A 115,343-nucleotide genomic window follows, 5' to 3' on the forward strand; every position below is an offset into this window, starting at 1 on the left:
TATTTATCTTCAACCAAAAATAAACCCATGCCGCGTTTCTCATTCGCCCTACTATTATTGTTGCTTACAGAATATTCTTCTTTCGCAAAAACTTTGCATGTGGGTACAGGGCAGGCTTATAACATTATTAACAAGGCGGCAAAAGCGGCGGTTGCAGGGGATACTATTCTTGTCCATAGCGGTATTTATCCCGGCAATCAGGCTATCGATAATTTACAAGGGACAAGCAAAAAGTGGATCTATATCCTGAGTGAGAAAAAAGGCGCGGTAACTATAAATGGTGGCTCGGCGGGTTTAATGGGTACCGATGTGGCTTACCTGCAAATTGAAGGTTTTATATTTAGCCAACAAACCGATAACGGCGTTAATTTTAGCGACGGTGCAAGTTACATAACCCCGTCACACCACATTGTTTTTAAGGATTGTGTCTTCAGGGATATTGCGGCAAAGGGCAACAATGACCTGATGAAGCTATCGGGCGTTGATGAATTCAAAATAATTCAATGCGCTTTTGTTAGTGGCTCAGCAGGTGGTAGCGGCATAGATATGGTGGGCTGCCATAAAGGCCTGATCAGTAAATGCCTATTTGAAAAATCAGGCTCAAATGGTGCGCAAATGAAAGGCGGCAGTAGCGACATCAGGATAGAAGGCTGCCTGTTTAAAAACACCGGCGAGCGCGCTATTAACCTGGGCGGCAGTACCGGGCTACCTTTTTTTAGGCCGATGGATGTCAAATGGGAAGCTAGTAACCTAAAGGTTTACAGCAATATATTTATTGGCTCGGACGCACCGGTGGCATTTGTAGGCTGCACCCGGTCTGAAGTGGTGAACAATACCATTTATAAACCAACCCACTGGGTGTTGCGTATCCTCCAGGAAAACCGCGATACTGTGCGTTTCGGCAAGTGCGGCAATAATACGTTCCGTAACAATGCAGTTTTTATGGACGATAAAGTACGTGTAGTTTGTAACGTTGGGCCAGGTACTGCCGCCGAAAGCTTTACGTTTTCTAACAACGCCTGGCATCGGGTGGGTGTTTCCTTAAACAGCGTACAGTTACCCTCCTCAGAAAAAAATGCAGTTATTGGTAAAGACCTATTATTTAACGCCCCCGATGCCGGAGATTTCACCATAAGCACTATCAGCCCCCTGGCCGGTGCTGGAATATCGGTAACAAACCCTGACCGTGATTACAATGAAAAGCCTTTTAAAAGGACTCGTGCTATCGGGGCATTTGAAGTGAAATAAAGCTCACTGCCCTAACAATCGTACAAAATCGGACACTTAAAAACGTCGATAAAAACTATTACCCCAGGATAGTATTTAGTTTTTGATAAGAAAAAATTGGTTAAGGACTATCTAAAGTTGTTTACTTGCCTTGTTTGGTGGAGTGCTATTTAACGGCATCAAAAACTCCTCTATATCCTGCCTAAGCTGTTTGGGCATTCTTTTATTTTTGATATTTATGCTAATAGGATGGCGCCAGTTAATTTCAATGAAATTCATGATATCTGTTTGCACGCTTTTAAAGTAGCCTTCATTTTTTTCCTGCAGCAATAATAAAGCATTAAAGATGTTTAATTGTGCCATAACCCATTATTAATTCCTATCTCTTCTATTAATTTAGCTCCTCTCGCACCCGGTTCAATATATTAGTGAAGCCCGGGTGCATGGATTAAGGTTTAGGTTAAAAGCCTCTATTGTTAAAAATATGACTCTGGCACAAAAAATATTGTAAAGGCTACGGAGAATCTATCACGAATTTTTGCCTTTTTAAACCGAAAATCCTCCTTTTTGTATTGAGCTATTTAAAACCTGCCTGCCAGTGCCTTTTTTTAAAGAAAAAAGCATGCCAGCAATGGACAAAAAGGATACTAAACTAACCCCTCTTTCTACAGCAGTTTGCCGCACGCCGGCCTTTAGTTTAACAGATAACCTTGCCAGCAATTGGCCCGCCCTGAAAGAACTGATCAAAGAAGCATCGCCGGATTTTTTTGTGTTGATTAAAGATCTTGCCATCGCGCAACTTGACGAAAAAGCCGCTCATACAGTATGGAAATATTTCAATCGGGCGCGTTTCAGGGCTACTCCATTCGGAAGCTTTGCGGCAATCAGTTTTTTACCCGTGCAGGCAGATGCCTCGCAACCGGTACTAAATAACCGAATGGTTAAGTACCAATTTATAAGCTGGAGTGAAAAAGACGATGTTGCCGCTACTGCCATACCGAATCGGGTTATGGCTAATGCCAGCTGCTACACGCTTGCAGGCAAAGTGCGATACCTACGCTATCTGAAGGGCGCGTTTGAACTTACGTCAATTACTAACTTCCCCGAGCTACAGGCTATTCTATTAGCCAGCAAGCAGCCTAAAACAATAACCGAAATATGCGAGTTGCTGTCTGCCAAATTTAAACTGGCAAACACATCGGCGCGCGCGTTGATCAACCAGTTAATTGATGCGCAGTTATTACTAACCGAGCACTCGCCCAATATCACCGGCGAAGATTATTTTAAGCGATTACATTGCAAAATAAGGCCTGCCACCGCGGGTTATATCATTTCTGAAAGGATAGTTAAAGCAGGTGCGTTAAACAAGTATCAGTTACGCGATCTACCGGCTTACTTACAGTTTATGAATGACTTTTTGCCATTACCACGGCATCATAACTTAAACACATTCAAAAGTGAATTTCAAAAAAAATTCGACCGCAAAGCAATTCCGCTGACTTTGGCAATGGACCCGCAAATAGGGATTGGCTACGGTAATATGGCGCAGAATCCCGAAGACGAAATGCCCGCGCTGTTATTGGAAAGCCTGCAACAACGAGGCACTGATGTCAGCCAGATTGCCTACACTGCGCAGCATCGTTTTTTACTGAATGAATTACTTAAAGGCGAGCCTATCCAACTGGAAAACTACACGGGGCAGGTAGCTGATAGTATGCCTGCTTTGCCTAACACCTTAAGCGTAATGTTTCACAATCATCGCGGGCAAATGGTGATTGAACACGCGGGCGGTTGCACGGCAAATGCTTTGCTGGGCCGTTTTACTTTGGGCGATACCCAGGCTGTGGATAAGGGTAAAGCAATAGCTGGCATGGAAGAAAAAGCCAACCCGGATGTGCTTTTTTTTGACGTTGCGTACCAGGCCGAAAAACAGGTTGATAATGTCAATCGCCGGGCCTCACTTTATCAAACAGAACTTCCGCTTTTAAGTTGGTCGTGCCACCCATCGCCGCTTAATGTTGATGATATTTTGGTGGCGGTAAGGGATAACCAAATCGTGCTCTGGTCAAAAAAACACCGACAACGTATTGTGCCGCGCATAGCTTCGGCCTATAACTATACCCGGTCTGACCTGGCGCTGTTTCGGTTTCTTTGCGACCTGCAGCATCAAGGCTTGCGGTCTGATCTATCATTTAGCTTAAAGCATTTCTTTCCTGACTTGGTACATTACCCTCGTGTTTACTACAAAAAATTTATCGTTTCGCCGGCTAGTTGGCTGGTAGACAAGGCGTGTGTTAAAGACCTTGCTTCCATACAGGAGTGGTTGCAGGTCAAAAAGATCAACCTCCCTTTTCATTGCGGAAAATCGGACCAGATGCTGCTGATAAACCCTGAAAATGACGAAGACCTGCAAGCTTTTATACGCTACGCTGTGCAAAACAAAGAGGTATACATTACAGAGGCGCTACCTGATACCGAAGGTGTAAAAGATGAGAACGACAAGAGCTACGCGGCCCAATATATTGTTGATTTTGGCCACGGCGAGCAGATCTACCCGGCGCTGGCTCCTTTAGTTGATAGTAGGCCCGATGATAGTTTTTTACCTGGCGGCGAGTGGTTGTATGCTGAAATTTATGGGCATGCAACACAGTCCAATAGTTTATTAACTACCGTGATCAGGCCTTTCTTGGCCGGTAACAAAACACTATTTAAGCATTGGTTTTTTATCAGATATACCGATGGCGGGCCACATATCAGGCTGCGGTTAAAGTTGCGGGACCCGCAATCTGGTGCTGCGTTGCTTAGCGAATTAAATAATTGCCTAAAGCCATTATACAACCAGGGTAGCGTATGGGATCTGCAGGTTAAAACTTACGTACGCGAAACAGAACGATACGGCGCCGCGCGCATGGCGTTGGCAGAGGGCTTTTTTGCTGTAGATAGTGCCTACATCTTACGCCTGTTAAAATCAGGCAACAAAACCAGCCAACTATACGATAAGGCCCTACAACTCATGGATCGGCTATGCTCACTGGCCTTTCCCGACCAAAATTTACGGCTTAGGTTTATACAAGCCGTAGCGGACAGTTTTGCCCGGGAGTTTAAATTTGATGGCGATGATTATAAAAAGATAAACCGATCGTTCCAACAGCTGGAAAACAACACCGGGCCGCTTACAATCAGTAAGAATTATATTAACACATTTGAACGCGTTGTGAATACCTGCCCGGATGATCAAACAAAGATGAGCTTGCTTAGCGATTTGTTACACATGCATGTTAACCGGTTATTTTATGACAATCAGCGTTTGCATGAAGCCATACTTTATCAGTACCTGCTTAAATGGGTAAAAATGGCACATTATGTTAAGCCAGCAAATGCATAGGCACTTTTACCCATACATTAAAATGACCGCTTTCGTCGTCGCCATAGGTAAACAGTGCCGCGTCGCCATAGGCGTGGTGTAATCTTTTCTGCAAGTTGGCCAGGCCTGTTTTGTGGCTATGTGTATGCTGCTGTTCGTGGCTTGTGTTACTGCTATGAATATGCAGCATCTCATCAGCTACAAAAATTTGCAATGTTGCCTCTTGCCCATTACTCAGGTCGCCGTGCTTAAAAATGTTTTCGGCCAGCGTGAGCAGCACCAGCGGTATAAATTTAATATCGCGTACATTCTCATCATAGTTTAGTTCAAAAGCTGTTTCCTGGTTTTTACGCAAATGGTTTAAATAACGAAGGTTTACTACCTGATCAAGTTCATCTCCCAGTAAAATAAACTCGCCCATCTTATCGGCATCAATTGCAAAGCGCATCATTTCGGCCAGAGTAACAATAGCCTCGGCTGCAACAGGCGACAAAGCCAGCACATTATGGTAAATAAAATCAAGCGTATTGAACAGGAAATGCGGGTTGATCTGCGCCTTTAAAAATGCATTGTGCGCACGGGCCAAATCCTGTTCGGCTTTTTGGCGGGATATGATCTCACTAAACTTTTCTCGCTCCAGTTCTTCGCTTTTTCGCCTTTCACGATTATAGGTTAGCAAAAAATAATAACCGGTTGAAAAGCCAGTAAAGTAAACAGCCCGAAAGCAGTTGCGCAAAAAATAACTCTTGGTCAAGATCGGCGACATAGGTATTCCAAGCAAATCCCATTTCGCCAGTAGTTGATCGCCGAAAAACGAGATCAATAAATAAACCGAGAGTTCGAACAATATAATCAGCGGCAATCTCCAGAAACGATTAAATCTACTCTGCATGGCCCAAGGCATGGCCACATGTGCATGAAAATAGAACAAAGACATAATAAGTGAATAATGAAACACCCAGTTCATGAGTTCACCAAAAGCACCTACACCGGCTAAAAAGCCGATCTCGTAAGCGATATAGATCATCCAAATAAGCGCGTGTAATCGGTAGCGAATCAGCCAGGCGTGCCACTTATTAATCATGCAAAAAAGGGGTTTTGAATAGAAAAAAGATGGTTCTGTATAAGCACTTTTTATCGGTTTAAATTTCGGGATAAGTTTCATGAAAAATTACAGCCATGAAACAAAAAAAATTCAAAATTGAAGGTACAACATTATTCGTTTACCGCCCGCAGATGAGTTTAAACAATAAAGCCGGAAGAAATGCCATGCCTACCGACCCGACGAGTTCGGCACTAACAACTACAATGGGCACAGGTTTATTTCAAAAATAAATATACAGGCGGGGACTTTAGGGCCTGCGCCCCATTTTAAGGAGTTTGCCTTCCAGGAAAGCCTGAAAATCTTTGCGGAAATTATCGCCAACGGTAATTTGCAGGCCGTTTGACATTTTGAGGGTGTTGCCGGTAATGGAGTTTATATGCTCGCGGTTGATGATAAAACTGCGGTGATATTTAACAAACTCAGGCAATTGGCCTAATACGCCTGCAACTTCGGTAAGCGACATGTATACCGTGATGTTTTGAGCCGCTGTATGTATCAACACGTAGTTTTGCTGGCTTTCAACAGCAATAACATCCTTAAAGCAAATTTTAACCAGCTTATGGTTTTCGGCTTTGCTTTTAACAAAAAAATAGTCGTCGGTTGCGGCAGGCTTGCTTTCGGTAGTTGTTGGGAATAGCTTGGCGATGGTTGCCGTAAATTTAGCCAGCGTGTAAGGCTTTAGCAGGTAGGCATCGGCACTAAGCTCAAAAGCTTCATAACCGTATTGGGTATGCGCGGTGGTAAATACCAGTTTATGCGTTTTTTCGCGTAACTGCCTTGATAGTTCTATGCCGCTTATTTGGGGCATATCAATATCAACCAGCATCAGGTCGGTTTTCTCGGCATGAGCCAGTTCCAATAAAGCCTTTACCGGGTCGGTATAGGCTTGTTGCAAACAAAGTGAAGGGACCAGTTCGATGTATTTTTGCAAACCCGCTATAGCGTAAGCATCATCATCAATAATAATACAATTGTAAGGGGTATTTTTTTCGGGGCTTAACATCCAGAGTAAAATTAACAAAATTTGGACAAACGGCTTATTTTATCCTTTCCGTGTAGAATATCGGGCCTTCTGCGTAATATTTTTTTGATGTGAGGTTTATCTTTTTACCTTAACACTACAGTACCCTAGATAATACATTAATTACCATTAACTGAACTTATTATGTTAAATTGTATCGTTATAGACGATGAGCAGTTTTCTATAGAGGCGATTTTAAAATATATAGATCTCATCCCTAATCTGAATGTTGCCGGGGTTTATACAGATCCCGTTAGGGCACTCTCTGCAGTGTCATCAACTCAGGATATTGACCTGCTGTTTATGGATGTGGACATGCCCAGCTTATCGGGCCTTGAACTGGCAAAGGCGCTTCGCAGCAAAACTCAAAAGCTCATCTTTACTACAGCTCATTCCAAATACGCGTTTGATGCTTATGAGGCAGATGGTGATGCTTTTTTACTAAAGCCCTACACTTTTGGCAGGTTTTCAATGACCATTAACCGCCTTTTCCCCGAAAAGAAAGAGCAGTATGGCAACAACGATTATTTTTTAGTTAAAAGTAAAGAGGATGACCTGGCTATTGTAAAAATAAAGTTTGATGATGTGATAGCCTTTGAAAGCGCGCAAAATTACATCAAGATATACCTGTCAAACAATACCGTAGTAACGGCATATCTTACCTTGAAAGATGTGGCGCAACTGGTTAAGTCAATACCCGAGTTTGTGCAGTTTCACAGGGCTTTCATCGTTGCTGTCAGGCAAATTGCCAACATCCGCGGCAATACCGTGCAAATGAGCAATGGCATGAGCTTTAGTGTAGGCGATTCATACAAAGAAAACTTTTCGGCCTTTTTGGAAAATAAGTTATTGATGACTTCTAGGGGTAAGCATTAATAGATGTTCTTTATTCCGTTGGCCAAAAGCTCAGCGCCTCATGTCGAAAGATTTGAGGCGCTTTTTTTGTACCGCCTACTATCCTTTCACCACAAATTTCTTACTTACCGGTTTAGCCACCTGGTTAAAAATATCCGTCATTATAAGGCGTGCCGTGTAGCTGCCTACAGGCAAAGACGCTTTTATGCTAACCAATCTTTTTTCAGGTAAAACTTCATCCACCGTTTGTACCACTTTACCCAAGGCATTCAGTATCTCTATTTTTGATGATAACTGCGGGCTTTTTGCCGCGTCTATCGTCCAGCTTACATTAATGGTTTGATCTGTGTAAGCTGCGTTTAGTGTCGATATGGTTCCTACAGTTAATTTAGGCGCATCGCCCTGCTTAGCCTGCTCGGGCAGGTTAAGTATGCGGCCCGTGCCAAATGCTTCATCAGGTTGGGTATCACCGCCGTGCTGCATAAAGTAAGCATCCTCGACAGCATCATAGCCCGAGTTAAAACTACGATCATATTTACCGTTTCTTTTCTTATCGTTGCTATTGGCGCTAAATCGGCGTGCCGTATGTTTTTGCCATACGTTGTCTACGCTCAAATTCCAGCAGTCCTTAAAAAACGCTTTTCTTACAAAACGGCCATCCTGCTGCGGGTCATACCCCGTCCAGTTTTCAAGGAAAGCATCATTTTTAGGGCCGAGGTAAACCGGCCTGTCCGGCACTTCCAACGTTGAAGTATGGAACCAAATCCCTGTTACTGTATTTTGAATAAAGGTGGCTATATACAAACGCTCATTGTTTTTCCAGGCCCGTATGGCAATGTTGTACCAGGTATTTAACTCCCATTTATAGGGGTTAATGCTTTTCCAGCCATCGCCTTCGCCGCCAAACCTGCTGGTAAAAGTATTGTCGGCCTTGTAGGCTACTTTTGAAAATATACCCGCAGCGGTATTGGCATCCCACAAAGATGCTATCAATATATTAGGTGTACCGAATTGCGGATCAGCTGTCTGCTGCAAACCGTTGTACCCACCCCGAAAGTTATGCACCGAAAAATAAGTAGCATAAGCCGATTGCGTGATCTTGATTCTGTGGATCTTAGCAACGGCATCAGTAGGAAAATCAAAAAATATATGTTCTGACGGGGCAGCGTTCTCGGTTTGCGCCGTGGCCTGCGTTATGTATAAAGGCGCAATAGCTAATGCCGCTATCAGCCATTTTAATAGTTCTTTTCTCATTATTTAAAAATCGTGTTCGGCGTATTAAAACCCGCTATCATCCAGCGCAAAGGTTGCTTTACGGTTCTGCCATTTGCCGCGGGTAAAGTCGGGGAAATCCAGCGTTTTGCTGCCTGCTTTGATGGATTGCTCTGATAATGGCGCGATAACACTCATCGTTACCGAATCATATACATCTATCGGGGTTTGCCTTTTCTGCTTTACGGCTTCAACAAAAGCGTTGAACACAAACCAGTCCATACCACCATGCCCTGCGCCGGCGGCTTCTTTTTCATATTTTTTCCAAAGAGGGTGGTCGTACTTTTTAAACCAATCCTGCGCCGAATCCCATACATCATTTTTGGCTGATTTGCCTTCAATATATACGCTGTTATTTACATCCATCCAGATGCCTTCGGTGCCCTGTACGCGGAAACCTAATGAATATGGCCTTGGCAGATGGGTATCATGCGAAAGCATCACTGTTTCGCCATTAGCGCAGCTGATCATGGTTTGGGTTACGTCGCCATTCTTGTAATTGATCTTCGCGTTGGCATGGCCGGGCGATTGTTTTTCTACATACGATGCCAGGCCGCGCGCTTTTGAGCTGAAGGAAACCAGCTTGGTGAACCTGTTACCGTGGTTGATGTTAGCATAATTCATAACCGGACCAGCGCCGTGCGTAGGGTACAGATCGCCGTCAACATCGATATTAAACTGGGTGCGCCACTGTGCTTCGCTAAGCGCGCCGGCACCAAATTCAACGCCGCCACCGTAGTATTGCTTGCCGTTGTTAAACAACACACCGCGCAGGTCATGCTGGTAACCGCCTTCCAGGTGAACCAGTTCGCCAAACAGGCCTTGTCTCACCATGTTTAAAGCCGCCATTACATCGCGGCGATAGCAAACGTTCTCCAACGTCATGTAAGGTATACCTGTTTTCTCGGAAGTGTTTACAATATCCCAATGGTCTTTAACCGTTAAACCGGCTATTACTTCGCAGCCTACGTATTTGCCCGCCTTCATGGCATCAATAGCCTGGTCGCGGTGAAATTGCCATGGTGTGGCTATAATGACGGCATCGATATCTTTATGTTCCAATAATGCTTTGTAAGCATCAATGCCGCCGGTATATTCTTTAGCTGCCGGCCTGCCGCTTTTGGCTATCCTGTCGCGGCATATTTTAAGCGATCGCTCCTGCGTATCGCAAACGGCTACAATGCTTATGTCATCGCGTAAAAGGGCTGCGGTTATATGCGTCATGCCACGTGCGCCTACGCCTATGTAGCCTAAACGTACTTTGCCGGTATCGGCAGCAAAAAGTGTGCGCGAGGGTAAAATAGTAAAGGCTGCGGTTGCCATAGCGCCCAATTGTACAAAGTCTCTTCTTTTCATGTATCGTATCGGTTAACAGGCCGGATGTTCCGGTGGTTTCGGAATGTGAAATTAGCACACTCAACCTCATTCGGCGAATTATTAGCAGCGCAAACGTTTGATTTAAATAATTTAGCCTGTAACTTAGCGTAGCTGATACGCTATAGGCAAATTGGGATACATAAAGCATCCGTAAATTAAACTTAACGAAATTGATTTATAGCGACATGTGTAGACATCACGTTGTGAAACAAAGTTTACGCAAACGTTTGACTTAGCGCTAACATGGTCTCAAACATCACTTATTCAATAATGAGTTCAAAACCCGCCACCATTAAAGAGATTGCCCGTCGCCTGAATGTATCAGTATCAACAGTATCGCGCGGGCTGCATGATCATCCCAGCATCGGGCTATCAACGCGGCAAAAAATTCAGAAGCTGGCCCGCGAGCTTAATTACGAGCCTAATCAAACCGCCATATTCCTACAAAAAGGCAGCACCGAAACTATCGGCGTTATTTTGCCCGAATTATCAGAAGCATTCTTTTCAACAGCCATTAGCGCTATAGAGGAGGTGGCCAACCAACGTAATTACACGGTGCTGCTTGCACAATCGCATGACGACGAGGATGTTGAAAAAAAGCTAATCGAAAAAATGCGTAAGCACCGGGTAGATGGTTTATTGATCTCGGTTGGTAAAAACACCTCATCCCACCAACACTTTGAAAACCTGAAACAACATAACATACCCGTGGTGTATTTTGACCGTATTCCTTCCATGTCAAACATCCACTATGTGGCCTGTAATATGGAAACAGGCACCATCGCGGCGGTTAATTACCTGCTGCGCAAAGGCCATCGCAGTATAGGCCTTATTAACGGCCCGGCTACCCTGTTTGCCAGCGGCGAACGTAAAAACGGCTACATAAACGCCTTAACCAAAAACCGGCTAAAGTTTGATCCCTCCCTTGTAATTTCATGTGATTTGACGGAAGCGGGCACTATCAAGGCTATGGACGAATTGCTGGCCGGCAAACGAAACCCTACGGCTATCGTCACTTTTAACGACTATGTTGCCCTGTGGGCCATCAAACACGCGCGCAAACTTAACCTAAAAGTAAACCAGGATATTGAGTTTGTAAGTTATGCCAACCTACCCCTAACCAATTATATTGAATATGCGCCAACAGCTTCGGTAGAACAGTTTCCATATATGCAGGGGCAAAAGGCAGCTGATATATTGCTTGATCTGTTGCAGCAAAAAAAGCAGCCACAAAATGAACAAACGGCATTTTATAAGATCATTATCGAATCGCAACTGGTAGAAAGATCAGACGATGCCTCTTCGCGTTAGCTAAAAATCACACAAACGTTTGCGCAAGAGTTTGCCGGGCTTAATATCTATGTTTGAGATATAACGCCAGCAAACCATGTTCGGACCGATACTACAAGCCTACGGACTTAAACCCGACCTATACCAGGTAGATGCCTTTGGTTCGGGCCTGATCAATCATACCTGGAAAATAAGCGGAGCCGGGCAATCGTACATCCTGCAACGCATCAACGACAAGGTCTTTACCCGTCCGCAAGATATTAGCGAGAACCTACAGATACTGGCTGAGTATTTAAAAGTTATAGCCCCCTCCTATTTATTCGCCGCGCCCTTACCTACTTTAAATGGCGGGTACTTTCTGCGATCAGACGATGGCTTTTTCAGGCTGACGCGTTTTGTCGCGGGTTCGCACACGGTTGATTTTTTGACTCAAAGCGGGCAGGCTTATGAGGCCGCCAAACATTTCGGGAAGTTTACTTTTCTGCTGAAAGATTTCGATAGCAGTAAACTCAAATATACGCTCGCCGATTTTCATAACCTTAGCCTGCGCATCCGACAGTTTAACGAGGCACTGGCTAAAGCACCCAACGAACGAAAAGTACAAGCCTTACCCGAAATTGAGCAGGTACAACAGCATTTTGACATAGCCGATGTGTATGAACAACTCAAACAAAACAAGGAAATACCTTTAAGAGTAATTCATCACGATACCAAGATCAACAACGTTTTATTTAATGATGAAAACAACGGACTTGGCATTATAGACCTTGATACCGTAATGCCGGGCTATTACATTAGCGATGTCGGCGATATGATGCGCACCTACCTGGCAGAGGCTAGCGAAGAGGAGCAGGATTTGAATAAAATCAATATCAGGGAAGCTTTCTTTGTGGCTATTTACGCGGGCTATACCGCTTACATGGGCGGCAGTTTAACGCGGCGAGAAAGGGAGTTATTCATTTATGCCGGCAAGTTTATGATATATATGCAAGCGGTACGTTTTTTAACTGACTTTTTAAACGGCGACGTTTACTACGGGGCTAAATACCCCGGTCATAATTTAGCGCGCGCTAAAAACCAGCTGCGATTGTTGGATCTGTACACACAAGCCGAACGAACATTTGAGCGTATTATTAAAATACTGGATACACAGCACGTAAGCGACGACGAATTAAACGCCTACCATAGCATTTGGTTATGCAAGAATTATCTATCCCTTTCCTGATAACAGAAGCGGGCACAACTGTTGAAAACATCGGTTTGCAATTGGATGGTATCGCGCGTCATCCGCTTGGGCACATGCTGTGGACGAAGCCGCAAACAACCCCGCAAACCAGCTTCGCGATAGCATATGACAATGACTGCTTTTACCTGAAATTTTATGTTGATGAGCCCCATGTTAAAGCCGATCACCGCAGCATTAATTCGCCGGTTTACCTGGATAGTTGCGTAGAATTTTTTGTTGGCTTTGGCGATGATATTGAATACTATAATCTGGAGTTTAATTGCCTGGGCACCTGTCTTGGTCAGTTTGGACGAAACAAAGGTTCGCGCACCTTCGTACCCACCGATGTGTTAGAAAAAATCGAAACCCATAACTATTTTAAAAACTCAGACATTGAGGGTTTATACCACTGGGAACTGAGCATCAAGATTGCAAGAGACGTGTTTATCCATCATAACTTAAACCACATCACCCCAGGCCAATTACGCTTAAATTTTTATAAGTGTGGCGATAACCTGCCCGAGCAGCATTACCTGGCCTGGAACGAACTGCTAAGTGCCGAGCCTAATTTCCACCTGCCGGAGTATTTTGGTATAGGTTATTTAGCTGGCACAGCGCCTGACAAAAACCAATCGATTGCTAAATAAACAAATTTGGAGTATCATTGCCCTGACTATGCCCAATCGATCCTCCAAATGGCCGTTACATATATGCCGCTTCGTTTTGGCAGTTTTACTAATTTCGGCATGCCATCGTTCCTCGCAGCAAATACCGACAGAACACACCCGGCTTACTGATTCCATACAGGACAAAATCAATCAACTCCCCGACTCGCTTAAACTAAAATTTATTGACAGCGCGTTTAGCACCTTCAGGCAAGGGCCGCAGGATAGGATGAAACGCCTGGGAGCGATATTTGGCTTTTACCTATCCCAACATAATTATTATAAAGCATCTCTGTATAGCGATAGTATGATCATGGTGATCAGCCCCATTGCAAATACCAACACCGACTATCGGGATGACCTGGCACAGGCCTATTTTTTTAAGGGCGACGCACAATTCCTGTTAAATAATATTGACACAGCAATAGCATTTTACGACCGCGCGGTAGAAATTCAAAGCAAAACACATAACGCGGGTACCAGTCATCTTTTTGATTACAACATGCGCATTGCCAATGGTTTTTACCAGCAAGGCAATTACCGGCTGGCCATTAAATATTATAAGCGCACGTTATTATATCCGCCTCAAAGCAGCGGGCCCTGGATAGTTTTTACTTACACACAGGGCCTGATTGACAATATTGCCCTTAGCTTCAGTACGCTTGGAAAAACCGACAGCGCTTTATACTACTTCGACCGGGCGCTTACCTATATCCAACAAAACGAAAACAACTTTAACACCACCCACCAAAAAACATTTATTAAAGTGGCCAAAAGTGTGGTGTATAACAACAAAGCGAAGACGCTACTCACGCTTGGCCAAAAAGCCGAAGCCGAAAGGCTTTTTAATTTATCCATTGATTTAACACGCGACAATTATGGCAATGAAAGCGCCGAAGAAAGCCGCGAACAACTGGCAGCCATTTACCTTGATCGGCATGAAACGCAGCGTGTTGTACGCATGCTTGATACCATCAGGCCATGGATTTATAAACCCGGCGGCCATCATAAACAACAATATTTAAAGCTGCTCGCGGGCGCCTCGGCACAGTTGGGCGATTTCCGTAAAGCGCATTTGGCAAGCCAGCAGTTGCTTGATCTGAAGGATTCATTAGCGAAAGAAAAAAGCGCCAACACCCAGGAAAACCTGGAGCAACTAATTGCTTACAACGAGAAAATAACACGGATAGACCGGCTGGAAAAAGAAAGAAACTATACGGCGCTTTTACTTGGCGCGGGTGGTCTTATTATGGCCCTGTCAGTTTCCATAGCCTTGCTGCTTTGGCGTAACGAAAAGAAATCTAAACAGAGCATCCTGCAACTAAATACCCTAAACCAGCAGGTGCATGTTAAAAATATTGAACTGGCCCGGGCTTTTGATGCGCTTGAACATAGCTACAGAATAAACTCCCGGTTAACGCAAACCGTGGCGCATGACCTGCGAAGCCCGCTAATTGCCATGCGAACTTTTATCAGAATAAAGGACAGCGACAAACTATCACCCGATGTAAAAGAAAACATCACCCAACTGATACACACCAATTGCAATGACGCCCTATCGCTTATCGAAGATATGTTGAACAACAACACATCAGGCGACATGCTATCGTTAGAACCCATCGACTTAGGTGAACTGATAAGCACTTGTATTTTGCAAACGAGCGAAAAAAGCGCCGCAAAAAAACAACGCATCGTGTTTGAGCCTGTTGAAGTAACCATTATGGGCGATGCGGAAAAACTGCGCCGGGTGTTTGATAACCTGCTTACTAATGCTGTTAAGTTTACCGAGCAAAACGGCATGATAAAGGTGTTAATGCGATATATGAATGATGACGTGATCGTATCGGTAGCTGATAACGGTATTGGTATACCCGAAAAGATACAGCAAAAACTATTTGATATTTCGGCCGATATCAAGCGCCGGGGTACATCAAACGAGCCATCGCATGGCCTGGGCCTGTTTATTTGCCGGCAGATAGTGGAGGCGCATAAAGGCCAGATTTGGTTTAACTCCATCACGGGCAACGGGGCGGTGTTTAATGTGCAATTAACAACCTACCGACCATAAGACAGGTACCAGGCAGCCAGTTCGGTTTTGGAGTTTACATTTACCTTTTTAAAAATATGCTTTATATGCTGGTTAACGGTAAAGTGCGAAATGCTCAATTTATCGGCTACCTGTTTATTAAGCAGGCCCTCGCTTACCAATTTCACTATTTCTAATTCCCGTTTGGTTAAACCGTTGCCGCGTTCGGTTGTGACAGGTTTTATAAGGTGCGAAATTGTTTCGGGCGAAAACGGTAACCCGCCTTTATCTATATTTAATAACGACTCGTGGATATACTCTACACTGTTTGATTTAAGCAAATAACCCGACGCGCCGTTACGCATAGCAAGCTTAGTTAAGTTTGCATCCTTCAGGCTGGATAGAATAACAATTTTTGATTCGGGAAAATGGCGCCGCAGATCAGGAATGGCATCAATGCCCGAGCCCGAAGGCAGATCAACATCGAGCAACAATATATCGGGCTTTTTTGATTTATGCGCAGCAGCTTCCACAAAATCGCCTACGGCAAATGCTACATCAAATGCCGTTGAAGTACTAAAATATGCCGCAAAAACAGCCCGCAGGCTGTCATCATCCTCTATTAAACCAACACTTGCCATAATTAGGTTATTAAATATACTCAAAAGCCATTAATAACGCTTAACTTTATTTTAACCTAAAACCCATCTACTTCATAGCCAATATAACCTGTTTAGGTTATTGCCCGCTTCATCAAAAAAAACTCTATTTGCCCTATAGATTATTTATGCACCCAAAAATAGAATGTCCAAACTTTGCACTGCCTATTATACGTAAATACCTACAACCAAATTTAGTGCCTAAGCTATGAAACCCCTTATTAACAGGACCCATTTTGAAAGCCTGAAGCAGCAAATATTGGAACATTCGCACTACGAACAACTGGCATCGGGCGATTGTAAGGCCATTGCAGTGGCAATAGAGGAAAAAACCAATTGCCGCATTAGCGAAACCACCTTAAAACGCTTGTTTGGTTTTGCAGAAGCTAAGTATATGCCATCAGGTTACACCATGGATGTTTTGGCCAAATACTGTGGTTACAAACACTGGGCTCATTTCTCGTCGCAAGCTTATAGTGCTACCAAAACACCTGTTAAAGGCAATACCTGTGTGCAGGTTCTGCGCGAGCGTATACATCGCATCACTACATGCACATTGCAAACACTGAAGGATAAATCGGGCATTCCTTTCTCTAACACCGTATCTCGTAAATTTTTGGATGAGCATTTCTCTTTTTTTAGTCATAGTGAACTACCGGGCACGGTATTGTTCGCCCCTACGGGCTATGGCAAAACCACTGCCCTTTGTCATTGGGTAAATAATTTTTTAGCCGGAAATCAACAGCATTATGCAGAGGGCGACATGGTGTTTTTCATCAGTTTTAATGCCTTATCAAACGCCTATTTTAGCGGGCGCGATGTTCATACCTGGCTGCTATCCTTGCTCGGGTACAATCACAACGATGAATTTTCGCTGCTGATGTCATCACTTAAAGAAAATAACCAAACTTTTTTTTTGATGATAGATGGCCTGGACAGCGTAGTTATTAAAGGCGATATTTTCAGGCTCATAATGGTACAAATAGCCGATGTATTTGCCCGCTATAACGCCAACCCTTCATTTAAAATGGTAATTACCATGCGCACAGGTAGCTTAAAAATGTTTCAAGACATTTTAATGGCTGACGAAAGCCTGTGGTTTAAAGGTTTTATGAGTAATGTTGCCCATAGCAATATCCCCTTGCTTAATACTGCCGAAATAAAAGAAATTGCCGAACGTACCAATCCCAAAATAAAACATGAGCTAACTATTGAACAGGTACGGCAACTGCAACATCCGCTATACCTGCAATACTATTACCGGTCGGTTAAAGAGGGCTTTACGTTTACGCGGGTAGATACAACCACATCGTTTGAGCAGGTAACCCGCTTTGTGCAAACAAAAATATATAACGATGCCGATCCTTCAGAAAAACAACTGCTAACCGATACCATCTGCGCGCATTTAAATTATGAAGAGTCCGGCTTTTACACGTTAAAACAACAAATAGACGATACCATTAGGCAGCACAAAACCAGCTACCAGGACTTGTTAACCAGCGGATATATTGTTGAAGCGGTCAGCCACTCTACCATTGATGGCGAAGTGCGTATTGAGTTTGCCAGCGAGGACATGCTATGTTATGCCGTGGCGCAACACCTGTTTCGCCGCAATGCCAACACCGTAGATCGACAGCTTTTTGAAAGCCTCAACAACTCCGTAGGCGCTTTCCCCTTGCGTTTAAAAGTTGTAAAATGGCTGGTTATCTACAGCCTTAAAACAGAACAGCTTATTACGCCCGATATGCTGAGCGCGGCAGGGCTTTCCGTTGTAGAAAAAGGAGAGTTGATAAAATTCTGGGTTGATCTGCTGCAAAAATACAGGGCGCAGCCCGATAAAACTCAGTATGTGCAACGCCTGTTTACCCTGCCTGGCCAAGACGCGCTTGTTGCGTATTTTATTGGCAACGAGTTTTTTGACGCCGAATATCAAAGCACGCTGCACGCTATGTTAGCGTTTGACCTGAGCGAACAGTCGCGCGCTTTGGTTCATGCGGCCCTGGCTTTAAATGCCGTACTATTGCTTGATATGACCGAGCTTGAAAAACAGATCTGTTTACTAAAGGAAATTACCTCGATGCAACAACTAGCGCTGCCGTTTGACGCGATAGTCTGCCTCAATACTTTTTACGAGTATTTAAAATACGGCACTGTAAAGCAAGACGCATTTATTATGCTAACCAAAATTTGTTTTAATGGCATAGACCAGGCGATGGGTAAAAACGTTCATCCGATATTTTATTTACTGGGCATGTACACCTTAAAGCTTTGTGGCAATAACAATAAAGTACTAAGGTTGATGGATGTTTTTGATGAGGCGCTTGCAGAACGAAAAGCAGATCATCCGGCCTATGCGTTCATTATAAAAAATGCGCGGGCCGAGCTAACATTGGCAGTTAACAAAGAAAAAGGCCTGGCCTTATACGAAGAGCTGGCAAAAAACCACCAACAGGTGTACCAGGAGTACTCAGCATTAATGAAAGTACACTTTGCAATGCTAAAACTTAAAGCCCTGATGCTGCAAAAAGATGAGTTGAATATACAGCCGCAGATACAGTCCATACTAAACTCTTCAGATCAACACGGTTTTAAACTATTTAAAGCGCGTTGCCTTACCGCAATGCTGCAGCAAAGTGCCGAACTTCATTTAACCGAAGAAGCACAGAAAAAAATACACTACGACCTGGTTAAAATTACCCGCGACCATGGCTTGTATAATGATTGGTTTGTGGAAGGGGCAGCGTAAGAGTGTTGTACTATTTATAAAATCCCGCGGCGATGGCCCTGTTAACCGGGTCATCGCCGCGCCTTATTTCGGGGAACGGCGGCTTATAATCTACCGGCAATTCATCGCCCATACGGGCATCTGCCCAACGGCCTTTAATAAAAAATGTTCGTGGATTGGTATAGTTGCCTTTTTCGTCGATGATCGCTTCCGGGGCGGATAGTTTTAATTGTGAAGCGTCAAGATCCAGCACAATGCTTCTGCGAGCTTTTCTTAGCGGCTTTTTTAGCGTCTCCAACTGGTAGCTTAATGCTTTTTTAGGGTTATAAATGATATACAGCTGGTCAAACTTAAGCGATATAAAATTATCGTCGATAACGCTGCGCAACGAGTCAAAACTCAGCGCCGTGTCTACAACCATCAGGCGATAGCGATCAAGCGTTAGGCTATCCTGTTTCATGGTTGCATAGCCAAATAAAGGGCGCACCAAAAAACCATTTTCCACGCTGTTATCAGCATACGCTGTACGTAAAAAGTGCTTGAACGAGCCCCTGTAAGTATCGGCACGATTCTTTGCCCATTCCTTCTTTTGTTTATCAGTGCCGGCTATTTCTTCAAACCCAAACTCGCCGCTGTAATTGGTTACATGATCTGTTAAGTTAAGCTCAAAGTTTTGCAGCAGGTAACGGATGCGGTAACCCAGTCGTTTATTTTCAATGATCAAAAAATCATCGGCATCCGCCAGCAAAACACCTTTACGGGTGCTGAAGTTGATGATCTTAGGATTTAAAATAACACACTGCCGGGCATTGGCCGATCTGCCAAGGAAATATTGCTTAAACAACTCAAAGTTTTTATACCAGTTCCTGTCGCTGCCTATGCGCACCTCTTTTAAGTCTATCACCTTTGGCTGTAGCTTCATTTCAAAATAAAGCGAGGTGCCTTTAAGCAATACATCATAGGTTAATGGCTCGTAACCCAGCATTTTAACGGTTAGCTTAAACGCGCCGGGGGCTATGCCGCTAAACTCAAATCGCCCCTCATCATCCGCTGCTTTTATCCACTGTGTGCCGCCAATAAAAACGGTGGCATTTTTTAGTACTTCGCCTTTTTGGTTGCTTACCCTGCCGGATATTTTGTACTGTTGCTGTGCCCAGGCAAAACAGGACACCGTCACCAGGCATATAAAAAGCAGGAATTTAAAAATGGCTTTCATAAAGATGAGGCATCAGGTATATCAAATATACTATTTTAACTGCATTGGCCCCCGAAAACAAAAAAGCCCCGGATCTCTCCGAAGCTTTTATTCAATTCACAATTTAACTGGTTACTAATTACTCACATCATCATTACTTATACCCCTTTTATTCTTCTTGATCGCTTCTTTCAGTTTCCCGAATTTATAGGTAAGCGACCCACCATACGAGCTAAAGTTTTGCTGATCGCGGCTTAACTGGTCAAAATTTGGCCCGAACGAATTGGTAACATTAGTACGGTAACGGCTGAAGGGATTATTGGTAAAGGCCGAGAACGTTAGCTTATCTTTAACAATATCCTTGCTCAGGTTAAGCGCGGTACTGGCATAAGCGTTTGATTGCTGTTGAACAGTAAGCTGGCCACCATTTACATACACGTTAACACCGGCACGCCAGCCATTAGCTATACGCACGTTCGAGGCCAGGTTGGCATTAAACATAAACCCATGGTTTTTTATAGGCTGCCCGTTGCTTATGCCGGTTGCCCAGCCATGCATAAGGCTGCCGTTTAGGCTAACACTCCATATTGGGGTTAAAGGGTAGTTAAAGTTGATGTTACCGCCCAGGGCCTTTGCAGTACCGCTATTTTCAAAACGGGTGCGGGTAATGTTGGTGGTTTCGTTATAGTCTGATATCGGGAAAATAAGGCCCTCTATCCAGTTATAATTTAAGCTTACAAATAAGCTTCCCTTGGCCGACCAATCAAACGCTAAGCGTAGCTGATTACCTTTGGTAGGGCGCAGATCAGGGTTACCCGAGGTTTCGAACAACGGGTTTGTCCTATCCACAAACGGGTTGAGTTGATTAATACCCGGACGCTGGATACGCTGGTTCCAGCCAAAGCTAAGGCCGGTACGCTTAAAGCGCTTGCTGATGGCCACCGAAGGCACTACGCTAAAATAATTTTGCGACACCTGCGAATTGGTGGTTAAAAAGTCGGCTGATATATCGGTATTCTCTACCCGCACACCCGCTTTTAACGACCAGGTTTTGATACCGTACTGGTATGAATTATAAGCAGCCGAAACAATTTGCCTGTTATTAAACGTGTTGGTTTTGGCAGGATCGGCCACATAATTGCCTGATCCGTCCTGGGCCAGGTATTGAAAATCGCTTTCGTTATAGCGCACAATAACTTTGGCCCCGGCTTCAATGTTAAGTTTCTTCACCGGTTGCACGTGGTCAATTTGGGCGGTGTGTTCGCTCATATCGCTTTCGTTAGCCTGGCGGAAGTTAGGCAGCGGGTAAGCTATGCGGTTATTAAAAACCTGGTCGGCATTTTGTTTATTGGTAAAGCCATAATAGCGATAAGAAAAAGTTGTGATCTGGTTTTTATTGCGTCGATAAGCTTTCTGGTAGTTAAGCGCCACATCGGCACCGCTGCCGTTGTTATCGTTATTGTTCATCAGGTCGTACTGCTGGGCAACTGTGCTACCGCTACGCAAAACCGAATTTTGTGAAGACCGGCCATCGCCCCGGCCACCATTCAGGTTAAACTGGCCCGATAGCAGGTTAAGCGAATCCAGCTCATAACTTATCTCCAAACCCAGGTAGGCATTTTTGTTATCACTTTCGCGGCTACCGTTTTGAGTTAAGGTTGATATGGGCGAGCCCTTGCTGTTGCGCAAAACATCATTGCTTGTTAACGGCGAATTTGATAAACTGCCCCCACCAAATGCCGATACCCCCAACTTACCCGCCTTAGTGGTAACCGATGCGCCAATAGAGGGGCCACCTGTAGGGAAGCGCTCGTTCAAGCTGATGTTGCCGTTATAGCCATCGTCAATAGTTTTGTTGGTGATGATATTGATGATACCGGCCAGACCCTCTGCATCATATTTGGAAGATGGCGTGGTTATCACCTCAATTTTTTGGATGGTGGATGCAGGCATGCTTTTCAATACATCCTTAGCATTACGCTCCAGTAAACTGGATGGTTTACCGTTGATAAAAATACGGTAGGCCGGGCTTCCGCTTAGCTGAATATTGTCTTCAGCGTCGACAGATAACAAAGGTACCTTGCGCATCATTTCCAGCACGTTGTTAAACTTGCTGGCGGGGTCGGCCTGTATGTCGTAGGCCAGGCGGTCGGCTTCCTGTTTAATTAAGGGGCGGGCGGCATTAATGGCAACCGTTTTCATTTGTGTGCTTGATGGGTTCATTATCACCTCACCAAGGTCAAGCGGCCTAAGGCCATCGGGCGATACATTTATAGTTTTACCGGCATAACCCAGCAGGATAAAGTTAATGGCAGATTGCCCGGCCTTTACATCATTTAAAACAAATGAGCCATCAGCTTTGCTTACTACCGTTTTAAGGTACTGCGCATTGGTGCTTTTTAGGGCTACCGTTACAAATTCAACCGGTTTTCGCGTTAGCGAATCAATTAGGCGGCCCTTAATCGAGCTACCCGGCACAGTGCCTTGGGCCATCGTGGTGTATATACCAAACAGGCAAAGCAATAGTATTAGTGTGATTTTACGTTTCATGGTGTGTTCGTTTTGCTCTTTGACTACATCACGACGTACTATGTTACACCCAGTACTAAAATATTACATGGAACATGGCATAATATTTTATCACACAACCCGATATAAAAACAGAAAAGCCCCAAATCAGTATGATTGAGGCTTTTCTGTCAGCAAAAAAAATTTACAACTTTTTTAACGGCCCCGTGCCCGAAGATACGGTACCATTGCCCAGCAACGTTTTACGTGTTACACTTTCCATTTTGCCTTTAGCATCGCGGTTAACATACACACGTGACACGTTAGGACCAATATTGGCGTTCAAGCCTACTATTACCAATACATCGTTTTTAAGTTCTTTCATCGGGTAGCTTTCAACCGGTTTATCGGGTTCAACGCGGTTCCAAAGCAAATTGCCTTTTTCAAAAGTAACGGTGATGTTATTGGTGTACTTACCGATCAGTTCGCCGTATTTGCTTTTAAGGTTTACTGCGGTGTTGGTAGCCAGGGCATCGTTATCAATTACCCATTGCGCGGCTGCTTTCTGCACGGTATCGGTTGTGTTTTGGATGATATCTTTTAATATCAGCTTGCGGGTAGCTTCCAGCGCATCTACTTTACCGGTAGCTACATCAGGGTAAACGCCTGTGCCTTCCCAGCCTTCGGTGCTGTTGGGGCCTACCACCATTTTAATCGGCATAAATACTTGCAGATTGTTGCCTAATGATACGTTACCACCTGCGATACCTGCACCGGCAGTAGTGTCGCCCACAATGGTGGCACGTTTCAGTTTCTGCATAGCATAAGCCAAGCCTTCAGATGCCGAGGCTGTTCCCCTGTTAACCAAAATATAAACCTTGGCATTAGGCATGCGCTTGCCCGGAACGTATGAATAGGTCCACTCCTGCTCATCGCGCTTGCGGTCTTTATAAAAACCGTTCAAGTAATATTGTTCGCGCCCCGCGCCATAAAAATACGAAGCCAGGAAACGGCCCATATGCCCGCTGCCACCGCCATTGCTACGGATATCCAGGATAACATATTTGCTATAAGCCGCCATACCCATGCTCGAAGCAGCCATCTCAAACGCTTCCTGCGATGCCAGGAACGGGCCCGGTATCTGGATGTAGGCTGTTGACGTAGCGCCGTCTATCTCCACTTTTTTATAACCATAATTGGCTCTTTGGTCGGAGTTGTTAGGGCCTTGCGGTCCCCTGCCGCCACCATTACTAGGCGCGCTGCGCGATACACGTAAATGCACATCCTTATGCGTTTTGCGCAGGTCTTCGGTAAGGCGCGAAGCCAGTTCGCTTTCAGATAAATTATTATAGCGACCCTCTGCCTCAAATTTAGTTAAGGCCGCTTTGTATTTAGCGCTTATTTCGGGGAATGGATATACCTCAACCAGCCGGTCGCTCAATTTGGTGACAATGGCATGCCTGTCGGCATCGTTTACCGTTTGAGCAAAAGTTGGGAGGTTGCTTAACAACAAGGCCACTGCGCCACATAGTATGCCGCACGACCGTTTGATCGGGTTAAATTTCATTGGGATAAAGAATAAATCGGTTATTATTTGCAGTAAATATAATCGTACTGCACTGTTCATACAAATGCGGCCTATTGATGTTACAAAACATCAGCCTACGGCATAAAAAAATATATCAAAAAATATTTCGCCAATTCATTTCATCTACTTAACTTTGAAATACAAAGTACTTTTTATTGTTGATTTTAATTTTTACAGATATGAAACTTTCCCGCATCAAATTCATCGCCTTGTTCCTGTTTTTCGCATTTGCTTTTTTAATGGGTACCGGCGCTTTACTGGATCAACGCCCCGAAGCTTTATTAGGCACTGCTTCACAAGCCGGCTGGCAATCTTTGGTATCAAATATCCTGTCGCCCATCAAAATAATATTAATGGGTCCATTGCTGCCGTTTATCGATTTCCTGCGTCAAGACCCAGATACCCCGCCACCATTCTTCCTGATCGGCTTCGCTTTTTATTGGACGCTGTTGGCACTAGGCATTCATTACGTGGTTGGCAAACTGAGCAAACCCAAACAAATAGCCTAAACCTCAACATAAAAAAGCCCCCATTTTAAACCGGGGGCTTTTTTTACTGTAATACTTTTACTCTCCTGTCGGGATAAAAACAAAAAAGCTCGATCCCCGGCCAAATACGCTTTCAAAGCCAATGCGGCCGCCCTGCCGTTCAATAAACTCCTTGCATAAGAGCAGCCCCAGGCCCACGCCTTTTTCGTTATTGGTACCCAGGCCCGGCTGTGTATTTATCGAAAATATTTTTCCCTGCTGCTCATTCTGGATGCCTTTACCATTATCGGCCACTATAATTTTGCATTCGTTTTGCACCTGCTGTGCGCTTACATTAATACTGCCCCCTTGTGGGGTAAACTTTATGGCATTGCTCAACAGGTTGCGCACCACCAGTTGCAGCATATCCGTATCGGCGGTTACCTCCAAGTGCGGATCGATACGATAACTTAAGGTTATTTCTTTTTTGATGGCCTGCGTTACACCCATATCCAACGTGCTTTGTATGGTGGCCAATAAATAAATTTGCCTTAAATTAATGGATGGTCCTTCCATTTGCGATTTGGACCATTGCAGCAAATTGGTGAGCATATCCATCGTACTATTAGTGGCCATCAGCAACTCCCGTTCTATCATTACCCGCTGCCCGCTTTCCAATTCGTGCTCCTGTAGTAATTGCAAATAGCCCTGTATGTTGATCAGCGGCGCACGCATATCATGCGAGACGATGGACATGAGCTTGTCCTTTTCCAAATTACTTTTCTCCAACTGCCCGGCTTTATCCTCGGCAATAACCCGTTCTTTATCGTGGCTTTGGCGGATGTATTTTATCACAATAAACACCGCGATAACCGGCAGGGGGAAAGCGGTTATCCTATCAATAAGCTGACCTTTACCTATGTTGAACGGATACTTTACCAGTTCGGGATGTTGATAGGCTATGATGTGAAGTACAAAAAAGCAAATTACATAAGTAGCCAGCCAGTAACCGTGCTGTTTGTATGGCGATATGGCAAATACCAGTAGCAAATACCCCGGCCAGATAATATCTGTTGAGCCATGAATACCTGAGTTGGCAAAAAAGTTTACCGAAAATATAAGCAGCCCCGTAATACCGAAGGCTAATGTACTGTAGGGCCTGTGATGTAAACGTGAGTGGTAGTACTGGTAGGAAAAGAAAGCACTAAACAATATGCATGATACGGCCGCTACATACATCCCCGCAAAAAAATTATACGGGATATAAAAAACGCATACCAACAACGTGCAGATAATGATGGAGTGGAATATGCGGTTCTCCAGCTTAAAGTCGGCAGAGTTGCCTATTAGTTTGATCCAAAACTCTTTCAACTTTGTTATCATAGGGGTAGTATGGTGGTAGCAAAAATTAGCGGGTAGCCGTACTTTTATACATTACGCAATAATTTGCTTAAAGGTTGTAAAATTTGGAAATAATTAAAATAAAAAGGCCCCTGATATATCAACCAGGGGCCTTTTTATTTTAAAACCATATCCACTACTTCAAATTTTCTTTAAAAAAGTCCACCGTCCGCTTCCACGCCAATTCAGCTGCAGCTTTATCATAACGCGGCGTGGTATCGTTATGGAAACCATGATTAGCTCCTTCGTAAATAAAGGCCTGGTATTTTTTGTTGTTGGCTTTTAGCGCAGCTTCATAAGCGGGCCAGCCGTCGGTTATACGGGTATCTAACGATGCGTAGTGCAGCATTAGCGGCGCGTTTATTTTAGGCACATCGGTAACAGCGGGCTGTCCGCCGTAAAAAGGAACTGCGGCCGCCAGGTCGGGCACGCGTACAGCCATCATGTTGGCTATACCGCCGCCAAAACAGAAGCCCACTACGCCCACTTTACCATTACAATCGGGGTGGGCTTTCAGGTATTCGTAAGCAGCAATAAAATCTTCCTGCATTTCTTTCATATCGCGTTTAGCCTGCATGGTGCGGCCCTCGTCGTCGTTGCCCGGATAGCCACCCAGCGGGGTAAGCGCATCGGGTGCCAATGATATAAAGCCGGCCAGTGCTGTACGACGGCCAACATCTTCAATATAAGGGTTCAAGCCGCGGTTTTCGTGCACCACAATTACGCCGCCCAACTTGCCTTTGGCATCCGCAGGTTTTGACAGCAGGCCCTTAATGGTTTTTCCACCTTTCGGCGCTGGGTAATTTATATAGCCCGATTTAACACGCGGATCATCCGTTTTTACCTGCACCTGCTGGTAATCGGGCATTAAAAAACTCATTAAGGCAGGCACCGTGATACCGCCAACGGCATACGCCGAAAGTTTTTCAATAAATACGCGGCGCTCCAGGCGGTTATGCGCGTAAGCATCGTATAGGTCAAACACTTCCTGTTTAATGTCTTCTTTTTTGATCTGGCTCATGTGGTTTATCTGTTTTACTCAAATATAATGATAGGCATATGGGTTTGCCAAGCCTTAACGTAACAGTATAGCTACACAGATAGTTTGTTAAGCAAGCCGAACAGCTATCAATTTCTTAATCCTGATTAACTTTTTACTTGCGCCCGGCGCTTAACTTTGCTAGCATCAATAAAACTATCCTGATGAAAAACTACAACCATTACGCTCAATTGTACCTACGCGTTGCCATCGCCCTCGGCTTTTTATTTGCCGTTGCCGACAGATTAGGCCTAACCGGCCCCGCCAGAACCGCGAACACCGCCTGGGGCAACTGGCAATCGTTTTTAGATTATTGTTATGTATTAATGCCGGTACTTCCCCGCTCCCTAAGCGATGCCCTGGGCCTGTTGGCCACCATAGCCGAAGCCTTGTTTGGCCTTATGCTCATCATCGGTTATAAAACCCGTTTGGCAGCACTTGGCAGCGGCTTGCTAACGTTGGTTTTTGCTGTCGCGATGATGTTGACGATGGGTTATAAGGCACCGTTCAATTACTCGGTATTTGCAGTTAGTGCCGGCTCATTTTTACTGGCAACGTTATCAGAATACCGTTGGAGCCTGGATAACAGCATTGCCAAATCATCGTTCTAGTTTACTTTAAAGCTATAAATGCCCGAGTCGGAGGTATTGCCTTTGGCATCGCGGCTTATTACTTTCCAATAGTATACTTTGCCACTTTGTACGGTAACATTTTGCAATGCCTGCTGCGTAACGCCTGCCTGCAATATGGCGGGGGTTGACACCATGTCAAGGTAAACATCGTAGTTCATCAAATCGTTGTCAACATCTATGGCGCTCCAGCTTAAATTAATTTTTCCGGCGGTGGCGGTCACTGTTTGCCCCGGTTCGGGTGCCAGTACATCGGCCGGGAAGGGCGCGTAATTTACAGCACCCGGCCCTGCATTGTAAAACTTCCACACATCGCTGGGTGCCTGGTTACTGCTTTGGCTTGATTTGGCCAATACTCCCCATGAGTAAGGCGTATTCTTTTTTAAGGTTACGGTTATTTGCGTAGCCGTAGTACTCTGGGTTAATATAGTCCCTGTTTCAAGATTTTTTACGGCAATATCGTAGCTATCCGCATTATCAGCCGGCTTCCATTGCAGGTTTACGCTGCTTTCGGTGGCCGATATTGTGGTGCCCTGGGTACACACTTCATTTTGCGCGGGCGTTAGCAACACCGGTTTGGTGGGTACAGGCCCGGGCTCATCATTCTTTTTCGACCCACAACCTGCCCAAACCAGCGCGCACACTATAATTGATGCTAATATCTTCCTCATTTTTTTACGATCTTATAAACCATTTCCTTGCCATTAATATTTAAGTGCAGCGAATAAACGCCCATATTAAGTTTAGCTACGTTTAACTTCATTACCCCCCTGCTATTTTTAAAAGCCTCGGTAAACTTAAGTCCGCCATCGGCTACGCTATATATTTTTACTTCCGCGTTTTTAACCAAAGCTTCGCCAAGGTTTATGTATAGCTCATCAACAAAAGGGCTTGGATAAGGCGCTGTATTGCCCGAGTAATTAATAATTTCCTGCACTACTCCCTGGCAAGCCTTATCGGTAGTAATAACCAGTGTGTTCGACCCATTGCCCAGTGCCAGGGTTATATTGCTATTGCTGGTTGTGTGTAGCACCCCGTTTAGCTTTATTTGATAAGTTGAACCACCATTTAAAGATATATTAACCGCGCCTTTTTCTCTATCAACCGTGGTATATACGGCCAGGTCCTTAGGTTGCGAAACTACCAGGTCAAAACATTGCTTATAGCCCGGTAAGGCAGCATCTGATATACATAAATTGTAACTACCTGCAGGCAAATTATCAACCGCCAGCATATTCGTAAACGTTAAGGTTTTATTTACAGCACCCGTAATTATTGCCGTATAGCTTGCCCCTTGCGTTGCGTTGATGTTAATGGCTCCGTTATTTTGTCCGCGGCAGCTAACATCGGTAATTGCAACTTTAAAATTATTTTTAGCAGGCAATACCGTAAGCTTACCGGCTTGGTAGTTTAAACTATAATTGGCCGATATGCCTTGCGATGCTGTAAGCTGATACTCGCCTGCCGCGCTCGAAGCGTTGGCCGTAGTGGTAACCACCGGTAAAGTGCTTAGCATTAATTCGGTGTCGGCATTTACAAAGCCTGTGTATGCTACGGTAAATACAGGGTTAGGCGCGCCTGCAAACCGGGTTTGATCATTAACTTTTACGGTAAGCGGCGCCTTATTTATAGTAAGCGTTTGCACAACCGTTGCAGCCGGTTCATATAAATAATCGCCGGCCTGGGCGGCAGTAATATTAACCGTGCCCCCTTTTAGTATATGCAGTTTACCCTGGCTAATGGTAGCCACTTCGGGCTTATCAACACTAAAAGTTACCGGTATACCTGCGTTGGTGCTTGTTGCGGTCAAGGTAAAATCGGCATCGCCATAAGTACGTGCCGCAAGTGGGGCAAAACTTACTACAGGCGTTTGTTTTACAATCGGCCCGTTTATGTAGGTGAAAGTATTGTAGGTGGCTATACCATCCGGCGTTTTTACGGCAACAGCCCCTGTTTCACCATCGCCTATGATCACTTTGATCGATTCATCACTTAATACAGCGAACGACTTGGCTAATTTACTGCCCAGTTTAACTTCGGTAGTACCTGTAAGGTATTTACCCAGTATGGTTATCTCGCCATTCTGCGGAGCGGCATTAGGCGTTATACCGGTTATTTGCGGCGGTGTTTTGGGGCCGTTATGGAATATGATTATTTTGTTGTTGTACATATCCAACACGGCCAGATCGGGCTTTCCATCGGTATCCAGATCGTTTACAATGAGGTTAACATAATAGTCGTTAGGCTTATTGGCTGTAACAATTGTGCCGCCGCCGTTAAACTGTATATTTCCGCTGGCAGAGGTATTAAAGTATGCGGCTACCGAACCGGGATATGCTGTTAACAGATCTGTTTTGCCATCGCCGTCAACATCCCGCAAATTAAGGCCGTTCATACTGTTAACACTAATTTGCGTAATGGGCGAGAACGAGCCGGAAGTGGCCGAGCCTGCGCTTGAAATATTACGCTGGATGAGATACGGATCACCGGTTTGCCCAAATATGATATCAACTTTTCCATCGCCATCAAAATCGGCCGATTGTACTTCGTTGGCGTAAATGTTGTAGCCCGAAATTGTGTATTGGGTGTTTGTAAAAGATTGGTCTGTAAGCTGGGTAGGGATGGCATTATTCTGCCACACTACTATCCCTCTGTATGAGGTGCCGTATAACGCATCGGGTTTGCCGTCGCCATCAATATCGGTAACAATGCCCGACATGTTGCTACCAAAGCCTGAGTAATACAAGCCAAAGGCTGGGCCAAAACTTATCTGCCCGTTTACAGTGGTATTCATTGAAAAGCCGGGCGTTCCGTAATTTTTCATTACCAGGTCGGGCCTGCCGTCCATATCAATATCGCGTAAAGCTAATTCATCCTGCCCGGATAAATTTTCAATCACTTCAACCGGTGCAAATGATATATTACCATTGGTTGATGTGTTGCGCAGAAAACCAACGCTTTGATATAAACTTATCACAATATCGTCCCTGCCATCGCCGTCCAGGTCGCCTACAGCCATAGCCACTGCCGTGCGGCCATTGCCGGTATTTAAGTGGATTCTTTTACTAAACGATGAGCGGTTCAATATGCCATCGGTGTTTTGCAATATGAACAGGGAATCATTTTTTGACACTAACAGGTCGGGCTTGCCATCTTCATTAAAATCGCTCAATACAAACCCGTTAAGGCTACTGCTAAAATTAATTTCCAGCTTGTTGCTGTAACTCTTTACCAAAGCCGGGCTTAGTGGATTAAACGTCAAGTTTGAGTAGCACGAAAGCCCCCTATCAACATTAACTACAGATAAAAGCCCGTTGGCGTTTGCCGGCGCTATAACCTCAAGCGTAGTAGCGGTCGCGCTTTTAACCTCGGCTTTTATAACGCCAAAGTGTACCACGTTTTTAGCAGCCACCGTATTAAAATTTTTACCGGTAATAGTAATTACTGTTCCCGGCGCGGCGCTTACAGGTGCAAACGAGCTTATAAACGGTGGGTTATACAACAGGTAACCCGGGCGGCTAACCGTGCCGCCGGTTGTTTTTACGCTTACCTGGCCACTGGTTGCACCGGCACCGGGTTTGGCGGTAATTGATGTTGGGCTGTTAACGGTATATGAAGCTGCCTGCACACCGCCCAATTTAACCTCGGTTACGTTGTTAAAATTTGTACCGGTAATCAGCGTTGATGCCGTTAAACCTTCGCCGGTTGTACTAAAATTGCTGATAGTAGGTGGGGGTATAAAGGTGTAACCCGTAAAAGTTGTGCTGCCACCTAATGTACCTACAGATACGTCGCCGGTACCGCCACTCATATTTACCGCCTTTATTGCGGTTGACGATACCAACCAGTATGAAGCATACATACCGCCAAATTTAACAAACTGTATATCGGCAAAATTAGACCCATTTATAACTACCGTATCCTGGTTGTTGCTGGTAGCCGGGCTTATGCCTATAATAACAGGCGGCGCAAGCCAGGTAAACGAGTCTTTACTAAACTCGCCCACGGGGGTTTGTATTTTAATTGCGCCACTGGCATTAGCCGGTGCCTTAACTTTTATTCCCGAATTATTTATGCTGATTATTTGCGCCGCAACCCCGCCAATAGTAACACCTGTTGCACTGCTTAGCTGCCAGCCGCCTATAGTAATTTCGGTACCGGTACCACCTTTAAGCGGCGTGCTGCCATACAATACAGGTTGCTCAACAAAAGTAAAACCATCGCGCGTTGCGGTACCGGCAGGGCTGGTAATATTGATGTAGCCGCTGGCACCACTGCCAACCACAGCCTTAATTTCGTTGGCCGATGTGATGGTAAACGAGGCCGCGTTTACGTTATAAAATTTAACAGATTGCACATCGCCCAAATTGCTGCCGGTAATGGTGACTGTTTGCCCCGCACCAGCCGCCGCCGGGCTAAATGATGTTATGGTTGGCGAATTATATACAAATCCATCTATAGCTGTTGTACCGCCTACTGTACTTACCGATATGCTGCCGGATGCACCCGTGCCAACAGCTGCTGTGATACTGGTTGTGCTGTTGGTTAAAAAATACTGGGCGGCAACGCCTCCAAACTTAACACCGGTTACACCTAAAAAGTTGCTACCGGTTATCACCACCTGCCCGCCCGCTTTTTGCCCCATAGGGCTTACCGATGTGATAACCGGAGCAGGCACCCAGGTGAATAAAAGCCCTTTAAATATGCCTTGCGGAGCAGTTATCTGCACTTCGCCGGATGCGGCGGTAGTTATAGGCGCCGTAACGCTTATGGTATTTGCACCAACAACGGTAAAAGGCACTTCGATACCGCCCAATTTTACCGATGTTGTACCTGTAAAGTTAGTGCCGGTTATAATAAGGGGCGATGTGGTGAGCGGCCCTGCAAAAGACGGGCTGATTGAGGTTGCATTTGGCCCCAGGTAGGTGAACCCGCTCAAGGCGCCCTTACCTAACGGCGTGTTTACCGTTACAGCACCCGAAACACCATCACCCACTACGGCGCGTATTTCGGTATTTGATATGATGCTGAATGAACGGGCTTTGGCTGTACCAAACAGCACCTCGGTAGCACCTGTAAAATTATTGCCGGTAATAGTTACGGTTTGCCCTGTACTTGCCGTAAGCGGCGAAAACGAAAGCACAGACGCGCCCTTGTAATTAAAGCCAGCTAAACTGCCGGTGCCACCCGCAGAACGTACAATAACACTGCCTGTTGCGCCCTGGCCAACAACGGCGTCAATCGAGGTTGGCGATACGATGGTAAACACGGCGGGATAATTGCCAAAACTTACCTGGGCGGTTTCTTCAAAATTGCTGCCTGTGATCATAACATGTTCGCCGGCGGCGGCCTCAATGGGGCTAAATGATATAACTTTTGGTTCGTTAACCAAAATAAAGCCCGGGAATGTGGCCGTACCGGCCGATGTAGTTACCTTAATATCGCCCGAGGTTGCGCCCACACCAACATTGGCGGCTATGTATTCGCCCGAGGTGTAAATAAGCGTAGCCGGCACCCCGCCAATAGTTACAGATACTGTTCCGTAAGCCATATCAGTACCGTAAATATATACAGAAGCGCCTATACCGGCTTTAAGATTGGTTACCCGGGTAATTTGCGGGGCAGCTATAAAGTAAAAGTTTCCGCCGCTAACAGTCCCCCCGGGTGTGGTAATTGTTATAGCGCCCGATTTGGCTACCGGCACTATGGCATTAATGGTGGTTGAATTAACTACGGTAAATGAAGTAGCTTCAACGCCACCTATTTTTACCGAAGTGGCATTGTCCAGATCAGCGCCTTTAATAACTAATGTAGCACCAGCCATAGCCGTTGCGGGCGAAAGGGATGTAAACGTTGGCGCTTTTATGTAAGTAAACCCCGGGAAAGACGAATTGCCCGCCGGGCCATAAACACTGATATTACCGGTACCACCCTCGCGTAGCGTTACTTCTATTTCAGTATCAGATATAATTTTATAAAAGGCATAGTAATCACCAACGTTTGCGCCGGTAACGTTATTAAAGTTAGTACCCTTAACAGTTATTACCGCGCCTTTACCACCGCTTAACGGGCTTGCCGAAGTAATAACCGGCGGAGGTATTAAAACATATCCACCCATAGTTGCTGTGCCGTAAGGGTTGGTAACCACTACATCACCCGATACCCCATCAGGGGGTATAATTGCCTGTAAAGCGGTAGAAGACATGATATAAAAATTAGCCTTTTTACCGCCGACCGTTACATTAGTTGTATTTAAAAAATTAGTACCGGTGATATTGATGGTGGCGCCTCTGACAACTGATGTAGGGGTGAAACTTGTTATGGTGGGTGGCTCAGCCGGTACCACCACTTCAATACTTATTTTGGCAGCGCTTACACCCGCCGTGTTAGTAGCCTTAACAGTATATTCTTTAGCGGTTGCGAGGATTTCTGGCGTACCTGTTATACTGCCATCAGGGCCAAACAACAAGCCTTGAGGTAACTGCTCAGAAATGCTGTAACCTTCGGTGCTAAGTTTATAGTAAGCGCTACCCCAGCTAAACAGCAAATTATCCTCACTGTCAATGATCACACTACTTGGGATATGAAATGACCGCGACCGGTTATTCTCATCATAAACCATCCCGTTGGCAACCGTGGTAACCTTTCCGTCAGTGGTGCTTATCTTCCTCATGCTGAAGAAAGCGTCTTCGGCAACCCATAAATTGTTCTTACTATCAAGTGCAAGGCCTGACGGGTACGAAATTTTAGCCGCCGTACCCACAGCATCAACGTTACCAAATGTTGAACCTGCCAGTGTTGAAACTGTACCGTCCTGCGTTATTTTTAAAACCTGGTGTTGCCAATAATCGGTTACATAAATAATTCCGGTCTTATCAACAGCTATACTTCTTATCTCACGCGGCGAATTGGTTATCTTCGGCAACGGATCAATAACCTTAGTATACGTACCATCTGTGGCGAATTTTAAAATACCCTGTCCGTTAATCAGGTATATAAAACCATCGCCGCCCATGGTTATCGCGCCTACACCAAACAGGTTTTTTGCTATAGTGGTAACAACACCTGCCGGTGTTACTTTACGTATTTTACAATTACCGCCATCGGCATAATTACTTTCGGCTAAATAAATGTTACCGGCAGCATCAATTACCATACCGCTTATCTCCAGCAATGATGCAGCAGGGCCGGTGCCGTCAACAGATCCCCTGGTGTTGCCCGCGCCCGCAATAATTGTTACAGTACCATCTGTAGCAACACGGGAAAGCGTTAAATTATTAAAAGAGTAGATCTCGCCGGATGGCCCCTTCACAAAATAGTTGGTAGATGAAACATTGGTGGCTAAGTAAAACGTTGCCCGCGGGTTAATTTGTACCGGCACAACACCACCCGTATTAACGGGTGTTATGGTTACCGCTTTGCCTACATATAATTTTTGAGGGCTGCTGTAACTTATAACCGGCGCCTGCGCATAAACCGCGCAACAATAAGCCAGGCAGCTTAAAAACAACAATACTTTTTTCATAATGTGATAAGGCGGCATTGCCTATTGTAAACAAAGCCTGTTAGCCTCAATTATAGCCAATAAAAGTGGTTTACGCAATTGCGGTTTTGTAATGATGTGTTTACAAAAACCGCCTTAAAACAAAAGGAACCGCAAAATGCAGCTCCTTTTACAAAGTATCACGCGGCCACCATGCCGTCGGTATAGCCAACATCCTCGGGTTTAAATTTCCACCTGCGGTGCGACCATAACCATAGTTCGGGCTCCTGGCGGATGACATCTTCCAAGTAATGCACATGGGTGTCGGTAATTTCATGCCCTTGTGTCTCCTTAGGATGATCGAACAGCGGTACAAACGTACAGGTATAATGTCCGCGGCGCTCGCGACGGATATCGCAAAACACCACTACGCTGTCGGTATACCTGGCCAGTTTTTCGGCGCCTAAAAACACCGCTGTGGGCTGATTCAAGAAATTGGTGAAATACTGGATCTCGGGCCTGGCCGGGGTTTGATCGCCCACCAAAACTGTAACCGTTGGTTCGTTTTTGTATTCGATGAGCTTGCGCATGGTGTTTTTCATACTCACCAACGTGGCCCCAAAACGCGACCGCATTTTAACAACGGCCCTGTTAAACACCGTGTTTGATAAGGGTTTGTAAACAATAATACGTTTCTGCTTAAACAATTGGCTAAAGCGCAGGGCATTCATTTCCCAGTTGCCATAATGGCCCAGCACGCCTATTACGCTTTTACCTTGGTCAAAAGCATGTTGTATAAACTCGCTGTTTACTACACGCACACGCTCGGTAACTTCGCTTTGCGAGATAGAGAAGAGTTTCACAGTTTCTACCAGCAGATCGGCCATGTAGCGGTAATAGCGTTGTTCAATATCCATACGCTCATGTTCGGTTTTTTCGGGGAAGGCGTTGAGCAGGTTTTCATAAATCACCTTATGCCGGTATTTAAACACGCGGGCGAGCAAAAAATAAATAAAGTCGGCAATGCGGTAAAGCACTGCAAAAGGGAGCAGCGATAACAGGTAAAGCAGCCCCAACGAGAGTTTAGAGAGTACTTTTTTAAACATAAATTTTTCAATAGCGATGTAGAGGCAAAGCAATTGAAAAGAGGAATAAAAAAAGTAACGGCTCCGTCATAATGGGCGGTGCTGTATTCAAAAATGGTCACATAAGTGTAAAACGTATCAAGCCGAAAGGCTTTCTCCGTCGTGGTTGGAATAGCTGCGCACTTTGTTGATGAAGAAGTTCATGTCGAATGGTTTTGCGATCATATCATTAGCGCCACATTCTATCATGATGCTTTCCAGGTCAACATTGGCTGATACCAGTATTACGGGTATATGCTTCAACTCGTCATGCCCTTTGATGTAGGTACACATGGATTGGCCGTTTTCTTTACCTTTCAGGTTCAGATCCAGCATTACCAGGTCAACCTCTTTATCGTGTAGTTTACGGCGTGCCAGCCCGGTATCATCTAAACTGATCACCCGGTAGCCTTCTATCTCCAGCATAATGCTCATCATCTCGCCAATGATGGGTTCATCTTCAATTACAAGCACGTTCCGTTTCATAAAATAGTTAATGCAATTTCAATACCAATTTATCCGGAATATGCAACGTTTTCGATTTTAAGCTGTCTTGTCATCAATAAAAGCCTCACACTTTAAAAACAATCAACTATAAAATTGCAAAAGCCCGGGATTGTGTGGCCCGGGCTTTATTATTTTGTATGCTTGATGTGGCTTAAGCAATCACATCAACCTGTTCCTGTTTCTTGTTAATGGTTTTCCAAATGGTGTAGCCGCCATAGATAAACACCAGGGCCATAAAACCGTAAACCCATAGCGGGATATTTTTACCGGCAATAATAATATACGTATACGGCACGCAAAAACTCACGCAGGCGCAAAGCAACAGTATCATATAAGGCTTTTTGGCGCGCAAATTTCTCACCACGAAACCCAAAAAAGTTACCATACTCACTTTGCTTACAAGGTAAAGGCAGCCCAGCAGCAGCGGGTTAACCTCGTGCTTTTCGCCCAATTCGGTGAGCCATTCAATAAACTGGTTCCAATATTCTTCCATTTGTTGCAAGTTATAAATAACCTGCATAGGTAGTATATTTTTTTGCTAACGCGATTATTTCTTCGCCCGCACCGCGGCAACCTCGGTTACCGAAACCGCGCCTGCCTTGTTACCGAAACTATTGCGAACATAAGTAAGCACATTAGCTATTTGCGCGTTGCTTAAATGGCTGTGCGGCGGCATTACATTGCTGTATTTTTCGCCGTTAACCTCTACGTTTTGCATGCCTTTAAGCAGTATGTTGATCAAACGCGTTTTATCGCCCAGTACAAAAGTGGTTTTAACCAATGGGGCGTTCAGGTTTTGTACGCCGCCACCGTCGGCCATGTGGCAGGTAACGCAGTTTTGTTTGTAAACCAAAGCGCCCGCGTCAAACGATTTCTTAATAGCCGCAGGCACGTTGGCGACCGCTTTTATAGGCTTAATGGTTTTAACAGGCGATGCATTTGCTCCCGTCTTAACAGCGGTATTGCCGCCACTGTAAGTTATTTTGTAAATGGCACCTTTAACATCATCCGTTACGTATAATGAGCCATCAGGCCCCTGCGCCAAGCCACATGGGCGATGATCTGCCCGGCCTGAAGCCGTTTTCTCAGGCGAACCCGAGAAACCATCGGCAAAAACTTCCCAATCGCCGCTTGGTTTACCATCTTTAAACGGCTGAAAAACTACGTAATAACCCGCCTGTGGCTCAGGTCCGCGGTTCCATGAACCGTGGAAGGCTACGAACGCGCCATTTTTATATTTAGCCGGAAACTGGTTGCCGGTGTAAAACAAAATATCATTAGGGGCCATGTGCGCCGGGAAAGCAGCTACAGGGTCAATATACTCCGAGCTACCTTCTTTTTTGCCGTCGCCGCCGTACTCGGGGGCCTGGATCTTTTTCTTCTGGAAACGATCGTAATAGATAAACGGCCAGCCCGCGTTGTCGCCTTTTTTGAGGGCGTACATGCACTCTGCAGGGTTCTCGGCATTTTGCTTGTTATCATACATCGCCGGGAACAGGTTGTCGAGCTGGTCGCGGCCGTGCTGCATTACGTAGAGTTGATTGGTTTGCTTGTTCCAGTCTACCGCTACTACGTTGCGCAGGCCGGTAGCAAAGCGTAAACCATCGGCATAGGTTTGGTTGTGTTTATCGGGTTTAAATTGCCATACACCGCCCGCGGTTTGCAACAGCGGGCAACCCGGCTGACCTAATGAGCCACGCTTCCTGTCCTCCACCTGGCAGGAGTTTGACGGGCATCCTATTGGGATGTACATATTGCCAACGTTATCCATCATGATGGATTTGGTTTCGTGCGTACCTTTATCTACCAGGCCGGTAACAATGGTCTCGGGCGCGAAGGGGCTTATCACCTCCTCATTCGCATCAACCTTATACCTAAAAACAGCCGAGTTTGAGGCCACATACAAAAAGCCTTTATACAACTGCACTCCCGTACCACCATAATCGCCGAAACCACTTTTTACGGTAGCCTTACCATCACTTTCGCGCAGCATTAAGGTACCCTGGTTGTTTACCGTACGGGCCAGGCGCACATAAATATTGCCTTTGGGCGTCACTATCAGGTGGCGGGCCTTGCCTATGCCTTCTATCAGTTTTACCGCTTTAAAACCTTGCGGGGTGGTGAGGCCTGCGTTAGGCAGCTCGTCCTGTGGTTTGTTCAGAGCGCATAAAGTAGAGGCGGCCAGCAACAGCGATGCGGCAAATAACGATTTAACGTAAGGTACTTTCATGGTATTGGATGAGGGCTTATTTAAAGCCATAAATATAGTTTATTTGATATTACCGAAATAAGCCTTCGCGTAAGTATCATTATTCGGATCATTCAACAACTGGATGATGGTTGCCGGGCCCAGGTTTAGCGGCGCATCCCATGAGCGCAGGGCCCATACAATTTTCTTATCAGGCGTTACTTCAATGGCTTGTACGGTTTGTTTCGGGTCGCCGGCTTTAGGGCCGTCCCATTGGTTAAACCAGCTATTTACTAATACATTCCCGTTAGGTAAACGTAACGCAACCTGCGGCGCTATTTTATAATCCGGCAGGGCTTTCAGGTCGTAATCCCAAACTATATTTCCGGCTTTATCTACTTCGCGCACATAGCGGCCGTTACTGGCAATTAATACGTTACCGTTTTTTAGTTCCACACCGCTCCAGGCACCGGGGGCGTCAATACTTCGCAGAATTTTACCATCTACATCATACTCGTTAACCTTACCCAGGTCCATGTGGGCTATCAGCAAGGTACCGGCCTTGGTTAACCGAGCGTGACGTATCTGCCCGTGCGTACCGCTTTTAAAGGGCAGCACAAATTCTTTTTCAACCGTGTTGGTCTTAATATTGGTAACAAATACTTTGGCAGGGTTTCCGTTTTGTACAAACACTACCCTATCCTTACCTATCATCTGGGCGGTGTGAGTTTCAAAACCGCTCGGCGCATCGTAATGCCACAGCACTTTTTTGTCTTTGTCAATCAGCGTAATACCATACTGATGGGCAAATAAAACATTGCCATTAGCCATCAGCACCGCGTCGCTTATCTCGCCACGGCCGGTAGTATCAATATACTGCCAGGTTATTTTTCCATTTTTTACAATGTACATGTTGCGGGCCTTGGCTTCGCCTGCGTAAAAGAAATCATACTTCTTGATGCCTTCGCCGGGCAATACCTCGGGCGATGGTTTATCAACAGTTTGGGCCTTGGCTGTGTAGCCAATAGCAATTGCCGCTACGGCAAGGGCAAAGTGTTTCAGTGTTTTCATTTGGCAGTGGTAGGGTTAGCGGTAAATATTTTGGTTTTACTTTGAGGCTCCTTTACGGTTAGTTTTTTAAAGGTGGTTTTGTCGGCATCGTCCAATACTATGGCCGTCCTGAAATCTACCTTGGCAGCGGTCAATGTCAACCCGTCAAACTTCACATTTCGCGCGTGGCGAATGTAGGCACCCCAGGCAGGCAGCTCGCCAAACATAGAGTACTCGGGGTAGCTGTTTTCCTTTTCGGGGATATCCTTCAAATTAGCGATAGATATTTTAGCATTCGCTTTATCGGCCCCGCCGGGCAGTTTCATGTTAATATTTTTTAGGCTGATGTTATCAATCAATTGCCCCGGCAATCCGGCAATAACTACGGCAGGCATGGCTTTTAGCGGATTCTTTTCTTCGCGGATGCTTACGTTTACATTGCTAATGCGCACATTATTCACCACACCCAGGCGAGCGCCTTTACGTTTACCCGCACGTAAAAATATGCCGTTGCCAATGTTAATACCTTCTATGCCATCAACCTCAATATTATCTATCACCGCGCCGTCAACCGCCTCTAAGGCAATGGCCGAGCGGTAGGTATCAAACACCTTATTATTAATAATGCGGATGTTTTTAAAACCACCCAACGATGCCGTGCCGAATTTAATGCCGCTGGCCTCGGTGGTCATGCTATTGTTTTGGATAAGGATGTTTTGGTTGAGCTTATCCGGTACTAATGATTTGAGGCAAATGCCGTCGTCGCTGCAGTTAAAGTTAGAGTTGGTTACTTTAAAATTGTCGCAGTCTACAATGTCAATGCCGTCGTTGTTCCAAAAGGCGCGGCTTTGCACTGTAATGCTATCCACCACTACATTTTTGCATTGGTTGTAACACTCCGTCCAGCATGAAGAATTTTTAAGGGTGATGTTTTTGATAACCACATCCTCGCAGCCGAACAGGTTGATGAGCATCGGCCGTTTATCCTCATCCGGCCGGCTCACCGACTTGTCGACAATTAATCCCTTTTTTACCAGTTGGCCCACGGCGGCGGCCAGTTCCTTACCCTGCCCGTCAATAGTGCCTTTGCCAATGATGCCTATATTTTGCGCGTTAAGCCCCAGTATAAGGGCCAACGATGTGCTGAAATTGTGATCAAAGGGCGTATCTTGCCGGTCGTAATCTAAAGGATTAACCGACCCTAACAAAACCGCCCCTTCATCCAACTTAATTTTAACGTTTGATTTGAAGTGAATGCACCCGGTTAAATATTTCCCCGCAGGGAAAACCAACACACCACCTCCATTTTTGCTGATATGATCAATACCAAACTGTATGGCACGCGTATTTAAAGTCACGCCATCAGCCTTGATACCGAAAAAATCGGCCATATAATCTTTAGCGGCAGCCGCCAAAGTAGTCATCGTAAAAACCGTCGCAATAACGCAGGTCCTAAAAATTTTGTTCATAAAAAATTGCTACGCTGTAAAGCCCGGCACAAATTGGTTTGCAGGGGCTAAAGTAGGTTCAAAAGCTTGAAATTTAGCTGAGGGTGAGGTATTTATTTACGCAAACGTTTCCATCTAACCGAATACGTCATTGCGAGGTACGAAGCAATCTCTGCGTAGGACATTCCATTATGAGGAGTAATAGGGAAGGCGTACTTCCTGAAAACGCCGGACATTGACTTGCGTGTGAAGAGATTGCTTCGTTCCTCGCAATGACGCGTTTTTTAGTTTACTCGGATTGTAATTCCAGCTCCGCACCCTTCCCCTGCTCCCTCTTCGCCTGCACTTTATCATATTCCTTTACATAATCGGGGTGCTCTGTACCCATCACCCTATCCCAAAAGCGGAAATACAGGCCATAGTTGCCGTTAAACTTGCGGTGGTGTAAGTTATGGTGAACAGATGTATTAGTGAGTTCAAATATCGGCGTTTTGCGCAGCCATTTGGGTGCTATCTCATAACCCAAATGCCCGTAAACATTTATCACAAAACCTATCAGCACAAATAAACCGATGGCTATGGGGTGCATAGGCATAATAATGGCGATGACCACCAGTACCAGTCCTTCTGTCCAGGCTTCAAAAAAATGGAAAGAATATGATGCCCAGGGCGAAGGTGTAACAGATTGATGATGCACCAGATGCGTGTGTTTAAATAGCCTGGGATGATGCAGTGTGCGATGCATCCAGTAAAAATAAGTATCGTGCACTACCAGGCTTAGTGGCACGCTGGCATATAACCACCAGCGTGGGTATTGGTTAACATCAGTATAAAATTGGGTGATGCCTCTTACCGGAGTATAAAATACGATGTAAGCTATTACGGCAAACACAAGCGTAGTTTGCAGCGAATACAATATCTCGCGCACAAAATCCTTACGCGCCGCATCGCGGCCCTGTATTTTTGACGGGCTTAGCCATTTGCTGAACAACACATAACAAAGCAGGAATGCCGCACCTGCTATTATTAAATACCTGGCGGATGTTACGGTGAGTATTTTCAGGAAGTCATTGAGGCTTTGCTGCATATCCAAATATCAGGGATTTGAGTGAGGTTTCAAACTTCTACGTCATTACGAGCGAGGAACGAGCGTAGGAAACCGACCGTAGGGAGCTCATTAATACCATTGAAAAACAAATAACAATATTAATAATCCCCGTGAGATAGGTATCCAAGCAGCCGATTAACAAGCGCTCGGGGATCCCCACGCTACGCTCGGGATGACATGCTGGGTTGGTACGCCACCATTCCTCCTCCCCTTTGGGGAGGTCAGAAGGGGTCACTTTATCCCCTTCGGCAGCACACTCACACTCGTCCAGCCACCATCAACAATCAGGCTTTGGCCGGTAATGTGTTTGGCTTCGTCAGATACTAAAAACAATACCGTATTAGCAATATCGCTCACAAAAGCCGGGCGACCGGTTGGCGTTATCTCCGACCATACTTTTTCGTAATCAGCCTCCTGCATGGTGCGCTCGGTAAGGGTGGCGCCGGGAGCTACGGTGTTTATGTTTATTTTGTGGGATGATAGCTCGATAACCAGGTTTTTGGCCAGCATTTCTATAGCGGCTTTGGTCATGGCATAGGCGGCCAAACTTTTAAGCGCCTGGTGCCCTACTACCGACGACATGAACAGCAATGTCCCGCCTTCGGCCTGTTTTTTCATTTGGTTTGATGCGGCTTGCGCCAGGAAAAAAGTACCGCCCAAATTAAGCTGCAGCACTTTATTAAACGCTTCGGGCGTATAAGTGGCAAAATCGCCGAATAGGGTAATGCCTGCATTGGCAATAACAATATCTATGCGGCCCCAATTGTTAATGGCTACGTTCACCATTTCGTTGATAAAATCCACGTTGGCGGCATCACCTACGCAAGGCAGGCAATAGCCTTTGTCCAGGTCGTTTATGCGGGCGGCGGCTTTTTTAGCCAGTTTGGCGTCGGCATCGTTCAATAAAACAGTAGCACCATGGGCGGCCAGCAGTCGGCATATTTCAAAGCCTATGCCCTGGCCCGCCCCTGTTACTATCGCTATTTTATTGTCGAAATTCATTAGCTAACGCTTATTTATAAGCTATCCTAAATATAGCACCTTTTAAGTCGTCAGACACATATAATGCACCATCGGCACCTTGCGAAAGACCCATAGGGCGATATTTTAACGGACCTGTAGGATGATCAAGATCCTGACCCGTAAAGTTATCAGCAAATAGCTCCCACGGACCAGATGGTTTACCATTAACAAATGGTACAAAGCCTATCATGTAACCTTTTTTTGGCGAACCCGACTGACCATGAAACACCACAAAAACTCCGTTTTTGTAACGTTTAGGGAACAGGTTACCGGTATAAAACAACAGATCATTTGGTGCATAGTGCGCCGGGAAAACTATGGCTGGCTGTGCATATTTAGCATCGCCTACGGCTTTGCCATCGCCACCATACTCGGGTGCCTGTATGTTTTTCTTTTGGAAAGGATCATAGTAAACAAAAGGCCAGCCGGCGTCTAAACCCGCTTTTAATTCGTAAACGGTTTCGGCAGGCATTTCGGCGCTTTGCTTGGCCGTGAATTGCGGGAATTTATCGTGGAAATTACCACGGCCGTGCTGCGTAGCAAATACAGTTTTGGTTACGGGATTTAAGTCGATACCTACCGCGTTTTTAATGCCGCGGGCAAAGTGCTCGCCATCTTTATAAGTTTGGTTAAGCTTATCAGCCTTAAACTTCCAAACACCACCTGCCGAATCCAATATCGGGCAGCCCGGTATACCCGCGCCCGAATCTTTCTGACGGCAGGCGTCAGACCATGAACCGATGGTTACATACAGGTTGTTCTGCGCATCAAAAGCGATGGATTTTGAGTTATCGTGCTGCCTGTCTAGCAAACCCTGTACAATTACTTCGGGGTTGTTGGTGTCGATTACTTCCTGTTTGGCATTCAGCTTATAGCGGAAAACGCCCGTGTTTGATGTAGCGTAAAGGTACTGGCCATGCAGGCGGATATCGGTACCGGCATAATCGCCAAAAACAGTTTTCTTATCCAAACGACCGTCATTATTGGTATCCGCCAGGAAAATAATGCCTTTGGTACGGCGTAACGAATTCATTTTGGTATAAATGCTGCCGTTAGCGGTAACAGCCAGGTGCCTAACCGGGCCCAACGAATCGGCAACAATGGTAGCGGTAAAACCTTGTGGGAGTTTCAGATCGGCTTTAACCGGCCCCGGGCCCATATTGGCTATAAAACCGCTCAGGCCAAGCAGTAAACCTACACTGCTGGCGGCCCATATTAATTTTTTATTCATTTGATTTTTAGAGGGTAAATTTGGTTCAAATAATCAGGGACATTTATAATCGGCCACCAATATACATATTAGGCCTATGCTGTCAAGCCGTATATCCTAATCGTTACGTACAAAACCTATAGTTGTAAAACTCAAACATTTGTTTTACCTTTTGCGTACTAAACAACCAATTACTGCAAAACTAAATTCCTATTCTTTATTATGACCTCTATTTATTCTTCACTTTCTAACCTGAAACTGCTTTCAGAAAACTACGCGTTAAAATTTTTATTTATTGGCTTTTTGGGGATCCATGTACCATTGATTGGGGTGATCATAGCGCTTACTTCGGGCTATAGTTCGGGTACGGCCATATTTTTCACCACGCTGGGCTGCACACTGGTAGCATGCGCGCTAACGCTGTACTTGTTGCATGCTTTGCTGTCGCCGATACGTGAGGCCAACAAAGCGCTGCACAATTACCTGGCAAAAAATGAAGTACCGCAACTACCCCAACAATATACAGACGACGCCGGCCGACTGATGCAACAAATACAACAACTAATAGTGCAGCACGAAGCCACCAAAAAAAGATAAATACGTTGAATTTTTAATTGATATCGTAATTTGGACATACTTTAAAAACCATACTTTACAATCAATTTTCATGAAAAAATTAATTGCATCAATATTACTAAGCATTTATAGTGCAAGTTCGTTTGCAACGTGCATTGTAATATTAAGAATCGGAAATACCATTTATGTTGCAGCCGATAGCAAAAGAATTAAAACATGGTTTGACACAGACGGAAAAACGACAAGTTCGGTTGAAAACGTTGTGAAAATTAAAAATGTTGGACAAACGTATTTTGCAGTCGCAGGTGATCTTGATAGTGAGTTTGCGTATGTAGTGACAAAAGAATTAATCGGTAAATCAAATATATTAGAAGTCGTAAAAGGAACTCAAAATGCAATGAAGAAAAGATATGAAAATTTTATTGCCAAAGTGAGGCCGGTTAGGCCCGATTACATCGAAAGCTATCGAAAAAAAAACCTTGGATCTGTAGTTTTATTTGGGATAAAAAATGGAACTCCCTTCATAACAGATATATTTTTCTACGCTAAGTTCGGTGCCAATAACTTGATAACTGTTACTACTGATTATAAATCATATCCTCAGAATATCAGCAATAATTTTTATGGGGTGTTTGATCATCTAACTAAATCGGTTACTAACAATATAATAAATAAAATAGATTCTAACAAACCGGAAACAGCTCTTTCGGAATTTATAAAGATTGAGATTGCTAATCACCCCGATAAAGTTGGAGGTCCGGTAAATATCCTGAAACTGACACCAGAGGGCCCAACATGGATTTACAAAAACCCTAAAGCTGTACAATATTAAGTAAATGTATGCTAATTACGAGGACGAAGCCGCCAAAGGCAGGTAGTTTTAAGAACATACCGATAACTGACAAAACAGCGCCACCAAAAATTTCAAACACCTGAAAATAAGTGCCGTAGCACCGCTACACCAGGTGTAGCGGTGTAGCGTGCTACGCATACGGCGCTACACTGCGCTCTATTTTGCGTTAAGCCTTTCCAAAATATATGGCGCAATTATTTTACGTGCTGCCGCCGGGTCGGGATGTACGCCGTCCGAAACCTCTTTGAGGTAGGCATCCTTTCCTTTGTCGAGGAGGGCTTTCCAGTGTGGGTAATGGTCTATCAAAAGCAGGCGGCGGGCCTTGGCCACGTCGCGGTACATTTGGTAGTAGGCCAGGTAGTCAGGGCGTTGCTTAAAATGGTCGTCCAGCGGTATGTCCATGGTTTGCAAAATTACCTCACAGTCGGGGTTAGCCAGTTTAATGCGATCGATCATGTAATTCAGATTCAGTTTGGCCACGGCCACGCTGGTTTTATAGTTCAGAAAGCAATCGTTCATCCCAAACTCTATGATCACGGCGTCAGGGTTTTTATTGATGACGCTATCCTGCAGGTGTTCAACTCCCCAGGTACTCCACATGGCGCTTTTAGCGGCGTTTTTAGTGGTAAGCAGGTTGTTATATTTTTTGTTGAGCGCCTTGGTTACCGAGTCTACCCAGGCCTTGCCGCCCACGGCCGCCGTAAGGCTGGTGCCGTAAGTTACCAATGTCTGCGGTTTACCCGCCGCCAAATTCTTAACCAGTTTTGATTGTGCCGATGCCTGTATGGTAAGGGCCGCGGCCAGTATCGAAAGCAATATTTTGAATTTCATGCAGATTAAAAGTATGTATGTACAAATATGCTTAACATATTTTTAAATGACCTATTCAAATCAAAATTTGTAAGTTAGGGGCAGCCAATTTCCCTGCATGAAAAGATCAATATTGCTGCTTGCTTGTCTGTTTACTATTAGCATAAGCCAGGCCCAAAAAACACCCATCAAGGCTGACCTCAGCATTCATAAAAACCTAAGCGACGCTGCCTTGCTGGATTTGGTGCAAAAGCAAACCTTCCGTTACTTTTGGGATATGGCCCACCCCACCAGCGGCATGGCCCGCGAGCGCAGTAACAGCAATGCAAATTTCGGCAATAATGTGGTTACCAGCGGCGGGACGGGGTTCGGTGTGATGGCGACGATAGCCGCGGTAAACCGCAAGTTTATTTCCCGCCGGGAAGCCGCTTCACAAACGCTTAAGATTTTAAATTTCCTGCTGAAAGCCGATAGGTTTCATGGAGCTTTTCCGCATTGGTTAAATGGGGAAACGGGGAAGGTAATTCCCTTCAGCAAGAAGGATAACGGAGGCGATATTGTGGAAACGTCATTCCTGTTCCAGGGACTGTTGGCGGCACAGCAATATTACAATGGCAAAAACGCGGCAGAAACCGAGATCCGTGGCAAAATTAAAACCCTGTGGGATGCCATGGAATGGGACTGGTATACCCAAAACCAAAACGTACTGTACTGGCACTGGAGTCCCGACTATGCCTGGGAGATGAACCTCCCCATCCGCGGCTGGAATGAGTGCCTGATCACTTATGTGATGGCCGCTTCATCACCCACGCACCCCATCAAAAAAGAAGTTTATACCGAGGGCTGGACCAATTCAAAAACGTTCAAAAACGGCAAAACCTATTACGGCAAATTTACCCTGCCGCTGGGGCCTGACTATGGCGGTTCGCTATTCTGGACGCAGTATTCTTTCCTCGGCCTTAACCCGAAAGGATTGAAAGATCAATATGCCGATTACTGGCAGCAGGCGGTTAATCACACGTTGATCAATCGCCAATATTGCATTGAAAATCCGCTTAAGCAAAAAGGCTATGGTGCCAATTGCTGGGGCCTTACCGCAAGTGATAGTTGGCGGGGTTATGCCGGCCACTCGCCTACCGAGGATCTTGGGGTGATCACGCCAACCGCTGCCCTGTCCGCATTTCCGTATACGCCGCAATATAGCATGCAGGCTCTCCGCCATTTTTATGAGGACCTTGGCCCAAACATCTGGGGCGAATATGGCTTTGTGGACGCCTTCAGCGAGCAGCACAACTGGTACGCCAAATCGTACCTGGCTATTGACCAGGGGCCTATTGTGGTGATGATGGAAAACTATCGCAGCGGCTTGCTTTGGAAATTATTTATGAGCAATCCCAACGTAAAATCGGGTCTGAAGCGCCTTGGCTTTACCGCGCCGGGATTAAAGTAATCTGCCTCTGTAAAAAACCTGTAGCAGTTAAGGGCTTACTGTATAAATGATTAACTTGGCTTTGGTATTATAAACCAACCAGGTAAACCAATTTATATATGAAGAAAGCTCTACTCGCTTGCGGCCTTGCGGTTGCAACCCTCCCCGTATTGGCGCAGGTAAAACCTGCCGAAAGCATCCTGCAAAAAACGACCTTCCAAACCGGTAGCCCATGGCGGCCGGAGATTGACGTGCGATCGGACGTGGCCATCGTGTACGGCATTGTTGATCGCCCTAATATGTCATTCGAGCAGCGCGTAAAAACGTGGCGCGATCATGGTTATCATACCGCTTTCATGACCGGTATTGCCTGGGGTTCATACGCCGATTTTTTCACCGGAAAATTTGATGGCAAAAATCATTTAGACCTGGCGCAGGTCGAGCAAAACGGCAAACCCATTATGCACGGCCGTGATGTGCCTTATGTGGTGCCAACTAAGCCCTTCATCGATTTCATGAAAACCGGTGTGGTAAAACGCGTAATAGACGTGGGCATTACCGAAATATTTTTAGAAGAACCCGAGTTTTGGGCCCGCGGCGGTTACAGCGAACCGTTTAAAGAAGAATGGCAAAAGTTTTACGGTTTCCCCTGGAAGGCGCAGCATGAAAGCCCGGAGAATACCTACCTCGCCAATAAATTAAAATACCAGCTTTATTATAATGCGATAAAAGAGGTTTCTGAGTATGCCAAATCGTACGGCAAAAGCAAGGGCGTTGAGGTGAAGGTTTTTATACCAACACACTCATTGGTTAATTATTCATCCTGGCGGATCGTTAGTCCGGAGGCTAGTTTGGCTTCTTTGCCAAGTATTGATGGTTACATTGCCCAAGTATGGACCGGCACTTCGCGCGAGCCTACGTTTTTTAATGGCGAGCGTAAGGAACGGGTATTTGAAAACGCTTTCCTGGAATATGGTTCCATGGTAAGTATGACTGCCCCTACTAAACGTAAACTGTTCTTCCTGACAGATCCGATAGAAGATGCCCGTCGCGACTGGGCCGACTATAAACGCAATTACCAGGCAACCTTCACCGCTAAATTGCTTTACCCTATGGTGGCCGACTACGAGGTGATGCCTTGGCCCGAGCGAATTTACACCGGCAAGTACAAAATGGCCAACAGCGATTCGAGCGTGAACATACCGAAGTATTATTCAACGCAAATGCAGATCATGGTGAACTCGTTGAATAACATCCCGACATCAACCAATAAAGTTACCGGCGTTAACAGCATTGGTGTACTGATGAGTAATTCGCTGATGTTTCAGCGCTTCCCTACGCATAATGGTTTTGAGGATCCGCAGTTCTCTAACTTTTACGGGCAAACCTTGCCTTTGTTGAAACGCGGCATCCCGGTGCAAACCGTGCATATGGAAAACCTGGCTTATCCGGCTACGCTAAAAGATATTAAGGTGTTGGTGGTAAGTTATTCTAACATGAAACCTAACGCGGCCGTTGTACACGAGCAGCTGGCGGCCTGGGTTAAAAAAGGCGGCGTTTTGGTTTATTGCGGAAAGGACGACGACCCATACCAAAGCGTTATGGAATGGTGGAATACCAAAGGCAATAACTTTACCGCGCCATCGGAGCACTTATTTAAACTGCTGGGTATCGCCCCAAATAAAACCGGCAAAGTTAAAGTGGGCGCAGGCGCGGTTTACATCATTAAAGAAAACCCTAAGGAGTTTGCCATGCAGGCCAACAACGACGGCAAGTATTTGGACGCAATTAAACAAGGATATGAAGCCGATGCCAAAGCAGGAAAGCTGCAATACAAAAACAACCTGTACCTGGAGCGCGGTCCTTATGACCTGGTAGCTGTTTTAAATGAGAATGCCGATACCAAACCCTACACCGTAAAAGGCCCGGTGATTGACCTGTTCGATCCGCAATTACCTGTTCTTTCGGAAAAGGTGATTAACCCTGGGGAGCAAGCTTATTTGTACGATGTACAACGCGTCGCCAACAAAGCAAAACCACAGGTGCTGGCCGCGGCGGCAAGGGTTTATAATGAGCAGGTGAAAGGCAGCAGCTATAGTTTTATTGCTAAAAGTCCTATCAACACCATCAACAGTATGCGGGTGTTATTGCCTGCGCAAAACAAAGGGGTTGCTATTACCGATGACAAAGGCCAGGCGGTTACAAATTTCCAATCATCATGGGATGCATCCTCAAAAACTTTGTACCTGGGCTTTGATAATAAACCCGAAGGTGTACATGTAAATATAAACTGGTAACTTAGGCGCCTCAACCAATTTACATTTTATATGAAATACCAATTTAACAAATTACGTTGGCTGGCCATGGGTTGCGCAACCCTGTTTGCCGGTAACGTTTTTGCACAAACCAAAATGCCCGCGTATCCGCTTATTACGCATGATACGTACCTGAGCATTTGGTCGAACACCGATAAGCTGAACGAGTCGCCCACCAAACACTGGACAGGTCGCGAGCATTCGTTACTAGGCATTGTAAAAGTAGACAAAGAGTTTTACCGCTTTATGGGCGCTATGGCTCCGCAGTATAAAGAGCTTCTGCCGGCAGGCGAAGAAAAAACCTACACCTGCGATTACCTGATAGATACCAAACCTGCCGATGGCTGGGAGAAATCAGACTTTAAAGCCGATGGCTGGAAAACAGGCTTAGGCCCCTTTGGCGATAACCGCGCTAAAGCCGGCACCAAGTGGACTACCAAAGATGTTTGGATGCGCCGCAAATTTACCCTGACCGAGAAACCTACCGGCGAAGTATTTATGAAAGTGCAGCATGACGACGACGCGCAGGTTTACCTGAACGGCGAACTGTTAAAACGCATCCCGGGCGCTAACGGCGATTACGAGATGTTCAAACTTAGCGAAGCCGACCTGGCTAAATTTAAAGTGGGCGAAAACGTTTTGGCAGCACATTGCGTGAACACCGGTGGTGGTACCTGGATGGATGTTGGCTTTTCGCAAGCATTACCTGATGCCAGCGTTGACCTGGTTAAAGTTGCCGAGCAAACCAATGTTAAGGTAACAGCTACACAAACTATTTATGATTTTAAAGCCGGCGGCGCTACCTTACAGGTAACGTTTACTTCGCCATTGGTGTTAACCGACCTTGCTTTGTATACCACACCGGTATCTTACATCACCTATAAAGTAAAATCAAACGATGGCCAGCGTCATAATGTGTATGTATACCAGGGCGTAGCCAGCAACCTGGCTGTTAATCAGCCCTGGCAGGAAGTGGCTACCGAAAGCTACACCAAAAACGGCGTTCGTACCTTAAAAGCAGGCACTACCGAGCAAAAAGTTGTTGAGCGTACCGGCGACGGTGTGCGTATTGACTGGGGTTACGCTTATGTAGGCGCACCTGCAGCCAGCGGCGCTAAGCAGTATATTACTTCGGCGGGTACTGCTATTAAATCATTCGTTAATTCGGCGTTTTATGGCCCGGCTGTTAAGGGTAGTAATTTTATGCTGAATACCGTTATCCCGTTCGGCATGGTGGGTAAGGATGCTTTATCAAAATACCTGATGGTTGGTTATGACGAGGTTTATTCTATCCAGTACTTCGGCACTAACTTAAAGCCTTGGTGGCGGAACACTCCGGGCGCTACCATGGATGGCCAACTGGCTAAAGCACAGAAAAACTATGCTGCTGTTATGGCGAAATGCAAGGCTGCCGATACCAAAATTTACCAGGACGCTTACAAAGCCGGTGGCGAAAACTACGCTCAACTTTGCTTAAAAGCTTACCGCCAAAGTATAGCTGCCCACCAGTTGGTTAAAAGCCCTTCGGGCGAAATGTTATACATGTCTAAAGAAAACTTTAGCGGTGGTTTCATCAATACGGTGGATGTAACTTATCCATCAGCCCCACTATTTTTACTATATAACCCGGAGTTATTAAAAGGCATGCTGAACGGTATTTTTTACTACAGCGAAAGCGGAAAATGGAAACACCCGTTTGCGGCGCACGACCTGGGTGGTTATCCACGCGCCAACGGCCAAACTTATGGCGAAGGTATGCCGGTAGAGGAGTGCGGTAACATGATCATCATGACGGCTGCTATTACCAAAGCCACAAAAAGCACCGACTTCGCCAAAAAACATTGGAAAACGTTGACTATTTGGAACAATTACCTGGCGGATGCCGGTTTTGATCCGGGTAACCAATTATGTACGGATGATTTTGCCGGTCACCTGGCGCATAATGCCAACCTATCTGTAAAAGCTATTGTGGCTATTGGCGCCTATGCGCAAATGGCGCAGGCTATGGGCGATACTAAAACCGCGGCCAAATACACCGCCATGGCTAAAGATTACGCGCAAAAATGGATGGCGAAAGACGATGCAGGCGATCATTACGGTCTAGTTTTCGACAGTAAAGATACCTGGAGCCAGAAATACAACATGGTTTGGGATAAGATATTGAAATTGAACCTTTATCCGCAAAGCGTGTACGATACGGAAATGAAGTATTACATGACCAAGCAAAACGAATATGGTTTGCCTTTGGATAGCCGCAAAACCTACACCAAATCCGACTGGATTGTTTGGACCGCCACCATGGCCGACAACAAGAAAGATTTTGATGCTTTGGTAAACCCGGTTTACAAATACAGTAATGAAACCACAACCCGTGTACCACTAAGCGACTGGCACGAAACTACCAACGGCAAGCAGGTGGGTTTCCAGGCCCGTAGTGTAGTGGGTGGCTACTGGATGAAAGTATTACGCACAAAAATGGCCGGTATGTAATACCAGCCATTCTATAAATATCTAAAGCGGAAGCAGGGTAAAACCTCTTCCGCTTTTTTATTGACCGAAACGGGTATACAGCGCTATCTGCGCTACATGATTAAAGGTGTAAGCTTTACCTGCTTGATTGAGGTACTGATTTAGGTAACCGGCCTCAATATCGATACTCTTATTAAGGCGACGACCGATAGCCACATAGGCACGGTTTTGATCAAAAAACTGACCGCTTAATTTGTCTTTATTCTGCACATTGGCAAAGGCCTCATTTTGCAGGGCCAGGAACATGCCGTTGGTAAATGGAGCCTGGTTGTTAAACGGAATGATACCGCGAATAAAATAACGCGCGCGTTGCGAAAAAACATCGGGCTGGGTAGCAGTGCTTCCTAAAAAACGTTGCTCCAAACGGAAACGGTGTTGTATAGTAGCGTTTGTTCCGGCTTTTTGGTTGATGATGAATTGCTCAAAAATGCGGTTCTCATGGCGGGTAATAATATCTCCGGCAGTGTTTTTACTGTTGGCCGATACATAGGCCCAGCCCAGGGTAGCACTTTTATTGCCACCGAAATAATAGTTAACACTTGGGCGAAGTAATACGTTACGCACGTAATCCAGATCTTTGGCGCTACGTACCTGTCCATCGAAGGATACGCCCCAGTTTTTTGATAAACGTTGGGTGTGGAACCAGGCAAACCAGCCGGAAGATTCGTTGGTTTGGGCACTGGCAATGCCAATAACGGCCATTTGGAGCACAAAAAGGCTCAATAAAAATTTCAATCTCATAGGTGTGTGGTCTATTAGTATTTGCTGCAAGTATACCAATAAGCGCTAAAAGATTAAAACCGTGCTGCTGCTATCGTTTTGAAAACCTGTCAAAAGCTACCAGGCTTTTATCATTGCTTTTCAGCACTTTTACCACGTACACCCCTGGCAGCAGATCGGCCACCTGGAACTGCCAGTTTACCTGCGCCGTAGTAACCTGCCGCACTACCAGGCCCGACATATTGGTAACGCTGATATCATAACGCTCAGCCTTTTCGGTTTTTACGGCAACGTTTACAATATCACTTGCCGGATTGGGATAAACGTTTGATTTTTTTTGTGTGAAAGCATTGATCAGGGCATCTTGCTGTCGCGAATAATGTACCTGTACCGGTTTACAAAAGCTGATGGTATGCGTAACATCTTCCTGTTTTAAACGATATAAGTTTATGCCCATCACCGGGTCCGTATCTGTGAAGCTATAAGCGCCTGATCCGTTCGCGGGCAAACTATCTATTACCGCATAATTTTTTCCGTTATCAACGCTGCGTTCAACAGCAAATTGGGTATAGTTTTGTTCATTCTCAACCTTCCAGTTAACCCTAACACCCCTAACACCGCTTATGCGCAACGCATCGCTTTCCTGTTTAGCCCAAAAGCCCAGCAACCGGTAATCACGCCCCGGATTTTTGCGTATTACCAGTTTAAAGCGTTTTGAACCGAAGGTGTTAGTATCCGTTTTTAATACATTAAAAGTATAGGTATTGTTATGGCGTATGTCCAACGAGTCGTTTCTGAATTTATCCACAAGCCAAACATCAAATACAGGAGGCATATCAACCATTTCTGTCATGATCAGTTTAAAAATACCGCTTGATTTGGTGGAAATATTTAGCGCAATAACGGCAGTAGTTTTGGGGAATGGGAGCATATTGAGCGTTAGCGCTTTGTTGTCGCTTGACAGACTTGCCAAACTTACCTGGCCATTTCCCGAGAGGTAGCCAATATCATTATTCCGTTCGTAAGCCTGGCTGGTTTTATCTCTGAAAAAAATAACGGTTTCGTCGCGATTGATCGCGTCCTGTGCCAGTTGCAGCTTAATGTAGTTCTGTATATCACCCGCCTTCGCATAATCTGCACCTACTAATAATGTAAGCGCAAAAATTAATACCTGTATCCTACTCATAGTTATAAGCTATTGGTAAATGCTTATACTCCAAACAGGAATAAAATGTTTCACTTTGTATGTACAAATAAATTCGCAAAACTTTTAGCGCACAAAAACGTCATACTAGCATGAAATACCTAGCATTAATTAGTGTGCTTTGCCTGGGAATGGCTGCATGCTCCTCTCCAGACAGTAAAAAAGATAGTGTAGATACATTGGCTATTACAGATACATCGGTTGCGCCAAAAACAGACGAAGGCAAAGCCAAAGCATTATGCTTTTTGCTGACAGAAGGCCAAAAGAAACAGGATACCACCAGTATTGAACTGGTTATGGAAGGCGATAGCGTTACCGGTATTATGAATTGGATGCCTTATGAGAAAGATGCCCGCAAAGGCAAGGTAAAAGGCATTAAGACCGGCAACAATATCAATGCTACCTGGAGTTTTATGCAGGAAGGTATGACCGATACTATTGGCCTGCAGTTTAAACTGGCCAATGATCAGCTATCGCAAAAACCTTTAAAATTTAATGCTAAAACCGGCAGGCAGGAGACCGACGCGAGCGCGGATTATACGCTGGTTTACCAATCGCACAATAAGGTTTATAAATAGGATATCATGGCTGGGGATCGTTTTTGTCCTTGTTTTTGCTAAGTGCAATACCGCGTAAGGCGATACCGAACACAACGCCCAAAGCAAGGCCCATGGCAATATTATGTGTAGCTACGCCAATGGCTACTCCAGCGCCAATTCCTACTGCTATAAATCCGTTTGGGTTTTTCATAAACTTTAGAATGTAAAACAACTGCGTTGTTACAAAGCGCAGCGGATATTAATAAAATGTTAATTACAGCCCACAGTGTTTAAAACTAATGGCTACTAATATAGCTGTTTAAAGCACCGAAACGCTATATTTGAGTACTTTACTATCGAACTAAACCAATTGTTCTTTATGATAAGTTAATGAGTCAGTTAATACAAAAGAGAGAGCTTACCGGCCCTCTCTTTTGCTTTTATAGCCATTGCAAAAAACTTATCAAAAGTAAACATCCTGCGGGCTGCGGTGTTATTATATAAAACACTCAGAAATTATGATAGAGCCTCAAGACACCCTACCTGCCGAAAAAGACGGGAAATATAAATTCTCTCTTCATTATTCAGGACGCGACGTATCCTGCCAGGTAGAAAAAGAACAACAAACACTACATGTTATTATTGACGATAACCTGAATGCCGAACTCAAACTAAACGCCGACGGCACGCTAACCCAAACCGAAGGCGCGCCGATACCCGATTCGTGCATTGATTATATTAAGAAACAGATTTTCGGGCACACGGCGTAGCCGTGAAAATATCGAACATCGAATGTTGAATGTCGAATAATGAATGAATTTTTACTTCGAAATTCGATATTCATTATTCGATGTTCATTATTCAATAACCTACCCCAGCACTTCCTCCAGCACCTCGTGCGATTTGATGCTGCCAAAACCTTCAATATGAAGGGCATAGTACTCCAATAGCTTAGCTATGAGATAGCGGCGCTCATCATTACTAAATTTTATATTGACCAGGTTTTCAAAACTGGTTTGCAGCAACCTGCTAAAGTTTTGGGTATGCGGCGGCGAAAGGTACAGCACGCCATTAGGCTTATATTTTACAAAACTGCCATCTTTCATGTCAAAATAGTCGGCTTCGTTGGCCTGGTACCTATCGGGATAAAAACCGAGATATCGCGTTAGCTGAACCAAGAACAACAGGTGAAAATTAGCTATACCCTCTACCTGGTGATCAAGCCATTCTACGGTACTAAACACAAAGTCGAATAAATTTTCGTCGGCAGTTTGTTGTTTGATGGCTTTGTACAGCACTTCGTTTAAAAATAACACAATGCTGCTTTTTACCACATCATAGGGGATACTTTGCAGGATGGGAACGTTCTTTAGTTCTGATATACGTTGCACGCCCCCCGCAGCTTTATGGTAAACCACCATATCCAGCAAATGCAGTGGCTGCAGCATGTTTCGGCTTATTTTGGCCTTAGGCTTTTTTACACCATTGATGATGTAGGATTGCAGGCCGAATTTTTCGGTAAACACCTGTACTATTACGCTGCTATCGCCATAGTCGGTAGTTTTCAATACAATGCCCCGGGTTTTGTGCAGCATGACAGGGGTACATTAGCCGGCTCTACGCCCGCTTAACAGTGTTTTTATAGTAACTACTATGCCGGCTACCATTAATCCAACGGCACAGCCTTGTATCAGATCGCGCGAGCCGGAGTTGTACAATACCGGGTACACCATTGATGCCGAGTACAATATCACGCCCAGCAAAACCAGCATTATGGAGCGCCTCACTTTAATTTTCATCGCGACAATATAACTTTTTTCGCCTTTAATTCCGTATTTTTGCAACCTCTAAAATTTGAGGGGTAATAGATTAATGTACAAGGAATATAAAGCTTTAAATTTATCGGAAACAGGCAAACAAGTGCTTGACTTTTGGAAGGAAAATCAAATCTTCGAAAAAAGCATTAGCAGCCGCCCTGCCGATAACCCGTATACATTTTATGAAGGTCCGCCGAGTGCCAATGGCATGCCCGGTATTCACCACGTAATGGCGCGCGCTATTAAAGACATCTTCTGCCGTTACAAAACCCTTAAAGGTTACCGCGTTGAGCGCAAAGGTGGCTGGGATACCCACGGCCTGCCTATTGAACTGGCGGTTGAGAAAGCTTTGGGCATTACCAAAGAGGACATCGGCAAAAAAATTACCGTAAAAGAGTATAACGATGCCTGCCGCAAGGAGGTAATGCGCTATACCGATATATGGAACGATCTGACCGAAAAAATGGGCTACTGGGTTGACCTGGAAAACCCTTACGTTACTTACGAGAACGAATACATCGAATCGCTTTGGTGGATACTGAAACAGTTACACAGCAAAGGATTTTTATATAAAGGCTATACCATACAGCCCTATTCGCCAAAATCGGGCACCGGCCTAAGCTCGCACGAGTTGAACCAGCCGGGTACTTATAAAATGGTGAAGGACACCACCATTACTGCGCAGTTTAAGATTAAGCGTGATGAAAAATCAGCAGCTTTATTTGCTGATATTGAAACCGATCTGTTCATCCTGGCCTGGACAACCACACCCTGGACCTTGCCATCAAACAGCGCATTAGCCGTAGGCGAAAAATTGGAGTATGCTAAGATCAGCACTTTTAACCCTTATACTTTTGAGCCGATAACCGTTGTTTTAGCACAGGCTTTAGTGGGTAAATATTTTAAAGCTGATGCGCAGGACGCTTCCTTCGCTGACTATAAAGGCGGCGACAAGCTGATTCCATGGACCATCAAAGGCACCTACAAAGGCGCTGAATTAGTTGGCGTTAATTACGAGCAACTGCTACCTTACGTTACCAATGATGACCTGCAGCAAAATGGCTTCCGCGTTATACCGGGCGATTTTGTGACCACCGAGGACGGTACCGGTATAGTACACATTGCCCCTACTTTTGGCGGCGATGACTTTAGAGTTGCCAAAGAAGCCGGCATACCTGCCGTTTTGGTAAAAGATGAAAACGGTAAAGATGTACCACTGGTTAACAAACAGGGTAAGTTTGTTGACGAGGTGACCGACTTCGCCGGTTTTTATGTTAAAGAAGAATACTACAGCGCCGAAGAGCGTGCCGTGGAAGGTTTTAAACCTACCGACGTACTGATCTCGATCAAATTAAAGACCGAGAACAAAGCCTTCGACGTAAAGAAATACGAACACAGCTATCCGCACTCTTGGCGCAGCGATGAGCCTATATTATACTATCCGCTGGATAGCTGGTTCATCAAAACCACCGCCGTTAAGGATAAAATGGTGGAGCTGAACAAAACCATCAACTGGAAACCGGAATCAACCGGCACCGGCCGTTTTGGTAACTGGTTGGAAAATTTGGTGGATTGGAACCTGTCGCGCTCACGCTACTGGGGCACGCCGCTGCCTATCTGGCGCGAGGAAGATGGTGCCGAAGAAATCTGCATCGGCTCTATCGCTGAGCTGAATGCTGAGATAGAGAAATCTATCGCCGCCGGATTCATGCCGCAAGGTTTTAAGCTGGAAGATATGCACCGCCCTTATGTGGATGATGTGGTGCTGGTATCATCAACCGGCAACAAAATGTTCCGCGAGCCTGATCTGATCGACGTTTGGTTTGATAGCGGCGCCATGCCTTACGCGCAATGGCATTTCCCGTTCGAGAATAAAGACAAATTTAAAAACGCCTACCCGGCTGATTTCATTGCCGAAGGTGTTGACCAAACCCGCGGCTGGTTCTTCACCCTGCACGCCATAGCCGTAATGCTAAGCGAAGCCAGCGACGAGATCAAAGAAGTAAACGCCGCCGTTGGCAACAAAGGCGTGGCGTTTAAAAACGTAATATCAAACGGCTTGGTGCTGGATAAGAACGGCAACAAGATGAGCAAGCGCCTGGGTAACGGCGTTGACCCATTTGCTACCATTGAGCAGTTTGGTGCCGATGCGCCACGCTGGTACATGATCAGTAATGCCGCGCCATGGGACAACCTAAAGTTTAACCCGGAAGGTATTGACGAGGTTCGCCGTAAATTTTTTGGTACCTTATATAATACGTATACGTTCTTCGTGATGTATGCCAATATCGATAAGTTTAACTACAGCGAAGCCGAGATAGACATCAAATCCCGCCCGGAAATTGACCAGTGGATCATATCATTATTAAACACGTTAACCAAAGAGGTCGACGCGTTTTATGCCGATTTTGAGCCAACTAAAGCAACCCGCGCCATACAGGATTTTGTGGATATTAACCTGAGCAACTGGTTTGTGCGCCTGAGCCGTCGCCGATTCTGGAAATCGGAAGACTCGAGCGATAAGCTATCGGCCTACCAAACGCTTTATACCTGTTTAACAACTATCTCGAAGCTGATGTCGCCGGTGGCGCCGTTTTTTGCCGAGCGTTTATATACCGATTTAAACAGCGTTACTAAAAAAGAGGCGTTTGAATCAGTTCACCTGGCTTCGTTCCCTGAATACAACGAAACTTTGGTAAATACAGCATTGGAGCAACGCATGCAAATGGCGCAGGATATATCATCACTGGTATTATCGCTACGCAAAAAAGTGGGCATCAATGTGCGTCAGCCATTAAGCAAAATTTTATTGCCAATATTGGATAAGGGTTTCGAGGCACAGGTAGAGCAAATAAAAGACCTGATCCTATCGGAAACCAATATTAAAGGCATTGAGTATATTACAGACACTGCAGGTTTCATCAAGAAAAAGATTAAACCAAACTTTAAGGCCCTGGGTGCTAAAGTAGGTAAGGATATGAAAGCCGTAGCCGACGAGATCAACGCGTTTAGCCAGGAGCAGATTGCCGAACTGGAAGACAAAGGCACTATCTCGATACTAGATACTAAATACTCGATACTATCTTCCGACGTAGAAATCATCGCCGAAGACGTACCCGGATGGCAGGTTGCAAATTTAGGCAAACTAACCGTGGCTTTAGATGTTACCCTAACCAACGAATTAAAAGAGGAGGGTATATCACGCGAGTTAATTAACCGTATTCAAAACCTGCGCAAAGCCAAAGGGTTTGAGGTTACTGATCGCATAAACGTGAAGCTGAGCAACCATGAATTTATAGCATCGGCCGTGAATAATAATTTATCCTATATTTGCGCCGAAATTTTAGCTGATAGCGTAGTACTTGAAAATCAGCTTACTGAGGGTGAAGTAGCCCAGATAGATGAGAACGAAATAATTATTGTTATTAATAAAATATAATGAAAGTAGAAAACGAAAAAACCAGGTATAGCGACTCTGAGTTAAAAGAGTTTAAAGAGTTGTTACTGGAAAAATTAGCTAGCGCGAAAGAAGAACTGAACGCATTGGCAACTTCCCTGAGCTCGCCAAACGCTAATGGTACTGATGACACCGCAGGTACTTACAAAACTTTGGAAGACGGATCGGCTACGCTTGAAAAAGAACAGATCAACCAGTTAGCTGCCCGTCAGAAAAAATTCATCGAGCAATTAGAAGCCGCTTTAGTGCGTATTGAAAATAAAACTTACGGCATTTGCCGCGAGACCGGTAAACTGATACCTAAAGAGCGTTTACGCGCGGTACCACATACCACCCTAACCATGGAAGCTAAACTAAAGCAATAAATGAAGGCAGCTTATATTAAACCTTTTTTAGTTGCTATACTTATTATAATTATTGACCAGGCTATAAAGATCTGGGTTCGTACGCACATGTATATGGGCGAGGAGATCCGTTTTTTAGGCAGCAGGGGCATGCTACATTATACCGAGAACAACGGCATGGCCTTTGGCATGGAGTTGGGCGGCGAGTGGGGCAAGCTGGTGCTAACCTTGTTCAGGATAGTTGCTGTTTGCGGTATTGGCTACGGTGTAGTTTACCTTATTCAGCAAAAATACCACCGCGGTTTAATCATGAACGTGGCCCTGATATTCGCCGGCGCCATGGGTAATATTATTGATTCTACCTTTTACGGTGTTATTTATAAATATGCCCCCCTATTTCACGGTCGTGTGGTTGATATGTTTTACTTTCCACTCATTTCGGGCAACTTCCCCAAATGGTTACCTGTTTGGGGTGGCGAAGATTTTATCTTCTTCCGTCCGGTTTTCAACTTTGCCGATGCAGCCATATCAGTAGGCGTAATTTTGATACTGATATTTCAAAAACACTACTTTAAGAGCGAAACTCCCGAAGAAAGCGCTCCAAATAGCGAAATGGTGGAAGAATAAGCCCAGTTTTTCGATAACAAAATAAAAAAGCCACTCAATTGAGTGGCTTTTTTATTTTAATACCTTTTCAAAATCTCAAATTTTATAAAAACCCAAAACAGACAACAACAAATTTACATTTTGTCAAAATTTAAAGGTTTAAGTATAAAATATTCAATTTTTATTATCTATAATTTCATACAATTATAAGTTTTTGCACATTTTTTTATAATTATTTTCAATTTTATTATGAGTTTAATAAAAAGTTAGTAATTTTAGACATGCAAATGAGAGAATATACATCACATTTAATGCAATTAACCCTAATTTCTGTAAACAAAACAGGAAATAACGGTCGATTTGCACATGGTGAATATTTAATTGTTGCAAATTTTCCATTTCGGTTAAAATATTGGATAGAAAATTCAAAAATTATCAATTGTGAGTACGCCCGCTTCATTAATAAGCTACTTTTCCCTGATCATGGCTTCGATTAACAACAAAAGAGCAGGCAAACCCACATTTGCCTGCTCTTGCGAAGCTTAACCCTCAGGGACACACTGACTCGTCCCACACCCTTTAACTTATTATAATTGATCATCAAAAAACAAAAAACAAAATGAAAAAAATTGTACCCTTTGGCATTCTTGTTATCGTAGTTATCCTGGCCCTTTTGTACCCGGGAGCTAAAGCAGCTGCCACCCCTGCAACAACCTACAACGCGGCCGATATTGCCTGGATGCTGATCTCGACAGCGTTAGTATTATTAATGACCCCTGGTCTGGCTTTCTTCTATGGTGGTATGGTGCGCAAGAAAAACGTTATCTCAACCATGTTACAAAGCTTTGTTTGTATGGGCTTGATCACTATCATCTGGGTAGTATTTGGTTTTAGCATGGCCTTCGGCGAAGACGTTGGTGGCATGGGCCTTATTGGTAACCCGGGCTCATTCTTTATGATGCAGAACACTTTGGGTGTAGCCTGGTTAGGCGGTACTATTCCGGTAGTTCTGTTCGCAATGTTCCAGTTAAAATTCGCGGTTATTACACCTGCGTTAATTACCGGTGCATTTGCCGAGCGTATCCGCTTTAACTCATATTTGATCTTTATCACTTTATTCATCATCGTTATTTACATCCCGTTAGCACACGCTACCTGGCACCCTGAAGGTATCTTCTTTAAATATGGTGTGTTAGACTTTGCCGGTGGTACCGTAGTACACATGAGCGCTGGTTGGGCTGCATTAGCTTCGGCTTTATATTTGAAAAAACGTACCGAAGAGTCACACACTCCTGCACGTATCAGCTACGTAATATTAGGTACCGGTTTACTATGGTTCGGCTGGTTCGGTTTCAACGCAGGTTCGGCTTTAGCCTCAGGCGAATTAGCTGCTACCGCTTTAGCTACTACCACTACAGCATCAGCTGCCGCTGCTATGTCATGGATCTTCTTTGACATCCTGAGAGGTAAAAAACCATCAGCTTTAGGTGCTTGTATTGGTGCTGTTGTAGGTTTGGTTGCTGTAACTCCTGCTGCCGGTTTCATCACCGTATCAAGCTCATTGGTTGTAGGTATAGTTGCTGCTGTGGTAAGTAACCTGGTAGTTATCTGGAGAAGCAAAACCAATATCGACGATACTTTGGACGTATTCCCTTGCCATGGTGTAGGCGGTATGGTTGGTATGTTGATGACCGGTATATTTGCTACCAAAAGCGTTAACAGCTTAGGTGCAGAAGGTTTAGCTTATGGCGAAACCGGCTTGTTCATCAAACACGTTGTTGCATTAGTTGCTGTATCGGCATTTGCTTTCATAGGTGCATTTATCCTATTAAAAGTAACCGACCTGATAAGCCCGCTACGTGTAACTGCGGAAGAAGAGATCGCAGGTTTGGACGTATCTCAGCACGACGAGGAATTATAATCAGAGAGAACCCTCTAATCCCCACACAAATAAAAACGAAAAAGCCTCCCGAATTCGGGAGGCTTTTTTATGCATTTATATTTTCTATACGTTTTTGCTGTCGCGAGCCTTTCTTTTTAAATCCTCCTTACGCTCCTCTTTCAGGTCTTTCATTTTTTCTTTAAAATCCTTTTTTAGCTCACGCAGATCTTCCTTCATCTCTTTGCGGGCTTCGCGTTTTTCTTTAGCATTCTCGTATTCTTCTTTATTAAATTTATCGATGATCTCCTGTCTGTCGGCCTCGTACTCAATTTTTTCAGACAGCTCATCCATTTCAAAATGAAGCTGATCTTCCAGCGCATCATACTTTGCCTGGTTTTGCGCTACAACAGCAGGATCATCTGTCGCGAGCGAAGCTATCATTATTTCGCTCATCACTTTGGTAAAGCGGGTCATGGGTTCGGCCATTTTAACCGACATATCTTTACCATTAACGGTTACTTTGTTTGATTTAGAAACACCGCCCTGTTTTTTTATTTCGGTTATCAGGCTATCGCGCATATGCCTTGACATTTTTTGCACCGAAGCCAGGTTTTTAGCATCAATAAAATCGGGTACTTTTTCTTGCGCGAAGGCAAAGTTTAAAGCCGCCATAACGGCCAGCGTAGTAGCTAATGTTTTTTTCATAGCGATAAGGTTAATTAAATTGGTGATGTAAATTAACAATTAGGTTTAAACCGTCAAAGCGGTATTTATTGTTAGGATAATTTTAAGGCGCAAAGGTTTAATCATCACCCATAAAAAAAGCCCCGATTATATTTTACCGGGGCTTTAATAAACCTATTGCGGAGGGCGACGGCCACCACCACGTTGTTGCCTTTGTTCGCCGCCTTGTTGCTGCTGCTGTTGCTGGCGTTGTTGTTGCATCTGCTCGCGTTGTTGCTGTCCTTGTTGTTGGCGTTGCTGATCGCGCTGCGCTTGCTGCTGTTGCTGGCGCTGTTGATCCTGCTGCTGACGGCGTTGTTCGGCCTGTTGCTGCCTTTGCTGATCCTGTTGCTGCTTCCGCTGCTCGTCGCGTTGCGCCTGTTGTTGCTGGCGTTGCTGATCTTGCTGCTGACGACGTTGCTCATTCTGCTGCTGATCACGCTGCTGCCTTTGCTGATCGGCCTGCTGGCGTTGCTGCTCATCCTGCTGGCGCCTCCGTTGTTGTTGTTGTTGATCTTGTTGCTGCGCGCGTTCCTGGCGTTGCTTCTCCCGCTGATCATTTATTACCTGCTGCTCATTAGCGCGCTGTTGCCTCCTGAAACCATCGCGTGTAGCCTGCGTCATAGATCTATCGGTATTTCTACGCTGCCATGCTTCTTCCTGGGTTTCATTCTGGGCAGGAGTGATTCCTTTACGACGCATGCGTTCTTCGGCACTTTGCTGCGCCTTTTCTGCCTGATTATCCTGTATCGCCGGCGGATTTACATTCGGCCTGTTCTCACGCTGACCTCTGCGGTTTCCCGGTTGATCAACACCTTGCTCACGCAGGGTTGGCCTCCTGTTTTGCTGACTACCGTTGTTACCTCTGTCGTTTCTATCATTAATACGCACAACACTATTATTGGTGTTGGTATTACGGGCTACCTCTTTTAGTTTTTCGGCATTGGCCCTGTTGTAACCGGCATTATTGCCACGGCGTGCAATGCTTTCATTAGGGTTTTGTTGGCGATAAGCAGCGCCGTTTACCACACGTGTAGGCCGCGCATCACCATTTTGGCGTACCGAAGGGCGGAATATATTCACCGTGTTGTTCTGTACATTAATAGTACCCGGTCTGCGGGCGTTGTTAATGGTGTATACCTGCGGTTTTTGGCGGGTTACACGCTGTATATCGGCAATGCGAGGGCCACCAATGTAGCGGCGGTTATCACGCACATAAGTGTTGTTAATAACAGTAGTACGGTTAATTACCGTAACCACCCTTGTGCGTGGAATATAATAATTATAAATATTAGGGCTGTTAATATAGCGTGTTGGTGCAAATGCCCAATAAAAATCAGGCACGCTATAACCACTGCCGAATGACACATCAATACTAATGCCCGGCGTTAACGGTGCCCAGCCATAATAGCCACCACCCTGGCGCCAGTTTACCCAGGCAGGCGCCCATTCATAACCCGGCACCCACATCCAGCCGTAATAATCATCAAAATGCCATCGGCCGTAGTGAAAGGTTGCCCAACCCCATGGATAATCAGATACCCAGGTGTTGCCATATTCGGTCAACACCCAGTGCCCACGGGTACCGTAAGGGCGAAAATTCTCTTCCACATCGGGCACCCAAACGTTGCCGTATTGCTGGTCGTACACCCAGGTGCCGTAGGGCTCCAGTTCATCATAAAATTCCTGTTCAGATATATAGTCGTCCTGGGCCGCGCTTTGTTGCGGTACCGCGGTTATCAGCAATAATGCCAGTAAACCTGCGCCCCATAGTTTATTTAATACTTTCATCATCGTAGATTTATGCAGGTAAATAATTAATTTAATATATTGACCATACAAAATATAAAACGTTTAGTCGCTTAATTGTTTTATATAGATAACGGCACACCCTTACCTATATATAATGTGTGTTTTAATTAATAATTTTACCGTTCATTAACGATCCGATATTATGAGTACAGTAAATATCCCACGCCTTGACCTGAATAATTACCTGAATGGCAGCGATGCTGACAGGAAACAATTCTCAGACGATATTGGCCAGGCCTTTAACGATACAGGCTTTGTAACCATTACCAACCATGGTTTAAGTAAAGAATTGATAGACGAGCTTTACACCCAGGTAAAAACCCTTTTCGCTTTACCTGCCGAAACTAAAGCCAGCTACGAGATACCCGAACTGGCCGGCCAGCGCGGCTACACTGGCAAGGGCAAAGAAACCGCCAAAGGTTTTAAAACGCCCGACCTGAAAGAATTTTGGCAAATTGGCCAGTTTGTAACCGGCGATGATGCCCTAAAAGCCGAATACCCGGAAAACTTACAAGTAAAAGAATTACCTAAGTTTAATCAGGTTACACACGAAATTTACACCAAACTGGAAAGCATTGGCAAGCAATTGCTACGCGCCATAGCGGTTTATTTAGAATTGCCCGAAAATTACTTTGACGATAAAGTACATAACGGCAACTCCATATTGCGCACGCTGCATTACTTCCCTATTGAAGACCCGGATTCGGTACCTGATGACGCGGTACGTGCCGGCGCGCATGAGGATATCAACCTGATCACGCTATTAATAGGTGCAAGTGCCGACGGCCTGGAAGTGTTAACCCGCGACAATACCTGGTTCCCGATCAAGGCCCATGGCGAAGATCTGGTGGTTAACGTAGGCGATATGCTGCAACGCTTAACCAATAACAAGCTAAAATCAACCACGCACCGTGTGGTAAATCCGCCACGCGAGTTGATGAAATTCTCGCGTTTTTCGGTACCGTTCTTCCTGCACCCAAAATCAGATATGGATCTAACCTCGCTGCCATCAACCATTGATGCCGAGCATCCGAAACTATACACCGATATTACCGCAGGCGAGTATTTAGATGAACGTTTGCGTGAGATTGGGTTGAAGAAATAGTTTATCAAAACCTAACAGGGGTGTCACCCTGAGCTCCGTCGAATGGTGTGCGTAATGGCCTTTGCCAGCATGCTTCGACGGAGCTCAGCATGACACCCTTTTTGCATTTCGGGGGTGCGCCACTTTTACAAACACCCAAGGGGTTAAATAAATAAAATTTTGAATATCAACAACTTACAAAGTTAAGCGAGTGCGCCGCATTGCGCCGCTTTTTTGCGTAAAAAATTGAATATCAGTATTTTATAAAAAAAGAGTGCGCCACCTGCGCCACTTTAAAAGTGGCGCACCCTGCCGTCTATTTCTTCTTCATTTCCTCCTGCAAAGCACGATAAAACTCATTAACGTGCTGCGAGCCGATGATGTAAAGCAGGCCATCCCTATCGGTTAAGTGAATGGCATCTTTACCGGCACAGAAGAAGCGGATAGTACCTTTGGAGTGAAGGTTGTATACCGGGTTATTGAACAGGTAACGGCTGTAGGAGCCTTTTTCAATTTTAACTATACTATTCAGGTCTATTTTAACCAGTTTGGTTGTCCACAGGCCGTCAAGCAAAATGCTTTTATTCTCTATCCGGGTGCGGAAATGAAGCAAAAAGCCCATAATGATAGAGATGATAATAATAGCGAAGCCGACGATGGCCAGCAGGTTGCCGCTGTTTTCGCGTTCATCGGTAAACACGTAAGCCGCAAAGCAAAACATGGCCAGCACCAAACGTATGGTTATCGGGATAAACTCCCGGCCCAGGTACTGCCTTTCTACAAAAACGTGTTTGTCGCTCATCTTCTATTTAAACAGTTCGAATATAACTACTTTTTTGGTCTTATCGGTTACTTTATAACGGTTGTCTATGCGCAGGCCGGCTATCCATATGATATCGCCGTTGCCATTTACCAATAACGGTATTTCTGTTTTTTGGTTTAAAGGTATTTTTTGGTTGATGAAGAAGTCGCTCAGCTTTTTGCGGGCACGCATACCTAAAGGATAAAAAAAGTCGCTTTGCTGCCAATGGCGGATGGCAAGCGGATACATCAGTTTATCTGCATCAACAGAAACGGCCATCGGGTTATCCTTCACAATAAGTGCCGCATCATCGTGCAATAAGGTAAGTTTATAATTGCCGTAGTTAACGCTTGCATCCCTTTCATTCACTAAAACTTCGACGGTATTGGTTATGGATTTTGAAAGTATAAGTTTTCCTCTATCCAATACCAAAGCAAAATCGGCACTGTTAAAAACCCTGCCCGAATGCTTATCCAACGCCGAAAGCACATCATCAACCGTAGCCTCATTAAAACCATAAGGCTGCAATAGTTTGTACAGCAATAAATGCTGTGGTTGGAGAGCCTTTACCGCATCAAGCGGGATGTGTATCTCGTCACCATGCGGCACCATCAATTCTGTTCGTGCCTGCTCAACCCTCAAGTCAAGCAACTGCTCCAGCTCACGAAAGTGGCGCAGGTTGTTCTCAAACGTGCCTTCCAGTGCCGGGTTAAGTTCCTTCAGCTTTGGCACTACATCATGGCGTAATTTGTTGCGGGCATATTTAGTTGATGCGTTTGAGCTATCCTCCACAAATTCAATCGCGTTAGCCTTTATTAATTCAGCAATCTCATCACGCCTTAAAAATAGCAGCGGGCGTACCATGTAGCCGTTCTTAGGTAAAATGCCATGCAGGCCGGCAATGCCTGTGCCCCGCACCAGGTTTAACAATATTGTTTCAATTGTGTCGTTTTGGTGATGAGCAAGCGCAATGGCTTTGTAGTTGTGCTGCTGCCTTAATTGGTCAAACCATTGGTACCGCAAGTCGCGGGCCGCCATCTGGATAGACACTTTATGTTGGGCAGCATAAGCTTGGGTATCAAAATTTATAGTGTGAAAAGTAACCTCGTTTTTTTGGGCCAGTTGTTTGCAAAACTGCTGGTCAGCATTGGCTTCATCGCCCCGCAGTTTAAAATTGCAGTGTGCTATAGCAAACCGGTAACCGGCGGCTTTAAGCAGCGCAACCATTAATGCAGAATCCATACCACCGCTTACGGCAGCCAATAGGGTGTCATCGCGCTCAAATAAAGCGTTTTGGCCAACAAATTGTTTAAAGCTTTGTAGTGGTAACATTCATCAAAATTATAATTTAATAAGCCCTTACAAAAAACTAATTTTGCCATTGTGAATAAACACGTTTTAGGTTTACTGTTTTTACTGATAGCGGGCACTGCATTTGGGCAAAAAAAATCGAGGGTTGAGTTACTGAGCTCAGATCGGAGTAGCCTTGTTAAGGGTGCCAATGGCAAATATGTATCGCATGTTATCAAAGGAACCTTCAAGCAAGATCAATCTATCCTGACAGCCGATAGCGCCCTGCACGATCAGCAACTAAACACCATAGATGCCCTTGGGCATGTGGTTATAAACCAGGGCGATACTCTGCACATTTTTGCAGATAAGCTACATTATGACGGCAATACCAAAACAGCCATTTTAACTGATAATGTGAAAATGGTGGATAAGGACGCTACGCTAACCACTAATTACTTTACCTACAACACTGCAACCCGTATCGGTACCTATACCGGTGGCGGCAAACTGATCAATAAAGAAAATACACTCATAAGCAAAAACGGCTATTATTTTGCTGCGTCGCGCGATTCGTACTTTAGGTATGATGTTGTTTTTACCACCCCCGATGCCGTTATCAAAACCGATACTTTGCGCTATAATTCCGGCACCCGTATCTCTTACTTTTACGGCCCTACCACCATTACAGGTAAGGACAAGGATGTGCTTTATACCGAGAACGGCCGCTACGAAACCATACCCGAGCAGGCTTACTTTGGCAAAAAGAATTTATATACCCAAGGCACCAAATCGCTAAAAGGCGACAGTTTGTTTTATGACAGATTGAAAGGCTATGGTCGTGCGGTTAAAAACGTAACTTTTTATGATAGCAAGGATAAGGCTACGGTAAAGGGCGGCCTGGGTGAATATTACAAAGCCGAAGAAAACGCGGTGATCACCATCAACCCCTACATGATCTTCATCACCCAGGATACCGCCAAAACAGACACCACCAAAAAACCGGTGCCGCTTAGCAAAGCTGATTCGCTTTCGAAAACCAATGTGAAGGCCTTGCCGAGTGGTTTGACATTACAAGGGGTGACAGATTCGGTGATGAAAAAACTCCCCCCGGGAACCAAGCTACCTGCCAATAATCAACTAACGTTAAAAGGCATTACCGATTCGGTAATAAAAAAAGCGCCACAGGCTGCAACAAAACTGCCTGCCAATACCCGGCTAACGCTGAAAGGTATAACCGATTCGGTAATGAAGAAGCTGCCGGCAGGCACGAAAGACCCTGCTAAAACAGCGCTTAGCTTGCAGGGGATAACCGATGCGGTGATCAAAAATCTGCCCGCATCAAAAAAAGCAGCCCTGCCCAACAAGCAAACTTTGTTAAAGGCGGTGAGTGATTCTGTTGCTAAACGGACAGCCCTTGCCAACACAAAAAACAAAACAACAGCAACTAAAAAACCGGCAGGCCCACCTAAAAATACGTTGCCTTACAACCCTACGATCAAGCCTCCGGTAACCGGCGATACCACGAAAGCCCCTAAAGGTGTTAAACAGGATACACTTTACCTGGGTGCCGATACGATTGAAACCCGCATTATCACCTACAAGGCCTTAAATGAGCTGCGCCTGAAACGTTACCTGGCAACTCTGGTAGATACTACAGTTAAAATAGTTCCATCTATTTTTTACAAAGAGCCTTTAAAGTTTATAGAAACCAGTCCTCCCAAGTGGTTTTACGATACGCTGAAATATGTACCCGCGGCTTTAAAACCTAAGCCAAAACCTGTTAAGGCTGCCCCTAAAGTGGTTAAACCTGTGGCACCAAAGTTAACGGCGGCCGATAGCGTGAAGCTAAAACAAAAGGCCGATTCCATCGCCCTAAAGCTTTCAAACGGCTTGCGCGATACGTCAAGAGTACGCATTATGTTTGCTTATCATAATGCCAAGATCTTTAAATCAGACCTACAGGCTAAAGCCGATTCGATGTTTTACAGCAGCAGCGACTCTACCATTCGTAGTTACCGCAACCCGCTCATATGGACACAGGGTGCCCAACTAAGCGGCGATACCATTAATATACAAATGAAGAACCGAAAGCTGGATAATATCGACCTTTATCCCGCTGGGTTTATTGTGCATATTGAAAAAGGCGACTCTACCCATTTTAACCAGGTGGGCGGTAAAAAAATACATGGTACTTTCGCTAATAATAAGCTACGGTCGTTGCTGATAACCGGCAACGCCGAAACCATTTATTATAACCGCGATACCGTTACCCATAAAATAACCGAGCTTGCCCGAACTATAAGTGGCAGCTTGCGCGCGGTTTTCAAAAACGGCGAATTTGCTACGGCCGCCTTTTATCAAAACCCCGAACAACGATTTATCCCCATAAAAATAGTTAAGGAGGATGAAAAGATATTGAAAGGCTTTATCTGGAAACCTAAAGAGCGCCCCGAAAACAAGGAAGCTATACTTAATCCTAAAAAAGCCCAGCCGGTGAAAAAACCGACTACTAAGCCTCCGACAGGTAAAGCTGCTGCCACTAAGCCTTCAACAAAAGCGCCTGGCCAAACATCGGCCAATACTAAACCCGGCACGGTTGCTTCCGGCCCTGTAACCATGGCTCGTGATAGTACGGTTAAGGATACTTCGAGTGTAAGAAAAGTGATGGTGAAGGATACGACGGTGGTCACTAAGCCTGCGGTGAAAGATACAACAGTAAAGAAAAATAAGTAAACCACTTTTCAAACCCGTTTGTCATCTCGACCAACGGGAGAGATCTATACACACGCTATTAACCAGGGCGACCTGCCTATGTATAGATTTCTCGCTCTCGCTCGAAATGACATGGTGGGTTTTGTTATTGCTTATTCAAAAACTCCAACAACTTCTCAACCGCTATGGCACGATGACTGATGGCATTTTTTTGCGTCATGGTCATTTCGGCAAAGGTGATATCATAACCATTTGGTTGAAATATCGGGTCGTAACCAAAACCTGCGGTGCCGCTTTTTTCCTGGCGGATAGTCCCTTCTACCGTTCCTTCAAAAAAGTGTTCTTCGCCGTTCCATAACAGCGATATTACCGTACGGAAACGAGCCTTACGATTGTCCACACCTTCCAATCCGCTTAAAATCTTGTCGATGTTGGCCGCATGATTACCGTGCTCACCCGCATATCGGGCAGAGTATACCCCCGGCTCTCCGTTCAGCGCGTCAACCTCAAGGCCGCTATCATCGCCAAAGCAGTTTAAATGGTATTTATTGTAGATGTAATGACTTTTGATGGATGCGTTAGCATTAAACGTGGTACCCGTTTCTTCAATATCATCATGGCAGTTGATATCATTCAGGCTTAATATTTGGATACTGCCGTTAATTTTGGCGGCTACTTCTTCCAGCTTGTGGGCGTTATTGGTGGCAAATACTAATTGCTGCATATTATAAATTCTTCATCTGCTCCCAAAAAGCCTTTTTATTCTCGTTACTGCTCATCATCTCCCCAAAACTAAAGCTGTATAGCGCCCCACTACCATTGCCTTGTCGCAATTGGTTAAATGGCAATTTCATGTTTACAGGCATTGCTTCGGCGCCCAGCACCAGCAATTTAATGGGTTTAAACTCGGCTTTCAGCGCAGGCATATCCACATCGCCTTTACCGGCCATGTTAAATATGGCTACATCGTCAATAAGCAGGTCTTTGCGTTTTAGTATATTCTCTAACGCAGCCAGGTGATCGGCAGCTATAAACTGCTCGTTAGCATAATGGGTTAAAATGAGCACCTGCTTTTTATTTCCACCTAAATAATTAAACGTGTTTTGAGGCGTTTGTGCCGTAGGTTGGGCTGCAACGGTTGGTTTCGCAACTGGCGGCGGCGAGAAGACGGGCGTTTGTGCCACAGGCTGCTCTGCTTCGGGTTGTTGTATAGAAACTGTTGGTGTAACCATCGGTTCTGATACCAATTCTTCGACCGCCGGCGTTTGCACCATCACAGCCTCACTAGTTTTTGCTGGCGCGATGGCTTTATCAGCCGGTAATAAAAAAATATCATCCTGCATTATAAAACGTAATGCGGCTGGGTTTTCAACGTTCACTTTAACAAATTTTAACCAAAAATAGTTAAAGTGTTTGATGCTTTATTGGCATATTCGCATAATTATAAAACCGTAACAGTTAATTGACTAAAGGCGTGCTTTATAATTCATAAATTTTACCGAGATTCGGAAGTTTTTTACGGCCTTTTTTGGCTGGCTATTTAGATATAATACATGAGAAAGTTTGGGTTAGTAGTATTAAGTTTTGTTTTGTTTACCACTATGGCCAGCGCGCAGAAACGCGTGTTGGACAAAATTGCCGCTATTGTTGGCGCTAATATCATTTTACAGTCTGACATTGAGTTGCAATATTCCCTATATCTATCAAATGGAAACCCACCCAACCCCAATGTAAAATGCCAGATACTGCAAAACCTGATATCGCAGAAGCTGTTAACGCAGCAAGCCGTTATTGACAGTATCGAGGTTAAAGAAGACGAGGTTGATAGCGAGGTTGACCGCCGTATGCGCCGTATGACGCAACAAGCCGGCGGGCAAGACAGGTTGGAGCAATATCTTGGCCGATCATTACTACAATACAAAGAAGAGGTGCGTGGCGATATAAAAGAAGGTATGATAGCCGAGCGTATGCGCGGCAAGATCACCGAAAAACTAAACACCACCCCGCAGGACGTTAGAAAATATTTTGACGCCATGCCAAAAGATAGCTTACCAACCTTTAACAAAGAAGTTGAGGTAGGTGAAATTGCTTTTGAACCTAAATTAACCAAAGAGGAAAAAGAATTTGCCCGCGAAAAAGCGCAAGGCTTACTTGACCGTGTTAAAGCAGGCGAAGATTTTGCAACCTTGGCTATCGCTTATTCAATGGATCCGGGCTCGGCATCACAAGGTGGCGATTATGGTTTTATTGACCGTAATACCTTTGTGAAAGAATTTACCGCATGGTCGTTCAAATTAAAAGCCGGCGAATTATCACCTGTGTTTGAAACCGAATATGGTTTCCACTTTTTACAGGTTTTAGAGCGTCGCGGCGAAAATGCCCACGTAAGGCACATTCTGATCACCCCTACTATTACCGAGGATGCGATGAATCGTGCTAAATTGAAAGCTGACACGGTTTATAACCTGCTGCAAAAAAATAAAAATGTAGACTACTTTGCTTCGGCTGCATCAGTGTACTCGGACGATAAAGAAAGTAAATTTAACGGCGGTATGCTGTTAAACCCTGATAACGTTGAAACCCGTACAACTTACATCCCTACAGATAGGCTTGACCCACAAATTGCCGTGGTAATTGATACCATGAAGGCAGGTGGCGTATCAAAACCTGTACTGTTTAAATCGCCGAATGGCAAAACCAGCTATCGTTTATTTTACTTAAAATCGGTGATAGACGCGCACAAAGCCAACCTGCAACAAGATTTGCCGAAGCTGAAAAACGCTGCCACCAATTTTAAAACTCAACGCGTAATGAGCGAGTGGTTTGAGAAAAAAAGAAAAGAGAACTACATTAAAATAGACCCGGCTTATCAAGTATGCCCGGTTATAAAAGATTGGTCCACCAACAAAACAACCTCCACACAATTAAATAACTAAACTCATGCAACATAGCACCGATGTACAAGCCGCTGACGCTTTAAAGCAAGCCTATCAACAAATACGCTCAGAAATTGGCAAGGTGATCATCGGGCAGGATGAGGTAGTTAAGTTTGTGCTGATATCCATTTTCAGCAATGGCCATTGCTTATTGGTGGGTGTACCGGGTCTGGCCAAAACTTTATTGGTACAAACGGTATCGCAGGTATTGGACCTGGATTTTAATCGCATACAGTTCACTCCCGATCTGATGCCGTCAGACATTATTGGTGCAGAGATATTGGGCGAAGACCGCAACTTTAAATTTATACCAGGCCCGGTGTTTTCAAACATTATCCTGGCCGACGAGATAAACCGTACACCGCCCAAAACACAGGCTGCCTTACTGGAAGCCATGCAGGAAAAATCGGTTACGGCGGCAGGTGTTACCCACAAATTAGCCCAACCGTTTTTTGTACTGGCTACCCAAAACCCAATTGAGCAGGAAGGTACTTACCCATTGCCAGAAGCGCAGTTAGACCGCTTTATGTTTAAAGTGTCGCTTAACTACCCGTCATTCCAGGAAGAGTTACAGGTGGTACGAAATACTACCGGCACCGGCAGCCAAAAGGTAGACAAGGTATTAAACGCCGAGCAGATCATTGCTTTCCAACAACTGGTGCGCAATATCCCGGTTGCTGATAACGTACTTGAATATGCCGTTAAACTGGTAGCCAAAACCCGCCCGGATGGCGAGTTTGCACCTGCACAGGTAAAACGCCTACTAAACTGGGGCGCAGGCCCAAGGGCATCGCAATACCTGATATTAGGCGCCAAATGCCACGCGGTGATCAACGGCAAATACTCGCCTGATATTGAAGACGTACAGGCCGTAGCAAAACCCATACTAAGCCACCGCGTAGTACGCAGCTACCACGCCGAAGCGGAAGGTTTATCTACGGATGATATTATTGAGCAACTTTTTTAGTCATTGGTCATTAGTCATTGTTTGACAGTAGTATAAAAATAGAAAAGGCTTACCATTTTGGTAAGCCTTTTCCTTTATCTATCAAACGTTAGTCCTAATGACCAATGACTTAATGACCAATGACTAGTTTTCAATAGCCGAGAACACTTCTAAAAGGATATTCCATTTGTGGGTTGAATCAAGTTCCCAAATGCGTACATAATTGTAGTTGCTAACAATAGCACCTTTTTTAATGCGGGCTTTACCATACGTATAAGCCAGGTCATTACTGGTAGCGCGACCGCCGTTAACAGTTTCGGCAGTAATGCTGATGCCCTGGTTGTTAACAAACTTCATGATCTTATCTGATCCGGTGATAGGCTCAAAACCCGGGAAATAGTAACGGGCTTCGGGGCTTAAAAACTCTTTGTAGGATGCCAATGCCGATTTGCTGAACATTACATTCAAAGTTTTATCTGTGCTAAGGATCAGGTTTTTTCCGCTGAAAGGATCTTTACTTGCTGAAACTTTTTTGGTGCCTGACGGATCTTTAAAATCGCTTACCTCTTCGCTTTCAGGCTCCGGGTGTTGTATGCCCAGGTCGATCAGTAATTTTAGCTTATTATCAGCATCCGCGCGCCAAAGCGATACGTAGTGGCCGAATACTTTATCGTCATCCTTTTTGCCGTTTTGGTAAACGTACGGGCCTGCAGTAAAAGCCAGGTCGCCATTGGTTGATATACGGGCAAACTTAGGCTGCCATTGCAGGTTACCCGGTTGCTTATCTATCTTACCATAAAAATCAGTGATCTTTACGGCCAAAGGTTTAAATACGATGCCTTCTGCATCGGCTACGCTTAAAAACGCGTCTTTAATGCCTTTTTTAGCAACCAGTTTGTTAAAGCTGTCTTCGGCTTCAACTACGGTACTAACTTTGGCTACTTGTGCTTGTGCAAAAACGGCCGTGGTGTAGCCAACAAAAAGAGCAGCTGCAAGGAATATTTTTTTCATGCTAAATGTTTATGGGGTCAAAATATTTGTGATATGCTAAGCAAGTAAATTAAATTTTACCTGTCAGGTATTAGTTTAACGTTTTTTCTTCAATTAAATTTTACTCCAGTTGGTGCCTTCTTTGCTATCCTTTAACTGGAAGCCTATTTTTTGCAGGCCATCCCGTATTTTATCAGATGTAGCGTAATCTTTATTCACTTTGGCTTCGTTACGCAGGTCGACTACCAGGTTCATTACTTTAGGCAGGTCGTCATTAGCTGCCTGTTCGTTTTTTAAACCCAACACATCAAACACAAAAGTGTTCATCATGTTTTTTAAAACTTCCAAATTATTCGCGTCTATCTTCAGCTTACCGTCATGTACCGAGTTGATGATACGTGCAGCTTCAAACAGTTCGGCAATTAAAACGGGGCTGTTAAAATCGTCGTTCATGGCTACATGGCATTTATCAACCAACGCAGCAATATCCACATCACTGGTAGCTGATGCTTTTAAACCATCCAACAAGCTCATGGCATTCATCAGGCGCTTAAACCCTTTTTCTGATGCGTCCATGGCTTCATTACCAAAGTCAAGCGTGCTGCGGTAGTGTGCCTGCATCATAAAGAAACGCACCGTCATGGGACTATAGCCTTTATCCAATATGGTATTATCGCCTGATATCAGCTCATGCGGTAAAAAGCTGTTGCCTAATGATTTTGACATTTTTTGCCCGTTTACTGTCAGCATATTGGTATGTAACCAATAGCGCGCGGGACCTTTATGGTAGCAGGCTACATTCTGCGCAATCTCGTTGGTATGATGCGTTGGCGCAAGGTCCATACCACCGCCGTGGATATCAAACTGTTCGCCCAGGTATTTGTGGCTCATGGCCGAGCACTCCAAATGCCAGCCCGGAAAACCCATCCCCCATGGCGAAGGCCACTGCATCAGGTGCTCGGGTTTGGCTTTTATCCATAGGGCAAAATCAAGCTTGCCGCGTTTTTCGTCCTGGCCGCCCAGGGTGCGGGTATTGTTTAGCAGGTCCTCCAGTTTACGGCCGTTCAGTATGCCGTAATCTTCGGTCTGGCTGTATTTTTCTACGTCGAAATATATCGAGCCATTTACTTCGTAAGCGTAGCCATTAGCCATTATTTGCTTAACCAGTTCAATCTGCTCAATAATGTGGCCGGTTGCGGTAGGTTCAATACTTGGCGGCAGATTGTTAAATATGCCCATCACTTCGTGGAAACCAACGGTGTATTTTTGTACAATTTCCATCGGCTCCAACTGGGCCAGCTTAGCTTTTTTTGAAATTTTGTCCTCTCCCTCATCACCCGCCTCGCCTTCCAGGTGACCGGCATCGGTAATATTGCGCACGTAGCGAACCTTGTAGCCCAGGTGAGTTAAATAACGAAAGATCAGATCGAACGACATATAGGTACGGGTATTACCCATATGCGCGTCGCTATATACGGTAGGGCCGCAAACATACATGCCTACGTGAGGCGCGTTAAGCGGCTTAAACTCTTCTTTTTTGCGTGTTAAAGTATTGTAAACAAACAAATTTTGCTTCATGATGGCAAACTTACGATTTTTTAGATTTGAAGCTAGTCATAACTCGATTACTTACATTGTGCTGATTCACTTCAATTGCAGGCTGACACATACCGGGTAATGATCTGATAATTTCTTTTTTGCGATGTTATAGCTCAGCACATCAAAAACAGGACTGGCCATAATAAAATCGATCTGGTAATTCGGGAAATCGCCGTTATAGGTACGCCCCAAGCCCAGGCCTTTTTCACGGAACGCATTTTTCAAGCCTTTACCTATCTGGTTAACCGCGAAGGATGACGGGGTATCATTAAAATCGCCCGAAAGGATAAAAGGATAGGGGCATTGTTTGGTATGCTCTTTAACTTTGATCACCTGCGCGGCCCGCTTTATAAAGGCTAGTTTTAGCTTACCGCCCACACGGCGTGTAGCCTTCATATCGGCACTGGCAATGCTGCTTACGCTATCCAGGTATTTGTAATCTTTTTCTTTAAAGTTTATCGACTGGAAATGCGTGTTATATACCCTGAATATGCGCCCGTTTTTCTTTACGTCAACGTATAAACACTGGTTCTCGCTGCGATGCACATCCGACAGTTTAATTACGCCTGTAGCAACGATGGGCCAGCGCGAAAAGATAGCCATACCGGTAAGGTCGGTCCTGTTTCCGTTAAATTGCTCAAAGTAACCGTAGCCATTCCCCAGGATATTTTTGATAGAATCTATCATGGCATACTGCCCCACGCGACGGGTATAAAACTCCTGTATGTTCACAATATCCGGATGCTCGCTTTGTATCAGCGCAAGCATATCATGCCGGGTTGTAGTTTCCTTTTCGCCGCCATAACGTTTAAAGTTGTGCACATTGTAGGTAAGCAGGCGCACGGTGGTAGAGTCGGCAGGGGCATTTCCGCCAGAAAAACAGAAACCAATGTTGTTTAAAAACACATTCCACCCAATCAAAATAGTAATTACCGGCAACAACACCCATTTACTTTTACGCAACAGCCAGTAAACCACCATTAATAAAGTGGCAAACAGTACCGGCGGGTAAGCCAGGCCAAAAAAAGCAACTACCCAAAACTTTCGCGGATCGGTAAACGGGGCCAGGTAACCAATAAGCAAAGCAAGGCACAGGCCGCAATTAACTAGTAAAAGCAGTTTATCAAACCAGTTGAGCGTACTTTTACTTTTCTTCATTTTTGCTGGCGCGAAAAAGGATCTCTTTCTCCTGTTTACTCAGGTTATCGTATCCGCTTTGCGATATTTTATCCAAAATGCTATCCACTTCGTCCTGCGCGGGTTTTGATGCTGTGGTAGTTTTTGAACGGGTGTTATTATAATTATTTGATGCTACTTTTAGCTTGGGTTTACGCTTAAATAAACCTGTAATTCCTGCTATCCAGTCGTTACCATTTTGTAGTTGTTTAACATAAACAAAGCCTAACAGCGCGCCTCCCAAATGGGCTATTTCGCCCCCGGCATTTGAACCTGTAGCTCCCAGTAAACTTAACAGCACATAAAACAAGGCTATCCATTTTAGCCGTATGCTTAGCATACCAAACAATAAGATGGTATAATTTGGAACTATGGTAGCAGCAGCTACAGTAATAGCAAACACGCTTCCTGATGCTCCTACTGTTGTTGCTAATATTGAACTTTCATTGTTCGTGAAAAAGGGCAAAAAATTATAACAAATAACAAAAAGCACAGCACCGGCAACCCCACCAAGCAAATAAACCCCTATGGTTCTTTTCTTCCCTAAAAAATCTTCAAAAATGCTTCCCATCCAGTACAGCCACAACATATTGAAGAGGATATGCATAATATTAGCATGCATAAACATATAAGTCACGGGCGTCCAAAACCTGGTCAATAGTTTGGGCAAATAAGCGGGTAGCGCTAAAAATTCATCGGCATAGCTAACAATGGCGCTCGAACCAGTAAATAGCTTAACAAAAACCGCCGACAGGTTAATCAGCAAAAAAACAAAAACGTTGATGCCAATAAGCAACCAAAGCTTACTGTCCGACTTGAATACTTTATACTGTATATTTTGCCAAACCGTCATTTCTGTAGATAGGTATAATGTTTAGTTATAATAGTTTTTAGGCCCCTGCAAACGCCATAGTTTTACTAAAACAAAACCCAGCACCGCGCCACCAAGGTGAGCAAAGTGGGCCACGTCATCACCTTCAAACTGGCCCAAACCTACAACTAGCTCAAATATCACGTAAAAAGGCATAATGTATTTGGCCTTTACCGGTACGGGGATGAACATGATCATCAATTCGGCATTGGGGTATATCATGCCAAAAGCTATCAGCAAACCAAATATAGCGCCCGATGCGCCTACCATTGACGAGAAATAGATGCCGGCTAATTTACGCCCCTCATCAAGCGGAATGGTGCTTAAGGTGTATTCGATATTAGGTGTGGTAAAACTTCCCAATATGGCATGCACTTCAACAGCTTGCACTAACATTTGCAAAGCAATACCGCCAAAACCACAGATAAAGTAAAACAGTACAAACCTTTTCGAACTCATATAATACTCCAACACCGTACCAAATGAGTATAAAGCGAACATGTTAAATATGATGTGCATCCACCCACCATGAAAAAACATATAGCTTATGGGCTGCCATGGTTTAAACCAGGGCGAATCAAAATAATGTGCAGATGCCAATTGGTAAATATTGTCTGACATAGCTTTGTTAAACAACAAAAACGGCAGGAAACAAATAACATTAATGATCAACAGGTTTTTTACAACCGGCGGTATATTGGCTAATGGCGACTGCATAGGTATTCTAAAAAAATATATTCAGGCCGGGGGGTTACTTTTCAAAACGCTCCAGCAATTCGTTCATGGTAAAGGTACTAATTACGGGCTTGCCATTCAATGCTATATTAGGCATCTGGCAGGCAAAAAGCTGATCTGTCAGCATATTCATTTCTTCCAGCGATAAACGGGTACCTGCTTTAATAGCCGCATTGCGTGCTAATGAGCGGGCCAGGTTATCGCGCTTATCTAACTTTAATATAGCCAGGTTGTTTTTAAAACCCTCTAATAAATGCTCCAATAACTCGTGCTCGCTTGCATTTCCCAAATCGGCCGGGATGCCTTCAACCACTACCGTGTTTTTGCCAAACTCGCGAATGTCAAAACCCAGCGCGCGGATATCAGGCAGTAACTCTCTCAATAACTCAAAATCGGCCCCGTTTAGTGTAAGCGACTGCGGGAATAAACTTTGCTGGCTTACACCCGAGTGGTTTTGCAGCTGCTGCAAAAAGCGTTCGTACAAAATACGCTCATGCGCAGCCTGTTGGTTGATCAGCATAAAGCCCGATTTAATGGGCGACATAATGAAGCGGTTATGGATCTGGAAAAACTGGCGTTCGCTGCTTTTGCTTACCTCCTGCTCGTCAATCGAAATCAGTTTTTCGGTATGGATCTCGGGTTGTACGTCTTCTTGCTTTTTCGCTATCTCGTACAGCGTATCCCAGTTGCGCGGTATGGGTGAACTATGCGCATTACTATCGCGTGCATAAGCCGGCGCAGGGCCCGCTGATGAGCGTTGCTGGCTCTCGGCATTAGCAAAGGGATTAAAATCCGGGTTAAACTGTATCACCGGCGCCACTATCTGTTCAAATGGTTTTTGGGTGATGAGGTGCTCGATGCTGTTCTCCTGGTCAAAATCCAACGTTGGGGTAATGTTATACTTACCCAATGAACGTTTTACCGCCGAACGGATGATGGCATATATCGATTTCTCGTCCTGGTATTTTATTTCCGTTTTTGTGGGATGTACGTTGATATCGATCTTGGATGGATCTATCTCAATAAACAACACATACAGCGGGTAAGTATCATCTGGCAATAACTCTTCAAAAGCTGTTAGCACCGCATGATTGAGGTAAGCGTCTTTTATAAAACGATTATTGACGAAGAAAAACTGTTCGCCACGGGTTTTGCGGGCAAACTCGGGCTTGCCAACAAAGCCATGTAGCTTGATGATGGTGGTATCTTCTTCCACAGGCACCAAACGCTGATTATAATTATTACCAAACAGGTGAACGATGCGTTGTTTTAAAGCTCCGGCAGGCAAATGGTAAACCTCCTGCCCGTCATGATGCAGCGTAAAAAATATATGCGGATGCGCCAGCGCCACACGCTGAAACTCGTCAATAATATGACGCATCTCCACCGGGTTACTTTTTAAAAAGTTGCGGCGGGCCGGTATGTTATAGAAAAGGTTTTTTATGGAGATAGAAGTACCCGCGGTGCCCGAGCAGGGTTCCTGTTTGATCACTTCCGATCCTTCAATCAATACCATTGAACCCAACTCATCTTCGTGGCGACGGGTTTTTAACTCAACTTGCGCTATAGCGGCAATGGATGCCATGGCCTCGCCACGGAAACCCATGGTGCGTATGGCAAACAGGTCCTCGGCCTTTTTAATTTTTGAGGTAGCATGGCGCTCAAAGCACATGCGCGCGTCTGTACCGCTCATGCCGCAGCCGTTATCAATAACCTGTATCAGGCTTTTGCCGGCATCTTTAACAATCAGTTGTATCTTATCTGCCCCTGCATCTATCGCGTTCTCTACCAGCTCCTTTACTGCCGATGCCGGTCGTTGTACCACCTCGCCGGCAGCGATCTGGTTAGCAACGGAATCGGGTAAAAGCTGAATAATATCTGACATGTATAAAATTTCCTTCCTTGCCTAAAAAGGCTGATAGATTTTGTGCGCTAAATTAGTTATTTGATTGCATAACTTTACGGTATACCCGCCTATAGTTGCACACATTACGTATGAATAACATAACTTCCTCCTCTAAAGATTTTGTTAAAATAGCAGAAATATTAAGGTTGATAAAAGGGCTAACAGATGCTGAAACAGATGTTATTTGGAGTCATTATAAAACGGTTCAGGATTTTATAGATGATCTGGATTTGAAAATTGATAAACTTAACTTAAACGACTATGAAGTTTTAGACGATCTGCATTTGCTATTTCTGCCAACAGGAAGTTTCCAGGAAATTTCGATGTCAAACGGTTGGGGCCATGAATTTTTAACATATGCAAAACAGTTTGATAAGCTGTATGCCAAACTTAAAGCCAGGTAAGGCTTTTAAACAGTAATCAACATCTAGCCCTTCATTTTTAATTTACGGCCAACTTTATTAATTCACACTTGTATATACATATATTTACTGCTACGCATCACACCTATGAAGAAATTATGGCCTATACTGCTGCTGGCCCTGGCAGCCTGTAAGCAAAAAGAATATAATGCCGATCTGCTGGTTAAAAACGCCGTGGTTTACACGGTTGATAGCGCCTTTACCATTGCCGAAGGTTTTGTAGTAAAGGGCGGTAAAGTTATTGCCGTAGGCGATGTGGTTGACCTGGAAGATAAATACCTGGCCCGCGAAGTTTTAGATGCCGGCGGCAAAGCCATATATCCGGGCTTTATTGATGCCCACGCTCATTTTTATGAATACGGACTGGGCCTGCAACAGGTAGACCTGAAGGCTATAAAAAGTTGGGCCGCCACGGTGGATACCGTTAAAAAGTTTGCTGATGCCAACCCCGACGGATGGATCATCGGCAACGGCTGGGACCAAAACCTGTGGGGCAAAAAATTTCCGGATAAAGCGAAGCTGGATTCCTTGTTCCCGGTGCGCCCGGTCTTACTGTCGCGGATTGACGGGCACGCGGCCATTGCTAACCAGGCCGCTTTGGATATTGCGGGCATAAAACCGGATCAGAAAATTACGGGCGGCGAAATTGAGACCATTAAAGGCCAACTTACCGGCATTTTGGTTGACAACGCGGTAGGCATCGTCACCCGCAAAATACCACCTCCAACAGATGAAATGACGCAGCACGCTTTGCTGCAGGCTCAGCAAAAATGCTTTGAGGTAGGTTTAACCACTATAGATGATTGCGGCTTGCCATATACCCTTATAAGCACCATTGCGGCGCTGCAACAAAAAGGTTCTTTGAAAATGCGCCTTTATTTAATGCTGGCAGATAGGAAAGAAAACTACGATCACCTTTTCGCCCACGGCGCCTACAAAACCCCGCGCTTAAACGTAAGCGCGTTTAAGGTTTATGCTGATGGTGCACTAGGATCAAGAGGTGCGTGTTTGCTGGCGCCTTATGCGGATCAGAAAGATTGGAAAGGTTTTCTGTTGAGCAGTCAGCAACATTTACAGGAGATAGCCACTTTACTGGCGGATAAAAAATTCCAGATGTGTACCCATGCCATCGGCGATTCGGCCAATCGCGTAATGCTGAATATTTATGGCAATGTTTTGAAAGGTAAAAACGATCGTCGCTGGCGCATTGAGCACGCGCAGGTGGTATCACCCGATGACGTGCATTTGTTTGGCGATAATAATATCATCCCATCGGTGCAGCCCACACACGCTACCTCGGATATGTATTGGGCGGGTAAACGTTTAGGCGATGAGCGTTTAAAATCGGCCTACGCCTACAAACAACTGATGCAACAGAACGGTTGGATCCCACTGGGTACAGACTTCCCGGTTGAGCACATTGACCCGATACTTACCTTTTACGCTGCCACCATACGCAAAGATGTGAAAGGCTTCCCGGAAAAGGGCTTCCAAACAGAAAATGTCCTCACCCGCACAGAAGCATTAAAAGGTATGACCATTTGGGCCGCAAAAGCTAACTTTGAAGAAAAAGAAAAAGGCAGCATTGAGCCCGGAAAATATGCCGATTTTGTGATATTGGATAACGATATGATGAAAGCCAAAGCCAACGAGTTGCCAACCATAAAAACCATCAAAACCTTTATAAACGGAGAAAAAGTATATGACAAAAAATAAGCGCGGATGCTTATCCATATTCCTGTTAGCGTTCACCCTATTCAATTCTGCTTGCGCGCAAAACCCTCCGTATACCGGCAAAGCGTATGTTGCCGAGGAAAAACTGGTACAAACATCAACCGTACTGCTTAATAATGAAAAATACCTGGTGCCCATCCGCGATCTGGCTGATGCCAGCGTGGCAAGCATCCATTTCTCTAACGTATACGCCCTGCCCTTTGATAGCCTGCTAAGTAAATACACCAAAGTACGCAGCTTTAATGGTGCCGATTATATGGGGGTTAAAACACTGGCCAATCTATCGGACGATATTAAGTTTTACAACACTATTGTTGTGCAACTTAACGAGGTGGATGTAAATAACCAGCAGATCATCAACTTCATCATCAACCACCAAAATATAAAAAAACTGGTGATAGCCTTTTTTGGCGCGGGTAAAGGCCTGGCTAATTTAAATGAAGTTTCGGCACCTATATTATTAACCGAAAGGGTAAACCCGGTATCGGCACAATTTGCCGCGCAGGCCATATTTGGCGGGGTGCCAATCACCCAAAAGTTAAATAGCACAATTACGCAGAAGTTCCGTTTCGGCATGGGCTTTTTAACTGAGAAAACTCGTCTACAATACACCGTACCCGAAGACGCCGGCGTAAACAGCGACAACCTGCAGGATATTGACAAAATAGCCCGCGAAGCCATTGCCCAGCGCGCCACCCCCGGCTGCGTAGTTTTAGTAGCCAAGGATGGCAAGGTGATATTTAACAAATCCTATGGTTTTCATACCTACGATGCAGAGCGCCAAACCAGGATCGACGATATTTTCGATATCGCTTCCATGACCAAAATATCCGCCACCACCATACAATCCATGCGTTTGTACGAGCAGGGCGAATTAAACCTTAACGCCACCCTGAGCCAGTACCTGGCCGCAACCCGCAACACTAATAAAAAGGATCTCAGTATCCGCGAGATACTCACCCACGAGGCCGGCCTGATACCCGATATCCAAACCTTCCAAAAAGTAAAACCGGCCGATCATAGTGGTGATTCATCTGCCGCCTACCCTACCAAGGTTAACGACGGCTATTTTTTGCGCAAAGATTACTACAAGGATGTGATGTGGCCCGATGTACTTAACTCAGCCCTCAAAACCCGCGGCCAATATGTGTATAGTGATGTGGGGTTGATATTAATGCAAACAGTAAACGAGACCATTACCTCTCAGCCTATCAACACCTACGTACAACAGCAATTTTACAACCCGCTGGGTTTGCAAACTGCGGGCTTCCTGCCACTGTACCGCTTCAGCCGCGACCGCATCCCGCCATCAGAAACAGATGATGTGTACCGCCACGCCACCCTCGACGGTTTTGTGAACGACCCTACCGCCGCGCTAATGGGCGGTGTTGCCGGCCATGCCGGGGTATTTGCCAATGCCAATGATGTGGCCATACTTTACCAAATGCTATTGAACAAAGGCACATACGGCGGCGACGAATATTTTAAACCGGAAACGGTTGAGCTGTTCAGCACCAAACAATCGGCCAATAGTCGTCGTGGCCTGGGCTTTGACCGCTGGGACCCAATAGCCGAACGCAAATACCCATCAGAACTCGCATCGCCGGATACTTACGGCCACACGGGCTTTACTGGCACCTGCGTTTGGGTTGATCCAAAATCTAATCTGGTTTATATATTTTTATCCAACCGTACTTTTCCCAATGTAAGCAGCAAGCTAAGTAGCCTCAACATACGGCCAAGGATACAGGATGTGGTTTATAAAGCGATAGCCAAGGGATTATAGTATTTGGTTAAATTCTAGTCGTTCCCCGTCAGGCCCAAGGATATTGAAATACTTGCAGCCATTGGCCCAAAATTGTAAGAACACCGGCTCGGGTTCGACTATGGTAAAACCACCTTTTTTTATGGCAGCGTAAGCTTCGTCAATGTCCGGCATGTCGAAAGCAACGTGATCAATATGACCATCGCGGCGTGCGGCAATTTGGCTAAGGTCTGCGTCGGGGAGTTGGTAGAGTTCTATTACCATATCATCGCGTTTCATCATGATACAGGTTCCCTGCGCGCCGTTGTGGGTAAAGGGCGCTTCCATCACATTTACAAAACCCAGCTTACTGTAAAACAGCGCCGAGTTTATAATATTAGTTACCGGTATGCCAATATGCTGAATGGCGCTGATGTTTAACTTGATTGCACTTTCCATATCCTAAAGCTATAACTAAATAACGACAAAAGCCGTGCCCATGGTTTGCCGTCTTCACATTAATATTACAAATGGCAAACACTAATTCCGTAAATTGCTGTTAAACTTGCAGCATAATTCAAACACGCACTCTCTGAATGAAAATCGGAATAGTTTGTTACCCAACCTTTGGCGGAAGCGGGGTTGTTGCCACCGAGCTGGGCAAAGCCCTTGCTGATAACGGTCACCAGGTACATTTCATCACGTACAACCAGCCTGCCCGGTTAGACTTCTTTTCGGAGAACCTTTTTTACCACGAGGTTTCGGTTTCTAAATACCCGCTTTTTGATTATCCGCCCTACGAGCTTGCCCTAGCCAGCCGACTGGTGGACGTGGTGCGCTTTGAGAAACTGGACGTGCTGCATGTGCACTATGCCATACCCCACGCTTCGGCAGCATTTATGGCGAAGCAGATTTTGGCCACCTATGGCATACACATCCCGGTGGTTACCACCCTGCACGGTACAGACATTACCCTTGTGGGTAAAGACCGCACCTATAAACCGGTGGTTACGTTTTCCATCAATCAGTCTGACGGCGTTACGGCGGTTTCTGAAAACCTGCGCAAGGACACTTTCGAGTTTTTCGAGATCGAGAACGATATCCGCGTGATACCCAACTTTATCGACCTTAAGCGTTTTAACCTGAAGGCCAAAGATCATTTCAAGAAAGCCATTGCCCCATCGGGCGAAAAAATATTGGTACACACCTCCAACTTCCGCAAGGTAAAACGTACCGAAGACGTGATCCGCATTTTTGCCAAGATCCGCAAAAAAATACCATCAAAACTGCTTATGGTGGGCGACGGCGGCGAACGCTCCGACTGCGAACAACTGTGCCGCGACCTGGGCGTGTGCGACGATGCCCGCTTCCTGGGTAAGCAAGACGCCATTGAAGAAATCCTCTCCGTGGCCGACCTGTTCATCATGCCATCGCAAAGCGAGAGTTTTGGTTTGGCGGCGCTGGAAGCCATGGCCTGCAAAGTGCCGGTCATCAGCAGTAATGCCGGCGGTTTGCCTGAACTTAATTTGGACGGCGTAACCGGCTTTTTAAAAGACGTGGGCGACGTAAAAGGCATGGCCGAAGCCGCCATTTACATGCTCGAGGATGAGGCCCGCCTGGCCACCTTCAAAGAGAACGCCCTGGCCCGCGCCAAAGAGTTCGACCTGGAAAAAATATTGCCGATTTACGAAAGCTACTACACCGAGGTAATCGAACGCTCAAAACAGGGCGCAGTGTAGCGCCGTATGCGTAGCACGCTACACTGCTACACCAGGCGTAGCAGCGCTACAGCACTTGTTATCAGGTGGTTGATTTTTTTGGTGGCGGTGTTTTGTCAGTAGTGGTTGCTACACCGGGATTCGTTATTTTTTCACAACACATTTGCTCCTGTTCGCCTTCTGAAATTGGGGTTCCTGTCGCTTTTAGAGGCCCTTCACGCACGTGGCTTGCCCCGCTCATTTGCCGCGGTGGCTGTTACTTTTGTCATAGCCACAAAAGTAACCCAAAAGGCCTAGTCGGCCCCTAGGCTTTTTTGCGCACAGGGCCTCTGCGCTGCAAAGCGGGCAGAAGCACGGGCTGCATTATTGGCTGCCGCTTCGCACGCTCTTGGCCGTCGCACACGCCAACAACGCTATGCCCTTCCCATCGCACCGCCCGACGCCTTCTGCCCGCTTTCGCCTGAAGCTTGGGGCCGACGTTCCGTTGCTTCCCGAAATCCCGGAAAATAATGAGAGTTAAAAAAAAATCTTGTAAGTGTCCCAAATGCAAGGGGCTGTCCCGAAACCGTTGGCCGAGGGAGCTTCGGGTAAAGCGGGCAGAAGAAGCTGGCCATGCGCGCGGGAAGGGCATAGCGTTTTTGGCCCAAGTGCGTAATAGCCAAGCGTGCAGGCGGGCCAATAATGCAGCCCGTGCTTCTGCCCGCTGCGCGATGTGGCCAATGTGCGCAGAAGCCTTTCGGCCAACTAGGCATTTTTGGATACTTTTGTTGCTATGACAAAAGTATCTGGGCTCCGCGCCCAAGAGCGGGGCGAGGTACGTGCGTAAAGGGCCTCACCAAGCGATAGGTCGACTAAAGATAAGTCTGAAAGCGACAAACACCCCACTGACAAAACACTGTCACCAAAACTCCCCCCACAACCCCTTACCTTTGAATAACTCCCCCAAAAAACCACCTCCACTATGCGCCCCGATTTTATAGAAATGATCCGCACCGAAGCCCGCGGCATCGCCACACCCAAACCCCTTAGCAAGCTGCAACAGTTTAAACACGCCTGGGAAACCGGGCCCGAAGCCCGGCTTATGGTTACCCGCCCGGCTAACGACTGGCTAAACACCTCGCCCACCATCCTGCAGCTTAAAACGCTCTTTGGCAGCCTGTGGCACGAGGGCGAACTGTGCATTATGTTTGCCGATACCAACCTGGGCAAAAGCGTGCTGGCCGTGCAAATTGCCGATGCCATTACCCGCAACTACAGCCTCGGCGTGCTTAACAACCAGGCCCCGGCCAATACCCCGGTGCTGTACCTCGACTGCGAGCAAACCGCCCAACAGTTTGAGGCCCGCTACAGTTGTCGCCAGCATGGGCGGCACCATTTTGCGCCCCACTTTTACCGTGCCGAATACAACCCCGAGCTGGATGCCCCCATCCGCCGCGACAATTACGACCACTATATGCAGGGCGAAATTGAACATGCCCTCGGGCAAACCGGCGCCCGTGTGCTTATTATTGACAACCTAACCTACCTGCGCCAGGGCACCCAAAGCCCCACGCAGGCCCTCGCGCTCATGAAAACCCTCAAGGCGCTTAAAACCCGGCACCAGCTCAGCGTGCTGGCGCTGGCCCATACCCCCAAGCGCGCCGCCACCCAGCCCCTCTCGGTAAACGATTTGCAGGGCAGCAAAATGCTCATCAACTTTGCCGATAGCGCCTTCGCCATAGGCCAAAGTCAGCAAGATGCGCGGCTGCGTTACCTCAAACAAATTAAGCAGCGCAGCGCCCAACAAACCTACGGGGCCAATAACGTTTACCTCATCAGCCTACAGCAGGAATTTGGTTTCCTGGGCTACCAGTTTGAAGGCCTGGCCGCCGAAGCGGACCACCTGCACCAGCCCGTCCCGCAAAATGCCGAGCACGATGCCGTCATCGCCCTCTACACCCAGGGCCACAGCCTGCGCCAAATAGCCGCCCGTGTGGGCCTGCACTACACCACCGTAGGCCGCGTAGTACGCCGCCACCAGGATCAGCAAAGGTTAAAGGTGAATGTGGAGGATGAGGTGGGGTATAAAGGCAACGAAGCGACAAGCCCAATGAATAATGACCTACCGATAGCTATCGGGAGACCCAATGACTAACACAATGGCGTTGCCTGACGGCCCGCGCTTTCCGCTCATACGCCTGCAGGCTTTAAGCGCGAAGGCCGGTATCCGCTACAATCGCTAACGCGGAAGAGCGCGGAAAAGGAAATTAACTTACAAAATGCGACAGATTATTTTATATAATTAATTTGTATATTTGGGCATGCCAGAGCTTGTGCACCGTACAGGCAGATGGCAAACGCAATAGAGTGTTTCAATCGTAGTGGAGGAGTAATAATCCTATTACTGTGGTTGATGATCTCACCTCAGTTCTCTCTCAAACACATTGTTACTTGCAGGTTTCGGGTAACCGTAGCGGTGGAGTTGGGATTTTCAAAGGGGCGGGGCGCGCGGGCGGAAACTATTTTCAAAAAACTTGCAAAAGTCAGGAAAAAAGGTAACTTTAAAAAAGACTATAACGCAATGAAAAGCAGGATTAACGCTAAACAATTCGGGCATTTACCGGGGGCTTTTGCCAAACGTGTAAATAGTTTCGCCAGAGCTTGTGCACCGTACAGGCAGATGGCAAACGCAATAGAGTGTTTCAATCGTAGTGGAGGAGTAATAATCCTATTACTGTGGTTGATGATCTAAGCCAATGCTTTAAGAGTGTGACCTGCAAAAGCTGATTCATCAGTTTGGAACCCACAGTCAATACATGATATCTAAACAAACTACATTACTTGAAAAAATTTCAAGTGAAGATTCTCTTTTAAAGGCTTGGAAGCTTTTAAACAAAAGTAACAAAGCCTCAAAAGGTCTTTCAAATGTTTCAATAAAAGATTTCGAGGGAAATTTAAAATCCCACATCTCTGAAATCTCTAAGTCGCTTCACTCAAATAATTACAATTTTTCAAAAGTAAAAGGAGTGGCCATAAAAAAGAAAGATGGCACTCCCCGTCCGCTAAGGGTACCAGAGATTAAAGATAGATTAGTTCATAAAGTACTTGCGTTAGAGTTTGAAAAGATTCTTACGCCGATATTTGGGTTAAATAACAGATGTAGTTTTGCATATCAGAAGGATAAAGGAATTATTGATGCTATCGCTCAAATGATCATATATTATCGAGAAGGATACAATATTATCCTCGAGGCTGACATTAAAAAGTTTTTTCCATCAGTCGACTCAGACGCTCTTCTTAATAAAATAAAAAAGGCACTTCCTGACAAGTCCGTAGATGAATTGTTTGAAAGGGCGATGAAGCAAGAACTCGGTAATATCGAAGAACTTAAAAACCGAAAAGTATACGAAGAACATTTTGAAAACTCTGAACTTGGAATACCACAAGGCAATGCCCTATCACCTCTTTTAGCAAATATTTGCTTGTCAGATTTCGATCAACGAATGATTGAGGATGATATTAAAATGGTTAGGTACGCAGATGATTTTATTATCCTTTGCAAGAATATTGAATCTGCAAAAAAAGCATATGACATAGCACTTGTAGAACTCGAACAAAAATTGGGTTTAACAGTATACCCACTTGAAGGTAAAGAAATTAGTTTATCTAAAGTTAGTAGAATAATAGACCCAAGAGCTGTCTCATTTAGTTTCTTATCCATTAGATTTAACGGCACAAAGTGTTGGGTATCCGAAACAAAAATTACCTCTCTAGTAAAAAAATTAAGTGATCTTGCTTCATTAGAAGAGCGACGTAAAGAAATTAAAGAAGACTTATGGTTGTTACAATGTTTAATAAAAATTAAAAATTTACTGGAGGGCTGGATTGCCGCGTATTACTTTGTTGAAATAGAAAAACAAATTATTGAGGTTGATAAACATGTAAACATAGAGTTGTATAAATTATTTGAGAGCTTTAATTTTTCCTTGCAAAAAAAGGACCTTCAAAGAATCAGTCTGAAAGGAAAAAGTAATTCAAAATGGGGCCTTGGAAATGTTCAAAGGAAATTCAGCGGAATCCCAAGTTGCGAAGCTACATTAAACAAATTACGAACTGGTAAAGATTCCTTAGAAGAAATCATAAAAACTAAAAACTTCATTTCAGACCATCAACTAAACCACATTGACTAGCGGATTACTCACTACAACAAGTCTCCGCTGACGCAAGTCTAAAGTGCATGCCTAAAATACCACAATTACGCCTTTTCCGCTTTTGCACTGTCGCGTACTTGCGCTAGCATTGAACCTATTTCAACCTTTAAATATTATATTCGTCCTTCAATATTTGATATGGGGCACTATACAACATTGTGGATTGGCAAGCATGATTTTCATTGGAAATATGATATCCCCGCATATTTGTCATTTCTTTTTGAAGAACAACAAGCATATTCAGAGTTATCAGACGAGGGAGTCGACGCTTATCCTACTAGAATTGGTTTTAGAACCGATGCAAGTTCCGCCATAAAAAAACTTGATCAATTAGGCATGAACTGGGATATGCTGACCAATATTTATTCCTTTTTCTATGATCAATTGAAGGAAGGCGTGGTCGACAATATTCGTTCTGAAATTTCCGATAAAAATCGAAATCGTACCGACTTAACAATTCAAAAAAAGATTGATTTTGCAATGGCTCAATTGAATCGTTTTAGTCGCAAAGAAGAACTGAAGGATTTTGTAAATTTTTTTATTCCAATGATCAATGTATGTACAGGCTCGAAAAGCATGAATGTTAAATCTATTGACGGTAATGTATACAAAATTCCTAAAGATAAGTACGCATCTGATTTAATTAATATGATTACCGATCCTGGACAATTTTTCTATGAAAAGGCCTTGTTACTGCCACCATGGATTCAAATCATTGGCAATCTATTTGACTACGATCTGCTGCAAGAATATGCTGAAATTATATCTGTTGTAGAAATCAAACTATTGCTAGAAGCATCTCCCCCAAACGCGATAGTTAATTTGCAATTGGAAGACATGGTAGATGACAAGGATGAAATTGCTGATTTTCATTTAACATCTGCACAAAGAATAATAGGTAAAATCAAACTGTACAATCAGTTTTTTAATGCCGTTCTCAATCAAGAGGACGTAATCAAAGATGCTTATTTTAGAGAAGAACTACGATCTATTTTAAATAACGCCCCTAACGCCAGAACAACTTCAGAAAAAGGTAAGTATTTAGAAAGCCTTTTGGAATTGATATTTTCTTCTGTTAAAGGTTTAGAAGTTATAGAAAAACGGCTATCGACAAAGGATGAAGAAATTGATCTAATTGTAAAAAATAGCGTCAAAGGTACTTTTTGGTCTTCATTGATGAGCCCTTGCTTTTTTGTAGAATGTAAAAACTGGAAATCAAAAGTTGGAAGTTCGGAAATACGTGATTTCGAAGGGAAAGTAGCAAACCATCATAAACTGGTTAAAATAGGTTTTTTTGTATCATTTAATGGCGTTACTAAAGAGGCAATTTCTGCCTTAAAAAGAGCGTCAAGGGAAAATTATCATTTAGTGCTTGTCGACAGACATGATATCGATCAATTAGCTAACAGCAATATTTCAACGATTGCATGGCTTGAAAAACTGATAACCCAGTTGCATTAGTAATCTTACAACGTCACAAGGACTCCCCCCGCTCCCCCCGCTACCGCAAGCGTCCTCGCTTGTGGACATGCGCTAAGTAATAAAGCGACTCGGCAACCAAGCAGGCGGCCACAAGCGAGGACACTTGCGGGAGCGTAATGTTTAATCTATCTTGGGCAGCTCCTGACCAAGGGCTGTTTTAAAGACGGTCCATGACTTGGTATCAAACTTTTCGTTAACGCTTATCTTTCCGCCATAGTTGGTGAGCAGTTTTTCTATATTAGTTAAGCCAAAGTCGGCGGCGCTCCATTTGGGAGTTATCCCATCACTCGACATCACATTAGCATCAGCACCTGCTTCCAATAAAATTAAAACTATATCCTCGTAACCGCCCAATACTGCCCAATGTAATGGAGAGTTTCCGAGCTCATCAAGTTCATTAAGATTTAATCCTTCCGATATTCTTAGCCTGACTTCATCAGGTTCGCAACGTTGTACAGCATTGTGGAGTAAATAATTTGACATTTAGCTAAGATAGTTTAATTCAAGAAAATAATCCCCCCCCCGCGATGGGGCAAAATTAGATAAGTTCCCCAAACTGGACGAAGTTTAGCGTAGCGTAAATGGACCAGTGATGACGTTAGGCATTTGGTAGGCCTTGCGCGCCCAGCCGCGTTAGGGGTGGTAGCGGATACCGGCCCGGCGCGGGCCATGCGCGTGGGCCGAGCCTAAGGCCTGCAGGCGTATGAGCGAACGACCCGGGCCGCAGGCAACGCCATTGTTGTTGGTCATTGGGTCATTGGTCATTAAGTCATTGGGCTCGTCGCTTTTATTTTTCTTGTTGGGCTTGCCTTTTATTTACCCGCCGCGTTTATGGTAAACACGGTTCCGTTGCGGAAGGTGGAGCGATCAGGGCTTAGCTGGCGCGGGGTTATTTGCAGCTGGTTGTTGGTGCGGGTTATGGTGAGGTAATGAAAGGCTGGCTTTTCGTTGGCGGCCAGGTCGTGCATGGCGGGGTTGTTGGGTTTGAGGGGTTGGTGCAGTCCGCCGCCACCGCCAATTACCATGAAATATTTGCCCCGGATGTTAAACTTCTCGAAATTATGCGAGTGACCCGACAGGAACAGCGCGCCTTTTTTGGCCTGCAGAAAGGGCTCAACAAAACCATTTTGCACAGCCACCGAGGGGCCAACCACCTTGCTATTGGTATAGGGCGAGTGGTGACAGCCCACCAGCACAAATTTAACGGCCGGGTTTTGATCAAGCTGGCTAAGCTGCTGCGTATACCAGGCCTGTTGCGCGGCACGCCGGACGGCGCTCATGGCGCTAAAATTGGAGTTGAGCACCACTACCGCCACCGAATCGGTAACTACGGTATACCCGCCGGGTTGGTATTGCGGAAAGCGGTTCATGAACTTTTGGGTGCCTTTGGCGGCGTTAAACATAACCTCGTGATTGCCCAGCGTGGCATAAACCGGGATGTTGTGCCCGCCCAGGCGCGCCAGGTAGGCATCCATGTTATGCCAGGCCTTATCACTTTTCCCCAGCGAAACCACATCGCCCAGGATAAAAAGAGCGGCCGGGCGCAGGCTGTCAACATCGGCAAATATTTGCTGCGTGGCCTGCAGGTTATGGTTTTGCTTGTGGTACAGTTTTTCAACCCACAGTGGTTCCTGCGTATCGGCGGCGAAGGCGATAACCGGCGTTGGGGTTTGCGCCACAGCCACCAAGCCCAGGGCAAGCCCGGCTATAGTGAACACCAATATTTTAAGTGCGAGGCGCATGGGTGTAACTTATTGATTAAAAAACGAATTAAAAAACACCAACTGATATTTAAGCGAGTTAGCCCAGTACTGGCCGGTGTGGGCGCCGGGGCGTTCGGTGTAGTCGTGATCTATTTTTTGGGCGAGGAGTTTTTGGTGCACGTTGCGGTTTACGGTGATGAAACCATCGTCGATGCCGCAATCGATAGAAATAGCCAGTTGTTTATTTTTGAGGGAACTGACGAGGCTGAGCACGGTATGCTCTTCCCATATTTTGGGGTCGTCCTTAATATCGGGCAGCACCATGCGCATGGATGAGTCGAATTCGCGCATATCCAGTCCGCCGCTGATGCTGGCCGCGGCGCCGAAAGTTTCGGGATGTTTAATGGCCAGGTAAAGCGCGCCATGGCCGCCCATACTTAAACCACCAATAGCGCGGAAACTTTTATAGGGCAGGGTGCGGTAGGTTTTGTCGATATGGTCAACCAGTTCGGTGGCGGTAAAGGTTTCGTATTTAAGCTGGGTTTGTATGGGGCTGTCGAGGTACCAGCTATAGTCGCCGCCATCGGGGCAGATGATGATGATTTGGTATTGGTCGGCGTATTTCGGCAGATCGGGCGAGATACCCAGCCAGCTCTGGTAATTGCCGCTTCGGCCGTGCAGCAGGTAAAGCACGGGATACTTTTTCTGGCCGGTTTTGTAGCTATCAGGGTAGATAACGGTGCAGGGTATTTGCGTGTGCATGCCGGCGCTGGGCACCTGTATGGTTTGCACTTCGCCCGCGAAACCAGTGGCAGACAGGGTGAGTAATAAGGCAAGAAAAACAAGACGCTTCATACCCTGAAATTACGCTTTTACCACGTAACACAAAAGCCCCCCGAATACCGGGAGGCTTATTGCATATCCGAACGAGCTAGTCCGGTAAAAAATTGGTTTATCTGTAAATATACACGCCGTTCATCATGGCTACGCCACAAGTGGTTTCGAAGGCGTTACGGTTGCTTTCGGCCGTGCGGGTTCCCCAAATGTTCCACATCAAACCGCGCGAGTTACGGATGCTCCAGGCCTGGGCGGCGTTGTTATCCAGCCACGCGCCGTAGGTGCCCACGGTACCGGTATTTTTTACCCAACGGCATGCCCAGCGCGCAAAAATACTTTTCATGCCCTGGGTATCGGCATTGCCATTCTCGTCTTTCAGTATGCCGCCGGGGGTTGAGCAAAGGCTGTTTTTGGCATAGTCCATAGCTTTGTTGCCAATGGCCAGGTAGCCGGCGCTTGGGTATGGCGCACGCAGCAGGTCGGCCGCGCCAATGAAGGTACCCTGGGTGTAGCTTAACGCACCCTGTGTTATCACGCCCGAGTTATTGATGGCGCCTTTTACTTCGCCGTTGCTGGCGTTGTATAGTTTAAGCACCATCCAGTCCATAATTAGTTTGGCTTTGTTGCGGTAGTTTACGTCGCCGGTGGCGTTGTACAGCAGCATAGCGCAAATGGCTGCCGGAGCGTTAACGCAGGTATTTTTGGTATCGTTAGCGGTTGTCCAGAACAGGCCGCCACCGTTAACGGTGGTGTTCCAGGCGCGGTTCCACATCATGTTGAAGTTGTTTTTGGCCATGTCTAACTGTCCGCCGTCGTTGGTTATTTTCCAGGCGCGAACGCACATGATAGCTCCCCAGGCTATATCGTCGTTGTAGATGTTGTTGGTCCACAAGGTGCCGTAGCCGTCGCGCACGCCGTTGTACAGGTATTGGATCTTGTTTTTCAGATCGGTGCTTGGGTTGATGTCGTAAGCATCTATCAGCATTTCGATGGCTTCCTGCTGTGTCCAGAAATCCATGCGGCCGGTGTGGTCCTCGGTTTTCCAGTAATAGGCTTTGAATGACGGGCCGTAAGTGCCGTATTGGTTGTAAAAGCGGTTGTTGTACACCTGCATGGCTACCAAGGCCTCGGCTTTGGTTGGTAGGGTGGCCTGCACAGCCAGGCGCGGGCCGTTGTTGGTGGTAGCAATACTGTCGGTGGGTTTGTTGGTGGCAGATTGCAAGTCGGCGCCGCCATCTTTTTTACAGCCGGCGAAAATGGCGCTCACGCAAAGGGCAAGGGCCAGGCATAGCTGCTTGTTGTTGTTTTTTCTCATAATTCTTAGTAGTAAATGTTAAATTGGTTATGGTGTGAACTTGCTCGTTCGGTTTTTCTTGCTACTGAATTAAAAAGGGGTAGTAACGGCTAAACTGCAAGGGGAGGCAGCTATAGGTTTATTGGTCAAGGGGTTATTACGATAACAAGCTACCGCGGGTTGTGTTTTTATTTTAAAAAATTAAGAACCAAACTTTGGCACCACTGTTGTTTATACTAAGAAAACACTTAATACCATGAAAAATATATTTAAACGCCACGACAATACCAGCACCTGGATAGCTGCTGCCATTGCCGGAGCCGCAGCCATAGGTGCCGTAGCTTATTTATACTTTAAAAAACGCGAAAACGAAGCCGAAGAAGATGATGATCACGCCAGCGATTACCTGCAGGTGCGTATGCCCAAAAAACGTAAACGCAGCGATGTGAATGACCTGGAAGATATCGCGGCGCAGAATTAGTATAGAGATTCAAGAACCAAGATTCAAGAATCAAGACTAAGGTCGAAGCGCGTGTTTCGGCCTTTGCTTTTTGGGCTATTTTTTTTGTAAATTAGAATTACCAATAAGCCTAAAACCTACCTCCTATATGAAAACTAAACTGCCTCTCCTGCTATGCGCCTGTATCGCGCTGTTAACGCTGTTTACCTTCGCCCGGGTTGATGATTCGATAGACCGCTTAGTGGCCCAGTTACAAAACTGGACCAACAAACATCCACAGGAAAAAATATACCTGCATACCGACAGGCCTTACTATTTGGTTGGCGATACCATTTGGTTTAAGGCCTATGTAACTACAGGTAGCAAACACCAGTTATCGGCCATTAGCGGGGCGATGTATGTGGATATGATCAACGAGGGCGATTCGATAGCTTTATCAATGAAGTTGCCTATCACATCGGGCATGGCAGTGGGTAACCTGGCTTTGCCTGATAGTATTATCCGCGAGGGCAATTACCGCATACGCGCCTATACGCAGTGGATGCGTAATGCAGGGCCCGAGTTTTTTTACGACCGTACCTTCAGCATCGGCAACGCCATAAGTAATAAGGTGCTGGCCAAAATAGATTATACGTACAAAAAAGAGGGCGACAATACCAAAATAACCGCCATACTAAAATATACCGATACCCATGGCCAACCCTATGCCGGCAAGCGGGTATTTTACAGGCTTAAAGAAGGCTTTAATGTGATATCATCTGGCGGTGGCAATACCAATGCCGCGGGCGAGATCTCAGTTAACCTACCGACTGCCAAACCGGGCTCTTTACGCAACTCGTTTTTGTTAACGGGGCTTACTATCAGTAATAATGATGTGGTACCCAAAACCTTCCCCATTAAAACGGCTGCGCTGCAAACCGATGTACAGTTCTTCCCCGAAGGGGGAAACCTGGTTAACGGGGTGAAAAGCCGTGTAGGTTTTAAAGCGACCGGCACCAACGGGCTTGGCGCTGCTATTACCGGCATTATCACCGATAACAACAATACCGAAGTTGCCAAACTGGATGATAAACACCTGGGCATGGGCCACTTTTTGTTAACGCCCGAGGCTGGCAAAAGCTACCGAGCCAAAGTAACTTATGCCGATGGCAGCACCAACACCATAAACCTACCTGCCGCTGTTGATGATGGCTACGCGCTGGCGGTGTTCCCTACGCTGAAGAATGATTCGATAATGGTGCGGGTTGATGCCGGGAAGAATGTATTGCAAGGCGGCGCGCAAACGTTGAGTGTGATAGGGCAAATGGGCGGTAATCCTTATTTTTCGGCCAAGGTAACCGTTAACAAGGCTGGCAACATTTTGCTGTTCCCTATTAAGGAAGTACCTAGCGGTATTATGCAGTTTACCCTGTTTTCGCCTGCCGGGGTGCCGCTTAATGAGCGGATAACTTTTATCCAAAACAAGGATCTTATCAACCTTAAACTAAGCACTGCTAAAAAGGTATACAATACCCGCGAACGTGTTGACCTGGCTATAGCGGCTGATGATAACGATGGCAAACCTATAGGTGGTAACTTTTCGGTTTCGGTTATCAGCGAGGCGGCGGTGAGCAGCGATGAGGCTAACGAAACTTCCATCCTGTCGCAACTGCTGTTAACATCAGACATTAAAGGTTACGTAGAAAAACCTAATTACTATTTTGTTAACCAAAACAACGATACCCGCGCAGCGCTTGATGTGTTGATGCTTACGCAGGGCTATCGCAGGTTTACCTGGAAAACATTGCCTGATGTTATCGCGGCATCGCCGGCTTTTAGTGCCGAGAAGCTGGCTAACCAAATTACAGGCCGGTTAACCACCCTGGGCAATAAGCCTGTAACGGGCGGACAGGTATTGCTGGCCAATAACAAACTAAAAGTAGTGCTGGATACCGTGACCGATGCCAACGGCCGTTTTACCTTTAACAACCTGTTTATCACCAATGGTATTGAGTTTACGGCGCAGGGTCGTACCGCCAACGGTGGTAAAAGGCTTAACATCGAGATCGACCAACCGGGTATGCCGCCTATTATGGCTAACACTAATATCGGCGACGCCAACGCCAATATCCCCGAACTGCTCAGATCATCCATACAACAAAACGACCAGTTGGAACAGGTTTTTGCCCGTCAAGGCAAATTAAGCGATCTGCATCAGCTGCGCGAAGTAAAAATAAACAGTGCTAAAAAAGTAGGTTTCGGCGGTGGCATAGCCGAAAGCGAGGCTGATGAGGTTTACCGCCCCGATACGCGCCAGCCTTGCAAAACTTTGCGCGAGTGCCTGGAAGAAATGTATAAAGGCCGGGTGAGGTTTGCTAAAGAAGGCAGCGATTGCGGATTTATATGGATACCCCGGGGGTATATTGTAACCGTAAACGGGCAGTTTATTGAGCCCTGCGATTACCAGTCGCTATTGGAAGACACACCCGAAAACATCAGCAAAATTTACATCGTGCGCGAAAGCGCTGCCGTTATTGCCCGTTTTATGGGTGCATCAAACATGGGGCGCACCGGTGGCAAACCAACTGCCGTTATAGGCATTTTCACTAAACGGCCTAACTGGCGCGATGGCTCTGATCCTTCTATTACCACTTACGACCCAAAAGGGTACGACCTGACCAAGGAGTTCTATTCGCCCAAATATGAAAACCCCGAAGCCGGCAAGCAGGTGGGCGATATACGCAGCACCATTTACTGGAACCCACGCGTCCTAACCCGCGCCGAAGGACGTACCTCGGTGAGTTTCTACAATTCCGACCGTACCGGTAGTTACCGCGTAACCATCGAGGGCATTGATGCGGAAGGTAGATTGGGCAGGCAGGTGTATAAATATGAGGTGAGGGATTAACCCCGTAGAGAGACGCAATATTTTGCGTCTCCTGTAAGTATTTGCCGTCACGCGGCGCGGACCACTTTGACCCGCATGGACGCGTGGCTGGCTTCAAACGAAAAAAATACTTATATTGCTAGTAATAAACCTAAAAACATGAGATCACTTTTATCCTTCGGTGTACTGCTGATGCTGGCAGGCGGGTGTACACTTGCCAAAAAAGATCGTACAGAGGTAAAGCAAAAACACTACACCAAAGATTTTGACGCTGCTTTCGCAGAGCAACAAGGTGATAAAACCGTGCTTATTTTTGAGAAATATCAAAACGGCTTAACGGGCGACTCGGTGGTAGCTACCTCATCCTATCCCGCTAATGAATTAGTGGTTTGTTTGAAGCAGGACAAACGGATAAAAGACCTTAAAACTTACTTAGCCGGTTTTAAACATTCAACAGGTGCCCAGTTCCAGGTGGTTGACAGTGTGCCGGGCGGACAGGTGTTTTTGATACGGGCTACAACCAAAACCATCCTTCCGCTGAAAGACTTTAAGGCCCCGCTTGATGCTTCAGGCATGTTTCAATATACCGAACCAAACTATATTTACCAGGCGCAGCAATCAAACCAGTTTGTTTATAAAATGAGCAGGGAGCAGTGGTACCTCAGAAACACGGCGGTAAACAACGGCCAGGCAGACGGGGTTTACGATGCAGATATTGATGGCATTGAAGCCATATCGCGCTATAAATATGGGCAGGAGGTTAAGCATCCGGTATTGATAGCAGTGATAGATTGCGGTATCAGTATTTTTCATAATGCCCTTATTCCTTGTCTTTATCAAAACCCGGGCGAAATACCCGATAATAATAAAGATGATGATGGCAATAAGTTAATAGATGATGTTAACGGTTGGAATTTTGCATCAAACAACAGCAGTTTGGTAGATGCCGGTCAGCATGGTACACACGTATCAGGCATTATTGCGGCCACCCAGCCCCATAACATTGAAATTAATACCGGCATAGCGCCCGATGCTAAAATTATGGCCCTTAAATGCGGCGAAACCAGGAAACTGGATGGTATGGCCATATTAAAAGCACTTAAATATGCTATCAACAAAAGAGCGCAGATAATTAATATGTCTTTAGGATTATATGATTATTCTCAAGCCTTTGCCAATGGTGTAGCCGAAGCAATTGATAACGACATTATTATAGTAGCGGCTGCAGGTAACGATGCCAAAAACTTAGATGTTGAGCCTTTTTACCCGGCCTGTTTCCCCAAGGTAATAAGTGTTGCAGCTACCGACCGGAATGACAGGTTATCCACTTTCTCTAACTTTGGCAATAATGTACGGATAGCGGCACCCGGTACCGACATTTCTTCCACCATCCCTGGCTATTATGGGTACGGGTATCTTAGCGGCACATCCATGGCCACACCTATGGTGACAGCTACAGTAGCACTTATTAAAAGCCTTTATCCTAATGATGACCTAACCGCCATTTTGCGGCGTTTGCAATCAGGTGCCGACCGATTGGCCAGTCTTCAATATAAAGTAATGGACGGTCAGCGTTTGAACGTTTACCGGGCGCTGTTCCAGGGGGTAGAACAGGTTGACGCAAATGGTACACCCTATCGGGATCAGCCCATAAACGGCCGAACACGTGGCTCGCAAACACCATATGCCAACTGGGGAGACCCGGGCGTTGATGGTAAAACACCGCAAACAGCCTACAAGATAAGCCACATCAGCCAGTTAATGAACATTCGCGATGCCGATTTGGGCGCATATTTCAGGCTTACAGGCAACCTTGACTGGCATGAGCTGACTCCTACTGATCCCCGTATATTTAACCGTACTTTTAATGGCACCATATATGGCGATGGATTTACCATCCGCAATTTTGATATTCAAACCGGTTATCCAACAGGCTTATTTTTACGCTTGGGGCGCAACGCGGCGATTTTTGATTTGCGACTGGTAGGCGTTAATATAAAAGGCAGCAAAACCGTTGGCGCGCTGGCGTCTGAAATGGAGGGCGGACGGCTTAGCAATGTACAGGTTGAAGGCGTTGTTACCGGCGATGAGGAAGTTGGCGGCATTGTTGGCAAATGCTTTAATGTGCAAATAAATAATTGTTTTTTTGAAGGGACGGTGAAGTCTAAAATAAAACCGACCGGCACTTTGCGCCCGGGTACGGGCGGCATTGCAGGCACATCAATTACCTGCAACTTTTTGGGCTGCCACGTGCAGGCCCAGATAAGCGCACCTGCTTATGCAGGCGGCATTGCAGGCCAGCTTACCTCGGGTAGTATAGACCAGTGCTACGCGCACATCAGGATTGATGGCGGAGAACAATTAGGCGGACTGGGCGGGCGTTTATATAACACCAACATCACCAACAGCTATGCTGAAGGTATTGTTAAAGCTACAATTGGCGAAGCGGGTGGTATAGGCGGCTATGTTCAGCACCTGCGGGTAAATAACTGCTATGCCATAGTTGATGTAAACAAAGTTAATTTTAGCGGCGGCTTGTTAGGTAACGGCTATAATTTTAATTCGCAAGGCTGCTATTACCTGGAAGGTTCGGCAGCGGGTATTGCCGGTGCGCCTATCGCTTATTTTGATATGCAGCAGGCCAATCGCTTCCCTGGCTGGTTTGTGGCCAACGTATGGCGTTCGCGGCCCGGTTTTTCGCCCTTGTTGCCAAGTATCCCGCGCACTTTTGATTCGCTTTATTAACCCTTAATCACATTGAACCATGCCGGATAAGATCATACTCATAACCGATAATTTTTCGTCAGAAGCATTACTGGCGGATGCCATAAATGTGAAGCAAGACGAAACGATGATCTGGCGTTTGCCGGATCAGGTAACACCCTATTTTACGGCGATAGAGCGCGAGCTGATTTTTACCTGGCCCAATTCCTTGTCATTTCGTACCGTATTTACCGGCACGCATTCAAGATCAGTTCGCAATCATCAAAACTTTACCATAACTATACGCAATGCCGACGGAAGGGATGTACTTAACTGGCGTACCGGCGCTTTTGCTTACAGTTGCGGCCAACGGGTGGTTTATGAACGCGCTACCTCATCGCCGGGTTTGTATGTTGAAGCTTTTACGGCAGCGCTTATAGTTGATGGGGATTATACAACCTGCTGATAAAGATCGGCACGCATTTTCATAAACCACAGGCTTGCGTTAAGGATGGCAGCGGATACCGGCCGCGGCGACGGCCCCCGCGCAGGCCGCGCTTAAGGCCTGTGCAGTATGAGCGTACAGCCTGACCCGACCAAAGGAGGGTAACGCCCTTGTTACCTAAGCCCTGCATTTTTATTTTGTGCACGATTTTTCATAGTTTTATGCAAACTGATCTGTGCACAATTTATTCTCAATCCAATTTTTTACTATGCGATACTTTTTACCCATTATTTTACTGTTAACAGTATTAACTGCTAACGGGCAAACGCCTGCGCCCGCGGCTCCCGAAAAGGGCAACTATCAACTGGCTTCGCGCTACTCGGGCGAGCGGTTGAAAAAGATGGTTTTTACCAACAGCGTTGACGCGCACTGGCTTAAACTAAGCAACCGTTTTTGGTATAGCTTTGAAAACAGCACTATACGTAACTGGTATATTGTTGACCCGGTGGCCAAATCAAAAACTTTAATGTTTGATAACGAGAAGCTGGCGGCCAAAATAACCCTGATCGTTAAAGACCCGTTTGACGCGCAGCACCTGCCTATTGAAAACCTGAAGTTTACCAAAGACGAAAAAAGCATTCAGTTTGAACTGAAGAGCACCGTTGACCAGGTGAAAAAAGACCGTAAAGACAAAAAAGCTGCCGACTCGCTGGAGAAGAAAACCTTTTACTTTACCTACAACCTGCAAACCAACCAGTTGGCCGAGCTGGTAAACTACAACAAAGTAAAACCCCGCCCCAACTGGGCATCGATAGCGCCGGATAGTTCGGCTATTATTTTTAGCCGCAACAACAACCTGTACTGGATGGATAAGGAGAACTACAAAAAGGCGGTGAAAAACGAGGACGACAGCACCATTGTTGACCACCAACTAACCAAGGACGGCGTGGTTGATTACGCGTACGGCGCTTCGGCTAACGAGGAGACCAACGTGGTTACAGCTAAGGATAAAAAGAAACGGAGGCCATCGTATGTGTTATGGTCGCCGGATGCGAAATATTTTATGCTGATGCGCAGCGACAGCCGTAAGGTAAAGGATATGTGGGTGATCAACAGTATTGCCGAGCCTCGCCCTACTTTGCAAACCTACAAATACCATTTGCCGGGCGAGAAAGAGGCTCCGCAGAAGGAAATGTTGTTGTTTGATTTTGCAGCTAAAACCTTTAAAAAACTACCTACCGCTTTATTTAAAGACGGCGAGCTGGATGCCTGGGGTGCGCCTATCCCGGCAAAAAACCGCGACGATGAGTTTATCCCTTCGGTATGGTTGGGCACTAATGATAAGTTTTACTTTTACCGCACCGGCCGTGATCTGAAAAAGATAGACGTTTGCAGCGTGGATATTAAAACCGGTAAAGTTACCGTGCAGATAGAGGAGCGCATGAACACCTATATCGAGATCAATCGCCCGGGCCTGATTGCCGGTGGCAGCGAACTGATACACTGGAGCGAGCGTGATGGCTGGGGTCATTTTTATTTGTATGATAACAATGGTAAGCTTAAAAACCAGATCACTTCGGGATCATACCATTGCAATGATATTGTGAAGATTGATGAGAAAAACCGTGTGCTATACTTTACCGCATCTGGTCGTGAGCAAGGCGAAAACCCTTACTATGCGCACCTGTACCGTATTAATTTTGATGGCAGCGGCATCGCCCTGCTTAACCGTGGCGACTTTAACCACGCAAGCAGCCTGAATGATAATACGACGTTTTTTGTAGATAACTATTCGCGCGTTAACACCACGCCGAAAAGCACCCTGTACGACAATACCGGCAAAAAAGTGATGGACCTGGAAACTGCCGACCTATCCCGCTTAATTGCTACCGGCTACAAATTCCCGGAACCATTTACGGTTAAGGCTGACGACGGCCAAACCGACCTGTACGGCGTAATGTACAAGCCTTATGATTTTAACCCTGAGAAAAAATACCCGCTGATAGAGTACGTTTACCCGGGCCCGCAAACCGAGGCGGTTAATGCTTCGTTCAGCGTTTCGGCAGGCGCTATGAACTATTGCGACCGTTTGGCGCAGTTGGGCTTTATTGTGGTTTCGGTGGGTAACAGGGGTGGTAGTCCCGAGCGTTCAAAATGGTACCATAACTACGGTTACGGCAACCTGCGCGATTACGGCCTGGCGGATAAAAAGACCGCTGCCGAGCAATTGGCCGATCGCCATAAATTTATTGATATTAATCGCGTGGGTATTACCGGTCACTCGGGTGGTGGTTTTATGAGCTGCGCCGCCATGTTGGTTTACCCAGACTTTTTTAAAGTTGCGGTATCCGAATCAGGCAACCATGACAACGCCATCTACAACCGCTGGTGGAGCGAAAAACACAATGGTTTAAAAGAAATTATATCTGCCAAAGGCGATACCACCTTTCAATACACTATTGACAAAAACCCCGACCTGGCTAAAAACCTGAAGGGCCACCTGATGCTATCAACCGGCGAGATTGACAACAACGTAAACCCGGCCAATACCGTGCGTGTAATAAACGCGCTGATAAAAGCCAACAAACGTTTTGACTACGTATTGCTGCCAGGTCAGCGCCACGCCTACGGCGACATGAGCGACTATTTCTTCTGGCGCAAAGCTGATTATTTTGTACAATACCTGTTGGGCGATTTCTCGCAACCGGTAGATATTGTGGAAATGAACAGAGATGTGGAGATGAATAATAAACGACGTTAGTTAATTGGTGATTGGTTGATTAGATATTAGTTGACTAGTTATAAAACAGAAAGGCCGGGGCTTTGAGCCCCGGCCTTTCTGTTTTGGCTTACTCCACCTTATACCGCAACACCTGCCTGCCCAGCAGGCCGTCGGCATCAATACCTTCAACAATTACTTTATAATTGCCCGGTTTATCGCCGTTATGAAAACTAACGGCGGCATTGCCATTTTTTACCAGTACAGCGGGGTTCCAGTAAATAGTGGTGCGCATATCGGCGTACACGGGTTGTTGCGTAACATCGTATTTAGGTACATAAAACTCTTTTACGTTATCAAACCCGCGTGGCGTGATAGCTGTAATTTCGGGCTTCCAACGCGCGCCCATCTCCGGGTAAAGGGGATTGATAGGATCCAGTATATATAGGCGGCGCGTGTAGATGAGCATGGCCGGCGGGGTGATACCGTTAGGGCGTACAATGTCTATTTTGGTAATGTCTTCCGAGTCCCAGGTGTCAAGTATATCGGCTATTTTATCGCCGCTGGCGGGTTTGTCGTTTAGTAAAATAAAGCCCAGCTCGCCATTAATATATATTTGATACCGGTTGTTAAACTTATTAATTCGCAGGCCGTCAATGTGTCGGTCCTTAAGTGCTTTTACGGGCGTTTTATCGGCATCAAACTCATTAAATATGATCGACTCGATGATCTGCCCTTTTATCGCGGCAAGCGAATAGTTTAGCTGCCGTCTTCCGTTATTGCGATTAATGGCAACCTCTCTCAGCATCCGCCCCTGCGCGGCAATAGCCTGGGTTTTTACCAGCTTGTTTAATGCCTGTCTTTGTTTAAATACCTGGGTATAAGCCGCAGTTAAATTAACTTCAACCCGCGGCGGCGGATTAAAAGCGGTCTGCATATCACCGATGTTAGGATTTTCGCTTTGTTTTTGGGCAACAAATTTATCTATCAAAACCTCCAGCCGGGTATCGTTAAAGGTTTTACGCCTGCCGGCAACGGTAAAGGTCAAGCCATCGGTAAGCACCAGGTTATTAAAGCTGAAACGCCCGTCCTTATCCGTCCGGCTTTTAAGTACAATGCCTGTTTTATTGTTCACTATAGATACGTTGCCGTAAGGTATTTTAAAGCCCCATAAGCCTATTAGCTTGCCGCTTATCTCGCTGGCCAGACCCTCGGCGCGGTAGGGTTGCGCGATGGGTTTGCCTTCAACCAGATCGGCCCACTTAAAGCGACGATAGCCCTGGGTGAGCATCAACACGTCCAGGTGTTGGCGGGTGGTAGTATTGGGCTTATTGAAATAATAGTTGGGCTGTTCTACGTAGCCTTTTATGTCGCTGTTCAGCAACAGGTGCGAAAATATGGTAGTAGCGTTATTATCATCAGCCGGCACGTCATCCTCGTTAATTACCGAAACCGAAAAATTACTGATGGCCGCGTCGCCTTCATTGCCCTTAGTGTTCAGCATCAGGTTAACCTGTTCGCGACGTTTATAAACGGGTTTAAAGGTGTTCAGTTCAACCTCCAATTTGTCGTTATTCTGCACAAATATCAGTCGCTCGTTAAGCGGTGTGCCGAGGTTTGAAAACAAGCTCAACTGCACTATCCCCGATGGTATATCACCCGTACCAAACGTTACCACACCCGGCTTTTTGCCAACGGGTATGGTGGCGGTATAAAACACTTCGCCGCCGGCCTGTGCTATTAAATGTACAGGCGGCATATACCCTTCAAAGTCCTGCGGCGAATTGGCCACCATAACCCTAACCGAATCGTTTGCCGCGTTTGCACGTGCTGTTAGCTGGTAACCGCTGTCGTTCACCGACGGCAATGCAATCTCGCCCGTGCTGCCATCAGCATAAGTTACTTTAGCCGTGTAGCTGTGGTAGCGCAACGGCGTAAAATCAAAACTTCCCATGCCCAGGTGGGTACTGGTAAAGTTGGCAATATGGTATCCGTTCTCCACCACTTCGCCCTTAACGGCAATGCCGCGACCATTGGTGCCTATGGCTTTAAACGCCACGCGATTGTTAAGCCCCGCCACCAGGTTTCCGCCTTCGGCAAAAAATTGCAGATCGGCCTGCATGGCTATACTTTGTATGGAGAATGTTTTCTTAACTATGCTAAAATCCTCAGCTTCCACAGTAGTAGCCAGGTGCGATCCTTTCAGCATATCGGCGCTGATATCTTTCATAGCAATACGCACTATGCCGCTGTCATTGGTAGTTTCTGTTCCTTTAAGCAGCGTGCGGTAGTTTTTGCGCAGGTTATAGCGCACCTCGCTGTTGGTTATTGGCTTACCGTAAGCATTGGTAAAACTCAATTTGGCCGTGGTTTGCGTTTTAAGACCAACGGGCTTGTATTCGTATTCTATTTTGGTAAATATGCTGTCGCGAAGGGAATTTTTCACCACAAAAACATGGTCGTAAAAATAATCCGGACCCGCATTGCGCATCCACTGCGTGTACGAACGCAGGCGGTAATTCCCCTCGCGCAGATCATTGGTAAGCGCGAAACAGCCCTTGGCCATCCCGGCCATAACCGGCAGGCGCAGTATTTTGGTTATGGAATCGGCACTGTTAACCAACTCCACGTATAACGAGCCGCTTTTGGCCGAAAGCTGATGCCGGCTGCCAATAGTTACATAAGCCTTGTACCAAATGGTATCGCCAATGCTGTAATAGGGCCTGTCGGTGTGCAGGTAAACTTTTTCTTGTGGATTGTTATCGGCCCAGTTTTGCAGGGCAGCAAGCAATTTTTCAATCGGGTCATCGCTGCGCGGAATAAAAGCCAGCAGGGCCAGCAATGCAGGCAGCAACAGGGCAAGGGTTAAGGCAGGTTTTTTCATGGAGGCAGACAGGTATAATAGGTATTACTAATATAGTAATTAATCTATTGATACACAATGCGCCGGCAGCCGCTTCCTGAGACGCAAAATATTGCGTCTCTACACCAGTACCTTTTCCACATCTTCCTTAAAATTTCGGCCTATGGGTATTTGGTTGTTATTAATAATGATGTGACCACGCTCCAATCGTTTAATTTTAGCGATAGATACAATGAACGATTTATGCACGCGCACAAACAGGTTTTGCGGGAATATATCCAACATGGCTTTGATGGAGCCCTTGAGTAGTATCTTATCTGTTTGGGTATAAATTATAGCATAATCCTTCAGGCCCTGTATGTGGGTAACCTCATCAAACTGTAGCTTAATACGGTTAACGCCGCTTTTTACAAAAATGTGCTCTTCGTTTTTTGCTTCGCTGATGGGCTCGGTGTTGGTATGCTGAACTTTTAAGTCGATGATCTCGCGGGCGCGATTAATGGCCTGCTCAAACCGGGCGAATGATATGGGTTTCAACAAAAAATCAATCACCCCTAATTCATAACCTTCAAAAGCGTAATTACGGTAGGCGGTGGTGAAAATAGTTAAGGGCGGATCGGGTAGTGTTTTTAAAAACTCGATACCGGTCATCTCGGGCATTTCAATATCCAGTAACAGCACATCAGCAGCGCTATGTTTTAAGTGCGATAAAGCATCCCCCGCATTAGTAAACAAACTAACCGACTGCACGCCTTCCAATCGCTTTAAATACCCTGCCAGTACTTCCAGCGCTAGTGGTTCGTCATCCACCACCACAAATTTCAACGCGGTCTTCTCCATCTTAAAACTCAATTAGCAGTTGGGCCAGGTAAGTATCGCCCTTATCCTCCAAACTTAATTCATGTTTGGCCGGATATAGCAGTTCAAGGCGTTGCCTTAAATTAACCAGGCCAATGCCCCCTTTGGCTTTCACGCCGGCCAGCAGCGGCTTTGTATTTTCTACTATAACTTTTAGTGTACATTCATCGGCCGTCACCTCAACCGTAAGCCTACCGTTTTCGGTTTGCCTGCCCAGGCCGTGTTTAAAAGCGTTCTCCACCAATGGCAACAACAGTAAAGGTGCTATTTCATGGCCGGCTAATTGCCCGTTTATATTTAGGCTGATAAGCGCGCCATCGGTAAAACGCAGGCGTTCCAGTTCCATGTAATTGTTAAGGTAGGTAACTTCCTTTTCTAAGGATACCTTGTCGCCGGTGCTATCGTAAAGCATATACTCCATCATTTCCGACAGTTTTAAAACCACATCGGGTGCCAGGTCTGATTTTTTGAGGGTGAGGGCATACAGGTTATTCAGGATATTAAACAGAAAATGTGGGTTAACCTGGGCACGCAAAAAATCAACCTCGGCATTCAATTTTTCTACCTTAATTTTTTGGATGAAGAGTTGCTGTCCGTACCAATCAAGGCTTAACTTCAGCGCCAGCATTAAAGCTAAATACCACAGGGTGCTAAAAAAATTATAGTAGATGGCTTCCCACAGATCGCTGTTGCCCAGCGGACCGACGATATAGCCGTACAAATACATATCAAACGTACACTGCACAACCAGGTACACAAGCACCGATACAAACAGTGCGCAGAAATAAGCCCAATAACGTTTTTTTTGCAGCAGGCGGGGTAAAAAGTAATGCAGGTTAAGGTATGCTATCGCGATAAGCAACACTACCCTGCCCGCAACGCAGGCCAGGAAGTAAGGTGTAGTGGCTTTGTAAATGAGATAACGCCTCTCAAACAAAAAAAAGCAGGTAACCAATACCCAATAAGCCGTGTGCACTATTGCATGCTTTACTGTAACACTTCGGTTAGAGAACGGGAGTTTAACTTGCTTTATCGAAGTATCCATTGCTTTTTCTTTATAAAGTAGCCCCGGCGGACCGGTAATTGGTTGTAAAAAGACGGAAATGCACCAAACGCGCCAAATTATATAGACCAACGGCACAAATAGTAGATGAATATAAGCATAAAACACCAACGTCTACAATTGAGGTAGTTGCTCTACTATTTTTCGGTAAATTTATACGGCTGCCGAATATTGTGGTGACAAATAAACATTGTTTCATTTTAAAACCTACAATTATGCAACACTTAAAAATTAACCACTGGTACGTTAAATTATTTACCGTGGTAACACTGGCACTAGCCAGCTTTAGCTTCACTACTAACTTCGGGCTGGATGGTTACGAGATCCGCCTTAACAACAAACTGGTTTTTAAAGGTTACGTAAACCAGGCTTTTAATCTGCGCACGCTGCAACTGGATAAAGCCAAAGAAACCGACCAATTACGCATAACCTACACCCATTGCATGAAAAATAACGGCCCGGGTGATGGCCGTAGCATAAGCCTGCGCGACGACAAGGGCAACACGCTTAAAAAATGGACTTTCGCCAATGCTACCGGCGGCGATACAGGTATGACCATAGCCATGAAGGACCTGCTGCAACTGCGTCAAAAAAATGCAGGGCATGAGTTGACCCTGTATTATGCTTCGGAAGAATTGCCTAAAGGCGAAATGCTGTCAATGCTTAACTTTAAATAGCCTTAGACAAATATATGCGCATGAAAAATTTAGTATTAGCCCTGCTGGCCCTGGTAATAGGTTACAGTAACTGCCGCGCCCAAAGCAAAAAAGTAGGCGGCCCCTGCGAGGGTTGCGAGGCTATTTACGAAAGCCCGGTGCCTTTTGAACAGCTCAAATCGTTTACGGAACTGCCCAATGTAAGCTGGGATGGTAAAAAGCCCATGGGCATTAACGGCACAGTTTATAAAGCCGATGGCAAAACACCTGCGGCCGGTGTTGTACTATACCTTTACCATACCGACGAAACCGGCCACTACCCAAAAAAGGGGAACGAGACCGGCTGGGCCAAAAGGCATGGCTACCTGCGCGGCTGGGTAAAAACGGATGCAAACGGCTTTTATAAATTTGGCTGCCTGCGCCCCGCCCCTTACCCCGGCCATACAGAGCCTGCGCATATACACGTAACTGTTAAAGAGCCCGGCATTAATGAGTATTATATTGATGAGTTTGTTTTTTCGGACGACCCATTGCTTACCGACGAACGTAAACAAAAACTACCCAACCGTGGCGGCAGCGGCATTGTAAAAATTATTGATGTGGGCAATATGTATAAAGGCGAACGGAACATTTACCTCGGGAAAAACATCCCTGATTATCCTTCGGCGAAATAGTATGAGAAAGTATAAATGGCTGCCCGTTCTGCTGTGCTGTTTCATGGCACAGCAGGCATCGGCCCAGCGCGCCGACAGCCTGAAAAAAGCCGACTCGGCAGTTATTAAACTTAATACCGTTACCATACGTGCACAGCGCCGTGCCATTGAGCAGCGGGTTGACGGTATTGTTTTTAATGCAGAAAGCCTGCCCGCCATTGCCGGGGCCGACGCGGCAGATGTGCTTAGGCGGGTGCCGATGATAAACATTGATGCCAACGGTGGGGTTGCTGTTAGGGGAAGTGCCAACGTTAAGGTATTGATAGATGGCAAACCTTCGCAAATGTATAGTTCATCAGTGGCGGATGCTTTGAGGGCCATACGGGGCGAAAACATTGCCAAAGTGGAAGTGATCACCAACCCCTCTGCGCGCTATGATGCCGAGGGGACGGATGCCGTGGTAAACATCATTACCAAAAAACCGCGTGATAATGGCACCAACGGTAATGTGGGAATGGCGCTGGGCAACCGTTCGCACAACTTAACGGGCGATGTACACCGCAAGCAAGGTGCATTGTTATTAAATGCAGAAGCCGTTTACCAACTATACCGCAACCAAAACGGCTCCATACTGCAGCGAAACGCCAATAACCTAACCCTGCTGCAACAAAACGAAACCCGGCAAACCGGCAATTATTTTAACGGCGGTTTTAACTTGCTATACAGTCTCGATTCGCTTAATACGCTTAATGCAGGTTACCGCTACCGTAGGGCACATAGCGAAACCGATGGCGTGTCTGACAATTTTAATGCGGGTACCGCCAACCCTGTATTACAATTTACACGGAACACGTTTACGCCGGGGAGTACCAGCGGCAGTGCTTTTAACGTTGGCTTCACCGGGCAATCGGCCAATAAAAAGTCGGAGTACGCGCTGTTGGCCATGTACACGCCATCGCTTAATTTGAGCGACTACAGCCTGCAGCAAACAGGGCCAGGCAACAGCCGTTATAGCGAAAACTTTTTCAGCAGCGGCAAAAACAAAGACTATATCATACAGGCCGATTACAGCCAAAAGCTCAACGATAACCTGAAGTGGGAAACCGGCGCAAAACTAACCGGCAAAGAAGCCCGCAACACCAGTTTGTTCGAGGTGTTTGATCCGGGTGTTGGCAGTTATCAGCGAGATGTTAACCGTTCAACATCATTCAACTACACCAGCAGGATCTACGCCGGATATACCAACATCACCCTAAAACAAAAAAAATGGGGTTTAAGTACCGGCCTGCGCTATGAAAAAACGCAGATAGACGCAGTATTTAAAAACCAACCGGCCACTATCCCGGCGTTTAATAACCTGGTACCACAGGTGTTGTTAAATTGGCTGGCGGGTGATAAAAGCAGCATTAAGTTGAGCTATGCTATGAAAATTGTAAGGCCATTTGTATCCTATCTCGACCCGACCGTTAACACCAGCGATTCGGTAAC

The 115,343-nt window shown here is 45.5% G+C and carries 92 protein-coding genes (1 of these 92 cut by a window edge); 42 read left to right on the forward strand and 50 right to left on the reverse strand.

Annotated features, from left to right (window positions below):
- Positions 1-27 precede the first annotated feature (27 nt).
- A complete protein-coding gene (locus tag AC59JT_RS13385; RefSeq protein WP_497399697.1) occupies positions 28-1,248 on the forward strand; it encodes a right-handed parallel beta-helix repeat-containing protein in 1,221 nt (406 codons plus the stop codon).
- 111 nt (positions 1,249-1,359) lie between these two features.
- On the opposite strand, the gene AC59JT_RS13390 is transcribed toward AC59JT_RS13385, so the two are convergent.
- Positions 1,360-1,590 (reverse strand): hypothetical protein, encoded by a 231-nt coding sequence (locus AC59JT_RS13390; protein WP_497399699.1) that lies wholly within the window; start codon positions 1,588-1,590, stop codon positions 1,360-1,362.
- 268 nt (positions 1,591-1,858) lie between these two features.
- Between AC59JT_RS13390 and AC59JT_RS13395 the strand changes: the two genes are divergently transcribed.
- Positions 1,859-4,612, forward strand: coding sequence for a lantibiotic dehydratase (locus tag AC59JT_RS13395; protein ID WP_497399701.1), 2,754 nt, complete (start codon positions 1,859-1,861; stop codon positions 4,610-4,612).
- Here the strand turns inward: AC59JT_RS13395 and AC59JT_RS13400 are convergent.
- Positions 4,593-5,675, reverse strand: a complete 1,083-nt coding sequence (locus AC59JT_RS13400) for a sensor histidine kinase (RefSeq protein ID WP_497399703.1) — start codon at positions 5,673-5,675, stop codon at positions 4,593-4,595. The two genes, AC59JT_RS13395 and AC59JT_RS13400, sit on opposite strands and share 20 nt — an antisense overlap.
- 95 nt (positions 5,676-5,770) lie before the next feature.
- On the opposite strand from AC59JT_RS13400, the gene AC59JT_RS13405 reads away from it, so the two are divergent.
- Entirely contained in the window at positions 5,771-5,926 is a 156-nt protein-coding gene (locus AC59JT_RS13405; protein ID WP_497399705.1) for a hypothetical protein, read from the forward strand.
- Positions 5,927-5,943: 17 nt separating this feature from the next.
- On the opposite strand, the gene AC59JT_RS13410 is transcribed toward AC59JT_RS13405, so the two are convergent.
- Entirely contained in the window at positions 5,944-6,717 is a 774-nt protein-coding gene (locus tag AC59JT_RS13410) for a LytR/AlgR family response regulator transcription factor (RefSeq protein ID WP_497399707.1), read from the reverse strand.
- Between the two features lie 144 nt (positions 6,718-6,861).
- On the opposite strand from AC59JT_RS13410, the gene AC59JT_RS13415 reads away from it, so the two are divergent.
- The gene (locus AC59JT_RS13415; protein ID WP_497399710.1) at positions 6,862-7,593 is read left to right on the forward strand and encodes a LytR/AlgR family response regulator transcription factor; all 732 of its coding nucleotides are present in this window, start codon (positions 6,862-6,864) and stop codon (positions 7,591-7,593) included.
- 78 nt (positions 7,594-7,671) lie between these two features.
- On the opposite strand, the gene AC59JT_RS13420 is transcribed toward AC59JT_RS13415, so the two are convergent.
- Both AC59JT_RS13420 and AC59JT_RS13425 read right to left on the reverse strand, forming a co-directional pair.
- Positions 7,672-8,826 carry a DUF3472 domain-containing protein gene (locus AC59JT_RS13420; RefSeq protein WP_497399712.1) on the reverse strand — a complete coding sequence of 385 codons (1,155 nt, stop codon included), beginning with the start codon at positions 8,824-8,826 and terminating at the stop codon, positions 7,672-7,674.
- Between the two features lie 24 nt (positions 8,827-8,850).
- A complete protein-coding gene (locus AC59JT_RS13425) occupies positions 8,851-10,200 on the reverse strand; it encodes a Gfo/Idh/MocA family protein (RefSeq protein ID WP_497399714.1) in 1,350 nt (449 codons plus the stop codon).
- A gap of 291 nt (positions 10,201-10,491) precedes the next feature.
- Between AC59JT_RS13425 and AC59JT_RS13430 the strand changes: the two genes are divergently transcribed.
- The 4 genes from AC59JT_RS13430 to AC59JT_RS13445 all read left to right on the forward strand — a co-directional run bounded on the left by AC59JT_RS13430 (position 10,492) and on the right by AC59JT_RS13445 (position 15,469).
- Positions 10,492-11,532 carry a LacI family DNA-binding transcriptional regulator gene (locus AC59JT_RS13430; RefSeq protein WP_497399716.1) on the forward strand — a complete coding sequence of 347 codons (1,041 nt, stop codon included), beginning with the start codon at positions 10,492-10,494 and terminating at the stop codon, positions 11,530-11,532.
- Between the two features lie 76 nt (positions 11,533-11,608).
- Complete coding sequence (locus AC59JT_RS13435; protein ID WP_497399718.1) at positions 11,609-12,736, forward strand: phosphotransferase enzyme family protein; 1,128 nt, start codon at positions 11,609-11,611, stop codon at positions 12,734-12,736.
- Positions 12,709-13,383, forward strand: coding sequence for a carbohydrate-binding family 9-like protein (locus AC59JT_RS13440; protein WP_497399720.1), 675 nt, complete (start codon positions 12,709-12,711; stop codon positions 13,381-13,383). Before AC59JT_RS13435 ends, AC59JT_RS13440 begins: the two co-directional genes overlap by 28 nt.
- Before the next feature lie 76 nt (positions 13,384-13,459).
- The gene (locus AC59JT_RS13445) at positions 13,460-15,469 is read left to right on the forward strand and encodes a tetratricopeptide repeat-containing sensor histidine kinase (RefSeq protein WP_497399722.1); all 2,010 of its coding nucleotides are present in this window, start codon (positions 13,460-13,462) and stop codon (positions 15,467-15,469) included.
- On the opposite strand, the gene AC59JT_RS13450 is transcribed toward AC59JT_RS13445, so the two are convergent.
- Positions 15,457-16,068 (reverse strand): LuxR C-terminal-related transcriptional regulator, encoded by a 612-nt coding sequence (locus AC59JT_RS13450; protein WP_497399724.1) that lies wholly within the window; start codon positions 16,066-16,068, stop codon positions 15,457-15,459. The genes AC59JT_RS13445 and AC59JT_RS13450 overlap by 13 nt on opposite strands.
- A gap of 226 nt (positions 16,069-16,294) precedes the next feature.
- On the opposite strand from AC59JT_RS13450, the gene AC59JT_RS13455 reads away from it, so the two are divergent.
- Positions 16,295-18,832: an NACHT domain-containing protein gene (locus AC59JT_RS13455; protein WP_497399726.1), complete on the forward strand. Its 2,538-nt coding sequence runs from the start codon at positions 16,295-16,297 to the stop codon at positions 18,830-18,832.
- A 10-nt stretch (positions 18,833-18,842) separates the two neighbouring features.
- On the opposite strand, the gene AC59JT_RS13460 is transcribed toward AC59JT_RS13455, so the two are convergent.
- From AC59JT_RS13460 to AC59JT_RS13470, 3 genes are all read right to left on the reverse strand, one after another.
- A complete protein-coding gene (locus AC59JT_RS13460; protein WP_497399728.1) occupies positions 18,843-20,027 on the reverse strand; it encodes a carboxypeptidase-like regulatory domain-containing protein in 1,185 nt (394 codons plus the stop codon).
- A gap of 114 nt (positions 20,028-20,141) precedes the next feature.
- Positions 20,142-22,556: an outer membrane beta-barrel family protein gene (locus AC59JT_RS13465; RefSeq protein WP_497399730.1), complete on the reverse strand. Its 2,415-nt coding sequence runs from the start codon at positions 22,554-22,556 to the stop codon at positions 20,142-20,144.
- Positions 22,557-22,719: 163 nt separating this feature from the next.
- On the reverse strand, positions 22,720-24,081 hold the full coding sequence (locus AC59JT_RS13470; RefSeq protein WP_497399732.1) for a S41 family peptidase: 1,362 nt from the start codon (positions 24,079-24,081) through the stop codon (positions 22,720-22,722).
- Positions 24,082-24,281: 200 nt separating this feature from the next.
- On the opposite strand from AC59JT_RS13470, the gene AC59JT_RS13475 reads away from it, so the two are divergent.
- Positions 24,282-24,611 (forward strand): hypothetical protein, encoded by a 330-nt coding sequence (locus AC59JT_RS13475; protein ID WP_497399734.1) that lies wholly within the window; start codon positions 24,282-24,284, stop codon positions 24,609-24,611.
- A 57-nt stretch (positions 24,612-24,668) separates the two neighbouring features.
- Here AC59JT_RS13475 and AC59JT_RS13480 read toward each other — a convergent pair whose 3' ends face one another.
- Complete coding sequence (locus tag AC59JT_RS13480; protein WP_497399735.1) at positions 24,669-25,952, reverse strand: sensor histidine kinase; 1,284 nt, start codon at positions 25,950-25,952, stop codon at positions 24,669-24,671.
- A gap of 154 nt (positions 25,953-26,106) precedes the next feature.
- Entirely contained in the window at positions 26,107-26,991 is an 885-nt protein-coding gene (locus AC59JT_RS13485; RefSeq protein ID WP_497399737.1) for a dienelactone hydrolase family protein, read from the reverse strand.
- A 182-nt stretch (positions 26,992-27,173) separates the two neighbouring features.
- Here AC59JT_RS13485 and AC59JT_RS13490 point away from each other — a divergent pair, with 182 nt between their 5' ends.
- Positions 27,174-27,620: a DoxX family protein gene (locus tag AC59JT_RS13490; protein WP_497399739.1), complete on the forward strand. Its 447-nt coding sequence runs from the start codon at positions 27,174-27,176 to the stop codon at positions 27,618-27,620.
- Here the strand turns inward: AC59JT_RS13490 and AC59JT_RS13495 are convergent.
- The 11 genes from AC59JT_RS13495 to AC59JT_RS13545 all read right to left on the reverse strand — a co-directional run bounded on the left by AC59JT_RS13495 (position 27,617) and on the right by AC59JT_RS13545 (position 44,800).
- A complete protein-coding gene (locus AC59JT_RS13495) occupies positions 27,617-28,309 on the reverse strand; it encodes a hypothetical protein (RefSeq protein ID WP_497399741.1) in 693 nt (230 codons plus the stop codon). The two genes, AC59JT_RS13490 and AC59JT_RS13495, sit on opposite strands and share 4 nt — an antisense overlap.
- On the reverse strand, positions 28,306-35,163 hold the full coding sequence (locus AC59JT_RS13500) for an IPT/TIG domain-containing protein (RefSeq protein ID WP_497399743.1): 6,858 nt from the start codon (positions 35,161-35,163) through the stop codon (positions 28,306-28,308). Before AC59JT_RS13500 ends, AC59JT_RS13495 begins: the two co-directional genes overlap by 4 nt.
- A 158-nt stretch (positions 35,164-35,321) precedes the next feature.
- Positions 35,322-36,227, reverse strand: a complete 906-nt coding sequence (locus AC59JT_RS13505; protein WP_497399745.1) for a lysophospholipid acyltransferase family protein — start codon at positions 36,225-36,227, stop codon at positions 35,322-35,324.
- A gap of 117 nt (positions 36,228-36,344) precedes the next feature.
- Entirely contained in the window at positions 36,345-36,731 is a 387-nt protein-coding gene (locus AC59JT_RS13510) for a response regulator transcription factor (RefSeq protein WP_497399747.1), read from the reverse strand.
- A gap of 172 nt (positions 36,732-36,903) precedes the next feature.
- On the reverse strand, positions 36,904-37,272 hold the full coding sequence (locus AC59JT_RS13515; protein ID WP_497399749.1) for a hypothetical protein: 369 nt from the start codon (positions 37,270-37,272) through the stop codon (positions 36,904-36,906).
- Between the two features lie 27 nt (positions 37,273-37,299).
- Positions 37,300-38,982, reverse strand: coding sequence for a PQQ-dependent sugar dehydrogenase (locus tag AC59JT_RS13520; protein WP_497399751.1), 1,683 nt, complete (start codon positions 38,980-38,982; stop codon positions 37,300-37,302).
- A 39-nt stretch (positions 38,983-39,021) separates the two neighbouring features.
- On the reverse strand, positions 39,022-40,011 hold the full coding sequence (locus tag AC59JT_RS13525; RefSeq protein WP_497399753.1) for a hypothetical protein: 990 nt from the start codon (positions 40,009-40,011) through the stop codon (positions 39,022-39,024).
- Positions 40,008-41,414: a glycoside hydrolase family 28 protein gene (locus tag AC59JT_RS13530; RefSeq protein ID WP_497399755.1), complete on the reverse strand. Its 1,407-nt coding sequence runs from the start codon at positions 41,412-41,414 to the stop codon at positions 40,008-40,010. The genes AC59JT_RS13525 and AC59JT_RS13530 overlap by 4 nt, the downstream gene beginning before the upstream one ends.
- A 313-nt stretch (positions 41,415-41,727) precedes the next feature.
- Positions 41,728-42,525 (reverse strand): sterol desaturase family protein, encoded by a 798-nt coding sequence (locus tag AC59JT_RS13535; RefSeq protein ID WP_497399757.1) that lies wholly within the window; start codon positions 42,523-42,525, stop codon positions 41,728-41,730.
- Positions 42,526-42,777: 252 nt separating this feature from the next.
- Positions 42,778-43,548 carry an SDR family NAD(P)-dependent oxidoreductase gene (locus tag AC59JT_RS13540; protein WP_497399759.1) on the reverse strand — a complete coding sequence of 257 codons (771 nt, stop codon included), beginning with the start codon at positions 43,546-43,548 and terminating at the stop codon, positions 42,778-42,780.
- Between the two features lie 10 nt (positions 43,549-43,558).
- Positions 43,559-44,800 carry a PQQ-dependent sugar dehydrogenase gene (locus tag AC59JT_RS13545; protein WP_497399761.1) on the reverse strand — a complete coding sequence of 414 codons (1,242 nt, stop codon included), beginning with the start codon at positions 44,798-44,800 and terminating at the stop codon, positions 43,559-43,561.
- A gap of 201 nt (positions 44,801-45,001) precedes the next feature.
- Here AC59JT_RS13545 and AC59JT_RS13550 point away from each other — a divergent pair, with 201 nt between their 5' ends.
- Complete coding sequence (locus AC59JT_RS13550; protein WP_497399763.1) at positions 45,002-45,376, forward strand: hypothetical protein; 375 nt, start codon at positions 45,002-45,004, stop codon at positions 45,374-45,376.
- A gap of 70 nt (positions 45,377-45,446) precedes the next feature.
- On the forward strand, positions 45,447-46,187 hold the full coding sequence (locus AC59JT_RS13555) for a hypothetical protein (RefSeq protein ID WP_497399765.1): 741 nt from the start codon (positions 45,447-45,449) through the stop codon (positions 46,185-46,187).
- Between the two features lie 177 nt (positions 46,188-46,364).
- Here the strand turns inward: AC59JT_RS13555 and AC59JT_RS13560 are convergent, their stop codons facing one another.
- A complete protein-coding gene (locus AC59JT_RS13560; protein WP_497399767.1) occupies positions 46,365-47,039 on the reverse strand; it encodes an SGNH/GDSL hydrolase family protein in 675 nt (224 codons plus the stop codon).
- Between the two features lie 97 nt (positions 47,040-47,136).
- On the opposite strand from AC59JT_RS13560, the gene AC59JT_RS13565 reads away from it, so the two are divergent.
- From AC59JT_RS13565 to AC59JT_RS13575, 3 genes are all read left to right on the forward strand, one after another.
- Entirely contained in the window at positions 47,137-48,468 is a 1,332-nt protein-coding gene (locus AC59JT_RS13565; RefSeq protein WP_497399769.1) for a glucoamylase family protein, read from the forward strand.
- A gap of 98 nt (positions 48,469-48,566) precedes the next feature.
- On the forward strand, positions 48,567-50,744 hold the full coding sequence (locus AC59JT_RS13570; protein WP_497399771.1) for a hypothetical protein: 2,178 nt from the start codon (positions 48,567-48,569) through the stop codon (positions 50,742-50,744).
- A 30-nt stretch (positions 50,745-50,774) separates the two neighbouring features.
- Positions 50,775-53,252: a glutaminase family protein gene (locus AC59JT_RS13575; RefSeq protein WP_497399773.1), complete on the forward strand. Its 2,478-nt coding sequence runs from the start codon at positions 50,775-50,777 to the stop codon at positions 53,250-53,252.
- 57 nt (positions 53,253-53,309) lie between these two features.
- Here AC59JT_RS13575 and AC59JT_RS13580 read toward each other — a convergent pair whose 3' ends face one another.
- Both AC59JT_RS13580 and AC59JT_RS13585 read right to left on the reverse strand, forming a co-directional pair.
- Positions 53,310-54,032 carry a DUF2490 domain-containing protein gene (locus AC59JT_RS13580; RefSeq protein ID WP_497399775.1) on the reverse strand — a complete coding sequence of 241 codons (723 nt, stop codon included), beginning with the start codon at positions 54,030-54,032 and terminating at the stop codon, positions 53,310-53,312.
- Positions 54,033-54,102: 70 nt separating this feature from the next.
- On the reverse strand, positions 54,103-55,197 hold the full coding sequence (locus tag AC59JT_RS13585; RefSeq protein WP_497399777.1) for a T9SS type A sorting domain-containing protein: 1,095 nt from the start codon (positions 55,195-55,197) through the stop codon (positions 54,103-54,105).
- A 110-nt stretch (positions 55,198-55,307) separates the two neighbouring features.
- On the opposite strand from AC59JT_RS13585, the gene AC59JT_RS13590 reads away from it, so the two are divergent.
- The gene (locus AC59JT_RS13590) at positions 55,308-55,793 is read left to right on the forward strand and encodes a hypothetical protein (RefSeq protein WP_497399779.1); all 486 of its coding nucleotides are present in this window, start codon (positions 55,308-55,310) and stop codon (positions 55,791-55,793) included.
- A 4-nt stretch (positions 55,794-55,797) separates the two neighbouring features.
- Here AC59JT_RS13590 and AC59JT_RS13595 read toward each other — a convergent pair whose 3' ends face one another.
- Positions 55,798-55,965, reverse strand: coding sequence for a glycine zipper domain-containing protein (locus AC59JT_RS13595; protein ID WP_497399781.1), 168 nt, complete (start codon positions 55,963-55,965; stop codon positions 55,798-55,800).
- A 307-nt stretch (positions 55,966-56,272) separates the two neighbouring features.
- Here AC59JT_RS13595 and AC59JT_RS13600 point away from each other — a divergent pair, with 307 nt between their 5' ends.
- The gene (locus tag AC59JT_RS13600; RefSeq protein ID WP_497399782.1) at positions 56,273-56,524 is read left to right on the forward strand and encodes a hypothetical protein; all 252 of its coding nucleotides are present in this window, start codon (positions 56,273-56,275) and stop codon (positions 56,522-56,524) included.
- Positions 56,525-56,623: 99 nt separating this feature from the next.
- Here AC59JT_RS13600 and recO read toward each other — a convergent pair whose 3' ends face one another.
- Together recO and AC59JT_RS13610 are read right to left on the reverse strand one after the other, a co-directional pair.
- The gene (gene recO / locus AC59JT_RS13605) at positions 56,624-57,349 is read right to left on the reverse strand and encodes a DNA repair protein RecO (protein ID WP_497399784.1); all 726 of its coding nucleotides are present in this window, start codon (positions 57,347-57,349) and stop codon (positions 56,624-56,626) included.
- A gap of 12 nt (positions 57,350-57,361) precedes the next feature.
- On the reverse strand, positions 57,362-57,553 hold the full coding sequence (locus AC59JT_RS13610; protein WP_497399786.1) for a hypothetical protein: 192 nt from the start codon (positions 57,551-57,553) through the stop codon (positions 57,362-57,364).
- A gap of 73 nt (positions 57,554-57,626) precedes the next feature.
- Here AC59JT_RS13610 and ileS point away from each other — a divergent pair, with 73 nt between their 5' ends.
- The 4 genes from ileS to AC59JT_RS13630 all read left to right on the forward strand — a co-directional run bounded on the left by ileS (position 57,627) and on the right by AC59JT_RS13630 (position 63,899).
- Complete coding sequence (gene ileS, locus AC59JT_RS13615; RefSeq protein ID WP_497399788.1) at positions 57,627-61,010, forward strand: isoleucine--tRNA ligase; 3,384 nt, start codon at positions 57,627-57,629, stop codon at positions 61,008-61,010.
- Positions 61,010-61,393, forward strand: a complete 384-nt coding sequence (locus tag AC59JT_RS13620; RefSeq protein ID WP_497399790.1) for a TraR/DksA family transcriptional regulator — start codon at positions 61,010-61,012, stop codon at positions 61,391-61,393. The genes ileS and AC59JT_RS13620 overlap by 1 nt, the downstream gene beginning before the upstream one ends.
- Positions 61,394-61,999, forward strand: a complete 606-nt coding sequence (locus tag AC59JT_RS13625) for a lipoprotein signal peptidase (protein WP_497399792.1) — start codon at positions 61,394-61,396, stop codon at positions 61,997-61,999. It begins immediately after the preceding gene.
- A 598-nt stretch (positions 62,000-62,597) separates the two neighbouring features.
- Complete coding sequence (locus tag AC59JT_RS13630) at positions 62,598-63,899, forward strand: ammonium transporter (protein ID WP_497399794.1); 1,302 nt, start codon at positions 62,598-62,600, stop codon at positions 63,897-63,899.
- Positions 63,900-63,983: 84 nt separating this feature from the next.
- On the opposite strand, the gene AC59JT_RS13635 is transcribed toward AC59JT_RS13630, so the two are convergent.
- The gene (locus AC59JT_RS13635; RefSeq protein ID WP_497399796.1) at positions 63,984-64,565 is read right to left on the reverse strand and encodes a hypothetical protein; all 582 of its coding nucleotides are present in this window, start codon (positions 64,563-64,565) and stop codon (positions 63,984-63,986) included.
- 153 nt (positions 64,566-64,718) lie between these two features.
- Positions 64,719-66,377: a DUF6600 domain-containing protein gene (locus AC59JT_RS13640; RefSeq protein WP_497399798.1), complete on the reverse strand. Its 1,659-nt coding sequence runs from the start codon at positions 66,375-66,377 to the stop codon at positions 64,719-64,721.
- A 160-nt stretch (positions 66,378-66,537) separates the two neighbouring features.
- Here AC59JT_RS13640 and AC59JT_RS13645 point away from each other — a divergent pair, with 160 nt between their 5' ends.
- A complete protein-coding gene (locus tag AC59JT_RS13645; RefSeq protein ID WP_497399800.1) occupies positions 66,538-67,500 on the forward strand; it encodes an isopenicillin N synthase family dioxygenase in 963 nt (320 codons plus the stop codon).
- A 295-nt stretch (positions 67,501-67,795) separates the two neighbouring features.
- Here the strand turns inward: AC59JT_RS13645 and AC59JT_RS13650 are convergent, their stop codons facing one another.
- Both AC59JT_RS13650 and tilS read right to left on the reverse strand, forming a co-directional pair.
- Entirely contained in the window at positions 67,796-68,281 is a 486-nt protein-coding gene (locus AC59JT_RS13650; protein ID WP_497399802.1) for a hypothetical protein, read from the reverse strand.
- Between the two features lie 3 nt (positions 68,282-68,284).
- Positions 68,285-69,613, reverse strand: a complete 1,329-nt coding sequence (gene tilS, locus AC59JT_RS13655; protein ID WP_497399804.1) for a tRNA lysidine(34) synthetase TilS — start codon at positions 69,611-69,613, stop codon at positions 68,285-68,287.
- Positions 69,614-69,664: 51 nt separating this feature from the next.
- Here tilS and AC59JT_RS13660 point away from each other — a divergent pair, with 51 nt between their 5' ends.
- The gene (locus tag AC59JT_RS13660; RefSeq protein WP_497399806.1) at positions 69,665-72,307 is read left to right on the forward strand and encodes an OstA-like protein; all 2,643 of its coding nucleotides are present in this window, start codon (positions 69,665-69,667) and stop codon (positions 72,305-72,307) included.
- Positions 72,308-72,431: 124 nt separating this feature from the next.
- Here AC59JT_RS13660 and AC59JT_RS13665 read toward each other — a convergent pair whose 3' ends face one another.
- Together AC59JT_RS13665 and AC59JT_RS13670 are read right to left on the reverse strand one after the other, a co-directional pair.
- Positions 72,432-73,010, reverse strand: coding sequence for a non-canonical purine NTP diphosphatase (locus AC59JT_RS13665; protein WP_497399808.1), 579 nt, complete (start codon positions 73,008-73,010; stop codon positions 72,432-72,434).
- A 1-nt stretch (position 73,011) separates the two neighbouring features.
- On the reverse strand, positions 73,012-73,665 hold the full coding sequence (locus tag AC59JT_RS13670; protein ID WP_497399810.1) for a hypothetical protein: 654 nt from the start codon (positions 73,663-73,665) through the stop codon (positions 73,012-73,014).
- Positions 73,666-73,839: 174 nt separating this feature from the next.
- Here AC59JT_RS13670 and AC59JT_RS13675 point away from each other — a divergent pair, with 174 nt between their 5' ends.
- Positions 73,840-75,222 carry a peptidylprolyl isomerase gene (locus tag AC59JT_RS13675; RefSeq protein ID WP_497399812.1) on the forward strand — a complete coding sequence of 461 codons (1,383 nt, stop codon included), beginning with the start codon at positions 73,840-73,842 and terminating at the stop codon, positions 75,220-75,222.
- A 4-nt stretch (positions 75,223-75,226) separates the two neighbouring features.
- Positions 75,227-76,189: an AAA family ATPase gene (locus tag AC59JT_RS13680; protein WP_497399813.1), complete on the forward strand. Its 963-nt coding sequence runs from the start codon at positions 75,227-75,229 to the stop codon at positions 76,187-76,189.
- Positions 76,190-76,312: 123 nt separating this feature from the next.
- Here the strand turns inward: AC59JT_RS13680 and AC59JT_RS13685 are convergent, their stop codons facing one another.
- The 6 genes from AC59JT_RS13685 to mutL all read right to left on the reverse strand — a co-directional run bounded on the left by AC59JT_RS13685 (position 76,313) and on the right by mutL (position 83,424).
- Positions 76,313-77,179, reverse strand: a complete 867-nt coding sequence (locus AC59JT_RS13685; protein WP_497399815.1) for a hypothetical protein — start codon at positions 77,177-77,179, stop codon at positions 76,313-76,315.
- A 93-nt stretch (positions 77,180-77,272) separates the two neighbouring features.
- Positions 77,273-78,736 carry a cysteine--tRNA ligase gene (gene cysS, locus AC59JT_RS13690; protein ID WP_497399817.1) on the reverse strand — a complete coding sequence of 488 codons (1,464 nt, stop codon included), beginning with the start codon at positions 78,734-78,736 and terminating at the stop codon, positions 77,273-77,275.
- 66 nt (positions 78,737-78,802) lie between these two features.
- Positions 78,803-79,915 (reverse strand): endonuclease/exonuclease/phosphatase family protein, encoded by a 1,113-nt coding sequence (locus AC59JT_RS13695; protein ID WP_497399819.1) that lies wholly within the window; start codon positions 79,913-79,915, stop codon positions 78,803-78,805.
- Positions 79,902-80,786 carry a rhomboid family intramembrane serine protease gene (locus AC59JT_RS13700; protein WP_497399821.1) on the reverse strand — a complete coding sequence of 295 codons (885 nt, stop codon included), beginning with the start codon at positions 80,784-80,786 and terminating at the stop codon, positions 79,902-79,904. The genes AC59JT_RS13695 and AC59JT_RS13700 overlap by 14 nt, the downstream gene beginning before the upstream one ends.
- A 21-nt stretch (positions 80,787-80,807) precedes the next feature.
- Complete coding sequence (locus AC59JT_RS13705; RefSeq protein WP_497399823.1) at positions 80,808-81,521, reverse strand: rhomboid family intramembrane serine protease; 714 nt, start codon at positions 81,519-81,521, stop codon at positions 80,808-80,810.
- 34 nt (positions 81,522-81,555) lie between these two features.
- Positions 81,556-83,424, reverse strand: coding sequence for a DNA mismatch repair endonuclease MutL (gene mutL, locus AC59JT_RS13710; protein ID WP_497399825.1), 1,869 nt, complete (start codon positions 83,422-83,424; stop codon positions 81,556-81,558).
- Positions 83,425-83,534: 110 nt separating this feature from the next.
- Between mutL and AC59JT_RS13715 the strand changes: the two genes are divergently transcribed.
- From AC59JT_RS13715 to AC59JT_RS13725, 3 genes are all read left to right on the forward strand, one after another.
- On the forward strand, positions 83,535-83,849 hold the full coding sequence (locus tag AC59JT_RS13715) for a hypothetical protein (protein ID WP_497399827.1): 315 nt from the start codon (positions 83,535-83,537) through the stop codon (positions 83,847-83,849).
- Positions 83,850-83,954: 105 nt separating this feature from the next.
- Positions 83,955-85,583: an amidohydrolase gene (locus AC59JT_RS13720; RefSeq protein ID WP_497399829.1), complete on the forward strand. Its 1,629-nt coding sequence runs from the start codon at positions 83,955-83,957 to the stop codon at positions 85,581-85,583.
- Positions 85,570-87,387: a serine hydrolase domain-containing protein gene (locus AC59JT_RS13725; protein ID WP_497399831.1), complete on the forward strand. Its 1,818-nt coding sequence runs from the start codon at positions 85,570-85,572 to the stop codon at positions 87,385-87,387. Before AC59JT_RS13720 ends, AC59JT_RS13725 begins: the two co-directional genes overlap by 14 nt.
- Here the strand turns inward: AC59JT_RS13725 and AC59JT_RS13730 are convergent.
- Positions 87,382-87,804 (reverse strand): VOC family protein, encoded by a 423-nt coding sequence (locus tag AC59JT_RS13730; RefSeq protein ID WP_497399833.1) that lies wholly within the window; start codon positions 87,802-87,804, stop codon positions 87,382-87,384. The genes AC59JT_RS13725 and AC59JT_RS13730 overlap by 6 nt on opposite strands.
- A 137-nt stretch (positions 87,805-87,941) precedes the next feature.
- Here AC59JT_RS13730 and bshA point away from each other — a divergent pair, with 137 nt between their 5' ends.
- From bshA to AC59JT_RS13755, 5 genes are all read left to right on the forward strand, one after another.
- Positions 87,942-89,084, forward strand: a complete 1,143-nt coding sequence (gene bshA, locus AC59JT_RS13735; protein ID WP_497399835.1) for an N-acetyl-alpha-D-glucosaminyl L-malate synthase BshA — start codon at positions 87,942-87,944, stop codon at positions 89,082-89,084.
- A 940-nt stretch (positions 89,085-90,024) separates the two neighbouring features.
- Positions 90,025-91,197, forward strand: coding sequence for an AAA family ATPase (locus AC59JT_RS13740; RefSeq protein ID WP_497399837.1), 1,173 nt, complete (start codon positions 90,025-90,027; stop codon positions 91,195-91,197).
- 258 nt (positions 91,198-91,455) lie between these two features.
- Positions 91,456-91,794, forward strand: coding sequence for a hypothetical protein (locus AC59JT_RS13745; RefSeq protein WP_497399839.1), 339 nt, complete (start codon positions 91,456-91,458; stop codon positions 91,792-91,794).
- 64 nt (positions 91,795-91,858) lie between these two features.
- Positions 91,859-93,232, forward strand: a complete 1,374-nt coding sequence (locus tag AC59JT_RS13750) for a reverse transcriptase domain-containing protein (RefSeq protein ID WP_497399841.1) — start codon at positions 91,859-91,861, stop codon at positions 93,230-93,232.
- A 159-nt stretch (positions 93,233-93,391) separates the two neighbouring features.
- Positions 93,392-94,714, forward strand: coding sequence for a DUF2034 domain-containing protein (locus tag AC59JT_RS13755; RefSeq protein WP_497399843.1), 1,323 nt, complete (start codon positions 93,392-93,394; stop codon positions 94,712-94,714).
- Positions 94,715-94,855: 141 nt separating this feature from the next.
- Here the strand turns inward: AC59JT_RS13755 and AC59JT_RS13760 are convergent, their stop codons facing one another.
- The 5 genes from AC59JT_RS13760 to AC59JT_RS13780 all read right to left on the reverse strand — a co-directional run bounded on the left by AC59JT_RS13760 (position 94,856) and on the right by AC59JT_RS13780 (position 98,590).
- Positions 94,856-95,218, reverse strand: coding sequence for an ankyrin repeat domain-containing protein (locus AC59JT_RS13760; protein ID WP_497399845.1), 363 nt, complete (start codon positions 95,216-95,218; stop codon positions 94,856-94,858).
- Positions 95,219-95,368: 150 nt separating this feature from the next.
- Positions 95,369-95,500, reverse strand: coding sequence for a hypothetical protein (locus tag AC59JT_RS13765; RefSeq protein ID WP_497399847.1), 132 nt, complete (start codon positions 95,498-95,500; stop codon positions 95,369-95,371).
- 47 nt (positions 95,501-95,547) lie between these two features.
- The gene (locus AC59JT_RS13770) at positions 95,548-96,477 is read right to left on the reverse strand and encodes a metallophosphoesterase family protein (RefSeq protein ID WP_497399849.1); all 930 of its coding nucleotides are present in this window, start codon (positions 96,475-96,477) and stop codon (positions 95,548-95,550) included.
- 9 nt (positions 96,478-96,486) lie between these two features.
- Positions 96,487-97,293 carry an alpha/beta hydrolase gene (locus AC59JT_RS13775; protein WP_497399851.1) on the reverse strand — a complete coding sequence of 269 codons (807 nt, stop codon included), beginning with the start codon at positions 97,291-97,293 and terminating at the stop codon, positions 96,487-96,489.
- Positions 97,294-97,390: 97 nt separating this feature from the next.
- The gene (locus tag AC59JT_RS13780) at positions 97,391-98,590 is read right to left on the reverse strand and encodes a glycoside hydrolase family 76 protein (RefSeq protein ID WP_497399853.1); all 1,200 of its coding nucleotides are present in this window, start codon (positions 98,588-98,590) and stop codon (positions 97,391-97,393) included.
- Positions 98,591-98,825: 235 nt separating this feature from the next.
- Between AC59JT_RS13780 and AC59JT_RS13785 the strand changes: the two genes are divergently transcribed.
- From AC59JT_RS13785 to AC59JT_RS13800, 4 genes are all read left to right on the forward strand, one after another.
- Complete coding sequence (locus AC59JT_RS13785; protein ID WP_497399855.1) at positions 98,826-99,050, forward strand: LPXTG cell wall anchor domain-containing protein; 225 nt, start codon at positions 98,826-98,828, stop codon at positions 99,048-99,050.
- 127 nt (positions 99,051-99,177) lie between these two features.
- A complete protein-coding gene (locus AC59JT_RS13790; RefSeq protein ID WP_497399857.1) occupies positions 99,178-101,916 on the forward strand; it encodes a carboxypeptidase-like regulatory domain-containing protein in 2,739 nt (912 codons plus the stop codon).
- Between the two features lie 138 nt (positions 101,917-102,054).
- Positions 102,055-104,640 (forward strand): S8 family peptidase, encoded by a 2,586-nt coding sequence (locus AC59JT_RS13795; RefSeq protein WP_497399859.1) that lies wholly within the window; start codon positions 102,055-102,057, stop codon positions 104,638-104,640.
- Between the two features lie 19 nt (positions 104,641-104,659).
- Complete coding sequence (locus tag AC59JT_RS13800; protein ID WP_497399861.1) at positions 104,660-105,064, forward strand: hypothetical protein; 405 nt, start codon at positions 104,660-104,662, stop codon at positions 105,062-105,064.
- Between the two features lie 19 nt (positions 105,065-105,083).
- On the opposite strand, the gene AC59JT_RS13805 is transcribed toward AC59JT_RS13800, so the two are convergent.
- A complete protein-coding gene (locus tag AC59JT_RS13805; RefSeq protein ID WP_497399863.1) occupies positions 105,084-105,248 on the reverse strand; it encodes a hypothetical protein in 165 nt (54 codons plus the stop codon).
- 63 nt (positions 105,249-105,311) lie between these two features.
- Here AC59JT_RS13805 and AC59JT_RS13810 point away from each other — a divergent pair, with 63 nt between their 5' ends.
- The gene (locus AC59JT_RS13810; protein WP_497399865.1) at positions 105,312-107,804 is read left to right on the forward strand and encodes a S9 family peptidase; all 2,493 of its coding nucleotides are present in this window, start codon (positions 105,312-105,314) and stop codon (positions 107,802-107,804) included.
- Positions 107,805-107,892: 88 nt separating this feature from the next.
- On the opposite strand, the gene AC59JT_RS13815 is transcribed toward AC59JT_RS13810, so the two are convergent.
- From AC59JT_RS13815 to AC59JT_RS13825, 3 genes are all read right to left on the reverse strand, one after another.
- Positions 107,893-110,646 carry a hypothetical protein gene (locus AC59JT_RS13815; RefSeq protein ID WP_497399867.1) on the reverse strand — a complete coding sequence of 918 codons (2,754 nt, stop codon included), beginning with the start codon at positions 110,644-110,646 and terminating at the stop codon, positions 107,893-107,895.
- Positions 110,647-110,745: 99 nt separating this feature from the next.
- Positions 110,746-111,465: a LytR/AlgR family response regulator transcription factor gene (locus tag AC59JT_RS13820; protein WP_497399869.1), complete on the reverse strand. Its 720-nt coding sequence runs from the start codon at positions 111,463-111,465 to the stop codon at positions 110,746-110,748.
- A gap of 1 nt (position 111,466) precedes the next feature.
- Positions 111,467-112,528 (reverse strand): sensor histidine kinase, encoded by a 1,062-nt coding sequence (locus AC59JT_RS13825; RefSeq protein WP_497399870.1) that lies wholly within the window; start codon positions 112,526-112,528, stop codon positions 111,467-111,469.
- A gap of 233 nt (positions 112,529-112,761) precedes the next feature.
- On the opposite strand from AC59JT_RS13825, the gene AC59JT_RS13830 reads away from it, so the two are divergent.
- The 3 genes in view from AC59JT_RS13830 to AC59JT_RS13840 are tightly spaced (at most 20 nt apart) and all read left to right on the forward strand, a layout consistent with a single transcriptional unit that may run on beyond the window.
- A complete protein-coding gene (locus AC59JT_RS13830; protein WP_497399871.1) occupies positions 112,762-113,223 on the forward strand; it encodes a hypothetical protein in 462 nt (153 codons plus the stop codon).
- Between the two features lie 20 nt (positions 113,224-113,243).
- Complete coding sequence (locus AC59JT_RS13835; protein WP_497399873.1) at positions 113,244-113,876, forward strand: dioxygenase family protein; 633 nt, start codon at positions 113,244-113,246, stop codon at positions 113,874-113,876.
- Between the two features lies 1 nt (position 113,877).
- Positions 113,878-115,343: the 5' portion of a TonB-dependent receptor domain-containing protein gene (locus AC59JT_RS13840; protein WP_497399874.1), read on the forward strand. The gene runs 667 nt beyond the window's last position; the window shows 1,466 of its 2,133 coding nt (coding positions 1-1,466); it begins with the start codon at positions 113,878-113,880; its stop codon lies beyond the right edge, outside the window.

This window comes from Mucilaginibacter sp. A3364 (genome assembly GCF_059690715.1).

Bases quoted from the DNA above. Each gene is read 5' to 3' on its own strand.
- AC59JT_RS13560 (WP_497399767.1), bottom strand. From the start codon at position 47,039: ATGAAATTCAAAATATTGCTTTCGATACTGGCCGCGGCCCTTACCATA.
- AC59JT_RS13495 (WP_497399741.1), bottom strand. From the start codon at position 28,309: ATGAGGAAGATATTAGCATCAATTATAGTGTGCGCGCTGGTTTGGGCA.
- AC59JT_RS13680 (WP_497399813.1), top strand. From the start codon at position 75,227: ATGCAACATAGCACCGATGTACAAGCCGCTGACGCTTTAAAGCAAGCC.
- AC59JT_RS13450 (WP_497399724.1), bottom strand. From the start codon at position 16,068: ATGGCAAGTGTTGGTTTAATAGAGGATGATGACAGCCTGCGGGCTGTT.
- AC59JT_RS13520 (WP_497399751.1), bottom strand. From the start codon at position 38,982: ATGAAAGTACCTTACGTTAAATCGTTATTTGCCGCATCGCTGTTGCTG.
- AC59JT_RS13590 (WP_497399779.1), top strand. From the start codon at position 55,308: ATGAAATACCTAGCATTAATTAGTGTGCTTTGCCTGGGAATGGCTGCA.
- AC59JT_RS13555 (WP_497399765.1), top strand. From the start codon at position 45,447: ATGAAAAAATTAATTGCATCAATATTACTAAGCATTTATAGTGCAAGT.
- AC59JT_RS13545 (WP_497399761.1), bottom strand. From the start codon at position 44,800: ATGAATAAAAAATTAATATGGGCCGCCAGCAGTGTAGGTTTACTGCTT.
- AC59JT_RS13795 (WP_497399859.1), top strand. From the start codon at position 102,055: ATGAGATCACTTTTATCCTTCGGTGTACTGCTGATGCTGGCAGGCGGG.
- AC59JT_RS13630 (WP_497399794.1), top strand. From the start codon at position 62,598: ATGAAAAAAATTGTACCCTTTGGCATTCTTGTTATCGTAGTTATCCTG.
- AC59JT_RS13400 (WP_497399703.1), bottom strand. From the start codon at position 5,675: ATGATTAATAAGTGGCACGCCTGGCTGATTCGCTACCGATTACACGCG.
- AC59JT_RS13835 (WP_497399873.1), top strand. From the start codon at position 113,244: ATGAAAAATTTAGTATTAGCCCTGCTGGCCCTGGTAATAGGTTACAGT.
- AC59JT_RS13475 (WP_497399734.1), top strand. From the start codon at position 24,282: ATGAAACTTTCCCGCATCAAATTCATCGCCTTGTTCCTGTTTTTCGCA.
- AC59JT_RS13455 (WP_497399726.1), top strand. From the start codon at position 16,295: ATGAAACCCCTTATTAACAGGACCCATTTTGAAAGCCTGAAGCAGCAA.
- AC59JT_RS13580 (WP_497399775.1), bottom strand. From the start codon at position 54,032: ATGAGATTGAAATTTTTATTGAGCCTTTTTGTGCTCCAAATGGCCGTT.
- AC59JT_RS13770 (WP_497399849.1), bottom strand. From the start codon at position 96,477: ATGCGCCTCGCACTTAAAATATTGGTGTTCACTATAGCCGGGCTTGCC.
- recO (WP_497399784.1), bottom strand. From the start codon at position 57,349: ATGCTGCACAAAACCCGGGGCATTGTATTGAAAACTACCGACTATGGC.
- AC59JT_RS13810 (WP_497399865.1), top strand. From the start codon at position 105,312: ATGCGATACTTTTTACCCATTATTTTACTGTTAACAGTATTAACTGCT.
- AC59JT_RS13570 (WP_497399771.1), top strand. From the start codon at position 48,567: ATGAAGAAAGCTCTACTCGCTTGCGGCCTTGCGGTTGCAACCCTCCCC.
- AC59JT_RS13635 (WP_497399796.1), bottom strand. From the start codon at position 64,565: ATGAAAAAAACATTAGCTACTACGCTGGCCGTTATGGCGGCTTTAAAC.
- AC59JT_RS13780 (WP_497399853.1), bottom strand. From the start codon at position 98,590: ATGAGAAAAAACAACAACAAGCAGCTATGCCTGGCCCTTGCCCTTTGC.
- AC59JT_RS13610 (WP_497399786.1), bottom strand. From the start codon at position 57,553: ATGAAAATTAAAGTGAGGCGCTCCATAATGCTGGTTTTGCTGGGCGTG.
- AC59JT_RS13645 (WP_497399800.1), top strand. From the start codon at position 66,538: ATGAGTACAGTAAATATCCCACGCCTTGACCTGAATAATTACCTGAAT.
- AC59JT_RS13405 (WP_497399705.1), top strand. From the start codon at position 5,771: ATGAAACAAAAAAAATTCAAAATTGAAGGTACAACATTATTCGTTTAC.
- AC59JT_RS13430 (WP_497399716.1), top strand. From the start codon at position 10,492: ATGAGTTCAAAACCCGCCACCATTAAAGAGATTGCCCGTCGCCTGAAT.
- AC59JT_RS13420 (WP_497399712.1), bottom strand. From the start codon at position 8,826: ATGAGAAAAGAACTATTAAAATGGCTGATAGCGGCATTAGCTATTGCG.
- ileS (WP_497399788.1), top strand. From the start codon at position 57,627: ATGTACAAGGAATATAAAGCTTTAAATTTATCGGAAACAGGCAAACAA.
- AC59JT_RS13720 (WP_497399829.1), top strand. From the start codon at position 83,955: ATGAAGAAATTATGGCCTATACTGCTGCTGGCCCTGGCAGCCTGTAAG.
- AC59JT_RS13790 (WP_497399857.1), top strand. From the start codon at position 99,178: ATGAAAACTAAACTGCCTCTCCTGCTATGCGCCTGTATCGCGCTGTTA.
- AC59JT_RS13490 (WP_497399739.1), top strand. From the start codon at position 27,174: ATGAAAAACTACAACCATTACGCTCAATTGTACCTACGCGTTGCCATC.
- AC59JT_RS13625 (WP_497399792.1), top strand. From the start codon at position 61,394: ATGAAGGCAGCTTATATTAAACCTTTTTTAGTTGCTATACTTATTATA.
- AC59JT_RS13750 (WP_497399841.1), top strand. From the start codon at position 91,859: ATGATATCTAAACAAACTACATTACTTGAAAAAATTTCAAGTGAAGAT.
- AC59JT_RS13385 (WP_497399697.1), top strand. From the start codon at position 28: ATGCCGCGTTTCTCATTCGCCCTACTATTATTGTTGCTTACAGAATAT.
- AC59JT_RS13725 (WP_497399831.1), top strand. From the start codon at position 85,570: ATGACAAAAAATAAGCGCGGATGCTTATCCATATTCCTGTTAGCGTTC.
- AC59JT_RS13510 (WP_497399747.1), bottom strand. From the start codon at position 36,731: ATGAAACGGAACGTGCTTGTAATTGAAGATGAACCCATCATTGGCGAG.
- AC59JT_RS13815 (WP_497399867.1), bottom strand. From the start codon at position 110,646: ATGAAAAAACCTGCCTTAACCCTTGCCCTGTTGCTGCCTGCATTGCTG.
- bshA (WP_497399835.1), top strand. From the start codon at position 87,942: ATGAAAATCGGAATAGTTTGTTACCCAACCTTTGGCGGAAGCGGGGTT.
- AC59JT_RS13675 (WP_497399812.1), top strand. From the start codon at position 73,840: ATGAGAAAGTTTGGGTTAGTAGTATTAAGTTTTGTTTTGTTTACCACT.
- AC59JT_RS13515 (WP_497399749.1), bottom strand. From the start codon at position 37,272: ATGCAGGTTATTTATAACTTGCAACAAATGGAAGAATATTGGAACCAG.
- AC59JT_RS13800 (WP_497399861.1), top strand. From the start codon at position 104,660: ATGCCGGATAAGATCATACTCATAACCGATAATTTTTCGTCAGAAGCA.
- cysS (WP_497399817.1), bottom strand. From the start codon at position 78,736: ATGAAGCAAAATTTGTTTGTTTACAATACTTTAACACGCAAAAAAGAA.
- AC59JT_RS13395 (WP_497399701.1), top strand. From the start codon at position 1,859: ATGGACAAAAAGGATACTAAACTAACCCCTCTTTCTACAGCAGTTTGC.
- AC59JT_RS13620 (WP_497399790.1), top strand. From the start codon at position 61,010: ATGAAAGTAGAAAACGAAAAAACCAGGTATAGCGACTCTGAGTTAAAA.
- AC59JT_RS13550 (WP_497399763.1), top strand. From the start codon at position 45,002: ATGACCTCTATTTATTCTTCACTTTCTAACCTGAAACTGCTTTCAGAA.
- AC59JT_RS13700 (WP_497399821.1), bottom strand. From the start codon at position 80,786: ATGACGGTTTGGCAAAATATACAGTATAAAGTATTCAAGTCGGACAGT.
- AC59JT_RS13740 (WP_497399837.1), top strand. From the start codon at position 90,025: ATGCGCCCCGATTTTATAGAAATGATCCGCACCGAAGCCCGCGGCATC.
- AC59JT_RS13715 (WP_497399827.1), top strand. From the start codon at position 83,535: ATGAATAACATAACTTCCTCCTCTAAAGATTTTGTTAAAATAGCAGAA.
- AC59JT_RS13505 (WP_497399745.1), bottom strand. From the start codon at position 36,227: ATGTTTAAAAAAGTACTCTCTAAACTCTCGTTGGGGCTGCTTTACCTG.
- AC59JT_RS13760 (WP_497399845.1), bottom strand. From the start codon at position 95,218: ATGTCAAATTATTTACTCCACAATGCTGTACAACGTTGCGAACCTGAT.
- AC59JT_RS13480 (WP_497399735.1), bottom strand. From the start codon at position 25,952: ATGATAACAAAGTTGAAAGAGTTTTGGATCAAACTAATAGGCAACTCT.
- AC59JT_RS13595 (WP_497399781.1), bottom strand. From the start codon at position 55,965: ATGAAAAACCCAAACGGATTTATAGCAGTAGGAATTGGCGCTGGAGTA.
- AC59JT_RS13460 (WP_497399728.1), bottom strand. From the start codon at position 20,027: ATGAAAGCCATTTTTAAATTCCTGCTTTTTATATGCCTGGTGACGGTG.
- AC59JT_RS13600 (WP_497399782.1), top strand. From the start codon at position 56,273: ATGATAGAGCCTCAAGACACCCTACCTGCCGAAAAAGACGGGAAATAT.
- AC59JT_RS13470 (WP_497399732.1), bottom strand. From the start codon at position 24,081: ATGAAATTTAACCCGATCAAACGGTCGTGCGGCATACTATGTGGCGCA.
- mutL (WP_497399825.1), bottom strand. From the start codon at position 83,424: ATGTCAGATATTATTCAGCTTTTACCCGATTCCGTTGCTAACCAGATC.
- AC59JT_RS13535 (WP_497399757.1), bottom strand. From the start codon at position 42,525: ATGCAGCAAAGCCTCAATGACTTCCTGAAAATACTCACCGTAACATCC.
- AC59JT_RS13525 (WP_497399753.1), bottom strand. From the start codon at position 40,011: ATGAAAACACTGAAACACTTTGCCCTTGCCGTAGCGGCAATTGCTATT.
- AC59JT_RS13435 (WP_497399718.1), top strand. From the start codon at position 11,609: ATGTTCGGACCGATACTACAAGCCTACGGACTTAAACCCGACCTATAC.
- AC59JT_RS13730 (WP_497399833.1), bottom strand. From the start codon at position 87,804: ATGGAAAGTGCAATCAAGTTAAACATCAGCGCCATTCAGCATATTGGC.
- AC59JT_RS13825 (WP_497399870.1), bottom strand. From the start codon at position 112,528: ATGGATACTTCGATAAAGCAAGTTAAACTCCCGTTCTCTAACCGAAGT.
- AC59JT_RS13685 (WP_497399815.1), bottom strand. From the start codon at position 77,179: ATGAAAAAAATATTCCTTGCAGCTGCTCTTTTTGTTGGCTACACCACG.
- AC59JT_RS13500 (WP_497399743.1), bottom strand. From the start codon at position 35,163: ATGAAAAAAGTATTGTTGTTTTTAAGCTGCCTGGCTTATTGTTGCGCG.
- AC59JT_RS13765 (WP_497399847.1), bottom strand. From the start codon at position 95,500: ATGACCAATGACCCAATGACCAACAACAATGGCGTTGCCTGCGGCCCG.
- AC59JT_RS13775 (WP_497399851.1), bottom strand. From the start codon at position 97,293: ATGAAGCGTCTTGTTTTTCTTGCCTTATTACTCACCCTGTCTGCCACT.
- AC59JT_RS13785 (WP_497399855.1), top strand. From the start codon at position 98,826: ATGAAAAATATATTTAAACGCCACGACAATACCAGCACCTGGATAGCT.
- AC59JT_RS13585 (WP_497399777.1), bottom strand. From the start codon at position 55,197: ATGAGTAGGATACAGGTATTAATTTTTGCGCTTACATTATTAGTAGGT.
- AC59JT_RS13540 (WP_497399759.1), bottom strand. From the start codon at position 43,548: ATGAATTTCGACAATAAAATAGCGATAGTAACAGGGGCGGGCCAGGGC.
- AC59JT_RS13820 (WP_497399869.1), bottom strand. From the start codon at position 111,465: ATGGAGAAGACCGCGTTGAAATTTGTGGTGGTGGATGACGAACCACTA.
- tilS (WP_497399804.1), bottom strand. From the start codon at position 69,613: ATGTTACCACTACAAAGCTTTAAACAATTTGTTGGCCAAAACGCTTTA.
- AC59JT_RS13705 (WP_497399823.1), bottom strand. From the start codon at position 81,521: ATGCAGTCGCCATTAGCCAATATACCGCCGGTTGTAAAAAACCTGTTG.
- AC59JT_RS13665 (WP_497399808.1), bottom strand. From the start codon at position 73,010: ATGCAGCAATTAGTATTTGCCACCAATAACGCCCACAAGCTGGAAGAA.
- AC59JT_RS13745 (WP_497399839.1), top strand. From the start codon at position 91,456: ATGATCTCACCTCAGTTCTCTCTCAAACACATTGTTACTTGCAGGTTT.
- AC59JT_RS13640 (WP_497399798.1), bottom strand. From the start codon at position 66,377: ATGATGAAAGTATTAAATAAACTATGGGGCGCAGGTTTACTGGCATTA.
- AC59JT_RS13440 (WP_497399720.1), top strand. From the start codon at position 12,709: ATGCAAGAATTATCTATCCCTTTCCTGATAACAGAAGCGGGCACAACT.
- AC59JT_RS13530 (WP_497399755.1), bottom strand. From the start codon at position 41,414: ATGACTACTTTGGCGGCTGCCGCTAAAGATTATATGGCCGATTTTTTC.
- AC59JT_RS13465 (WP_497399730.1), bottom strand. From the start codon at position 22,556: ATGAAACGTAAAATCACACTAATACTATTGCTTTGCCTGTTTGGTATA.
- AC59JT_RS13390 (WP_497399699.1), bottom strand. From the start codon at position 1,590: ATGGCACAATTAAACATCTTTAATGCTTTATTATTGCTGCAGGAAAAA.
- AC59JT_RS13695 (WP_497399819.1), bottom strand. From the start codon at position 79,915: ATGAAGAAAAGTAAAAGTACGCTCAACTGGTTTGATAAACTGCTTTTA.
- AC59JT_RS13485 (WP_497399737.1), bottom strand. From the start codon at position 26,991: ATGAGCCAGATCAAAAAAGAAGACATTAAACAGGAAGTGTTTGACCTA.
- AC59JT_RS13565 (WP_497399769.1), top strand. From the start codon at position 47,137: ATGAAAAGATCAATATTGCTGCTTGCTTGTCTGTTTACTATTAGCATA.
- AC59JT_RS13650 (WP_497399802.1), bottom strand. From the start codon at position 68,281: ATGAGCGACAAACACGTTTTTGTAGAAAGGCAGTACCTGGGCCGGGAG.
- AC59JT_RS13415 (WP_497399710.1), top strand. From the start codon at position 6,862: ATGTTAAATTGTATCGTTATAGACGATGAGCAGTTTTCTATAGAGGCG.
- AC59JT_RS13425 (WP_497399714.1), bottom strand. From the start codon at position 10,200: ATGAAAAGAAGAGACTTTGTACAATTGGGCGCTATGGCAACCGCAGCC.
- AC59JT_RS13755 (WP_497399843.1), top strand. From the start codon at position 93,392: ATGGGGCACTATACAACATTGTGGATTGGCAAGCATGATTTTCATTGG.
- AC59JT_RS13575 (WP_497399773.1), top strand. From the start codon at position 50,775: ATGAAATACCAATTTAACAAATTACGTTGGCTGGCCATGGGTTGCGCA.
- AC59JT_RS13830 (WP_497399871.1), top strand. From the start codon at position 112,762: ATGCAACACTTAAAAATTAACCACTGGTACGTTAAATTATTTACCGTG.